The sequence below is a fragment of the Rubidibacter lacunae KORDI 51-2 genome, from assembly GCF_000473895.1.
Classification (GTDB): Bacteria; Cyanobacteriota; Cyanobacteriia; order Cyanobacteriales; family Rubidibacteraceae; genus Rubidibacter; species Rubidibacter lacunae.
On sequence record NZ_ASSJ01000004.1, the window covers coordinates 114,097 to 207,501 of the forward strand.

79 protein-coding genes and 1 pseudogene are annotated in these 93,405 nt (G+C 57.4%); 33 read left to right on the top strand and 47 right to left on the bottom strand.

Annotated features, from left to right (window positions below):
- Positions 1-13: 13 nt before the first annotated feature.
- The 3 genes from KR51_RS18580 to KR51_RS01315 all read left to right on the top strand — a co-directional run bounded on the left by KR51_RS18580 (position 14) and on the right by KR51_RS01315 (position 6,755).
- Entirely contained in the window at positions 14-2,713 is a 2,700-nt protein-coding gene (locus KR51_RS18580; RefSeq protein WP_022604033.1) for a DNA gyrase/topoisomerase IV subunit A, read from the top strand.
- Between the two features lie 603 nt (positions 2,714-3,316).
- Positions 3,317-4,810, top strand: coding sequence for a tetratricopeptide repeat protein (locus KR51_RS01310; protein WP_232214493.1), 1,494 nt, complete (start codon positions 3,317-3,319; stop codon positions 4,808-4,810).
- 607 nt (positions 4,811-5,417) lie between these two features.
- Entirely contained in the window at positions 5,418-6,755 is a 1,338-nt protein-coding gene (locus KR51_RS01315) for a helix-hairpin-helix domain-containing protein (protein WP_022604037.1), read from the top strand.
- A gap of 179 nt (positions 6,756-6,934) precedes the next feature.
- Here the strand turns inward: KR51_RS01315 and bchM are convergent, their stop codons facing one another.
- Positions 6,935-7,654 (bottom strand): magnesium protoporphyrin IX methyltransferase, encoded by a 720-nt coding sequence (gene bchM, locus KR51_RS01320; RefSeq protein WP_022604039.1) that lies wholly within the window; start codon positions 7,652-7,654, stop codon positions 6,935-6,937.
- Positions 7,655-8,047: 393 nt separating this feature from the next.
- Here bchM and scpB point away from each other — a divergent pair, with 393 nt between their 5' ends.
- Together scpB and KR51_RS01330 are read left to right on the top strand one after the other, a co-directional pair.
- Positions 8,048-8,626 (top strand): SMC-Scp complex subunit ScpB, encoded by a 579-nt coding sequence (scpB, locus tag KR51_RS01325; protein WP_022604041.1) that lies wholly within the window; start codon positions 8,048-8,050, stop codon positions 8,624-8,626.
- Between the two features lie 146 nt (positions 8,627-8,772).
- Complete coding sequence (locus KR51_RS01330) at positions 8,773-9,117, top strand: DUF760 domain-containing protein (protein ID WP_022604042.1); 345 nt, start codon at positions 8,773-8,775, stop codon at positions 9,115-9,117.
- On the opposite strand, the gene KR51_RS19060 is transcribed toward KR51_RS01330, so the two are convergent.
- Entirely contained in the window at positions 9,082-9,249 is a 168-nt protein-coding gene (locus KR51_RS19060) for a hypothetical protein (protein WP_022604044.1), read from the bottom strand. The two genes, KR51_RS01330 and KR51_RS19060, sit on opposite strands and share 36 nt — an antisense overlap.
- 178 nt (positions 9,250-9,427) lie before the next feature.
- Here KR51_RS19060 and KR51_RS01335 point away from each other — a divergent pair, with 178 nt between their 5' ends.
- Positions 9,428-9,973 carry a transcriptional repressor gene (locus KR51_RS01335; RefSeq protein ID WP_408638076.1) on the top strand — a complete coding sequence of 182 codons (546 nt, stop codon included), beginning with the start codon at positions 9,428-9,430 and terminating at the stop codon, positions 9,971-9,973.
- A 61-nt stretch (positions 9,974-10,034) separates the two neighbouring features.
- On the opposite strand, the gene KR51_RS01340 is transcribed toward KR51_RS01335, so the two are convergent.
- Positions 10,035-11,333: an S-layer homology domain-containing protein gene (locus tag KR51_RS01340; protein WP_198016650.1), complete on the bottom strand. Its 1,299-nt coding sequence runs from the start codon at positions 11,331-11,333 to the stop codon at positions 10,035-10,037.
- A gap of 121 nt (positions 11,334-11,454) precedes the next feature.
- Between KR51_RS01340 and KR51_RS01345 the strand changes: the two genes are divergently transcribed.
- Together KR51_RS01345 and metK are read left to right on the top strand one after the other, a co-directional pair.
- Positions 11,455-12,201, top strand: coding sequence for an HAD family hydrolase (locus KR51_RS01345; RefSeq protein WP_040654667.1), 747 nt, complete (start codon positions 11,455-11,457; stop codon positions 12,199-12,201).
- 191 nt (positions 12,202-12,392) lie between these two features.
- The gene (gene metK / locus KR51_RS01350; protein ID WP_022604052.1) at positions 12,393-13,640 is read left to right on the top strand and encodes a methionine adenosyltransferase; all 1,248 of its coding nucleotides are present in this window, start codon (positions 12,393-12,395) and stop codon (positions 13,638-13,640) included.
- A gap of 204 nt (positions 13,641-13,844) precedes the next feature.
- Here the strand turns inward: metK and metH are convergent, their stop codons facing one another.
- From metH to KR51_RS01385, 6 genes are all read right to left on the bottom strand, one after another.
- A complete protein-coding gene (metH, locus tag KR51_RS01355; RefSeq protein ID WP_022604053.1) occupies positions 13,845-17,465 on the bottom strand; it encodes a methionine synthase in 3,621 nt (1,206 codons plus the stop codon).
- A 555-nt stretch (positions 17,466-18,020) separates the two neighbouring features.
- Positions 18,021-19,448: an IctB family putative bicarbonate transporter gene (locus KR51_RS01360; protein WP_022604055.1), complete on the bottom strand. Its 1,428-nt coding sequence runs from the start codon at positions 19,446-19,448 to the stop codon at positions 18,021-18,023.
- 218 nt (positions 19,449-19,666) lie between these two features.
- Positions 19,667-20,380, bottom strand: coding sequence for a GUN4 domain-containing protein (locus KR51_RS01365; RefSeq protein ID WP_022604058.1), 714 nt, complete (start codon positions 20,378-20,380; stop codon positions 19,667-19,669).
- 214 nt (positions 20,381-20,594) lie between these two features.
- The gene (locus KR51_RS01370) at positions 20,595-20,918 is read right to left on the bottom strand and encodes a hypothetical protein (RefSeq protein ID WP_022604060.1); all 324 of its coding nucleotides are present in this window, start codon (positions 20,916-20,918) and stop codon (positions 20,595-20,597) included.
- Positions 20,919-21,120: 202 nt separating this feature from the next.
- Entirely contained in the window at positions 21,121-22,116 is a 996-nt protein-coding gene (locus KR51_RS01380; protein ID WP_051358009.1) for an aldo/keto reductase, read from the bottom strand.
- A gap of 523 nt (positions 22,117-22,639) precedes the next feature.
- Complete coding sequence (locus tag KR51_RS01385) at positions 22,640-23,536, bottom strand: alpha/beta fold hydrolase (RefSeq protein WP_198016651.1); 897 nt, start codon at positions 23,534-23,536, stop codon at positions 22,640-22,642.
- 192 nt (positions 23,537-23,728) lie between these two features.
- On the opposite strand from KR51_RS01385, the gene clpS reads away from it, so the two are divergent.
- Positions 23,729-24,034 (top strand): ATP-dependent Clp protease adapter ClpS, encoded by a 306-nt coding sequence (gene clpS, locus KR51_RS01390; RefSeq protein ID WP_022604067.1) that lies wholly within the window; start codon positions 23,729-23,731, stop codon positions 24,032-24,034.
- A gap of 481 nt (positions 24,035-24,515) precedes the next feature.
- Here the strand turns inward: clpS and KR51_RS01395 are convergent, their stop codons facing one another.
- On the bottom strand, positions 24,516-24,950 hold the full coding sequence (locus KR51_RS01395; RefSeq protein WP_022604069.1) for a hypothetical protein: 435 nt from the start codon (positions 24,948-24,950) through the stop codon (positions 24,516-24,518).
- 96 nt (positions 24,951-25,046) lie between these two features.
- On the opposite strand from KR51_RS01395, the gene KR51_RS01400 reads away from it, so the two are divergent.
- Entirely contained in the window at positions 25,047-25,562 is a 516-nt protein-coding gene (locus tag KR51_RS01400) for a tol-pal system YbgF family protein (protein ID WP_022604070.1), read from the top strand.
- 55 nt (positions 25,563-25,617) lie between these two features.
- Here the strand turns inward: KR51_RS01400 and KR51_RS01405 are convergent, their stop codons facing one another.
- The 7 genes from KR51_RS01405 to KR51_RS01425 form a co-directional block, all read right to left on the bottom strand.
- Positions 25,618-26,760: a DUF58 domain-containing protein gene (locus KR51_RS01405; RefSeq protein ID WP_022604071.1), complete on the bottom strand. Its 1,143-nt coding sequence runs from the start codon at positions 26,758-26,760 to the stop codon at positions 25,618-25,620.
- Positions 26,761-26,812: 52 nt separating this feature from the next.
- Positions 26,813-27,709, bottom strand: a complete 897-nt coding sequence (locus tag KR51_RS01410; protein ID WP_269634865.1) for a succinate--CoA ligase subunit alpha — start codon at positions 27,707-27,709, stop codon at positions 26,813-26,815.
- A 122-nt stretch (positions 27,710-27,831) separates the two neighbouring features.
- Entirely contained in the window at positions 27,832-28,230 is a 399-nt protein-coding gene (locus KR51_RS21400; protein WP_156914910.1) for an IS1/IS1595 family N-terminal zinc-binding domain-containing protein, read from the bottom strand.
- Positions 28,231-28,305: 75 nt separating this feature from the next.
- A complete protein-coding gene (locus KR51_RS18585; protein ID WP_156914911.1) occupies positions 28,306-28,482 on the bottom strand; it encodes a hypothetical protein in 177 nt (58 codons plus the stop codon).
- 79 nt (positions 28,483-28,561) lie between these two features.
- Complete coding sequence (locus KR51_RS21135; RefSeq protein ID WP_084202361.1) at positions 28,562-28,897, bottom strand: 2'-5' RNA ligase family protein; 336 nt, start codon at positions 28,895-28,897, stop codon at positions 28,562-28,564.
- Between the two features lie 47 nt (positions 28,898-28,944).
- Positions 28,945-31,347: an NB-ARC domain-containing protein gene (locus KR51_RS01420; RefSeq protein ID WP_022604073.1), complete on the bottom strand. Its 2,403-nt coding sequence runs from the start codon at positions 31,345-31,347 to the stop codon at positions 28,945-28,947.
- 68 nt (positions 31,348-31,415) lie between these two features.
- Entirely contained in the window at positions 31,416-32,066 is a 651-nt protein-coding gene (locus KR51_RS01425) for a M23 family metallopeptidase (RefSeq protein WP_022604074.1), read from the bottom strand.
- Between the two features lie 184 nt (positions 32,067-32,250).
- On the opposite strand from KR51_RS01425, the gene crtD reads away from it, so the two are divergent.
- Together crtD and KR51_RS20455 are read left to right on the top strand one after the other, a co-directional pair.
- Positions 32,251-33,861 (top strand): C-3',4' desaturase CrtD, encoded by a 1,611-nt coding sequence (gene crtD / locus KR51_RS01430; protein ID WP_022604075.1) that lies wholly within the window; start codon positions 32,251-32,253, stop codon positions 33,859-33,861.
- 33 nt (positions 33,862-33,894) lie between these two features.
- Positions 33,895-34,005: pseudogene (locus tag KR51_RS20455) on the top strand (IS6 family transposase); the annotation flags it as partial.
- A 43-nt stretch (positions 34,006-34,048) separates the two neighbouring features.
- Here KR51_RS20455 and KR51_RS01435 read toward each other — a convergent pair.
- The 6 genes from KR51_RS01435 to KR51_RS01460 all read right to left on the bottom strand — a co-directional run bounded on the left by KR51_RS01435 (position 34,049) and on the right by KR51_RS01460 (position 40,189).
- Positions 34,049-35,401, bottom strand: a complete 1,353-nt coding sequence (locus tag KR51_RS01435; protein WP_022604076.1) for a 16S rRNA (cytosine(967)-C(5))-methyltransferase — start codon at positions 35,399-35,401, stop codon at positions 34,049-34,051.
- A gap of 70 nt (positions 35,402-35,471) precedes the next feature.
- Positions 35,472-36,656, bottom strand: coding sequence for a hypothetical protein (locus KR51_RS01440; protein ID WP_198016652.1), 1,185 nt, complete (start codon positions 36,654-36,656; stop codon positions 35,472-35,474).
- Positions 36,657-36,816: 160 nt separating this feature from the next.
- Positions 36,817-37,497 (bottom strand): response regulator transcription factor, encoded by a 681-nt coding sequence (locus KR51_RS01445; RefSeq protein WP_022604078.1) that lies wholly within the window; start codon positions 37,495-37,497, stop codon positions 36,817-36,819.
- Positions 37,454-38,698 carry a hypothetical protein gene (locus KR51_RS01450; RefSeq protein WP_022604079.1) on the bottom strand — a complete coding sequence of 415 codons (1,245 nt, stop codon included), beginning with the start codon at positions 38,696-38,698 and terminating at the stop codon, positions 37,454-37,456. Before KR51_RS01450 ends, KR51_RS01445 begins: the two co-directional genes overlap by 44 nt.
- A gap of 336 nt (positions 38,699-39,034) precedes the next feature.
- Complete coding sequence (locus tag KR51_RS01455) at positions 39,035-39,922, bottom strand: DNA-formamidopyrimidine glycosylase (protein WP_022604080.1); 888 nt, start codon at positions 39,920-39,922, stop codon at positions 39,035-39,037.
- Between the two features lie 36 nt (positions 39,923-39,958).
- Positions 39,959-40,189, bottom strand: a complete 231-nt coding sequence (locus tag KR51_RS01460; RefSeq protein ID WP_022604081.1) for a photosystem I reaction center subunit IV — start codon at positions 40,187-40,189, stop codon at positions 39,959-39,961.
- Positions 40,190-40,692: 503 nt separating this feature from the next.
- Between KR51_RS01460 and KR51_RS19070 the strand changes: the two genes are divergently transcribed.
- Together KR51_RS19070 and KR51_RS17145 are read left to right on the top strand one after the other, a co-directional pair.
- Positions 40,693-40,869, top strand: a complete 177-nt coding sequence (locus KR51_RS19070) for a hypothetical protein (protein WP_156914912.1) — start codon at positions 40,693-40,695, stop codon at positions 40,867-40,869.
- A 1,203-nt stretch (positions 40,870-42,072) separates the two neighbouring features.
- Positions 42,073-42,810: a helix-turn-helix transcriptional regulator gene (locus KR51_RS17145; protein WP_232214495.1), complete on the top strand. Its 738-nt coding sequence runs from the start codon at positions 42,073-42,075 to the stop codon at positions 42,808-42,810.
- Between the two features lie 289 nt (positions 42,811-43,099).
- Here the strand turns inward: KR51_RS17145 and KR51_RS21140 are convergent, their stop codons facing one another.
- Positions 43,100-43,360 (bottom strand): hypothetical protein, encoded by a 261-nt coding sequence (locus tag KR51_RS21140; RefSeq protein ID WP_198016654.1) that lies wholly within the window; start codon positions 43,358-43,360, stop codon positions 43,100-43,102.
- A 39-nt stretch (positions 43,361-43,399) separates the two neighbouring features.
- Complete coding sequence (locus tag KR51_RS20055) at positions 43,400-43,648, bottom strand: helix-turn-helix domain-containing protein (RefSeq protein WP_198016655.1); 249 nt, start codon at positions 43,646-43,648, stop codon at positions 43,400-43,402.
- A gap of 373 nt (positions 43,649-44,021) precedes the next feature.
- Between KR51_RS20055 and KR51_RS01480 the strand changes: the two genes are divergently transcribed.
- The 5 genes from KR51_RS01480 (at position 44,022) to KR51_RS01495 (ending at position 50,376) form a co-directional block, all read left to right on the top strand.
- On the top strand, positions 44,022-46,643 hold the full coding sequence (locus KR51_RS01480) for a TonB-dependent receptor (RefSeq protein WP_022604089.1): 2,622 nt from the start codon (positions 44,022-44,024) through the stop codon (positions 46,641-46,643).
- Positions 46,644-46,666: 23 nt separating this feature from the next.
- A complete protein-coding gene (locus KR51_RS01485) occupies positions 46,667-47,956 on the top strand; it encodes an MFS transporter (protein WP_022604091.1) in 1,290 nt (429 codons plus the stop codon).
- Between the two features lie 215 nt (positions 47,957-48,171).
- A complete protein-coding gene (locus tag KR51_RS20060) occupies positions 48,172-48,342 on the top strand; it encodes a hypothetical protein (protein ID WP_198016656.1) in 171 nt (56 codons plus the stop codon).
- A gap of 16 nt (positions 48,343-48,358) precedes the next feature.
- The gene (locus KR51_RS01490) at positions 48,359-48,697 is read left to right on the top strand and encodes a DUF2470 domain-containing protein (protein ID WP_022604095.1); all 339 of its coding nucleotides are present in this window, start codon (positions 48,359-48,361) and stop codon (positions 48,695-48,697) included.
- Between the two features lie 446 nt (positions 48,698-49,143).
- Complete coding sequence (locus tag KR51_RS01495) at positions 49,144-50,376, top strand: energy transducer TonB (RefSeq protein WP_022604097.1); 1,233 nt, start codon at positions 49,144-49,146, stop codon at positions 50,374-50,376.
- Positions 50,377-51,033: 657 nt separating this feature from the next.
- Here KR51_RS01495 and KR51_RS01500 read toward each other — a convergent pair.
- Positions 51,034-51,714 (bottom strand): DUF6391 domain-containing protein, encoded by a 681-nt coding sequence (locus KR51_RS01500; protein ID WP_022604100.1) that lies wholly within the window; start codon positions 51,712-51,714, stop codon positions 51,034-51,036.
- 337 nt (positions 51,715-52,051) lie between these two features.
- On the opposite strand from KR51_RS01500, the gene KR51_RS17150 reads away from it, so the two are divergent.
- The 3 genes from KR51_RS17150 to KR51_RS01515 all read left to right on the top strand — a co-directional run bounded on the left by KR51_RS17150 (position 52,052) and on the right by KR51_RS01515 (position 59,058).
- Positions 52,052-56,713 (top strand): ExeM/NucH family extracellular endonuclease, encoded by a 4,662-nt coding sequence (locus tag KR51_RS17150; protein WP_022604102.1) that lies wholly within the window; start codon positions 52,052-52,054, stop codon positions 56,711-56,713.
- 274 nt (positions 56,714-56,987) lie between these two features.
- On the top strand, positions 56,988-58,157 hold the full coding sequence (locus KR51_RS01510) for a cysteine desulfurase family protein (RefSeq protein ID WP_022604106.1): 1,170 nt from the start codon (positions 56,988-56,990) through the stop codon (positions 58,155-58,157).
- Positions 58,158-58,314: 157 nt separating this feature from the next.
- The gene (locus KR51_RS01515) at positions 58,315-59,058 is read left to right on the top strand and encodes a DUF1995 family protein (protein ID WP_040654675.1); all 744 of its coding nucleotides are present in this window, start codon (positions 58,315-58,317) and stop codon (positions 59,056-59,058) included.
- Positions 59,059-59,117: 59 nt separating this feature from the next.
- Here the strand turns inward: KR51_RS01515 and KR51_RS01520 are convergent, their stop codons facing one another.
- Both KR51_RS01520 and KR51_RS01525 read right to left on the bottom strand, forming a co-directional pair.
- Positions 59,118-59,867, bottom strand: a complete 750-nt coding sequence (locus KR51_RS01520; RefSeq protein WP_022604109.1) for an ABC transporter ATP-binding protein — start codon at positions 59,865-59,867, stop codon at positions 59,118-59,120.
- Positions 59,868-59,970: 103 nt separating this feature from the next.
- The gene (locus KR51_RS01525) at positions 59,971-60,198 is read right to left on the bottom strand and encodes an indolepyruvate ferredoxin oxidoreductase subunit alpha (RefSeq protein ID WP_022604111.1); all 228 of its coding nucleotides are present in this window, start codon (positions 60,196-60,198) and stop codon (positions 59,971-59,973) included.
- Positions 60,199-60,584: 386 nt separating this feature from the next.
- Between KR51_RS01525 and KR51_RS01530 the strand changes: the two genes are divergently transcribed.
- The gene (locus KR51_RS01530) at positions 60,585-61,766 is read left to right on the top strand and encodes a DUF4336 domain-containing protein (RefSeq protein WP_022604115.1); all 1,182 of its coding nucleotides are present in this window, start codon (positions 60,585-60,587) and stop codon (positions 61,764-61,766) included.
- A gap of 285 nt (positions 61,767-62,051) precedes the next feature.
- Here the strand turns inward: KR51_RS01530 and KR51_RS01535 are convergent, their stop codons facing one another.
- From KR51_RS01535 to KR51_RS20855, 8 genes are all read right to left on the bottom strand, one after another.
- Positions 62,052-63,509 (bottom strand): FAD-dependent oxidoreductase, encoded by a 1,458-nt coding sequence (locus KR51_RS01535; protein WP_156914913.1) that lies wholly within the window; start codon positions 63,507-63,509, stop codon positions 62,052-62,054.
- On the bottom strand, positions 63,439-64,596 hold the full coding sequence (gene cobD, locus KR51_RS01540; protein WP_022604119.1) for a threonine-phosphate decarboxylase CobD: 1,158 nt from the start codon (positions 64,594-64,596) through the stop codon (positions 63,439-63,441). The genes KR51_RS01535 and cobD overlap by 71 nt, the downstream gene beginning before the upstream one ends.
- The gene (locus KR51_RS01545) at positions 64,586-64,861 is read right to left on the bottom strand and encodes an HU family DNA-binding protein (RefSeq protein ID WP_022604120.1); all 276 of its coding nucleotides are present in this window, start codon (positions 64,859-64,861) and stop codon (positions 64,586-64,588) included. The genes cobD and KR51_RS01545 overlap by 11 nt, the downstream gene beginning before the upstream one ends.
- A gap of 280 nt (positions 64,862-65,141) precedes the next feature.
- Positions 65,142-67,136 carry a secretin and TonB N-terminal domain-containing protein gene (locus tag KR51_RS01550; protein WP_022604122.1) on the bottom strand — a complete coding sequence of 665 codons (1,995 nt, stop codon included), beginning with the start codon at positions 67,134-67,136 and terminating at the stop codon, positions 65,142-65,144.
- Between the two features lie 95 nt (positions 67,137-67,231).
- Positions 67,232-68,011, bottom strand: a complete 780-nt coding sequence (locus KR51_RS01555) for a hypothetical protein (RefSeq protein WP_022604125.1) — start codon at positions 68,009-68,011, stop codon at positions 67,232-67,234.
- Between the two features lie 78 nt (positions 68,012-68,089).
- Positions 68,090-68,836 (bottom strand): PilN domain-containing protein, encoded by a 747-nt coding sequence (locus KR51_RS01560; protein ID WP_022604126.1) that lies wholly within the window; start codon positions 68,834-68,836, stop codon positions 68,090-68,092.
- A gap of 6 nt (positions 68,837-68,842) precedes the next feature.
- The gene (gene pilM, locus KR51_RS01565) at positions 68,843-69,949 is read right to left on the bottom strand and encodes a type IV pilus assembly protein PilM (RefSeq protein ID WP_022604128.1); all 1,107 of its coding nucleotides are present in this window, start codon (positions 69,947-69,949) and stop codon (positions 68,843-68,845) included.
- Positions 69,950-70,900: 951 nt separating this feature from the next.
- Positions 70,901-71,026, bottom strand: a complete 126-nt coding sequence (locus tag KR51_RS20855; protein WP_269634861.1) for a hypothetical protein — start codon at positions 71,024-71,026, stop codon at positions 70,901-70,903.
- Positions 71,027-71,622: 596 nt separating this feature from the next.
- Here KR51_RS20855 and sds point away from each other — a divergent pair.
- Entirely contained in the window at positions 71,623-72,594 is a 972-nt protein-coding gene (gene sds, locus KR51_RS01575; protein WP_022604134.1) for a solanesyl diphosphate synthase, read from the top strand.
- Between the two features lie 113 nt (positions 72,595-72,707).
- Here sds and KR51_RS01580 read toward each other — a convergent pair whose 3' ends face one another.
- Both KR51_RS01580 and KR51_RS01585 read right to left on the bottom strand, forming a co-directional pair.
- Entirely contained in the window at positions 72,708-73,922 is a 1,215-nt protein-coding gene (locus KR51_RS01580) for a 4-hydroxy-3-methylbut-2-enyl diphosphate reductase (RefSeq protein WP_022604136.1), read from the bottom strand.
- A gap of 246 nt (positions 73,923-74,168) precedes the next feature.
- Positions 74,169-74,438 (bottom strand): TIGR02450 family Trp-rich protein, encoded by a 270-nt coding sequence (locus tag KR51_RS01585; RefSeq protein WP_022604138.1) that lies wholly within the window; start codon positions 74,436-74,438, stop codon positions 74,169-74,171.
- Between the two features lie 919 nt (positions 74,439-75,357).
- Between KR51_RS01585 and nblR the strand changes: the two genes are divergently transcribed.
- Together nblR and KR51_RS01600 are read left to right on the top strand one after the other, a co-directional pair.
- Positions 75,358-76,068 carry a response regulator transcription factor NblR gene (gene nblR, locus KR51_RS01595; protein WP_198016657.1) on the top strand — a complete coding sequence of 237 codons (711 nt, stop codon included), beginning with the start codon at positions 75,358-75,360 and terminating at the stop codon, positions 76,066-76,068.
- 15 nt (positions 76,069-76,083) lie between these two features.
- Complete coding sequence (locus KR51_RS01600) at positions 76,084-76,599, top strand: DUF192 domain-containing protein (RefSeq protein WP_022604141.1); 516 nt, start codon at positions 76,084-76,086, stop codon at positions 76,597-76,599.
- A 173-nt stretch (positions 76,600-76,772) separates the two neighbouring features.
- Here the strand turns inward: KR51_RS01600 and KR51_RS01605 are convergent, their stop codons facing one another.
- Positions 76,773-78,116: a histidine phosphatase family protein gene (locus KR51_RS01605; protein ID WP_022604142.1), complete on the bottom strand. Its 1,344-nt coding sequence runs from the start codon at positions 78,114-78,116 to the stop codon at positions 76,773-76,775.
- A 213-nt stretch (positions 78,117-78,329) separates the two neighbouring features.
- Between KR51_RS01605 and bicA the strand changes: the two genes are divergently transcribed.
- Positions 78,330-79,988 (top strand): bicarbonate transporter BicA, encoded by a 1,659-nt coding sequence (gene bicA, locus KR51_RS01610; RefSeq protein ID WP_022604143.1) that lies wholly within the window; start codon positions 78,330-78,332, stop codon positions 79,986-79,988.
- 76 nt (positions 79,989-80,064) lie between these two features.
- Here the strand turns inward: bicA and KR51_RS01615 are convergent, their stop codons facing one another.
- Both KR51_RS01615 and KR51_RS01620 read right to left on the bottom strand, forming a co-directional pair.
- On the bottom strand, positions 80,065-81,015 hold the full coding sequence (locus KR51_RS01615; protein ID WP_022604144.1) for a DMT family transporter: 951 nt from the start codon (positions 81,013-81,015) through the stop codon (positions 80,065-80,067).
- 13 nt (positions 81,016-81,028) lie between these two features.
- Positions 81,029-82,597 (bottom strand): NAD(P)/FAD-dependent oxidoreductase, encoded by a 1,569-nt coding sequence (locus KR51_RS01620; RefSeq protein WP_022604145.1) that lies wholly within the window; start codon positions 82,595-82,597, stop codon positions 81,029-81,031.
- A 175-nt stretch (positions 82,598-82,772) separates the two neighbouring features.
- Here KR51_RS01620 and pyk point away from each other — a divergent pair, with 175 nt between their 5' ends.
- Positions 82,773-84,194 carry a pyruvate kinase gene (pyk, locus tag KR51_RS01625; protein ID WP_022604146.1) on the top strand — a complete coding sequence of 474 codons (1,422 nt, stop codon included), beginning with the start codon at positions 82,773-82,775 and terminating at the stop codon, positions 84,192-84,194.
- Between the two features lie 139 nt (positions 84,195-84,333).
- On the opposite strand, the gene KR51_RS01630 is transcribed toward pyk, so the two are convergent.
- Positions 84,334-85,101 carry a response regulator transcription factor gene (locus KR51_RS01630; RefSeq protein WP_022604148.1) on the bottom strand — a complete coding sequence of 256 codons (768 nt, stop codon included), beginning with the start codon at positions 85,099-85,101 and terminating at the stop codon, positions 84,334-84,336.
- Between the two features lie 319 nt (positions 85,102-85,420).
- Between KR51_RS01630 and KR51_RS01635 the strand changes: the two genes are divergently transcribed.
- The 3 genes from KR51_RS01635 (at position 85,421) to KR51_RS01640 (ending at position 87,100) form a co-directional block, all read left to right on the top strand.
- Positions 85,421-85,672: a DUF6761 family protein gene (locus KR51_RS01635; RefSeq protein ID WP_022604150.1), complete on the top strand. Its 252-nt coding sequence runs from the start codon at positions 85,421-85,423 to the stop codon at positions 85,670-85,672.
- A 262-nt stretch (positions 85,673-85,934) separates the two neighbouring features.
- Positions 85,935-86,060, top strand: a complete 126-nt coding sequence (locus tag KR51_RS20860) for a hypothetical protein (RefSeq protein ID WP_269634863.1) — start codon at positions 85,935-85,937, stop codon at positions 86,058-86,060.
- A gap of 122 nt (positions 86,061-86,182) precedes the next feature.
- A complete protein-coding gene (locus KR51_RS01640; RefSeq protein ID WP_022604152.1) occupies positions 86,183-87,100 on the top strand; it encodes a PhzF family phenazine biosynthesis protein in 918 nt (305 codons plus the stop codon).
- A gap of 30 nt (positions 87,101-87,130) precedes the next feature.
- On the opposite strand, the gene KR51_RS17905 is transcribed toward KR51_RS01640, so the two are convergent.
- Both KR51_RS17905 and KR51_RS01645 read right to left on the bottom strand, forming a co-directional pair.
- Positions 87,131-87,274 carry a DUF2256 domain-containing protein gene (locus tag KR51_RS17905; RefSeq protein ID WP_022604153.1) on the bottom strand — a complete coding sequence of 48 codons (144 nt, stop codon included), beginning with the start codon at positions 87,272-87,274 and terminating at the stop codon, positions 87,131-87,133.
- A 73-nt stretch (positions 87,275-87,347) separates the two neighbouring features.
- Positions 87,348-87,854 (bottom strand): GNAT family N-acetyltransferase, encoded by a 507-nt coding sequence (locus tag KR51_RS01645; RefSeq protein WP_022604155.1) that lies wholly within the window; start codon positions 87,852-87,854, stop codon positions 87,348-87,350.
- Positions 87,855-88,010: 156 nt separating this feature from the next.
- On the opposite strand from KR51_RS01645, the gene KR51_RS01650 reads away from it, so the two are divergent.
- Positions 88,011-88,988, top strand: a complete 978-nt coding sequence (locus KR51_RS01650) for a hypothetical protein (protein WP_022604157.1) — start codon at positions 88,011-88,013, stop codon at positions 88,986-88,988.
- Positions 88,989-89,063: 75 nt separating this feature from the next.
- Complete coding sequence (locus KR51_RS01655) at positions 89,064-89,852, top strand: isoprenyl transferase (protein ID WP_022604158.1); 789 nt, start codon at positions 89,064-89,066, stop codon at positions 89,850-89,852.
- A gap of 33 nt (positions 89,853-89,885) precedes the next feature.
- Here KR51_RS01655 and KR51_RS01660 read toward each other — a convergent pair whose 3' ends face one another.
- The 3 genes from KR51_RS01660 to KR51_RS01665 all read right to left on the bottom strand — a co-directional run bounded on the left by KR51_RS01660 (position 89,886) and on the right by KR51_RS01665 (position 93,363).
- Positions 89,886-90,878, bottom strand: a complete 993-nt coding sequence (locus KR51_RS01660) for a glycosyltransferase (RefSeq protein ID WP_022604159.1) — start codon at positions 90,876-90,878, stop codon at positions 89,886-89,888.
- A 1,079-nt stretch (positions 90,879-91,957) separates the two neighbouring features.
- Positions 91,958-92,428 carry a hypothetical protein gene (locus KR51_RS19075; RefSeq protein WP_022604161.1) on the bottom strand — a complete coding sequence of 157 codons (471 nt, stop codon included), beginning with the start codon at positions 92,426-92,428 and terminating at the stop codon, positions 91,958-91,960.
- Between the two features lie 551 nt (positions 92,429-92,979).
- The gene (locus tag KR51_RS01665) at positions 92,980-93,363 is read right to left on the bottom strand and encodes a hypothetical protein (RefSeq protein WP_022604162.1); all 384 of its coding nucleotides are present in this window, start codon (positions 93,361-93,363) and stop codon (positions 92,980-92,982) included.
- Between the last annotated feature and the right edge of the window lie 42 nt (positions 93,364-93,405).

The following is a 93,405-nucleotide window of genomic DNA, read 5'->3' on the forward strand; positions in this document are numbered from 1 at the left end:
CGTACGGTTGGTCATGGCAGAACAGCTCGATCTTTTAGGTGGCGGTCAGGTAGTGCCAACGGCGCTCCGTGAAGAGATGGAGCGGTCGTATCTGGAATACGCCATGAGCGTAATTGTCGGACGGGCACTACCGGACGCACGCGACGGACTGAAACCCGTGCACCGCCGCATCCTTTACGCGATGTACGAGCTGGGCTTGACGCCCGATCGCCCGTTCCGTAAATGCGCGCGCGTAGTCGGGGACGTGTTGGGTAAATACCATCCCCACGGCGAACAAGCGGTATACGACGCATTGGTGCGGATGGTGCAAGAGTTTTCGTCGCGCTATCCGCTGCTCTCCGGACACGGCAACTTCGGCTCGCTGGACAACGACCCGCCGGCGGCGATGCGCTATACCGAGACCCGCCTTGCTGCGATCGCCCAGACCGCCATGCTCGACAACATTGGCGAAACCACGGTCGATTTTATCGGCAACTTCGACAATTCCCAGCAAGAACCCGTGGTGTTGCCTGCTCAGCTACCATTTTTGCTGCTTAACGGCTGTGCTGGAATTGCGGTAGGGATGGCAACGAATGTACCGCCCCACAATCTCGGCGAACTTGTTGACGGAGCAATCGCCCTGATCGACCGTCCGACGCTGTCGGACGCAAAGCTGTTCGAACTGATTCCGGGACCGGACTTTCCCACCGGCGGTGAAATCATCGAGATCGACGGCGTGCACGAAGCCTATCGCACGGGACGCGGCACGATCAAAGTCCGCGGCATCACCAGCATCGAGCGCTTGCGGTTGCGCGGTCGCCGGCAGCAACGGACGGCGATCGTCGTGACGGAGCTGCCGTATCAAACGAACAAAGCCAGTTGGATCGAGCGCGTTGCCGACTCGGTCAACAGCGGTCGCTTGGAAGGCATCGCCGATCTCCGCGACGAAAGCGATCGCAACGGCATGCGTGTCGTCATCGAACTCAAGCGCGATGCCGACCCGGAAAGTATCCTCACTCAACTGTACGCGCGGACGGCCCTGCAATCGAATTACGGTGCGATTTTCTTGGCCCTGGTGGACAATCGTCCCTGCCAATTATCGTTACGAGAATTGTTGCTGGCATTCTTGGAGTTCCGCGAGCAGACGCTGACACGCCAGATCGCCCACGACTTGGAGGCAGCTCAGCGGCGGTTGCACCTCTCGGAAGGACTGCTCTTGGCTCTGGAGCAGCTCGATGCCACGATTGAAATCCTGCGCTACGCCGCTGACGGCACGACGGCTAAAACTCAAATGCAAGAGCAGCTCGGCATCACAGACGTGCAAGCCGATGCAATTTTGGCGATGCCCATGCGTCGCCTTACCGGACTCGAGCGCCAAAAGCTGGCCGCCGAGGCCACCGAGCTGCGCGAGCAGATCGCACGTTACCAGGACTTACTTGGCAATCGCCGCGAGTTGCTCAAAGCGATGAAAAAGGACCTGCGCGCGCTCAAGCGTCAATTCAACAACGCGCGTCGGACGCGGCTGCCGCACCGCGGAGGTGCCGGACCCAGCACAAATGTTCCGGACGAAGCGGGCGGACCTCCTGCGCTCGAAAAAACCGTCACTAAGGCAAAACGAAAACCGGCAGCGACATCAGTCAAGACTACTCCCTCGCTCTCTCGGCCGGACAGCGGGCCACCTGAGGTTGCTCAACTCGAGACCGGTTCCCTTGAAGCCATCACGTCTGCTCCGCTCCCACCTGAGCGCGACCTAGACGCCATTGTCGAAATATCCCAGGATGGATGCATCTGGTGGCGCAATGATGGCGAACAGCATATCGCTCCTGGACGGGATTCCACGGTTTCGAGTGCAGCTGGCGACCTTGTTATTTTCCGACAGCCCCTCGCTGCTGGCCCGTTGGTTGCCATTTCCGATAGTGGCAAAGCCCACTTAACCAACCTCGATGCCGTCCCTCACGTTGAGAGTGAATCGCAGCCCTTGGTAGCAGCGCTCCATGGATCGGCAACGAGCGCGATCGTGGCGTTTTTCTCCTTGCCCGAGGAGTCAGACGTGCGTATGGATCTGCTACTGCTCACCGAACGCGGCAAGCTCAAACGCCTGCCGTTGAGGGAACTAAGATCTCTAGGCGGGCGTGGACTCAAGGTTATGGACCTTAAGGATGGCGATCGCTTGGGGTTCGCGTGTCGGGCACGCGCAAGCGACGAACTCGCAATCGCCACGAGCAGCGGACGAATGTTGCGCTTGCCGATTGACGGCGAGAACGTACCGGTGATGAGTCGAACGGCACAAGGCATCACGATCGCGCGTTTGTCGGAGCGACATGGCGAGACCTTTGTCGGTTGCACGGCCCTGTTGCCAACAGACGACCTGTTGTTGTTCACGCAGCAGGGGTATGCCAAGCGCCTGCCGCTAAGCGAGCTGCCGTTGATGAACAAAAATAGTTTTGGCGCCCGCGCGCTGACCTTTGCCGACCGCCAAGATCGTCTCGCAGCCGCAACTGCAGCGGCGACAGCACAAGAGGTAGCCATCCAAACTAACGCCGACCGCATTCTAACTTTGCAATGCAGTGCGTTGGCGGCATGGGACCGCGACGGCACAGGCGATCGCCTAGATGCTTTAGAAGCAGACGAGGCGATATTGAGCGTGACCCCCGTGCAACTAACTGGGATAGATCCCGAAGATTATTCAGTTACCGATGGAAGCCATAGAAACCTCTCAATGGGAGCGAGCTAATTCCAAACCAGGGTTGAAATTTACACCATCCAATAGAGCATCTAAATCGGATCCATCGAAACAATTGCAACAACCGGCAAGCCCCACAGAAAAACCCCAAGAAACTCCAGGACAAGTACAGGCGCACTATTGTTCGGGCAAGACGCAAGCTAGGAAAATTTGTGTCCGAAGCTAGAAGGATAGGCTAGGATAGTGCAACGTCAATCGCCTCTTAAAAAACTTCTAAATTCCACCAGTACAAATGAACGATTTGCAGGCGGGTAGATCTTGACATCGTAATGGAAGTGAGTTTGAGTCACTTCCAAAAAGAAACATCTATTGTACGGTCGGTTCGGTCTTGAAGTGTGCGATCTGGTCCCTAATTTAGCGCATTTGCCTGAGTCGGGATTGTCCAGCATTCGAGATGGTTAGGCATGCCGTTCGGAGTCGTATTAGTCATAAACGATCGTTACAATCGCTACCGAAATATAATGCCTGACTATTTTGATCTTACGACTGTTGCTATTTGATATGGTTCAACTTAGTTTGCATGAGTACAAGTCTGCATATGCCGAGCGCGCGTTGGTTTCAGGCGCACCTGTGGTCTCTTCGAGTCCAGAGCTCATGGCTCGCGCGTGCCCGGATCGTGCCCGCGTGAATTACTTTCTAGGTCTGGCGTATGCAGAATGTCAAAACTACCCACAAGCTTTGGAGAGCCTTCGCGAAGCAGTTACAATCTGCTCGGACTATCCCGAGGCACTCTACCAGCGCGGGCTAATATATTTTGCTCTCGGAAATTTTCAATTCGCGATTGCCGATTTTAATTATGCTCTCCACCTTTACTCTCAGTTTTATGGCGGAACAGGTTTCGATACTGTTGGTTCAACCATCGATACAATCGAGGGTATTGTCGGAGACTTCTGCTCGCCATTGAGCGAGCGCCAACAGGCGCTTCAAGACCGAGTAGCACTTGCCAAACTTCATAACGATCGCGGACTAGCTCACGAAAAATGGGGTGACTCTGAAGCAGCTGTCGCCGATTTCAATCGCGCAGTGCGGTACGACCCCGACTTTGCGGCTGCTTACGTTCACTGTGGCAATGTCTATTACGAATGCGGCAATTACGATGCGGCAATCGACAGTTTTGGTTGTGCTCTAGTTGTCGCACCCGATAGTTCCGCAATAGTGTATCGCCGAGGTTTGGCGCGAGCGGCACGCGGGAGGGCGACAGAGGCTATTGCCGATTTCAACCACTCCATAGCACTAAACCCGGACTGTGCGAAAGTTTATCTCCATCGTGGCATCACGCATATGCAAACAGGCAACTGGATTGAGGCAGTTGCCGATTACGAACGCGCAATATGGCTCGATCCAGAGTCGGAGTGCGCTTATTTACAGCGCGGTTTGGCATATCACGAGTTGGGCGACTTCGAGGGCGCTATCGCCGACTACAATCGGTCCCTCGAACTCAATCCCGACCTCTACCACGCCTTCGAAAGCCGCGAACGCGCGCACAAGAGCTTGGAAGCTTCTTGGGAGCCCGTTCCTACACCCGACGACTTCAAGTCCGTCGCAGCTAAAGCTTATTTGTATCGGGGCATTGAGTCAATTCGTATAGGTAATCAACGCGGTGCGATCGCCGATTTCGATCATGCGCTAGCGATTGTGCCAGATAACGTCGAGGCACTCTACAACCGCAGCATTGCCTACAACAAGCTCAACGACTGTGAAGCCGCAATTGCCGATCTACGCCGTATTTTGCAATTGCACCCCGACTTTGGCAATGCCGCCGATCGAATGTTCCAACTCCAACTCGAATTCAATTCTCATAAATTCAGGTTCGGGACGATCCTGCACCCGATCTCCCGTCACTGGCAGGTGTGGTTCGCACTGCACGGTCGGTATGTTACCTGCGTCTTTGCCAGCGGCGAACGCTCCCTAGCGGAATCCGTACGCGGCCAACTCGAAACTGCCCTTGATGCTCGAGAGCTGGATGCTGCCAGGGCGATCGTAGAGGTCATCGGCAACGTCGAGTCGATTGACGGTAGCTTGCCAGTGGATCCGCTCCCGGATAATTCTGTCGAGCAAATCGAACGCCGGATGCGCCGTTTTGCCTAAATTATGACTTTAACCTGGCATATCTGGAGAGTTCCTAACAAGGGTTAGCGTTTTGCTCGTACTGCCATGTCAAATGGTCGTCAGCAGCGAGCATCTCAAGAGATGCCATATCAACTGTGCGCGATCGCAGTCACTGCTAACCTATGGGGTCGACAGGGAGCGTCAGGTCTATTTCTAGGATGAAAGCGGCGATACACGGTCGTTGAGGTTTCCGAGCGCACTCCTTAACTGCCATCTCCATAAGTTGCATTCGGCAACCACTAGGACTCGGCATGATATCAAACCCCGCCAGAACACTATCGCAACCGAAGCCCAAAAACATCTTAGTTTCCAATATTGAGATGCCTGGCCATGGAGAATGCCTTCCAGGTTTGATACAAAAGTTATTGCGCGTTTGAATACGATCGGTGTATAGAATTTACGCAACGTCCTGTACCTGGCTAATGTTGTTTTAGCCTCCGCCAAAGCTGCGATTGTTGCTCAGCCATACTGTGCGGGGCACCTGCAAAACGTTCGGGCAAGCGCTTGTGAGACCCAGCTGAGAATCAGACGGCATCCGATTGAAGTTTTTACAATTCTTGGTTGTTTATTAATTGTTATCAGCGATATGAAGATCGTTAGTCGCAAATCTCTTGGTGTGCAGCATGTCTATGATATCGGCGTCGCTCGCGACCATAATTTCCTTTTAGCAAACGGTGCGATCGCGTCGAACTGCTTCAACAAATCGCATTCGACAGCATACGCCTACGTTACCTATCAAACTGCTTATTTGAAAGCAAATTATCCGGTCGAATATATGGCAGCGCTGCTGACAGCAAGCAGCAGCAGTAGCGACAAGGTCGAAAAATATATCGACACCTGTCGCAAGATGCACATTGATGTCGAACCTCCAGATATCAACCGGTCGAACGTCGATTTCACCCCCGTGGGTGACAAAATTCTTTTCGGCTTATCTGCCGTACGGCACGTGGGTGTGGGCGCGATTGAAGCCATCTTGGCGGCACGGGATACCGGGCGGTTCGAGTCGCTTGCCAATCTATGCACGCGGGTCGACCTCGGCGTTGTCAACCGGCGAGCGCTGGAGTCGCTGATTTACTGTGGGGCGTTCGATCGCCTGCAGTCCAACCGCCGACAGCTCGTCAACGACCTCCAACCCTCGATCGCGTGGGCGCATCAGCGCGCGCGGGAAAAAGCAAGCGGCCAAACCAATCTCTTAGACTTGCTCGGCGACTCTTCAGCGACGACGGAAGACGCCAGCGGCTTCGAACAGGCACCGGCAGCAGACCCCGTAGAGGATTTCTCGTCGACAGAAAAACTCAAGCAAGAGAAGGACTTACTGGGGTTCTACATATCCGACCATCCACTTGAGTCCACGCGCCAGGCCGCGGCCGTGTTCGCGCCAATCGAACTAGCGGACCTTGGAGCGCACCGCCGCAAGTACGTTTGCGCGGTTGCCATTCTCGTGGAAGTCAAGAAAATCACTACTAAAAAAGGCGATCGCATGGCCTTCGTGCGTCTAGAAGACGTGTCGGCACAAATTGAAGGCGTAGTGTTCCCGGAAACCTTCGCACGGATCGGGTCGATGCTGGCGGAAGAAGCTCGTTTGATCGTCTGGGGCAAGGGAGAGTTCCGCGACGATCGGGTTCAGTTGATCGTCAGCGACGCCGAGCCGATCGAGCGCGGTCGCACGCTCGTCGTAGAGCTGACGGCGGACGAAGCCCTAGATCGCGTGCGCCAGCAACAGTTACAGCATGTATTGAAAGGAGCAACTGGCGAACGCGATCGCCTGCGGATTCCAGTGGTCGGGCTGGTGCAGGACGGGGAATCACACCAGCTCGTCCGCTTCGGCAGCGATTTCTGGGTGCGAGACTATCGCAGCGCCGCGCGCGAACTCGCCGCGGTCGGCTTCCGCACGCGGGTCACCCCGATCGCTTCGGACAGCTAGCTTGCGCCCCCACAACCCAATCGTTCTAGAAGGCGAGCCCTCCGCAGGGAGCAGTTCGGACTGCGGCCATCCAAAGTTTTCAAGGATCCCAAGTTTTCAAGTTGCGCTCCTTACAGAACTCGTCGCGAACCAGATTCAAGCTCGCTGGCTCTAAAGTTTGTTCCTGGGTCGACAGGGCACTAGGCATTGCGTTCGCGGACGGCTTCAAGCACGCGGGAGAAGTAGAAGCGCGTGCTCGTCATGGCTTGGCGGCGGATGGCAAACCCTTCTGCCTGTAGCGCGGCAACAATGTCGCGCTCGGTATGTTGGTAGGCGCGCGTGGTTTTGCTCGGCCCTGGGAAGAACTCGCCGATTTTCTTCAGCAGGGTCAACAGCGGCGTCTTGGGTGCAAAGCTCAGGATTAAGCGTTCCTCGCTCGAGGCTGCCAAACGCGAAATCGTTTGAACGGCATCGGCGAGTGGGTAGTGGATGAGCACGTCCAGACAAATAACCGTGTGATAGCTACCGGCGATCGCGTCCATGTCCTGCACGGAAAACGTTACCGAACTGTTGTTGCTGAGTTCTTGTTGCGCCCGCGCCTGCGCTTCACCGACCATTTTCTCGGAGATGTCGCTGGCGAAGACGCGCGCGCCGGATTTAGCGAGGGGAATGCTTAAGCTGCCGACCCCGCAGCCAACATCGCAGATCGTTTGACCGGTCGTTACCCCATCTGCCTGCAGCCATGCCAATACAGTGTCGATAGTCTGTTGGTGTCCGACGCGGATATCGCGCTGTACCTTATTAACCTCGGCGGTCGTGCCATAGATGCGTCGCCAGCGCTCGAATCCCGTTGAGTTGAAGTAATCTCTGACGATGGTCTTATCGTCAGTGCCGCGGTCGGTGGTATTCGTACCCGTCATGTAGTTGAGGCGCGTGCCGGCACGCTGCGGTTTGTCAATGAACGTTAATGAACTCTTGCGAATAACTGTTGCAAAGCGCTTGCGATCATTAAGCTTAGCGCTGGCCGGTCGCCAGTGCAATCGATTGAGTGCTCGATGCCAGCACCAGTGCAGTAATGCGTGTCCTGCTGCGACGCTGCCCGCGTAAACTTTTGAACCGAGTTGTGGGCGTGGGTCGTTACAGCCCATCCGCCTATCTCGTCATGCTGGACTCCGAGGGTCGCGTGCGCGCAACTGGGTGGGGCATCGCTCGGCTAAAGCAACCGATTGGCACTTTAGGTAGGCTTGGGCGCAACTCCTCAAGGAAGAACGCGGCAGGATCGAGCAATTAGTGACAATGCGTATACTAGCTGCATGAGCAACCCCTCGCGTACTTCGAGTCAGCCCCTCAAGACGCAACCCCCACGCTTGGCCGCTCGCATTGAAGCCGTTCTCTATCTCGTAGGACAGCCGCTGCCGCTAGCCGAGATTGCCGAACGGGCTGCCTGCGATCGCGAGGCTGCCGCTGAAGCGCTGCTCGAACTCGCAACCGACTACACCCACCGCGACAGTGCCCTAGAAGTCGTCGAGACACCTGCCGGCTATGGCTTGCAGCTGCGCGCTGTGTTTCAAGCCTTGTTGCAAGATCTGGTCCCGTCGGAATTGGGAGTTGGGGCGCTGCGAACCCTAGCCGCGATCGCGCTGAAGTCTCCCTTACTGCAGACCGAGTTGATCGACCTGCGCGGTAGCGGTGCTTACCAACACGTTCAGGAACTCGTCCAGCTCGGCTTCGTGCGCAAACGCCGCCAGAGCGACGGGCGTTCCTTTTGGCTGGAAGTCTCCGACAAGTTCCACCACTATTTTGAAATCGACGAACGCACCCAGGTAATTGGACGGGCGGCACCCTTGCCTGCCGAACATTCTTCCGTTGAAACCGGCGATCGCGCAGACTAAACTAGACCGAGATCGAGCGGTTACTGACATCCGCACCGTACACAATTGGTTCGCGATCGCACCCTTCGCACCCGGGAAATCGCCATCTGGAACGTCAGGATCCGAATGACGATCTAAAGTAGAGAGAACATCTTCAACAGTTGCTAATGGTATTCGACCCAGAATTCTTCAACGCCAATGCCCAGGAGCAATCCCAGGCAGAGACAGAAGCGGGCGACAATCTGCTGCTGCAGTACCTTCAAGAGCAAAACCCCGAAATCCTCGCCCAGGTGGCGCGAGCGGTAACCCCCGAAGTCAAGCAAATCGTTTCCCAAAACGTGCAAGGGCTATTGGGAATGCTACCCAATGAAGCCTTTCACGTGCAGGTAACGACCGATCGCGAAAATCTCTCGACGCTGCTGGCATCAGCGATGATGACAGGTTATTTCCTGCGCCAGATGGAACAGCGCATGGAATTAGACATTAACTTGCACGGCGGTCTGAATTTTTAGCTCCACTCCCTCCTCGATTGAGGTCAGTCGCACCGAGTTCGGGCGATCGAGCACCGCCAGTGGCTGGCGTGCATTACCGACAAGCACTCCCACGCGCGCCGTTCGCCCCGCCGGCGAGTAGTGCGTTTGCATGTTCCTCAGAACTCGCCTCGCCCTAATGCACCCTATTTTCAATAGGCAAAGGTTGTTGCAACAGGGTGCGCGAAACTCCTATGATTGTCAACAAACCAAAGCTTATTGAGGGAGGGCGTCCGTGACTGCTCACACTACAGACTCCCTGAAGGCGGAGTTGAATGCGCGCGGCTGGCGCATGACGCCCCAACGCCAGACGATTTTGCACGCATTTCAAAAGCTACCCCGCGGCGACCATCTCAGCGCCGAAGAGCTGTGCGACTTTTTACAACAACGCGGCGAAACCGTTAGCTTGTCTACGATTTACCGCAGTTTAAAGTTGATGACGCGCATGGGTATCCTGCGCGAACTCGAACTCGCCGAGGGTCACAAACACTACGAACTCAATCGCCCGCATCCACACCACCACCACCATCTCGTGTGCATTCAGTGCAATCGCACGCTCGAATTTAAGAACGACTCGGTCCTCAAACAGTCGCTCAAGCAAGCAGAGAAAGAAGGGTTGCAGCTTATTGACTGCCAGCTGACTGTAATGACTATCTGCCCAGAAGCCATCCGTTTGGGCTGGCCGTCGGCATTGCCGAGCAACTGGATGTGCGCGCGCGCCCTTTCCGAAGGTCATGACGGCGATCGCATTGCGGCACTAGCAGCAGCAACCGTGGCGCATGAGTCCCAAATGGACGCGACCGAGGCGGATGGGGAACGCCAGTCTGCAATCGAGTAATCTCGCAAATGGTCGAACCAGAAATCGTTTCCAGCCTACTGGGTTTTCTGCAGTCTTATCGCTAGTCTTCCCGCACGACCGCGGCTGCCGAGTTTCCGTCACCGCGGGTGCCGAAGAACCATAGTGCCGCGGCGGCCTCGGCACGCGTTACTGGCTTTTGCGGTTGTAGCAGGCGCGTGAAGCCATACACTCGCCGGATATTGGCGCGATCGCCGTTATTGTAGTCGGCGAGAACGGCTGATAGTGCAATTGGGTCGACTTGTTCTATATCCTGAAATCCCCAGGCAGCCCGGACTGTCTCCACGGTTGCTGTCGGAAGTCCCTGGCGCAGGTCCAGTGGCACCTTCCACAACAGCAGCGTTTCTCGCGTAAGGGGTGCCTCGGGGCGAAAGCTCTTTACGGTAAGATCGCCGCTCAACTGCGAAGGAATCAGTCCTGCTTCAGCCAGTCCCTGTACGGCAGGAAACTCTGGAGCCGAAGGCGGTACGTCTGCAAATACCGGGTCCTCAGTTACCGCAATAGCACGCAGACGATCGCCTGGACGCTCGCGCATTAGGTTGTTTGCAGCCACGAGCCAGCGGGCGAAGTCCCCGCGGGAAACGGGCTCGTTCGGCACGAAACGATCTCCTGTTGCCGCATCCAGCACGCCAAGAGCCGCTACGTCGCGCAGATATGGTTGGAGTGCTTCGGGTGCTGCTGAAATGTCGACGAATGTTTTCGGTCCGGGCGCCACTGCAGGCTCGAACGATTCGGATTCTGGTGCATCGTTGCGCGCAGTATTGCCGTTTGCATGCGTTTCTGCGGGGGGGGTGGCAGCTCCGCCCGCATCGGGTGGCGTATAGTCCGGCGGCGTAACGCGCGTCTGCCTCTCGTAGGTCAAGGCGATCGTTGTCGGCTCCGTGAGGTTGGCTTGCGTCAACTCGATCCTGGCATTGAGATTGCCGCGTCGAGCGCTCAGTTTCGTCGGGTCGATGGCGGGCTCGGACGCGATCTCTATCGGGTCCAGGATCCAACCGTCCTCGTTTAGGACGCGCTTGTAGAAGCTGGCGATCGGCGTGAGCCCGCTGTCCGACTCCCACAGTACGCGACCGCGATTGTCGGCTGTATCATCGTCTAGCAGTCGTACCTCTGGATACACCGGGATGGCTTCCGGTAACGCTTCCGGTCGGGTAGCATTGGCGGCATCGGCATCTCCGAACTCCGGTGCGAACGTCTCCGTCACCTCGGGCCCATTATTCAAACCCGGATCGGGAGCCAGACGCTCTTGCCAGGCAGCATCACTGCTGCAGGCACTCAACCATCCGAGTGCCCCGATCGCGATCGCGCAGCGCACCAGCCCGCGAATTTGAAACCGACTCAACTTCCGCAAACCCCCTTAAACGCAGGGACCTAACGCCTTTAAGCTAGCGCAGTCGCAGCGGTTGTTGAAGGGTGGCTGTGCTATGTCTGGTATCGTCATCCTGTCACTCGAGAGAACACTTGTGGTTGCAATTCGGTGCGGAGATCGCGCGTTTGCCAATATCGAGGCGATCGTTTTCGACAAAGACGGCACACTGGAAGACTCTCTATCGTTCCTACGAGAGCTGGCCCGACGGCGGGCGCGATTTATCGACGCGCAAATTCCGGGTACGGGCGACCCACTGCTTATGGCTTGCGGCATCCAAGACGAGCGCATCGACCCCACTGGCATGATGGCAGTGGGCAGCCGCAGCGAATGCAAAATTGCCGCTGCCGCTTACATCGCCGAAACTGGGCGGAGCTGGTCCGAGGCGCTGGCGATCGCGGAGATGGCTTTTGTAGAAGCCGATCGCACCCTACCGCGCACCGTTGATGTATCGCCGCTGTTTCCAGGCGTGCGCGCAACGCTAGAAACCTTACATGCCGCTGGCGTCCAACTCGCCATTCTTTCTGCCGATTCCCCAACGGGCGTGGCTGCCTGTGTCGAGCGCCACGAACTCGGTGCGTACTTTCGGGTGTTGGCGGGGGTCGAAAGCGGTCAGAATAGTAAGCCCGATCCGCAGTTATTATTAAAGGTTTGTCGCACACTGAACGTTTCGCCAGCGATGACGCTGATGGTGGGCGACTCGGCTGTCGATATAGAGATGGCCCGCCGGGCCGCGGCCGCGGGTGCCGTGGGAATTGCTTGGGACGGCAGCACTGCCGAATGCTTGGCTGCTGCCGACATTGTCTTAGCTCGTCTCGACGCGATCGTAGCCCATACCGAGTAAGACACTTGTCCGCCGTTAAAGGCTGCACCCACCCGTTGTCCCGGTGGCAGCAGCAGAATGCTGTTATGATGCATCCTGAAAAGCGCTGCGATCGTGCTATTGGCAATTTCCACCACCTATGATAATGCCGACCTGCGATCGGACCGCAGGCGATCGCGCCAATTACTTAAAGTTCCGGAGGGCTGCGAACTTTGTCTCGTCGATATCTTTTCAGTTCTGAATCGGTTACGGAAGGCCATCCCGACAAGATCTGCGACCAGATTTCCGACACGATCCTCGACGCCCTCCTTGCCGGAGATCCCAGCAGCCGCGTTGCGGCTGAGGTCGTCGTCAACACGGGTTTAGTGCTCGTAACCGGGGAGATCACGTCGCAAGCAGCGATCCACTATGCCAACCTCGTGCGCGAGAAGATTGCCGAGATCGGCTACACCGATGCCGATAATGGTTTCTCCGCCGACAGCTGCTCGGTCATGATCGCAATCGACGAGCAGTCGCCCGACATCTCCCAAGGTGTCTCTGCAGCGCGCGAATCTCGATTAAGCAAAAGCGACGACGAGCTCGATCGCATCGGTGCAGGCGACCAGGGATTGATGTTCGGCTTTGCTTGCAACGAAACCCCCGAGCTGATGCCGCTGCCGATCAGCCTCGCCCACCGCATCACGCGCCGCCTCGCGCTCGTTCGCAAGTCCGGAGAGCTGGGCTATCTGCGCCCGGATGGCAAGAGCCAAGTGACGGTGGTTTATGAAGACGGCAAGCCCGTCGGCATCGACACGATTTTGATCTCCACCCAGCACGATGCTGAAGTCGGTGGCACCACCGACGAAGCTGCCGTTCATGCCCAGATCAAAAGGGATCTCTGGCCGACAGTCATCGAGCCGGTGTTTAGCGACCTCGCTATTAAACCCGGCGACACCACCAGGTACCTAGTCAATCCAACGGGTAAGTTTGTCGTCGGCGGCCCTCAGGGCGATTCGGGTCTGACCGGACGCAAGATCATCGTCGATACCTACGGCGGCTATTCCCGTCACGGCGGCGGTGCCTTCTCGGGCAAGGACCCAACGAAAGTCGATCGCAGTGCGGCTTACGCAGCGCGCTATGCGGCGAAGAACATCGTCGCGGCCGGCTTGGCCGACAAGTGCGAGGTACAGCTGAGCTACGCGATAGGCGTGGCGCGCCCGGTCAGCATCCTTGTGGAAACCTTCGGGACCGGCAAGGTGGATGAAGAGCGCTTGTTGGAGCTCGTGCGCGACCACTTCGAGCTGCGTCCGGCAGGTATCATCCAAGCCTTCAACCTGCGCGGGTTGCCCGGTGAGCGAGGCGGTCGCTTCTTCCAAGACACGGCAGCATACGGTCACTTCGGTCGCCCAGACCTGGATCTGCCTTGGGAGCGTACGGACAAGGCCGCGCTCCTCAAGGAATCGCTCGCGGTTAACGCTTAAGCATCCATCTGGTCAGTGCCAGTTGAGACCGCACCGAATTCGGTGCGGTCTCGGCATTTTCAAGTCGCAGGCGATCGCATCTCGGTCGTTCAACCGCGCGGATTGCTGCCGCCGGACGATCGGCACGGACAAACACAAAAAATGGGACAAACCGGCACGAGACAAACTCGATGCCTGTTTGTCTCGCAATGAAGTCGGTTGCCTCTATGCACTGAAGTAGCGAGCGGTCGGATGGTATGCCACGATCGCCGTCGTGGACTGCTCCGGATAGAGCTGCTCGCTCTCATCCATATACATCTTCAAGCGATCGGCGCCGAGCAGCTCTAACAGCGCGTACTGATCTTGAATGTTCGGGCAAGCTGGGTAACCAAAGCTGAAGCGCGAGCCGCGATAGCGCTGTGCGAGTACGTCGCGAATGCTGTCCGGATCCTCAGCTCCGAAACCGAGTTCGCGGCGAACGCGAGCATGTCCCCATTCCGCCAGAGCTTCGGCTACTTGAACCGCCAAGCCGTGGAAGTAGAGGTAGTCGGTGTATCTGTCGTCCGCGAATAACTTTTGAGCGTATTCGGTGGCAATTTCACCGACCGTTACAGCCTGCATCGGGAACACATCGACGATGCCAGAGCCCTTTGGGGCGTAGTAATCAGCAATGCAGTAGCGCTTGAGCGATCGCTGACGCGGGAACTCGAAGGTGGCAAGCGGCTCTAGGTCATCGGGGATGCAACCGGCGGCCTGAACGGCTTCCGGATCGTACAAATGCACACTATTGCCCTCAGAGTGGCAGGGGAAATAGCCGTAGACAAGCCGCGGTTCAAGGAGTGCTTCGGCTTTAACACGCTGTTGCAAGTCCTCCAGAATCGGATAGACTTTCTCCTGAAGAAACGCGTCGTATTCTTCGCGCGATCGATCCTTCGGTTTGCGGAACTGCCACTGTCCGGCAACCAATGCTTGCAAATCTAGGTACCAAAGCAGCTCGTCGAAGGGAATCTCGTCTGCGGTCACGAGCTGTGTGCCCCAGAACGGCGGCGTCGGCCGCTCTGTCTCGACCGCAATTGCCTCGGAGCGGTTCTTGTCTTTGACTTCGGGGGTCTCTGGGCAATCGCTTTGCTGCGTAGGGGATGCGGTTTGACTGTTACTACCATTGCCAGCGGCAACAGTTGCCTCTTGTGCAGCGCGACCGTTGCCGTTCCCAGCCGTCGCGATCGCCTCAGCTTCATCTGCAGCGGCATCCGCCAAAAAGCCTTTCAGGTCGTCCCACTGGTTGGTGGACTTGGCGGGCATGAGTTTGTCCATGAAATTGAGGTCGGCGAAGGCATCCTTGCCGTACACGACCCGACCGTTGTAAGTGTTCTGGCAGTCTTCATTGACGAATTTCGGCGTTAGTGCCGCGCCGCCGAGGATGACCGGGACTGTAATGCCTTCGCGGTTAAAGACTTCCAGGTTATCTTTCATGAATGCCGTGGATTTCACGAGCAAGCCGCTCATGGCAATGCAGTCGGGATTGTGCTCGCGATAGGCTTCGATAATGGTCTCGACCGGCTGTTTTATGCCGAGATTGATCACGCGATAGCCGTTGTTGGAGAGGATGATGTCGACGAGGTTTTTGCCGATGTCGTGGACATCGCCCTTGACCGTCGCGATGACAAAGACGCCCTTAGCATTGTCACTTGCTTCGTCTTTCTCCATGTGGGGTTCGAGGTGGGCGACGGCTGACTTCATCGTCTCGGCCGACTGCAACACGAACGGCAACTGCATCTGACCGGACCCGAACAGTTCGCCTACGGTCTTCATGCCGTCGAGTAGGTAGATGTTGATGATCTCGAGCGGCGAATATTGCTGTAGGGCTTTGTCTAGGACGTCATCGAGGCCGATGCGTTCGCCGTCAATAATGTGCTGCCGAAGTTTGTCTTCGAGGGAGAGGGTACTGAGGTCGGTCGCCATACTCGACGCTTTCTGCCCTGCGAAGATTTCAGTCAACTTCGTCAGCGGGTCGTATACGCAGATGTCGTTTTCAAAACGGCGGCGGTCGTAAATTAAGTCGCGGCACACCTCTCGGTGCTCCGGCTCGATTTTTGCCAGCGGCAGAATCTTGCTCGCACTGACGATCGCCGCATCCATCCCCACAGCCATGCACTCGTGCAGGAACATCGAGTTCAGGACCACGCGAGCGGCGGAGTTCAACCCGAAAGAAATATTCGAGACGCCGAGGATAACGTGACAGCCGGGCAGTTCCTTGCGGATGCGTTGGGTGGCGACGATGGTTTCGCGGGCGTTAGCGCGGTCATCTTCGATACCGGTCGAGATCGGTAGCGCCAGTGTATCGAAGAACAGTTCGTGGGCGGGAATGCCGAATTCCACAGCTTGGCGGAAGGCCCGCTGAGCGATCGCGAATTTCTTCTCGGCGATGCGCGCCATGCCCTCTTCGTCAATGGTCCCAATGACCACGCCCGCTCCATAGCACTTGGCGAGTTCTAGGACTTTTAAGAAACGCTCCTCGCCGTCCTCGTAGTTGGTGGAATTCAGGATGCACTTGCCGCCGGCAACCTTCAAGCCGGCTTCCATCTTTTCCCACTCGGTGGAGTCAAGCATCAGCGGCAGGGTGACATTATTCACCAAGCGCGACGCCAGCTCGTACATGTCGCGCTCGCCATTGCGCCCCACGTAATCTACGTTGACATCGAGGATCTGCGCGCCTTCACGCACCTGAGATTTAGCAATCGACACCAACCCATCCCAGTCTTCTCGGTTCAGCAGTCCCCGCATTTTTTTGGACCCGCTGGCGTTCAGTCGCTCGCCGACGATCAAGAACGAGTTCTCTTGGTTGTAGGTTTCGGTGCTGTAAATCGACGCGGCGGCCGGTTGGAAATGGGGCTGGCGCTCCTTCGGCGTGAGGACGCGAGCGACTTCAGCGAGCTGTGCGATGTGGTCCGGACGCGTGCCGCAGCAACCGCCAATCAGCCGTACGCCGAGATCCTCGACAAAGTGCATCAGCTCCATCCGCAACTCCATCGGCGTCAGGCGGTAGTGCGCTTTGCCACCAACGTTCTCAGGCAGACCCGCATTCGGGATACAGGAGATGAGGAAGGGCGAGTGCTCCGACAGGTAGCGGATGTGCTGCTTCATCTGCTCGGGACCGGTAGCGCAGTTCAGTCCCAAGATGTCAATCGGGTAGCGCTCCAGGATTGCTAGGGCCGCACTAATCTCGGTGCCGACGAGCATCGTGCCCATCACTTCCATCGTGATCGACACCATCAGCGGCAGGCGATCGCCTTTCTTAGCAAAAACGTCCTCAATTGCATTCAGGGCTGCCTTGATCTGCAGCACGTCCTGGCAGGTTTCCACCAGTAGGAAATCGGCCCCGCCGTCGTAGAGACCTTCGGCTTGCTCGAAGAACGACGCCTTCATGCTGTCGAAGTCGATGTGTCCGAGGGTGGGCAACTTTGTAGTCGGTCCCATGGAACCGGCAACGAAGCGCGGCCGCTCCGAAGTGGAGAACTCGACGGTGACGCGCTTGGCCAGTTCGGCAGCGGCTTTGCTCAATTCGTAGGCTTTGTCCGCAAGATCGTATTCCGCCAGCACGATCGAAGCACTACCGAAGGTGTCGGTTTCGATGACGTCAGCACCAGCAGAGAGAAACTCGCGGTGAACCTGTTCGACGGCTTCGGGCTTGGAGAAGACCAGATATTCGTTACAGCCTTCGTATTGCGCGCCCCCGAAGTCCTCTGCCGTCAGGTTCTGGGTCTGCAGCGACGTTCCCATCCCGCCGTCAAAAACGAGCACGGGACGCTCGGGGGAGTGAATGCGCTTGAGAAAGGTGCTGTTCATAGGACGATCCGGGAGTTAGAGCTCGTGGAGCGGGCAATCGCAAGCGATCGCGGGGCGTTTTGCCTATCCACAGTCGTTACCTACTGTTACTTAGTTTAAAGAAGAGTTGCAATTCCCGTGTCAGAACCAATACCTCCCGAACGGGATGCGTCAGGTGCTGCATTGGTGACAATCTGCTATGTGTTGCTTAGGTTACAATGCGCTCTGCGGTTCGGTCCAGGCTCTTTGGGCGCATTCAGCAGGGTTTCAACCGTCGGGGGCAACTTTTGTTGGGGATGCCTCGCGGTTGTTGGGGATGCCTCACGGTTGCTGGATTACATTGCGTTGCGATGGATCGATCCTCGATCGTGTCCGGTGACTTCGCGCTTGAACTCGATTTCCCTTGTTTGTGGTCGGTGACGACATCATAAAGCCACGACTAATTGCCAACTCATGACAGTTGCATGATGTGTGGCACCACACAAGTGGTTGCAAGTTTCGACTCAGTCGCATGCATTGTTGCAAGGGTTGCTGGAGTTGTATGTGTAACGCTAACGAGGGGGAGCAACCGCACGCTCACGCCAATGGCATTTCCGGATCTTTGCGCTCTGAAGCTGAGGCAGGATCGCGATTGCCGTAGTAGCTGGCTACCAGTGCGACCAGAAACCACCAAATTGTCGCGATCTGCGGTCGGTACAAGACAGTATCGACGAGCCCGTGGGCAAGCATGCCAACCATCGCAGCGCTGGCACCGACAATCCATATGCCCTCGCGATCGCCCCGCTCCCGCAACTGCAGGAACTGATACCGCGCTCGCCAAGCAATCGCGCCGATGAGTGCCACGAATGCCGTAAATCCTGCAAATCCCGCTTCAACGGCAATTTCGAGGTAGATCGAATAGGCACTCAAGGCATCGTAATTGGGGCGTTGATAGAGCGGATACACGCGGTTGAATGCGTCGTTGCCCGGGCCGATACCGAGCAGCGGCCGATCGCGGATCATATCCAACACCGCTGTCCAAACGGTCAACCGGAAGTTGTTGCTGCTGTCCTCGCGGCCGGCAAAGATACTCGTCGCTCGCAAGCGCAGGCTTTCCGATGTCCCCAAGGCTGCTCCCACCAAGCCAATCCCCAATAGTCCAGATAGTGGCAGCAGCGATCGCCGCCAGAACGGACTGAGGTACTCGTCCCACCAAAAGCGCAACATCAACAAAAACGCCAGCAGCGCTGCCAACATCCCGATCCAGCCACCGCGACTGTCGGTAAAGACCAAACACGCACCGTTGACACCAAACATCGTCAGCGCCAGCAGCTTCTGCGATCGGGTCTGCCAGACTAGAAATGCCGACAAACTCAGCGTGACGGCTGCAATTAAGTACCCGGCTAGCAAGTTCGGGTTGCCCAGATAGCTGTATGCGCGCGTATCGCCCGCTAGCGCCGACTCCGGATCGTTCCAGGTGGCGAGCTGTTCCACGCCAAATAACTGCTGCCGCACGCCATAGATGCTGACAACCAAGGCGACCAGCAAAAAGACGGCGATCGCCGCGTTGCGAGCGCGCGCGGCGCGCAGAACTCGCGTGCAAAATGCAAACCACACTAAGTACAGCGAGAGCTTCAGCCATCCAGACACTGCGGCATCGCGGACGGGTGAAAACGCCGTTGCTATGGTTACCACGCACCAAAAAAGCAGCACCCCAAGGTGGACGGGGGTTGCTCCAAGTCCGTCGCGATCGGTCAGCGTCAGCAGCAGCCAAAACCCTGCAGTTGCCAGTAGCAACAGCCCAATGAGCCCCGTTGCTACAAACGGCGCGATCGCGAACGTTGCACAAACCAGGAGCGTGCCGAGCGGTTCCGCCCAGCGCAACAGCCAGCTGCTCTGCCGCCAGGGATGGAACAATCCCACGAGCTGATAAGCCCAACTCCCACTGCGCCAGCGCTGCAGGAAAGAATTCGCAGCGTTGGCGGTGGCAAACGAGTTTTTGGAGCAGCCAACAGGTGCAGTCATGAACGGATGCGCTCCTCGTGCGTATCACCTGCAGCGACGTGCGGCAGCCATGGGAGTTGCCAGTCCCAAATCTTGCTAAGCCACCGACCGCTCGTCCAACGCGAACGTATTAAAACGGCAGCCCAACGGCTAGCGCTTGCTACCTTAAGCTATCTTCGCGCGATCGAGGCGGCAATCGCCAAGCATCCGCGTGCTACAGCTGGATTATTTGCAGTGAATTATTCCCAGGCGGGATGCGCCATCAGGGCAGCGAAGGGACGCACGCCGCGGAGCTGGTTCGATAAAGGCAAATGCCCGCGCGGAGCGCTAGTATCCCAGACAAACTCGTCGGGATAGCGCGTCCAAACATTTTCCTGCTTCCAACCAATGCGCGGCCAGAGCTTCTCGAAGTTCTGGCCGACAGACAACCACAATTGCTGCTGTACCGAGAAACCAAACTTACCCTCCGAGTAAGCAATCCAGAGGCGATCGAGCGTCCGTAAATCCGCTACTGGCAGGTTCTCGACCTCGGTGAAATACAGCCACTGTCGCTTGCTCGTATCGGGTCCGACCAACTGGCACAGGGCTTGCAGCGTCAGGCGATCGGCGTATTGATAATCGCGTGCCACCAGGGCATCGATCACCGGCTGATAATCGATCGCGCCCTGGGTGATAGGAGGAACCACGCCCTGAGGGAGCTTCTCAGAAAGAAACGCCCGGATTGCTGGCGAGGCGACAGCGCACAAAACTTGGTGGGCTTTACCGCCCCCTGGCCCGTTGTCGTGTAGGCAAAACTCCTGCAAGAGAGCAATACCGCGATCGCCCAAAGCAGCGAGGCGATCGATCGCAGTCAGTTGGTCTTTGATAGCAGCATCAAACAGGAGGCAGCGAAGACCGGATAGCTCGGTGTCCGAATCGGTGCCGGCAGCAGAGGCAAGGTCGTGTTGGCTCATCGAGCGACAGCGAGATAGTAGCAAACGTTAAGACGGCTGCCAGCCGAAGTGCAAAAGTCCGAAAAACTCTTGCAGCTTGGGAGGGGCTGGCAGTAAATCATATTTAAACTATATCGGCACGCCTGGGGGCTTAATTGTCGCAACGGCTCTTTCCGGGGGAAGGGCAAGCTCGACCGCAGTCCCCCTCAAGGTAGTTCCGAGACGGCAGATGCGCTTAGCTAGCTGATGGGGCAGGGGCTTTACCGGCAGTTGGAAGGGACGTTGATGCTTTAGTAGTGCTCTTGGCTTCTACAGGGGCGAGTTCGATGTGGTTGAGCAGGGTCGTTACGAAGGCAAAAAGTAGGAAGGGCAGCGAAATTACCAAAATTAGCCCGACAGTTGCTAAGGCGTATACTTCGCGCGTACTACTCCACAGTGCCATTGCCGACGCGAGGGTTACGAAAATCACCAGCAGCCACACGACGATCTGACCGTAGATGTCGCCGAATGTCAGGGTGCAACGGAATCGGTAGCGTTCCTCAAGCAGTCGATTGCTCATGTCTGACCTCAATATTTCGGAATATGATTCTAAAGGTTTCGGTTTATCTCCCCAAGTTAATCGGCGATCGCTTGCTGGCCCGCGATCGCAATATTTTTCAACGCCTTGCAAACTGTTGTTACACACCAATGTGCTCTTTTCCTATCGTGCGGTCCGAGAGTCTCGCTGCATTGCCACGGCGTCGGACTTCCACGCTCGCTTGCTAGCGGGTCTGGAAAATGTTTTGCATCATCGGTCGCTTGACACGAGCAGCAGCGCGATCTAGATCTTCAATCTCGCCTGCATCCAGCGACCAGCCCAACGCTCCTAGGTTATCGGTTGCTTGTGCAGGGTGCTTCGCACCGGGAATGGGAATCGTCCCCTTGCACACGCACCAGTTCAACGCCACTTGTGCCATCGTTTTGCCGCGGGCATTGGCGATCGCGCGCTGGCAGTCTAGCAGCGGTTTCGCGCCGGGCAACAGCCGACGAAACAGCCAACTGCGCAATCCACCCGGCAAGTTCGTCCTGTCGTACTTGCCGGTCAGCAATCCGAGCGTCAGTGGGCTGTAGGCAATCAATCGAACACCGAGTTCGTCACAAACAGCTTTGATGTCGAGTTCGCTCACAGTGGCGGTTGCGAGCAACGAATACTGTACCTGCAGGGTTGCCAGGGGAATACCTTGCTCGGAAAAGCGCTTATGGACGCGCCGCAATGCTATCGGTCCGTAATTCGATAGCCCGATCGCTTTTACCAACCCGCGGTCCCACAGTTCAGCCAAACCGTCTAGTAGTGGTCCTTCCTGCCAGGGCAGATAATTTTTCGGGGACCAATGAAGCTGAGCGAGATCGACGGGACGGCCGAGGCGGCGAGAGGACTTCATACAGGCAGCAACCAGCGATTGCCGCGTCAGCCGCCATGGGTAAACCGCGAGCTTGGTCGCGATGCAGAGCGCGTCGAGGTTGGGACCGGTATAAGCTCCTGCGAATTCCCCCAGAAGCTGCTCGCTGCGGCCGTTCAACCGACCCGTGCCGTAAGAATCGCCCGTATCGAACCACGTAATGCCTTTAGCGAGGCACCTTTGGAATGTGGACTCTAACTGCGCGTCCATGCTGGTGTCGTATCCCCATAGCAACCGGTTGCCCCACGCCCAGGTACCACACCCGATGGGTGAGAGCGAGAGGGCGGGAGCGATCGCGATGCGGTCTGCAGCAGTCATTACTTTCATTGGCGAACGAGCTGCGATCTTATTAGCGAGTCAATACAGGTCGAGAGTTTAGCGCGAAACGGCTGTCGAGCCATAAGCAATCCCCGCCGATAGGGCAAGGTAGCGATCGAGGGTAACTTCAGCACCCGCTTTTCTTTGTGTGCTCGTGCGTCCATCCCACTATCGAGCAGCAGCAAACAGCAAGGACATGCCATTGCTGGCGGCTCTTGATAAGGTGGAGGCTTTGCATGAAGCGTTTGGCTCGAAAAGAGCCAATACATCAGTTCGAGCGCGAACGCGGGGATGGGATTAATTTGTGGTTTCGTGACATACACTTGCGAAGAAAGGCAAGGTTTACCTCAGCATCGCCATTAGTCCGGCTAAGGCTGTGAGCTATCTTGAAACCCCAGTATCGATTGCACTTATTAACTAAAGACTACCGTTGTGACTGGCGACCAGGCGGTAGCATGCAAATCCAGTTGAGCGTTTGCCCAGACAATACTTGTGGGCTTTCAACTCCATTATCGCGCTTGACTTACTGCAGCAGCTCCACCACCCACTCGCGGATGTGGGCATTGACTCGCTCGGGAGCTTCGTCGTGAGGACAATGCCCAGCAGGTACGAACACTTCGGATGCTTCTGGCAGGAACTCTCGGAAGCGCGGCGATCGCTCGCGCACTCTCATCCACGGATCGCCTTCGCCCCAAAGCAACAGAACCGGGCAGCGTACCTGCGGCAGCAACACGTCCAGCGGGTCCCCCTGTGGTGTCTTGAACACTGCCGCGAACACCTGGGGCGCGCCGCGATCGCACGACGGGCGGTAAATGTCCTCGATCAACTCCGGGGTGACGGCGCCGCGATCCACATACACCTGCTCTAAAGTCCGCCGAATCACCCAGCGCTGCCGCACGTACTGGAACAGGAGAAAACTCGCCCAGGGTTGCAAGAGGAGCGATCTCAGCCCATCGCGGAACAGCGCCTGGAGTGGATTATTCCGCGTCGGCATCGTCGTCTCTGAGTTGTCGCCGAACGGACCTGCACTGTTGAGCAACACCAAACCGCTCGCCCACTCGGGGTGCTTGGCCGCCATTGCCAGAACTGCGTAACCGCCTAGAGAATTGCCCGCCAGCACAGCCGGTCGCCGCACCACTTCTGTAAGGAACGCATGTAACTGCTCGCGCCACAAGCCGCCGTCGTAGACGAGATCGGGTTTTGCCGATCGCCCAAAGCCCAACAGGTCGATCGCCCACACTTCGAAATCTGCTTGCAGCTCGGCGACGTTCTTGCGCCAGTGGTCCGTGGATGCTCCGAACCCGTGAACCAACACCAACGGCGGGCGATCGCTCGACCCCGCACGCACGTAGTAGATCGAGTGTCCCTGCCACTGCCAGTAGATACCCGGAACGGCGGCAGGGATGACGGTTTGTACCATGACCATTAAGAAATGTTAATTATCTTCATCATATGGCTTGGCAAAGGCTTTCGGCGATCGCGCCTGGGATCTGTGGCGATCGGACGTGCATGTTGCGAAATGTGACATCGGTATAAGATGAGGGAATTATATTGTGATCGGTGCAACCACGTTGCCGGTCTGAATTCGAGCCGATTGCACAGGAGATCGAGCGTGCCTGCCGAGATTTTGACAAAGCCTTCCATTGGTGTCGTCGAACGGAGCGATACTGTCCGCAAGCCCGCTCCTCGCTACCGGGTGTTGCTGCATAACGACGATTTCAACCCGATGGAGTACGTCGTGCAAGTACTGATACAGACCGTTCCCGGACTCACGCAGCCGCAGGCGGTCAGCATCATGATGGAAGCGCACAATACGGGCGTTGCACTGGTTATTACCTGTGCGCTCGAACATGCAGAGTTTTATTGCGAAACCCTTCAAAATAAAGGCTTGGCGAGCACGATCGAGCCGGACGATTAAAGTCTGACGGCTGCGATCGCCAGGGAACGAGGGCATAAATCAATTGCCACCGAAGCCGGATAATTTGGAGCCATAGATTTCGAGGCTGCCAGCAAGGGGGCAGCAAGCCGCGTTGTAATTTTCAGCGTGTGCCTTCAGTGCAAATCGGCAACGGCAGGGTGGAAGCGATGGTTTTGAGGGTTGGGGACTGCAGGGATTTGAGCCGTGCGTCCCCAGGTTGCAGGAGGAGCAAGATTGGTGTTGGAAGGAGCTTTACAGTTAGTCGAGATAGATAGAGGTCAGGGTTTTTCGCCGGGAGCGTTGTCAACAAGTGCGCTCCCTATTTTCTGAGGTTAGTCGCTGGAAGCTCCACGCTGCCTATCCTTGAATCGATTAATTCACCCCCTCAGGGTTGAAAACTCAGAGGGCTGCTAGCCTCAACAAGTTGCGGGAGCGCATCCGGTGGTGGCTCAAGCGCGGCAATTTACGCGATTAGTCGCGATTAGTATCGTTGCCGTACCGGGATCCGGTAGCGATAGGTGCGACCCGAGTAACGTCTGGACGGACGGGGCCGGTAATAGTGGCGCTGGTGGCAACAATCATATTGGTGCTGGAAATAGCAATCGTCCGAGTGATAGTCGTAGTGATAGGTTGAGCGGTAGGGGGTGTAGCTGCGTCCGCGCTGCCGGCGCAGCTCGCCACCGCCCAGTTCAACAGTTATCGTTGGAGTTTCAACCGTCAAGCGCCCTCGCGATTCGTAGGCTCGGCGCGGGCGGTTGTAGCGGTAACCGCGATCGTAGTCTCGGCTCCTGTGCCCGGTCTGCACCCGAAAATCGACCTGCGCTCGGGCGGCAGTGGGGGCGAGTAGAACCCCTGCCAGGAGTACGCCCGTAGCCAATCTTAAGACCCAGCACGATCGCGATCCATCCTCGGACATTACCGGAACCTCCGCTGCCATCTAAATCTATTGTGAGTTGGCCTCCAGCTGCGATGTTTAGGACATTTATGTAAAAGTGTTTTCAGTTTTCTGCAAGTGAGCGATCGTCACAGTTCCTTCCAAGATGCATTTCGCCTGGGCAAGCAATATTTCGAGCGCGGGCGCTACCGCGAGAGTATTGAGGCCTTCAAAGCTGCCAGTCAGCTCGTCGACCCCTTCACACGCCGATATGGCGATTCGCAACTTTGGCTGGTTACGGCTTATCAGGCTAGCGGAAGCACGGCCGAAGCGATCGCGCTCTGCCAGCAACTCCTAAACCATCCCCATTCGGAGATCCGCTCGCAAAGCCGCAATTTATTGGCTATTTTGCAAGCTCCGCAACTCAAGCGCCCGCAGGCGTGGATGACACAAATCCCCGATCTCGGCACGCTCTCCGAGAGCGGTCCCGAGGACCGGCGAACGTGGCACGGCAGTGGATCCGGTCGAGAGAAATCCGTCGTTCCCGAACCGGAGATCGATTCGAGCCAGGTCCGAACCCAAGACAGCCCGTTTGTCTGGATCGCGCTAGCTGGATTGCTGCTGGTGACGGCAGGTATTGTTTGGTTGGGATAAAAGTGAATGAATCCGCACGGTCGGTAACCTCGATACTGATTCCGGGACTGTTTTTTCAGCGCCGGTCGGGAGAACGCTGGAGTTGTAGCTCGAGACGCTCCTCTGCCGTCACGACTAACCCCGGCACGCGCGATGTCACCGGCGCGATCGCCCGCCCGGCAGCCAGAAACAGCAGCCAGTGGCTGCCGGGCGCTAGCCCGTCGAGATCGGTTGGGTGCGGCGTCAGCCAAATTGTCGGTTCGCTCTGCGGTCGCGCGGCACCGGCTTCCTGGGGCGTAACCGCAGCTAGCACTTCCATAACGCCCGTGTTGCTGCCAATCATTCCGGTGCCGGCAGTCCACAACTGCACGCCGAGCTGGTGGCGTTGAGCATAGGTGTAAAGCGATGCAGCGGCAATCGCCGCACGCTCGAAAGCGTCAGCTTCCCAGGTGGCAGCAGAGTCGAGGGCGATCGTGACAGTAGCGCCGCTTGTTGCCAGTTCCAGCTCGCGGACGCGCAACTCTCCGAAGCGGGCACTCGACCGCCAGTGGATCGAGCGTGGGGGGTCGCCGTGGCGGTAGGGACGCACGCCGCGTGTCAATCCCGAGACCGCTGCGTAATAGCGACGTTCGCGCTCGAAATTAGTGTTGTCGTCGGCACCTGCTAGATCGAGCAGCGGGCAGTTCTTTAGCGGCAAGATTTGCGGATATACGATAGCTTTGGCGGGCGCGTCGCGATCGCGGCGGCACCAGAACAGTCCGAGGGGAGCGGCCGTCCGCATGCGAACCTCATGCCAGCGATAGATCCCGCGACGCGGGGCCGGACAGTCGTAGCGCCAAACATAGTTTCGGCCGGGCGCAATCGTGTCGATCGCCTGCACCGGTGGCGCGCCCAGAACCGAGGGAATTCCGTCGCCGATCGTGAGGAGCGATACGGGGCTAGTGCTTGCATTCTCGACCGTAAGCTCGACACTTAACAAGTCACCGGCCGTCACCGGCACCAGCGGCGCGCGTCGGACATTCAATGCGCGCAGAGTGCGAGGCGGCAGCCAAAAAGCAATCGCCAGCAGCGCCAGCAGCGTGCCGCTGATGGCGTAGAGCCACCCCACCATTGTGTTTATGGCAGCACCGAAGAAACACAGCGCGATGCCTGCTAGCACCAGAGCGCCATAGGCCGGGCAGCAGTAGCGCGATTCGAGCCAGTTGCGAAAAGCAGTCACGGGCAAATACCGAGAAGGAGAACAGACGCGGTGCCGCCGAGCGCGCCCGGCGCTAATCGCTGCTGAGGGCAGCCTCGTCACATGGGATGGCCGGCTGGATCGGGGATTGCGAGAGAATATTGCGGACGATTTCCGGCAGGCGATCCATATTCGGCGCGCAATGCACGCCCGCCCGCGACAAGGCAGCGAGCTTGTTGGCAGTGGAGCTGTCGTCTGCGCCAGAGCGCGTCAGATGAGGGGTGGCGCGGTTATGGCGGGTGGGGGGCAAACTAAGACCCGCGAGGTAGGCAAAAACGGGTTTGCCCACATCGGAGGCAATGAAATCGGCTGCAGCCACCTCGTCGCCGCTCCCAGCTTGACCGACGAGCAGGATCGCCTCCGTGTTGGGATCGCGTTCGAGAACCTCGAGCCAGGGTTCGTAACTGGTACCGGCGATGGCCTCGCTACCGAGGCTGACAACGATCGACTGACCGTACCCGGCGCGTCCGAGTAGCTGGGCGACGCCAGCAGTGAGAGCATCACTGCAGCTCAGGATGCCGAGGGAACCGGGCTGGAAAAATTGGGGTTCGTGGATGCCGAGCAGCACTTTGCCGGGGACAAGGATACCCGCGCTGCCGGGACCAAAGACCGTTGTATTCGTCCCTTCAGCCTGGCGCAAAAGGCGCACGATATCGAGGGGCGGCACGCCGCAGGTCGCGATTGCGAGTTGGTGAATGCCCGACGCGATCGCCTCTAAACCCGCATCCAAAACCCGGTAAGGCTCGACAAAAATCAGTGATAAGTCGATATCGCCTGCATGGGCGACGGCCTGCTCGACGAGATCGAACGTCGGGGTGGTCGAGCCGTCCGCACCTCCCCAGCCAGAGCGGACGCCTGCCACGACCTGGGTTCCGTAAGCGCGCATCTGGGCGGCAGCATGCGCTCCGAGAGGTCGGTCTATGCCCTGCACCAAGACTTTGAGATGCGATCCGTACTGACTGACGTAGGTAGCCCTGAAGTGCGGTACTCCATCTGGGTTAGGAGTATAGCTAAGTGCGGGTTCTGCACCTGCGCCACCGTCCCCGTGCAGAACTATCCTAGGGTCAGTCTCACTCGCTTTTTTGGCATCAATTCTACCTCCCGAGTGACGGACTCCAGCTTGCGAGTCACATAGCTCTGAAGATGGCGCTCTGGGATGCCAGTGGCCCGAGCGATACCTGTCAAGGAAAGACTCTCTAAAAGTAGCTTGTCGACCAACTCCGTGTCGGTTAGAGCAATGTTTCGATATCCCGAGCCCTCGATGTACTGACGGCGACAAGTTTTACATTTATATCGTTGCTTGCCATAACGAGTGCGTCCATATTTGATGTATTCTTCGCTTCCGCACTCAGGGCACTTCGGCATGTCCCGGCTCGTTATAGATTTACCCCCATCACCGTGCAGAGCCACCAATTGACGTATATGACTCTGGCAGGTGATAAGTCTCCCCATCTTAGCGACCGGATGCAGCTGCAGTCGGTTATGGCGCTCACGTTTGCTTGATTTGCTGGGGAACGTGCGGAATGTTCAGGTCGCCTCGAGTCGCTGCCAAGGGTGGTGACTGTCGACTTGCCATTGGTTGCCGTCATGGATCGGGAGAGTGACCCGATCCGAGTTGAAACTGCGTTGGTAGGGGGAATCGCGAAACTCGGCCCGGGCAGGCTTGAAGTTTTGGCGCGAGAGGTCGCGAAGTCCAACGGTCATGTGGGGGTTGAATGCCCGGTCGGTTGCACGCGGTTCGTCTACCGAATAGTTCCCGCGCAAGGTGGCGGCTGAGGTCGGATTACCGCTGGATTATCGCAAGGGAAGGTCGCACGTCGACATAGATAACGCGCGGTGCAAAGTCATTGAAACCAAACAACGCCACTTCAAATGGCTCGCAGCGACTGGCAAAATCCGAGAGTGTGGCGTGCAAGTGCGGCAGCTCGGATTCGGGCCACTGGAACGGAGCCTGCAGGGTAATGTGGAGCGGAGATGCAACGCTGCTCGGCTGTTGAAGCGATCGCGCCTCTCCAACTTGAAGGGAGTCACTTCCCCTTGAATGGATTCCGGCGGCAGTAGTGCGATGAAGAAACGGCGTTGGGGCGGCTGTTGTCGGGACATGGCAAATCAGGATGATTTAGCCTTACCGGCAGCATCGCACGAGCAGCTGTGTCTGACGATGTGCTATTGCTCCCGTCGGTTGTCACCCGCTCGAGCGATCGCGTCCTGCACGCGCTCGATCTGTCGGGGCGCGCCCAGTTCGCGGAAGTACTGTAGGGCGCGCTCGCTGCTGGGGCTCTCGCCGGTGGTCAAGCCAAGCTGAAAATGAGCTTCGGCAAGGTCGCATTTAGCCCCGATCGCCTCGAGGAGCGCGATCGCCTTTCGGTGGAGGGGAATAGCCGCGTTGCGGTTGCCGCGATCGCGTTCGATAACGGCCAAACCAGTGAGGGCGCGGGCTTGAATTTGCGGGAAATGTCCGGTCTCAGCGGCGGAGTTCGCGCGCTGGAGCAGCTCGGTTGCACGAGTGACAACGCCGAGGTTGGCATAGCTTTGACCGAGTAGCTGCATAAAGTAGGCCGCGCGACCCGTCCCCTCCTCAGAGCGATTGCCGAGTTCGTTGTAGCCGGCATCGGCGCGATCGCGCGCCGTGGCAACCCCCGCATAGGATTCGACGAGAGCGAGGCAGATTGTAGCTTTCTCGACCCAACGCTGGCGCTCGCGCTCCGATGCCAGCGCTAATACTCGCGCGAAGCAGGCTTGGGCACGCTCCAGCTCCCACAAGTCGATGCAGTAGAGCCCGACGCTAAGGTGCGAGTCGAGTTCGAGGGATTCCAGGCGGTAGCGCTCCAAGCGATCGTCGGGGTCGAGGGCGGCTATGCTTCGGTATGCGATCGCGATCGCGGTTTCTTGAGCGGCGATTGCAGTGCGGACGTGCCCTGAAATCCAATACAGGTCGCCGAGGAGGTCGTGCAGTTCGGCGCGATAGCGCGGGGAGCGGACGCGATCGAGCCCGATTTCGAGGGCGTCGAGCACCGGTTGCAGCAAGCCCATGCGGTAGAGCGTGCTGCCCAGCGGCAAGTGCTGCTGCCAGCGGTTGACGCGGCTGGTAAGAATCGTGCGGGCGACGGCTTCCCAATCGTCGATCGCGCGGTAGTGGTAGGTGGCTTCCCAGGCGGCGATGGCGTCTTCCACCGAGGCGATCTGCACTACGCGATCGCTCCAGTAAGCGGCAAGGTGACGCTGGGTCGGCTCCCAATCGTCGCTGGCCCGCAGGCGGAACAGGGCTTCGGCTCGCATCGACGGGTGCAACCAGTAATCGCCGCAAGCGAACTCTACTAAGGAGCGGTTGCAGAGCGCGGCAATCGCGCCCCGTCGCAGGTGGGGCGGTACATCCCACAACAATGCCAGGAGCGCTGCTACCGGCACGGCGGGTACATCCTGAAAGCGAAGCGCGCCGAGGCGATACAGCAAGCGATAAGCCTCCGCATCTAATGACTTGAGGCGATCGCATTGACTGGCGATCAAGTTCTTGAGACTGGTTTCGCCCAGCGGGTCGCCGCCGATCGCCTGCCAGTACGCATCGAGGTCGCCGCCAAAATCTTCCCGGGCAGTGCCGCTGAGAATGCCCATGGCTTTGGCATTGCCGCCGTAGGTTGCGTGAGTTTCAGCAAGCGTGGCGTCGCAGGCCGTCACGACATTCAACTGAAAAAACTGCTGCCACGCCGCGCGATCCAGCCCCGGCAGGCGGAGGTGTGCAACGTCGAGATTCGGCTCGCAGAGGCGATCGCGACTGGTCAACACCGTCAGCGATCGCGTTGTCGCCTCGGCCAACACCCGCAACAGCTCGCCATAGGCCCGGTGCGGAGCGATGAAGCGCCCGTAGCGGTCGAGTACCGGTTCGAGGTTGTCGATCAGGATGCCGATACGTCGCGTTTGTACCTGCCGTCGCAGCCGCCCGAGGGCGATCCCGAACTCGCCGCCGGGCTCTTCGTGAAAGTCGCGCTGCAGCCATTCCGCCACGATACTTTCGGCCGCGACCGCGTTCGCCGTTTCCTTGGCTACTAGCAACTCCAACACGCCCGCGATCTCTCCGGCCGCTTGACGCGATCGCAAATAATGCCGCGCCAGCGTGGTTTTGCCGACACCGCCTTTGCCGTGGATGACGACGAGTTTGGATTGCCGGCAGAGCGCATCTAGATGCGCGATCGCTCCGCCCCGCCCGACAAATGCCTGCCCGACAGATGCCTGCCCGAAAACATTTGCTGCAGGGTCGGACGCGAGGTCGGCTCCGAGCGGAGCGGGCGAGATCGGAACCGCTGTCGGAACGGATGCCCGCGATCGCTGGAGGGCAGCGCGGAAATTACTCTTAGTCACGCGATCGCCCAGCACCTGCGAGAGCTGTCGCCAGAGATCTGCAGCCGTGTCTTTAACATGACCTTCCGTGCAGCCGTAGCTGTCGGCAATGTCGAGATAGCGCTGCTGCTGCCAGACCTGCCGGACGATCGTGCGCTGCAGGTCGCTGAGGGCCCGCCCTACCTGTTGGCGGTAGAGTGCTTCCGTCAGAGTTAACGCAGCTTCTGCATCCATGGGCGCTCGTCGTTCCCTCAACGCGATTGTCTTTGCGACCGAGCGACGACTGCAAGACGAGCGCGACCTCAACGGGCGGCAAGCGAGTGCTGGCGGCGCATCTCGCGCAGGACGTCTGCTGGATTGATATAGCGATCGGCGTACTTCAATCCCCAATGTAAGTGCGGTCCCGTCGAGCGCCCGCTAGTCCCGACGCGTCCGATGCGTGCAGACGTGGGCACGTGCTGGCCGATGTGGATTTGGATGCCGCCTGCTGGATCGAGCAACACCGGACCGTTGGGCGTGCGCTGCACCGACCCCTGCATGTGGCAGTAAATGTGCTGCCACTGCCCGGACTGCACGACAACCATCGTGCCGCAGGCAGTATGGTCCGAGAGTTCCACGACCTTTCCCGCCCACCAATTGCGAATGTAACTGCCCATGGGAGCGGCGATGTCGAGACCGTTGTGAAATTGCCAGCGCCCGGTGACCGGATTGACGCGATTCCCGAACGGTGACGTGTAGCGCTGAAAATTTTCCACGGGAAACGATGCCTGTAGCCAGCCTCCGTTCGCCGTATCCGTCACCGCTACTGCAGCCCGAACTCGATACAGCTCGACCGTTGCGGCCGACCCGGCGAGCCCGAGCGCACCCAGTGCTAACCAGCTCAACCACGCCGCCGATCGAATCGGACCGAGCCAGCAGCGGGTGCAGCCGGCCGTGCTGTCGCGATCGCCCATGAAAACTCCTCACGCCCCTCAAGACGTACGCCATCAGTATGCCCCGAGGCGTTCTAGTAGTTTGCAGTTCCCAAACCCTACAGGGCGATTGCGCGCAAGTCCAAACAAATGTTCACAGAAACACTGAAACTTTCTTAGAATTATTATTACGAAATCTTAACAATCGGACCGGGACGGCACCACCATGCCAGCAGCAAAGCGGCAACGGGCGATCGCGATCGGCGGCGGCATTGGCGGACTAACGGCCGGCGCGCTGCTGGCCAAACGCGGTTGGGATGTCACCGTTTACGATCGGGCACTCGTGCCAGGGGGGTGTGCTTCAACGTTTAAGCGACGTGGCTTTACTTTTGATGTGGGCGCGACGCAAGTTGCTGGGCTCGAACCCGGGGGCATCCACCACCGCATCTTTGCCGAACTCGGCATCGAGCTACCGGCCGCAACCCCGTGCGATCCGGCTTGTGCGGTCTTTTTGCCAGGCGAGTCCGAACCGATTAACGTCTGGCGCGACCCCGAGCGCTGGGAAGCCGAGCGCCAGCGGCAATTTCCGGGCAGCGAGCCGTTTTGGCAACTGCTCGCGCGCTTGTTCGACGCCAGCTGGCGTTTCCAAACCCGCGATCCGGTTTTGCCACCCCGCAATCTGTGGGACGCGTGGCAGCTGGTCGCGGCCGTGCGACCCGATACTCTCGCGACCGTGCCCTTTGCCCTGGCAACTGTCGGCGATGCCCTACATCTATATGGACTGGCTGGCGATCGCCGCCTGCGGACGTTTTTGGACATGCAGCTCAAGCTCTACTCCCAGGTGAGTGCGGCGGAAACAGCGCTGCTTTATGCAGCAACGGCACTGGGCGTTTCGCAAGCGCCGCGCGGTCTGTTCCACCTGCAAGGCAGCATGCAGGTGCTGAGCGATCGCCTGGTTGCGGCCCTGGAAAAATACGGCGGTCGGCTTTGCCTGCGCCACACCGTCGAGCGCGTGCATATCGATGGCGTGCGGGTAACAGGCGTAACGGTGTGCGATCGGCGAACGGGTGCAACGCGGAACGAATCGGCTGACGAAGTCGTTGCTAACGTCACGGTGGGGAATTTGCTGCAGCTGCTCGGACGACGCGATCGCCCCCGTAGCGCCCCGTCTCGATCGCGATTCGACTCCGCTCGCACGCTTGCAGCTCTGGCTGCGGAGCTGCAACTGCGCGGCTACGAGCGGCGCGTTGACAAACTGCCGACACCATCCGGTGGGTTTGTGATTTACCTCGGCGTCGAACAACGCGCGATTCCCGAAGGGTGCCCGCCGCATCTGCAATTCCTATACGACTACGACGGGCCTGTTGCCGAGCAAAACACCTTGTTCGTCTCGGTCAGCAAACCCGGTGACGGTCGCGCCCCCGACGGCAAAGCCACGATCGTCGCGTCGTCTTTCGTCGAGGCGGCACCCTGGTGGTGCGGTTCGCAGGCCGATTACGAGCAGCGCAAGCAGTCGTTCTGCGACAACGCGCTCGCGCGCCTGGGCGACTATTTCCACCTCGATGCAGAGGCGATCGTCCACCAGGAATCCGCTACACCGCGAACGTTCCAACACTTCACCGCCCGCGAGTTCGGGTATGTAGGTGGGGTTGGGCAACGCCTTGCGACCTTCGGGCCATTTGGCTTTGCCACGCGCACGCCCGTCCGCCATCTTTGGCTTGTTGGCGACTCGGTGCATCCCGGTGAAGGTACGGCGGGTGTCAGTTACTCAGCGCTGACTGTCGTCCGACAGATCGAAGCGCTCGCCAGCCGAGGCAAGCCGCGTCTAAACCGATAGTTCCATTGGCCCCTGGGTTCAGACTAGGGTCTCGAACTCGACGAGCGCTGCCGTTGCCACCTGAAACCCACCAACGACTCGTGGACAATTGACGAAACCTACCTGACAGTCAAAGGCAAGGATCGCTCCCTGTGGCGGAAGGTTGCAACCCTGTTCCGCGACCGACTCAGGCTCGTAGCCATAGCGCTTATTCCGCGCGCTGCAGGCGCGCCAGAAAAAAACCGTCCATGTTGCGATCGCACGGCAAGATCTTCACCCAGCCTTCAGGAGCGATAAACGGGGCGGCGGGGTTGTCATCCGGGGGGGGCTGAAGTTGCCAGTGGGGGTGGCGCTCGCAGAAGATCGCGATCGCGTCATCGTTTTCAGCCGGATGCACGGTGCAGGTAGCGTAAACCAAGATGCCGCCGGGTTTAACCCAGGTTGCGGCAGCGGCGAGTAACTCGACTTGCAGGGCTGCCAATTCCACACTCGCCTCGGGCGACTGCCGCCAGCGGAGGTCGGCCCGCCGGTGCAGCGTGCCCAAGCCCGAACAGGGTGCGTCGACCAAAACGCGATCGACCGAACCGGGCGCGATTTCGCTTAGGGTTTCGGTGGCGCGGAAGTCGCCGGTAGCGACGCGGATGCTACCCAACCGCAGGCGCGCGGCGTTGGCTTCGACTTTTCGCAAGCGCCGGGCGTCGCGATCGCAGGCCCACACTGTCCCGCGATCGCCCATCAACTCGGCAATGTGGGTGGTTTTGCCGCCAGGTGCCGCACAGGCATCGACGATGGTTTCCTCGGGTTGCGGGTCGAGGAAGTGCGCGGCCAGCTGCGCGCCCGCATCCTGCACCGACCACCACCCGCCCTCGAACCCCGGTAGCAAGCGGATGTCGCCCGCCCCCCGCAGGCGCAGTGCTTGGGGCAGCCCCGGGACGCGATCGCTCTTCACGCCGCGCGCGTCTAGGGCGGCGGCAACGCCACTGGGGGTGCTGCGGAGCAGGTTGACGCGCAAATCCAGCGTCGGCGGGCGGTCGAACCAGGCGCACAGGCGTTCGGCGGTCTCCAACCCGTGTTGGTCCCGCCACAACTGCACGATCCAGTCGGGAAAGCTATATAGCGTCCCCAGCCGCGCGATCGCGTCGTCGGGTAGGGGCAGCGGATCGCCTTGCTTGCCGCACTGACGCAGGTAGCTACGCAGCATGCCGTTGACGACCCCGGACAGTTTGCCGAGCCCACAGGTTTTTGCCAGTTCGACGCTCGTGTTTACGGCCGTCGCGCCCGGCACGCGATCGAGGTAGCGCAGTTGATATAACCCCAGATGCAGCACGCGGCGCAAGTCGGGCGGTTGCTTGGCAGCCGGGAGCTTGCCAAGCCAGTCAATTGCCGCATCGAGGGTGCGTTGTCGCCGCACGCAGCCGTAGACCAGCTCGCAGGTCAAGCCGCGATCGCTGCCGGTCAGCTCGGAGACGCGCAGGGCGCGATCGAGGGCAATGTCGGGATAGGCCCCGTGGCGGTCGATGTCTTCAAGGGCGCGGAAAGCAACGAAGCGGGCGGTATCCATGCAGGCAGCGATAGGCGACAGATCTGCCAGTATAGCCGCGCGCTCTGCCGCGATCGCTTGCACTTCCGTATCAGGAAGGCGGGTCGCTGCCGGGCGAATGGCGGCGCTCGACGATTGTCCCCTCGACAATGTGGTAGCCCCACTCGGGATGAGCGGCAATTTGCCTGGCAACCATCGTCTTGCCCATGGGCTGTCGATAGGTGGCGCGTAATGTCTCGAGGTCGGGTACGTGGGCGCTATGGGCAGCAGCATTACTCGGAGCGATTGCGGCCGGGGGCGAGCCGGCCGGCTCGGTCGGTTCCAGAGCACTGGCACCGTTAGCAGCGGCGAGCTTAGCCATAACGCTTGCTTTGGTGACCGGCGCGCGATCGGTAAAGGATGGTGGGAGATACGGGGTCGATACGCCGCGCGATCGCGCGGACAGAGCTTCGTCGGCCAGGCGATCGCATTTGCGCAAAAAGCCGTCCCACAGATCTCGTCCGCGAACGGGATCGCGCAACTCGCTCCGCGCCCGCGCCAGCGCCGACTCGAGTGGCTCCCCTTTGGCGGTGAAATATCGCACGCGCTCTTCTTCAAAGGCTGGGTAGGGGACGCCGGACTCGACTTCCCACTCGCGAGCAATTTGCTGGCTCGCGCCCAATGGCTCCCCGGCAACAAACTCGTCCCAGAATGGCGAGATCAGCCCTTTGGTCATGCCATCAACGACGGCAAAAGTCCACCCCGACGGCCGCGAGATACCCTGCTGCACGGCGTAATCCAACAAAGCACGTTGGAATGCTTCTAACTGCTCTTGCGACTCCCAGGGACCGCTGAAGCGATAGTCCGGGGTGACGCTGACGGTGCGTTGACGGCCGCGAGCCGGGAAATGCGGGTCGCTCGTCGCCGTCGTTGCTGATGTGGCCGCGCGCAGCGGACTCTCCACCGAAGATGGGACGTTACCGAGGACTCCTTCTAGTGCCTCGAAATTGGGAGCGTACTCCCAGAGATCGCCGGAACCTTGTAGCGGTCGGGCCACGAGCAATTCGCGTTGGGTGAGTTGCAAGCGCGCGTATTCTTGCTCGCGCGGTGTCAAGCCGGTAGCCGTGCGGAGCGTTTCGGTTGTCACGACAACCATACCGTTCGGCTCCTGCGATTGTCGGCGACACAACTCCAAATACAGCACTGACGCAACGACGCCCCCGATCGCGCTGGCTAGCTGCGGATAATACGTCGCAGCAGACCCAAAATAATGCCAGAAGGTAGGCGATCGCATCATCGACAAACAATTCGCGAGGACAAACGGTTGGGAGAGTTCTTCAATACAAGCTTGTTGGGCGCGTTGCGGTTACTTGCAATCGCGTGACAGATGCAGTCGGCACCGATACCAGCCGTCTAACCTGACGCGATCGCCGCGCTGGCTGGCAAGTTCGCCCGCGCTACTCGCGCAGGACGTATCCGACTCCGCGTACGGTTTGGATTATGCGCTTCTCGCCATCGGCTTCCAGTTTGAGGCGGAGGTAGCGGATGTAGACTTCGATGATATTCGAGTCGCCAACGAAGTCGTAGCCCCATACCCGCTCGATGATTTGGTCGCGGGTGAGAACCTGGCGCGGGTGCGATAGCAGATATTCCAGCAAGTCGAATTCCTTCGCGGTCAATTCGATGCTGCGCGCGCCGCGATACACCTCGCGCGTGCTGGTGTTCAAGTGTAAATCGGTAAACTCCAGGACGTCAGTTTCCTCTTCCTGAGTGCGGCGCAGGTGCGCGCGGATGCGGGCAAACAGCTCTTCAATGCTGAAGGGTTTGACGACATAATCATCGGCACCAGCGTCGAGTCCCGCCACGCGATCGCTCACGTCATCTTTGGCGGTCAGCAACACGATCGGGACCTTATTGCTCGTCATGCGCAGGCGACGGCAAATCTCCAAGCCCGATACGCCCGGCAGCATCCAATCGAGGACTACGAGGTCGGGGTTGGCTTCTCGGGCAGCTGCCAGACCCGCTAATCCATCGCTAGCGACCACGACTTCATAGCCTTCATATTTCAGCTCCAGCTCGATAAAGTGCGCGAGCTTAACCTCGTCCTCGACAACCAGAATCTTGGCAGGCGGTGTCATCGTCGGCGCGATTGAAACTGTTTCCCCCAATGCTATCGCGAATTTTTTTGAGCGCTGCACGAGCGGGCGATCGCGCGCTCAGCGGTTGACTATGCGGTTGCTGTGGCGATCGGAAAGCAGCTGTTGCGGTCCTGTCAACTTCAACACCAGAAGCCGCGCCTCCACCCGCAGCTGCCACCATGTGGATGACGTACTGCTTGTACTCGGGAGTTACTTCCTGCCAGACTGCTTGCAGTATGGATGCACTGAAAAAAGCGGCGCCAACAGGAGGGAAAATCAGCACGACAGTTGTCACGAGCCCGGCCGTCAGAGCCTGAGGTCCCACTATCGCCACACCTTCCTCCAGAGATACGTCTCCTTTCAGAAGTTCGATTAAAACCTGCACGGCCTCCGCCCCCACCATAATCCCCAATGTGACAAAAGCGTTACCTCTCAAAAGCCGCTGCAAGAGCTTGATTGCGACCCCCCGCACGAATCCGCTGTTAAGTGCATCTAGCGCATTCCGCTGAAACGTCTGAATCCGCTCTGGTGCCAGTTCCTCTTCTCCACGGCAATAGGCACCAACCAACTCGATTCCATTCAGAAGCGCCGAGATCGTGACATTTACCGTAGCTCCAACAACTCCTCCACTGACGGCTTCTCCTCCAAGCGCTGCCACTTCAATAAACTGCGCGGCTAAGTAAGGGTTACCGGCTACCCACTTTGCTGTCTCGATATCGATCGGGGCGCTCCGAACGCCATCCACTTCAATAACAACCTCTGTTCCTGGGATGCCCTCGTTAGCCGCATCCGTCACGAGCTTCTGTCCCCGATAGTTTCCTCCGCGAGCGTTCCGCGATACATACTCTGCGCTACCGACCTTTGCCTGGACCTCAGCAATAGTTCGACCGATGGCATCAGTTACGTATATATCTGGCTCATTCTTTATTCCCTTAGCTGGGATTTGCCAAGCGCGGCTTTCAGACCCACTCAAGCTAGCTTTGATGTTGTACCCAATTACCTGTAGGTGCTCGAATGCGAATCCAAACGCGTTGGTATTCTGGGTAATCGCTCCAGCCCCGGTTACCAAGCCCGCGCCGCGCTCGATCAGTGTGTGTGCCCCATCCGTTGCAGCGTTCGCAGCCGTTGTAATGTTCTGGGTAAGGCGTGGAACAAGACCGTCCGTAACGTTTTTCAGATAATTCCAGTGACTCGTGCTCATCCCGAGATAAAACGCATGCAGGACATTCTCCGAGAAAATCTTTCGCGTCCTGGTGACCTAAGTCAACATTCGTGGTGATGCGCGAGCTTCTCGTGCGCGTTCTTATATCCTTTTCTCGCTTGCAAACACATGACTTAGACGCACCGCTCGAGTTGACTGGCTGAGGACCAGAGCCGGAGTGAAACACGGGGGCACCGGGTTGCTGTCCGTCACCTCAAATGGTCGAACGGGCGGAGGGGGCCGGACTGGAGGGGAAGTTCTCTTGATTCAGATTCGTATCGCACCTTCCAGGAACTCCCCAGAGGTTTTTACTGCAGGGAACACTAGGCGATCGCCTCAGCGAGCGGGCTGGCACTTAGGGCAGAAATGAGCCGATCGCCCCGCCAGTTTGATCCGCACGATCGTCGTCGCGCAAACGCGGCAGGGTTCGTCCTCGCGGCCGTACGTCCAAGCTTCGTGTTTGTAATTGCCGTTAACGCCGAGCAGGTTCGAAAAAGTGTTGAAGGTGGTACCGCCGCGCGCGATCGCGGTTTCCAAAACGGAGAGAATGGCAGCATGTAAGCGTTCGGTATCGGCACCAGTGAGGTCGCGCGATCTCGTGGCTGGATGGATGCGGCTTTGGAATAGGGCTTCGTCGGCGTAGATGTTGCCGATGCCCGCCAGCAATGACTGATCGAGCAGCGCGGCTTTAATCGAACGCTCTCGCCCGCGCGATGCTGCGAGCAGATACTCCGGTGAAAACTCATCGGCAAAGGGTTCTGGACCCAGGCGCTGCAAACCGGTGATAACCGCCTCGACCGGGACGCCCGATGGCACCCACCACATGCGCCCGAAGGTGCGTGCGTCGACAAAGCGCAGCTCGCGAGCGTCGGGAAAAAACAAGCGCACGCGCACGTGCTTGCATAACGGCTCGGACCGCGCCAACCACAGCAACTGCCCGCTCATTCGCAGGTGGACGCCCAACCAGCCTGCGGCTGACCCAGTATCTGGATGGCGAGCGGCGGGAGCGCTGGCATCTGGGCGATAGAGTCGGGCTAGCAGGTACTTTCCCCGTCGATGCCAGTCAGCAATCGCACTACCGGTCAACCCATCCAAGAATTCCTCATACGAACCGGGGCGGGCGATCGCTCGTGGGAGCAATACGTCTCCGCCCCAAATGGGATGATGTCGGGTCAGTCGTTCGAGACCCCGACGAACGGTTTCAACCTCTGGTAACTCCGGCACGGCCGGTTAGGCTCGCCTCGATATGAACCGCGCCGTCTACTTCTTCTTCGCAGGAGCTGACTCGACGACTTCGAGTTCGTGCTCGGCATAGTTGTTGGTGTTGAGACCCGAAGCGCTACCGCTGAAGCCGTTGTAATTGACGCGCTCGAAACGCACGATGACCGGGTAAATAATCCCGCTCTTATCGACCGTTGCTACGGTGCCGACATCGCCGAACCAGTAGGATTCAGGACGCAAGACCTTGACTTTATCGCCGCGTTTAACCATGAATATTGTCTCCGCTTTGCTTGTGACCGACTCCGACCGACTCGACCGGTCGCAACCTAGATTCCAGCCTACCGTCCGGTAGCTGCTCGCAGGCGATCGCATGATTTAAGTTTTGTTTCAGCGTCTCGCCACCGCAAGCGGACGAAATGCGCCGGACGCTTGCCACAATCCAAAGTTTTCCAGATCGCATCGAGTTCGAGGAGGTGCTTTATCAGCTGCGAGTCGTGCGTCGGCTGCGGCGTCCAGAAATCGAACGGAGGGACACAGGTAAGCGCTGTGGCAGTATGAATCATCGATAACACTTTGGAAGACACCGATCGGGAAAAAGGTATAAGGCTGGAATCGATTCTATTCCTATGCTTCAGAGCTTATGTCTGTTTCAAGTCCCTACTGTTAAGGCCATCAGATCCTCCGTGCCGGCACCGTCTCACGTCAGGTCCCTCAACCCATCGCTACTGGTGCTGCGGTTGGGACCGCCGCGTCAATGACAGCAAAGCAACCCCATGGCGGGGTTGCGCACTCCCATCGAGCGGGTCGAACACAGCTTGGAAATGCGCGCCGAAGGCTTGGGCGTTCGCGTCACCGCGAGCGTTAAGTCCGTCTCGCCCACCAGCATCATCCCGTGGGAGAAGCAATTGGCAGGCTACTGTTCGGCATGTGTTCCGGCGGTGACCGACTAAGCCGAGATCGTGGTTGAGGGCGATGAAGCTTAAACTCAGGTAGGGCAACATCGCCCTGCCAGAAAAGCCCGAGGTGGACATTGAGCCTACTGGATCGCAAGAGCCGTTAACGGATTGGTCGGCGCAAAGAATGGTTAATCGCTCAAGGGATGGGTGAGTTATGGGAATGGGCATCTCCACCGGTCTGCGTGCGACTGTTCGCCAATGGGGTGCGCCTCTATAGCCAGAGTCTCGGGGCAGTTGCCCCAATGGTTGACGCGAGCTCGGCATCCGGGAGCCGCTTATCGGAAGGTGTGGAGCGAGGGTCTGGAAGTAGTCTGTAAGGTGAAGGGGTCCCAGAGACTACCGCTACGAATTTGGTGCAAAGCCGAGCCTCTGTATCCGGTTTTCAGTGGTGCAGGGGAGGTAAATGCGAATCATCAAGAACCCTTCAATCCCATTCTGCGGTGTCAATGTAGCGCCTACCGTCGGCGGCGGAATCTTTCTGCGAAGCAAGTAGCTGGACTACGCCGCAATGTGACGGTGTGGCGATTTGTACACAACTGGGGGTGAGTGCGTCCGTTGCTGGAGATGGGAGTTTCGCCAAAAATGAAGTTGGACTGAGCCGAGGGACCGTTCACAATCGCTGAGATGCTGAGGAAACGAGGCTTGGGATCCATCTCCCCTTTTGCGATCGTCGCAAATTAAAAAAACTGTAAAAGATTTATAAGGAATGCTTCTACCGCATTAATTCTTTTGGAAGAAATGTAGGGCACCTCGTTACATTCGCTCGAGAAATTCGCTCTAGACCGAAGGTCGGCATGGCAGCACGAGCATTTCAGCCGCCGGAAGGCCACAATCCGGTAATTTTTCGAGGTGCTCGTTAATTGATTTCAGGAATAATTTGCAATAAGGTGAAGTGCAATCCACCCACATGCATCTATGCAATCGTGTCATTCTGTCAAAGCGAGTACACTGCTGCTGAAAGAATCACAGCCGAGGAAGCTACAGGCATCGACTGCTCCAGGTATTAGTCAAGCCGAGTTGTTGCAACTCCCTGAGCCAGGATGTTGTGGTTCGATTCGGAGGTGGCAATTACGTTCTGGGCTGGAGTTGGTGATTCATGACGTGGGATTCCGCGAAAAGGTGGTGGTTGAGCGAGATTCATCCAGCGAATCGCCTCAACTCGGCTTGAGTTTTTGTCTTTCAGGTCAAATTCGCGGCATGGTTGCTGATACACAACAATCGCACCAGTTTCAGGTGGGACAGGTTAGCCTGGGGATGGCGAATGGTGGCAAGCGACGAGTTGAATACTCTGAAAGGCAGCGGATTTTGCTTGTACACTGCCATGTCCAGCCAGAGACGATCGGTCTATTCACCCAAGAATCTATCGGGCAGTGGCCACAGGCGTTGCGAGAAGCGATCGCGGCAGGTGAAGATCGCCTCACCTACTTTCAGTCAACCCCGATGACGCCGTTGATGACTGCCACGGTGCGTCAACTGCTGCAATGTCCGTTTCAAGGGATATCACAACGGCTCTATATGGAGAGCAAAACTCTTGAACTGATGAGCCTCTACTTCGATCGGTTGTTGTCTGGCGATCGCTCACAGCAGTCGGAGAGTAATCTTAACCGCGATGAAGTCGATCGCATTTACGACGCCCGAGATGTTTTGCTCAGCCGCATTAGTCACCCGCCCACATTAATGGAACTGGCTCATCAAGCCGGCCTTAACGATCGCAAGCTCAAAGAAGGATTCCGCAAAGTTTTTGGCACTACGGTCTTTGGCTACTTACACAACCATCGGATGCAGCAGGCGCAGCAGTTATTACTGATGCCGGAAACCACGATCGCCAGCGTCGCTCAAGCAGTAGGATACCGCAGCCCCGAAGCTTTTAGCGTCGCTTTTCGTCGCACGTTTGAGATCAGCCCAAAGGCATATCAATTAGGAAATGGACGGTAAAGGTGGATGTGCAGATAGGTGGAAGGATGCTCAATAAGACCTGAGACGGATTTTTGCCCTTCATATTATGCTTGTTGTGAAATAAATTCAGCTGAAACCACCAATTCTCGGAATCACCTTTGCTCGCTTAGGCTGCCATCAGATAATAGTTCCACAGCCCCGCTGCTATCAACATCGAACGGTCGTCAAATCCAGGCTGCCGATTCCGATACACCTGTGATGAGATGCCTCATCGTTTCTGTCTTGCAAAGGCATGCTCGCACCGGACTCGCCCGCTCGTCCTTGGTTCTCAACTTTCTACTACGCCGTCAGTTGTCCTCCCCTCGGTTTCTTGTGTGGAATCTCCACGTTGACGTACTCCTTCTGCAACCCCTGAAACCCCAAGTCCCCCCTTGACTATGACCTCGTCGGGTATCCACTCCCCCCAACCCTCAGCGTTGAGGATGCTTTTGTCGTTGGCTTTGCCTGGATACGCGACGCTGAAAACCAGGATGCGGCGGTCGGATGCCATCGCTGCCAGGTGTGTGCGGGTGTGGCGTTTCTTCTTCACCGAGTAGTCCGCTCGATGCTGCTCGCGGTCTTTCGCCCGCTACACCGGATGTTCTGTCCCCTCGAGGATGACCTGCTTCACCTCGGGAAACGCCAGGACGAATTCTTCGATACTGGTCAGTTTGCGTTTGGGCAGCGCTAGCTCGGCACCGAGAGCGTCCGCCAGCAGTGGCTTGAGACGATGCATCCAGCGATTAGCTTGAGAGCGGTCGAGGTCGAACAGGAAACCGGCTAAATCAAAGGTGGGGTAGACCTTGAAGTAGAACCAGATGAAGAACAGCTTTTCCACAACTATGCCCAAGCGCGGTTTTCGACCTGCCCCGGCTGCCCGCTGACGGGGTAAGGGCTGCGGCGAGGCCGGTCAGCTTGAGCGAGCATTTGGGCGAAGGTCACTGCCAGTTGCTCGAAGGATTTCCGGTTCAGACCAGTCAGGGCATGGAGAATGCGGTCGTTTTAGGAGCGCGTTGGAGAGCCAGCTTGGGCTGCCTGATTTCCTGCTTCCCAGACGCATTATCGCCTAATTCATAACAGGCTTAGTGCAAAAAGTCCGGCTGAGACAGAAAAAAAGTCCGGCTAGCGAAGAAAACAATAAGGCGTGCCCGTTATTATCTGCAGACAGGCGTTAATGAGAAGCTTTCTTATTTAGCTTCTGCAGATTGGATATGAAGGTGAAGTGGAAGACATTGAGTGGCTGGTCGCTGCAGTTGACGGTGGGTGCGTGGTTATTGATTGGGCATGGCGCAATCGCGGCGGATGCGCCTGAGTCTAAACCGGTGCAATCTGCGGATGCGTCTATTTCAGCTGAGGAGAGATCGGGAGCGACTCATGCGTCCGTCCCAGCATCCACTGTTGATGGCTGGCGAGCGCAAGCCGAGTTGGCTGATGTGGTCGAAATCACCAATGTTCGAATTGAGGAAACCGCTGACGGTTTGAGGCTGCAATTAGCAACAACGGGGCAATTAGCAACCCCTGAAACAAGTGTGACGGGGAATGCGGCGATCGCTGATATTCCGAACGCCGTTTTGAACTTGCCAGCGGGAGAGGAATTGATCGTCAGCAACCCGGCTGCTGGCATAGCTTTAGTGAACATCTCCAATCTACCCGATAATCAGGTGCGGATTGCGATCACAGGCACCGATGCGCCGCCCGCAGTCGAGATCGGCTTGGGAGCGATGGGCTTAGTCGCGAATGCGATCCCTAACGATGACACAGTGCAGGTAACTGACGAAGATCTAATTCAAATTGGGGTGACAGGCCAAGTTGTGGCAGATGACTATTTCGTGCCTGATGCCAGCACTGCCACCCGCACCGCCACCCCGATTCTGGATACGCCTGCTTCGATTCAGGTGATTCCGCGAGCGGTTTTGGAAGACCAGCAGGTGACGGCTTTGGATGATGCGTTGCAGAATATCGCTGGAGCCGCTGTCACTGAAACAGAGGGGAGAGGCTTCCAGATTAATTTGCGGGGCTTTGATGGTGTTCCCGTCTTTCGCGATGGGTTTCGCTTATACAGTCCCAACGATAACGGTGACGCCGCTGGTCAGGACTTTCCGGAAATTGCCAACGTCGAGCGCATTGAAGTATTGCGAGGACCAGCCTCGATCTTATTTGGGCAGATCGATCCGGGGGGAGCCGTCAATGTCGTTTCGAAACAGCCCCTCGACGAGCCTTTCTATGAAGTCGGGCTACAGATAGGCAGCTATGAATTTGTGCGCCCGCGGATCGATATCTCTGGCCCCCTTACAAAAGATGGCAGCCTGCTCTATCGCTTAAACGCGGTTTATCAGCATGAAGACAGCTTTCGTGATTTTGACCAAGAGACCGATCGCTTCTTCATTGGCCCCACCCTCACCTGGCGACCTACCGATCGCACCGAGATCGATTTCCGTTTAGAGTACCTGGACGATGAGCGCCCCTTTGATACGGGTCTAGTCGCCTTTGGAGATGGTGTAGCCGATATTCCTCGCGATCGGATCCTGGGCGAACCGGACGACCGCATTGAGAGTGAATTCTTAAGCTTGGGCTACGATTTCGAGCATCGATTCAGCGAGAATTGGACTATACGCAATGCCTTCCGGTTTCTCAAAGATAACGACGACATCAGCGCGACCCTAAGTTTTCCGTTCATTGGCGGATTGGATGAAGCGACGGGCACCCTCAACCGCGTCTTTGCCGAACAAGTCGTGTCGAATGAGACATTAGCGCTACAAACCAATGTCGTTGGCGAGTTTTCCACCTGGTCAATCGACCATACTGTGCTGATCGGGGTAGATTTAGCGCGCTATCGGCTCGAGTCGGAATCTTACACCGTCTTCTTTCCGCCCAGTGTACGGGTGCCTCTCAACATCTTTGACCCGGTCTATGGTGCAGTACCGCGCCCCGATCGCCTCGATGAACCCACTACCAGCGAAGAAATAGATACCGACAGTTTGCAAATTTACGTGCAAGACCAGATTGAACTGGTGGACAATCTCATTCTCGTGGCGGGATTCAACTACGAAACAGTCAGTCAGACAACTACAACTTTGCGGGGGGGCAGAACCACGGAGGCAGACCTCAGCGAGGATGCGCTCAGCCCCCGGATTGGGTTGGTTTATAAACCGATTGAAAATCTCTCGCTGTACGCCAACTATGCGCGATCGTTCTTCCCTAGTGCGACGGTGACGGTGGAAGGCGACCCCCTCGAACCCGAGGAAGGCGAAGGATTTGAGGTCGGTGTGAAAACAGAATTGCTCGATCGCCGCTTGCTTGCGACGTTGGCTTACTTCAACCTCACTCGTCAAAACGTTGCCACCGCTGACCCGACAGATCCACGGTTTTCAGTTGCCACGGGCGAGCAACAAAGCCAGGGTGTTGAGTTGAACGTGATTGGCGAAATTTTGCCGGGCTGGAATGTCATCGGCTCTTATGCCTACATTGATGCCGAAATCACCGAAGACAACCAGTTCGATGTGGGCAATCGCCTGCCGGGAGTGCCAGAACATAGCGCTAGCTTGTGGACTACTTATGAGATTCAGACTGGCGACCTAGCCGGACTTGCATTTAGCCTTGGTTTCAACTGGGTTGGCGATCGCACCGGGGATTTAAACAACAGCTTCGACCTCGACAGCTACTTCTTGACCAACGCGGCGATTTCATACAAACGCGAGAATTGGCGCATTGGCCTCAATGTTCTAAATCTTTTCGATGTGAACTACATCGAAGGTACCCCCCGCACCCGTACGCGCGGTATCCAACCTGGCGACCCATTCACGGTGCTGGGCTCAATTCGTTACGAGTTTTAAATCGAACCTTCAACTTCCCACTCATGACTCCAGCTATTCAACCGCGATCGCAAGCACAGCAGAAGTTGAGCCCCGCGTTCAAGTTCGTCTTGTTAGGCAGCCTTTACACGTCACAGTTTCTGCCGTCGGCATTTTTCTTTCAGGCTTTGCCCATTTTCTTACGGCAGCAGGGGGCCTCACTGCAAGTAATTGGCCTATTGGGCTTGCTGACACTGCCGTGGATGCTGAAGTTTCTTTGGGCTCCTCTAGTAGATCGCTACGGTTCTCGTCGCTGGGGTCACTACAAATCTTGGATAGTCGTCACCCAACTCTTATTGGCCCCGATCTTGATTAGCTGCGCGTCAATGGATGCCGCCGATAATACTTTGCGATTATTCCAGGGGGTATTTGTCGTCGTGACCCTGGCCGCCACCCAGGATATTGCCACCGATGCCCTGGCGGTGAGATTGCTGGCACCCCATGAGCTGGGCTGGGGTAACGGCATTCAAAGTGCGGGCAGGGCCATGGGCGGCATCCTGGGAGGGGGCGTCATGCTGCTGGTGTTGAATCAGCTGGGCTGGCAGGGAAGCGTCTGGATACTAGTGGCAGGAGTGTTGCTGGCCCTGGTGCCGCTGTTCTTTTATCGAGAACCGGGCCGGAGGGCAGACCGTGATGAGGAAACAGGATCTGATGGAGTGGCACGAGAGATCGCGAACTATGCCGAGACACTGCTGAGCTTTGTGCGGCAATCAGGTGCCCTGCTGTGGCTATTTTTCATCTTGCTTTATGTCACGGGCAGCAGCATGGCCGCCACAATGTTTCGTCCCCTGCTGGTGGATCTGGGCCTTTCCATGGCTGACATTGGTTGGATGACCGGCATCGTCGGATCGGGGGCCGCCATCGTCGGGTCCTTGCTGGCTGGGGGGCTAATTCATCCCCTGGGTTACAAGCGATCGCTGATTGTATTCGGCATCCTGCAGGCGATCGCAGTAATTGCGCTGATTCTACCCGCGATGGGCGTCCGCGATCCGGTAGTGCTCTATGGCGTCAGTACTGGGGAAGTGTTTGCCCGCAGTCTGGCCAATACCGCTCTGTTCACCGTGATGATGGTCAAAAGCCGTCGCGAAACAGCAGGCAGCGACTACACCCTGCAATCGTCGGTTTTCATTATTGGGCATCACGTCGGTGTGCCTGCCCTGAGTGGCTTTATTGCAACGGCGATGGGGTACACCAGCGTTTTTCTCATAGGCCTTGTAATTTGCCTGGTGAGTGCTTGGCTGGCGACTCAGGTCGTTAGCAGATCGGACTCAAAACACGGAATTGAGCCCTCCTGAGATGCGGGACAAACGCATATTGGAATCTTGTAGCGATATCCACAATAAACGCGGCTCGATCTGGGTTTGTTGTGAACGCAAGGCTGAGTTCTGGCTCTCTGAGAATCTTATTCTATCGCGAAGTGAAATTAGCATGTTTTTGCCCTGCAAACGGGTTGGCGTGGCCGATACCTCAACTCTAATTCTGACGGATTTTGCCACAGCGAACTGCCTCTATGGATTCGAAGATGCGGCGGCCCGAGCCCCAACACAACAGCCAAACACAACAGCCAAAATTGAGCGATCGCATCTCGGACTGGCTGACCGGTCTTCACCAATCTGATGCTGAGGGCACCTTCTTTATTGTTTTCACGGGATTTACAGTGGTTGGATACAAACCCGCTTAATTGGAGATGGAATATTATGGCAACTCAGCGTTCAAACAAGGGCAATGGCGCGCCGCTGACCGATAAGCTGCTAACTGCGATCGCCAACCATCTGAACCAAGAACATCGCGACGATCTACTCGCCTTTGCCCAAGCCGCCAACTTGGACTGGGCCGAACAAGCCCAGGTCCTCACTCTAGATACCGCCGGGGTGAATTTGGAAGTTGTCGGCAAGGGCGAGGTACAGCACCTTCGCATTGACTTCCCGGAACCAGCAAATGGTGTGCTGGCGTTTAAGCGATCTTTTGGAGTACTCATTGCCAAAAGCCGCGCCCAGTTAGGACTGCCAACACTAGAAGATAGCCACGAGCCTTAGGGCGCGTCATCAATTAAACTCGAGACCCTTGCGCTATGGGTATTACCGGGCCCGCTTTGTAAACCTAGCTACGGGTTGAATCGTTTTATTATACGGATTTAGGTTCTTGAGGGTGCGACGCTGATAATGGTGGCAAAAAGGTGTTGATTCGCTGCAGATGGGGCAACTCCACCTATTTCGCACTCGCCAGAGCCAGGTGAAACTGATTCGGACTCGCCCCCTCAATCCCCAACGCTTTGAGAAAAAGCATACCCTGACTAACGATAAGCCTTCATATCCATACGCTTTAGCGGCAATATCAAGGGCCTTTCGCTCTTTCTAAACAAGTTGAAGTAGGCAGGTAGGTGAATATGCGATCGGAGCTATTCCCGTTTACTATTGACTGATTAGAAATACAACTCAACAATAAAGACTGGAAACATGTATCTCTTTTGCACTGAATCCCCATGAGTCTTTCAAGATTTTGTACCGAGCAACATGAGCGGGAGCAAGCCGGACTCCAAAAACTCTTGCTGTTGGGATTTTTGGGGTCAGTGGGGATGCACGCAATCGCCTTTGGCCTCAGTTCTCTGGGGATTTGGCAGCGCACTGCTCAGGCCGAGCTTTCCCCTATCGAGTTGTTGGTGATAGAACCGCCCCCAGCAGCGATCGCGGAACAACGGGAAGTGACTCTGGCGGAAATGAGCAGCGCAACCAACAATCCCGCTCCTGCGGCAATAGCCCGAGCTAATCCCGAAACTACAGCAGCTCCGGCTCCGCCCCCACCCACTGAATTCGTCGAACCCGAGCCGGAACCCGAACCCATTCCCGAAACTGAATTTGAATCGGAATTGACGGAGCTCGGGGAACCCGTAGAAAATGCAGACGCATTTGAGGAAGAACCCGAAACGACTGAAGAAGAATCCGCCGAGGAACTCGCTGCGCCCCCGCCATTGACCGAATCTCAGCTTGAGCGTCTGCGTAATTTCTATGGAGGCACTGCAGCAGAAGCCGATCCAGATGCTGCCTCAGCCGAAACCACGACCACAGAAAGCACGGATGGTGAAGCGAGCAGTACGGGAGAAGCAACCGAAACTGCCGCCAATAGCGGAACTGATACCCGAAACGGGACAAATCCCTCAGGGGACGGCACTGGACGAGGGGCGGGGTCGCGTACGGTGGCCTGTCAGAACTGCGCTAAGCCCCTGTATCCCGAAAGTGCTCTGGAATCGGGTGTTGAGGGCACGCCCCGAGTCCAAGTAGACATCAATCCCGACGGCACCGTACGGAGTGTGACGCTGGTGCAGTCCAGCGGAAATGCAGCAATTGACCGGGCTGCCATTCAAGCCGCCCGCAGTTCTAGCTTCCAACCGGTGGCGGGTGGGGCAAGCGTGCTCATTGAGTACGACCTGACCATTGAGGGATCGCAGCGCAATCGCGAAGCGCAACGACGGGGCGATCGCCGCTCTGTCGAAGTGCCTACGGAAGAAACCGAAACAACTTCCCAAACTGCTCGAGATACCGAAGCAGAAGACACCACGCCCAATCCCCCGGAAGCAGAAGATGCGTCAAACACTGCTCAGGAAAGCGATGTGGACAATACTCCACCAGCTTCGGAGCCCGATGGAGAAAGCCCCTCGTCAGATGAAACAGAATCAACCAATGGCGAGGCCCATAGTAAGCTCACTCCCGGCTTGTAGCCGAGAGCTTTCGCACTACACTGGAGTTGACGTGTAGGGAACACAACAAACCCGCCCGTTCGGGTGGGCTTACATGAGCCACCCCAAGCAATCGATTCATCTGTACGCCGTTATAGTCGGCGTCGCCTTCCCACCCACAACAACCCCACTCGTACCGTTTCCCAGAGCGATAGGACATGCTTCGCTCGGGTTGGATATACAGGCACCGGTGACAGATCTGGCTCGACTATCGCGGGGTGACGAACACGACTTCGACGCCCTCACCCATAGGGCGTACGCATACAGATTTCTGTGCTACGAGCGAATAAGGGTTTCAACGATTTGGAGTGCTTGAACTTAGCTCCCTATTCTCAACAAGTCCAGCTCGAGCCTCGCTTATTGCGAAAATCGAGCTGAAATTCCAAGTATGCGTTTGCCCTGCCCGCACCAAATGCTTTGTAAGCCACAAACTACCTGAGCTGATGAAATGCCCCCGAGTTTGCACGATTGCGCTCTATTTTGTTGTGGTGCCTGCCGATTCGTGCGGTCGCGGATCCCCTTCAGTTCTGACATCACGATGCCAACGCAGGACGACCTTGACTTTATCGCAGCGTTTAACCATGAATATTCTCTCCGCTTTGCTTGAGACCGACTCCGACCGACTCGACCGGTCGCAACCTAGATTCCAGCCTGCCGTCCGGTAGCTGCTCGCAGGCGATCGCTCGATCTAAACTTTGTTTCAGCGTCTCGCCACCGCAAACGGACGAAATGCGCCGGACGCTTGCCAAAATCAGAGGTTTTCCAGATCGCATCGAGTTCGAGATCGAACGGAACAGCGGTCGTGAGGTAGCGCTGAACGAGAGACCCGAGTTCGGGAGCGAGCTGTGCGGCAGCGATCGCAGCGGCGCCGAGACCGAACAATTGTTCGAGGGGACCGCGCGGCAGAATGGCGTGAGCGCCCAACCCCAATCCTGCCGCGAGCAAGGCGGTAACGGCGAGGTTAGTTCCACAACGCGGGTGGACGGCAAGATCCCACTCGCCGCTATAAAAGCGACGCAGGGCCGCGCAGACAGCACGTTCGAGCCGTGCGTGGGTGACGTTGCCGTATAGATAAAATCCACGCTCGGTAGACAGCCCGCCGAGCGCGGTGTTATCTGCCGAGCGCGGCCGTCCGGCCACGGGTTCGCTCAGCACCCAAACAGTGGCGTGTTCGAGGGCGTGAACTTGACGGACCATCAGCAGTTCTGCCAAGCCCGGCAGAAAACCGAGGTGCCGTATCAGCTCCGAGTCGAGCGTAGACTGCGCCCCCCAGAAATCGAACCGAGGGACATCGGTACGCGCCGTGTCAGTGTGAGTCATCGATAACTCTTTAGAGTTTTAATTTTTGAGTCTAAAACCCGCGATCGCAATCGCCCAGGAACTTTAAGCAAAGCTCCTGATTCACAGCGGTTCCTGCCGATCGCAAAGACAGCGTGCTGAAATCAACAGAGCTACATGCGGAAATGGTAGCGCCGACCGACCGGTTTGATTGAAGGCTTGAGCTTAATTTGGGCTTAACCGCAGCATAGGCTCGAAGCAACCTTCAAGTGATAGGTTCCTCGGGGTCGTTCAGCATGACTTCCGTGGGGGGAATCGCTCGTAGCGTGCGACCGTACCCCATCGATCCAAAGCCCTACCATCTTAAAGCAAAATCACCATGACTCTTAACTCCGGCGACATTGGGTTTGTTCAATACAATGCAGACGGCACGGACAATTTCGCTTTCGTAGCCTTGGTCGATATCCCGGCGAACGAAACGATCTTTTTCACAGATAGCGGCTGGCAGTCGGCCGGCACCCTCCGTAACACCGAAGGCACCATCGAATACACGACGCCTGCTGGCGGCTTGGCTGCGGACACGGTGGTAACGATCGACACAACGCCGAGCGCATCCGTCGGCACGATCGTCGGCGAGTCGAACGACCTGAACTTCTCAGTCAACGGCGACCAAATCCTGGCATATCAGGGCTCTGCTGCTAGCCCGACCTTCATTGCCGCTCTCAACAACCAAGGGTCAGCAGTCTGGCAGTCAGACACATCTAGTTCCAATGACTCCGCGCTCCCTAGTGGTTTGACAAACGGCACTAATGCCGTTGCTATCAATGAAGTGGATAACGTCATCTACAACGGTCCGACCACGGGCGATCGCGCAACTCTCCTAGCCGCACTCAACAACGCCAGCAACTGGACCGGCGGCAGCAACACCACCCCTCAAATATTTTCTGGTAGCTTCACGATTACCGGCAGCACTCCCGATACAACACCGCCGGCGATCGCGTCCCTGACCCCGTCTGACGACGCCACGGATGTAGCGATCGGTGCCGACCTGGAGATTTCTTTCAACGAGAACGTCCAGCGTGGGACGGGCAACCTCCTGCTGAAGCTACTGTCGGACGACTCGGTGGTTGAAACGTTCGATGCGGCATCCTCCTCCCAGCTGAGCATCAGCAACGGTACGGTCGCGATCGACCCGACGAGCGAACTTTTGGCTAGCACCGGCTACTACGTGGAAATTGCCTCAGGCGCGATCGAAGACACCAGCAGCAATGCCTTTGCAGGTATCTCTGGTAACAGCCTCTGGAACTTCACGACGGAAGCGGCAGCCGGTCCGGCGATCGTTATCAACGAAATCCTCTTCGATCCCCCATCAGGTGTTGATGTCAGCGGCGACGGCACCGACAACACCAGTCAGGACCAGTTCGTCGAGTTTGTCAACGTCTCCGGCGCGTCCCTCGATATCTCCGGCTGGACGCTCAGCGATGACGTTGGCGTGCGCCACACCTTCCCCAGTGGAACGGTTCTGCCTGCCGATGAGGCAGTCGTGGTCTTCGGCGGTGGTGGCACGCCCTCGGGCTCATTTGGAAACGCGATCGTCCAGGTTGCTAGCACCAACCAGCTCGGCCTCAACAACAGCGGTGATACTGTCACGATTAACGATGGCACCAGCAATGTTGCCTCTGAGAGCTACACCAGCGGCGGCAGCGATGAATCCCTCACCCGCGATCCCGACCTCACCGGCACCTTCACCGGACATATCGGCGCAACGGGATCGAGCGGTGCGGCCTTCTCGCCGGGAACCCAGATCGATGGCTCACCCTTCACCTCATCAACAACTCCCAGTCTCGTCTTCAACGAACTGCGCATTTCTGCGTCGGCTGGCGACACCACTAACAACTTTGTCGAGCTGTTCGGCGCCCCTGGTATGTCCCTCGACGGGCTGACACTGGTGGTGCTGTCGGGTGAATTTGCGCCGGGGCAGGTGGATTTTGCGATTGACCTGACGGGGGGCTCCACCGACGGCGACGGTTTTGCGCTGATTGCCAACAGCAGCACTGGGGCTAGCACTGACGCCGGGGACGTGCTGGTTTCTCCGCTGGACTTCTTCGGTAGCCCGAGCACGTTCGCGATCGTCGAGAACTTCACGGGTTCTCAAGGCAGTGACCTCGACACCAACGACGACGGCACGCTCGACAGCATGCCGTGGGATAGCGTCATTGTCGATTTATCGCTGATCGACGGCGACACCAATCCGGATTTCTCCTACAGCAGTAACATTGAGGGTCCCGACGGTAACTTCCCGCCTGCCGGGCTTGCCCGGACCACAGACGGTACGGGTGCATTCCAGCAACTCAGCTTTTCGGACACCTCCCAGGACACACCGGGTGCAAGCAACAGCGGTGGCTCGAGCAGCAGCGTCCCCGCGTCCATTCCGGAAATCCAGGGCAGCGGCGCAACTAGCCCTCTCGAAGGCGCAACCGTGACGACCACGGGCGTCGTAGTCGGTGACTTCCAGGGCAGCGACGAGCTGAGGGGTTTCTTCATCCAAGACCCTGAAGGGGATAGCGATCCCGCCACTTCCGACGGCATCTTCGTTTTCGTGCCGACGGCAAACACCACCTGGTTTGGTTTTGACGTAGCAGTTGGCGATGAAGTCGAAGTCACCGGTCGCGTCAACGAATTCAATACCTTCACCGAACTCGACTTCATTACAGACATCACGATTAACTCCAGCGGCAACGTCATCGTGCCGACAACGGTCACGCTTCCGGAAGCCACCCAGGGCGAACTAGAGCAAAACGAGGGCATGCTGGTCGAGATTGCCTCGACGATGACCGTCAGCCAGAACTTTTTCCTCGGACGCTACGGGCAATTGACGCTTTCCAGCCCCGACGACGGCGGTACCGCCGGTCGCCTGTTCCAGCCCACCAACGTGTTCGATCCGCTCAGCCCTGAGGCGACTGCCCTTGCCGAGGAAAACGCACGCCGCCTTCTGGTGCTTGACGACGGTCAAGACGTCAGCGGATTTGGCGATAATCCTTTCCCCGTTCCTTACATCGGCGCACCTGACACGGACGGCAACCCCACCAACATCATCCGCGCGGGCGACACGGTTTCCAATCTCGAAGGCGTGCTCGACTTCGGTCGCATCAACTCCTCTAGCTCACCGGTACGCGACTATCGCCTCCACCCCACTGTGGCGCCGGTCTTCACAGAGGCAAATCCGCGCCCGATCGCGCCCGACCCTGTCGGCGGCTCGCTCAAGGTTGGTGCGTTCAACGTACTCAACTTCTTCAACGGCGACGGCGTGGGCGGCGGCTTCCCTACCTCACGCGGTGCGGATACGGCAACAGAACTCGAACGCCAGACTGACAAGATCGTCGACGCGATCGCCGGGATCGACGCTGATATCCTGGGTCTGGTCGAAATCGAGAACGACGGCTTCGGTCCTACTAGCGCGATCGCCTCGCTCGTCAACGCCATTAACGCCGAAGTCGGTGCTGGCACTTACACCTACGTCGATCCCGGTACCGCGCAACTGGGCAGCGACGAAATTGCCGTCGGATTCATCTACAAGCCGGCTACCGTCGGTATCGCTTCCGGAACCAGCATCGCCTTTCTGGACACGGGCGAGTTCGACCCGGTCTCGGCTGCGCGCCACCGCGTCCCGCTAGCGGTCACCTTCGCAGACCTGGCTACGAATGAGGAATTCACCGCCACTGTCAACCACTTCAAGTCCAAAGGCTCGCTTACTGGCATTCCCCAGGATATCGACCAAGGCGACGGTCAGGGCAACAATAACTTCTCGCGCACCAACGCTGCCAACGAACTCGCCGCATGGCTGGCCACGGACCCGACCGGCAGCGGCGATCCTGACTTCGCGATCCTCGGCGACCTCAACGCCTACGCTCAAGAAGACCCGATCGCGGCATTGGAGACCGCAGGCTACACCGATGTCATCGAGCAATTTGAGGGCAATAAAGCCTACACGTTCACCTTCGACGGTCAAGCCGGCTACCTCGACCACGCGCTCGTCAGTCCATCGTTGCTCGGTCAAGTCACGGGCGCGACCGCATGGCACATCAACACCGACGAGGCCGAAGTTCTCGATTACGACGAGGAGTTTAACTCCCAACCCTACTCCGCGCCCGACCCGTACCGCTCCTCCGATCACGACCCAGTCATCGTGGGTCTGACCCTGGGGAGCAATGAAGTCCCGGAGATTATCCCTGACGCGGTCAACATTCCCGAGGGCAGCCCAAACCTTACTCCCGTTATCACCATCACTGCCACCGACGTTGATGACGACCCGCTGAGCTTCAATATTATCGGCGGGAATGATGACGCGGATGGCGACAGTAACGCCCCCTTTGGTATCTCCTCGATGGGCGCGATTTTCGTCAGCGACTCCGACGACCTCGATTACGAAACTCAAGCCAGCTATGCGCTCGACGTTGAAGTCAGCGACGGTCTCGCAACCGACGTTGCTACCATTACTGTCAACCTTCTCGACCTCAACGAGACGGGTATCCGCAGCAGCGGCGACGATCTGATCGTCGGCACCGATAACAAGGATCGCCTGCGTGCCAAAGGTGGCAATGATGTCATCTACGGTAAAGGCGATCGCGATGTCATCTTCGGCGGTCGCGGCAACGACATTGTCGACGGTGGGGCAGGCAGGGATCGCCTGTTCGGCAGAGGCGGAAACGATATTCTCTTGGGCGGTCCTGGCAACGACATCCTCATCGGCGGTCGCGGCGAGGACGTCCTGAACGGTGGTGAGGGACGCAACCGCCTGCGCGGGGGTGCCAATGCTGACATCTTCGTAGTGAACCCGGGCGCGATGGACTTTATCTACGGCTACGTGGACGGCGCGGATCGCTTAGGGCTGCCCGACGGTCTGACCTTCGGAGATCTAACCGTTTCCAAAGCAGCAAACGGCGCGACGATCGCGCTCGACACCAGCCCCAGCGACATCTTTGCCAAGCTTCTGGGTGTCAACAGCAGTGATATCACTCAAAGCGATTTCGTTGCCATCTAATCGGCGAGACCGCTCTCATTCCTCGGCGCTCCCAACGCAGCAGTTGGGAGCGCATTTTCCGCTTGGGCGTCCCTACGGTCGAGCGGCTCGAGCAATTTGCCGGTAGGGAGAGGATAATTCCATGGCCGGCGAGCAATTCCCGGGCAGGTGCGACCCGCACCCCCCATGGCAACCTAGTCCTGGCAAGTTTGGTGGTTATCGAGAGACAATAGGTCTGCAGTTGGCACTCAGAGAGAGTTTCGCGTAGCAATTCATGCCTAGTTCGCAGACGAGGTTGCAAATTTATCTCGACCACAGCGCGACGACACCGCCGCGCCCCGAGGCGATCGCCAAAATGCAGATAGCGATGCAGGAGCAGTGGGGCAATCCGTCGAGCTTGCACGAGTGGGGCCAACGATCGACAACGATGCTCGAACTTGCCCGCGCTCAAGTGGCGGAGTTACTCGGCGCGATCGATCCGGCAGCAATTGTCTTCACTTCCGGCGGCACGGAAGCCGACAACTTAGCGATCCTCGGCGTTGCCAAGTGCTATGCCGAACCCCAGCATTTGATTATCTCCAGCGTCGAGCATCCGGCAGTATCGCAACCCGCATACTGGTTGGAACGCCGGGGCTGGCAAGTGACATACCTGCGCGTGGATCGTTGCGGTCGCGTTCGACCTCACGATCTTATTGCCGCACTGCGACCGAATACGGTCTTGGTTTCTGTCATTTTTGCTCAAAGCGAAGTCGGCACGCTGCAGCCGATCGCGGAACTGGGTGCGATCGCGCGCGATCGAGGCGTGTTGTTCCACGCTGACGCCGTACAGGCAGCCGGTCGGGTTGCACTCGACGTCGAATCGCTGCCGATAGATTTACTATCGGTGTCGAGTCACAAGCTTTACGGTCCGTTGGGAGCCGGCGCACTCTACGTCCGACCCGGCGTCGAACTTGAACCGCAACTGGGTGGCGGCAGGCAAGAGGCAGGGTTGCGCTCTGGAACGCCGGCACTGCCGGCAATCGCGGGGTTTGGGGCCGCCGCTGAGCTGGCAGCCCGCGAACTGCCTGGCGAAGGCGAGCGACTGCAGCACCTTCGCGATCGCCTGTTCGCACAACTGAGCGACTGCGAGTCTCTGGTCCCGACCGGCGACTTGCACCAGCGATTGCCCCATCACGCCAGTTTCGTCGTGCGCCGCTCCGGCGAGCTATTGACCGGAAGGACGGTAGTCAGGCAGCTCAATCTGGCCGGAATCGGCATCAGCGCCGGGTCGGCCTGCCACAGTGGCAAGGTCAGTCCGAGTCCCATACTGACGGCGATGGGGTACTCGGAAACTGATGCGCTGGCTGGGATTCGCCTGACCCTCGGCCACAGCACAACGGTCGAAGACATCGACTGGACGGCACTCGTTCTGAAGCAAGTACTCAAACGCCTCGGTTGCGGGCGCCAGCTGACTGCATGCAACTAACCGGATCCCTGCAAATCTTTCAGCTTTAAGTGCCTGCCTTCAATTAGTGCCCGCCTGCAAATAATTTGCCGTTGGCGCAGGACAGCCGATAATCGAGCTAATAACCGAGCTGTTTTTTTGCCCAGCACTCAATACTTAAGAACTTATGACTGAACTTATGACCGACATCCCTCGCTCCCTCGAAGAAACGATCGGGCAAGCTCGAGAGTCCACGCTGCTGGCGATCGAATCCGGTTACCGCCGCCTTCAAGTGGACTTAGCCATTCCCGAGATTGCCCTGCAAGGTCAGCGACTGGCGTGGAGCTTCAGCGAGCTATTTCGCGATTGCGGGATGGGACTGAAGGTGCTCTTCGCCGACACCGGTGCGGCAGCGTTGGCGCGGCGCGATTGGGGTGAAGTGCCATTCCGGGTCGACGATCTCGGCAGCCGTAATTTTCCCATCGAGCGCAAGATGGCAACGGAGGACGAGATTTACTTGCTGCCGTGTCCTTCGGCAGTAGAAGTTCAGAAAGTAGAAGAGCTGTGCAATCTCGCTGGCGATCGCCCGGTTATCCTGCTCGCTCCCCAGCTCGAAGACGTATCGATCGTGGGAATTGGTTACGCAGCACGCCAGCTACGCGAGCGATTTTTAAGCACGCTCGACACTAGCTATTACCTTCGTCCCATGGAAGGTGCTGTTGTCTTACGGCGTTTTCCGGCTCCCTGGCAGGTATGGCGCGAGCTAGAGGACGACGGGTACGAACTGCTGCACGAAGGCGGACAGAAACCCATGGCTGAAGCCCTAGATCGCATCCTAGCCGGCACCGATGCTGATGAGGGCGAGAAAGCAACGCCCGTTCCGACTAAGAAGCCGGGGATGCTTACAAACCTGCAGCGGTTCCTCCGTGCATTGAGCAATTGATCGCCACTCGAGCAACCGTTCGATCGACAGGATGTGTCGCTTATCGGCATTTATCCGGGCTATGTGTGATAAGCCGCGCCCAAATACAATTCGCCAACCTTCGGATCGTTCAGCAACTCGCGACCGGGACCCTCAAAGCGATCGCGTCCGCTTTCTAAGACGTAGCCGCGATCCGCCATCTCCAATGCGCGCCGCGCGTTTTGTTCGACGAGCACGATCGCTTTCCCTGCTTGGTTGATGGCCTTAATCTGCTCGAACACGCTCGACACCAGTTGTGGTGACAGCGCCGCAGATGGTTCGTCGAGGAGCAGCAAATCTGGGTCGAGCATCAGCGCCCGACCCATTGCCAACATCTGACGCTCGCCGCCCGAGAGCGTGCCGGCGCGCTGGCGCCGGCGCCGTTTTAGGACGGGAAACATCGTGAAGATACGCTCTTTGAGTTGTTTGTTAGAACCGCTCAAAACGAACGCGCCCATCTCGAGGTTTTCTTCAACCGACAGCGAAGGGAACACGTTGGAAATTTGCGGCACGTAGCACATGCCGCGCTGGACGATCGCGTTAGAGCGCAGGCCGGCGATGTTCTCCCCTTTGAACCAAATCTCCCCGCGATTGGGCTTGAGCAATCCGAAGATTGTTTTGGCGAGGGTCGATTTGCCTGCACCGTTGGGGCCGATCACTGCCACGAGCTCTCCCGGCGCGATCGCGAAGTTAATGCCTTGCAGGATGTCGAGGTCTTTAACGTACCCCGCGTATACGTCCTCGACCACAAGAAGCGGTTCCGTCGCGGCACGGTGATTGGTATCGGTCATGGATGATAGCAAGCGTTAGAGCGGGCACAGGGCAAGGCACGATCGCCGGGTCGACCAAACGCCATTAACTTTTGTGGGTTGGTCTCGGCAGGGACACTCGATTCTATTCTGGAGTCTTTTGGAGTTCGGGACGTTCTTCAGGAACGATCGCGCCTTCAACCGGGCATACTTGCAGGCAAATGCCACAGTCGATGCAGGTGTTAAAGTCGATCCAGAACCAATCGGTGCCTTTGACATTCTTGCCGGGACCGGGATGGATGCAGGCGACCGGACAAGCGTCGGTGCAATCGGCAACCCCCTCGCAGATGTCGGTCGCAATAGTGTAGGGCACGGGAACGAGTCTCCTCCAAAATCGGGTAACCATACTATCGGGTAGCCATACTACTGTAGTCCCGGTTTGCAGCGATCGCGGCCGCACTAAGGGTTGCTGCACTGGTAATACCCCGTTGATGTGTCTAGCCTAGATAGAGAATCGAGCAATGCTCTGACCAGGTTCTCCAGGCGGAGGGAAGATAGCAAAAGACTCTCCCTTCGCTCGCGGAATCGCTTGACCCGCTCGGCAATATAAGTTGACCCTTGCCGACCCAGAAGTCTTGCGGATTGGCGATCGCCTGCCGGTTGACGTGATTCGCCCAACTGCCTACAGTGAGCAAACGCCCCCGCGCTCCTGCCGTTCCCATCGGTTCGCTCGGTCGATCTTTCGTTCCAGCCGCCCCTATGACAGCATTCTTCGATCGCGCCTGGCCGTTCTGGCCCGCACTGCCAATCTATCCCTTCGACCAGCGCCCGACCCTCCGCCGCGAAGCGATCGCCGACACCCTGTGGACATTCGATCAATTCCAGGGCATTTTCTACGTGGTCGTGCCGGTGCGGATGAGCGTGATACGGTTGGAGCGCGGCGGCTTACTGGTCTATGCTCCGATCGCGCCAACGGCAGAATGCGTGCGCCTCGTCCGCGAGTTGGAAGCGCGTTACGGCGAAGTCAAGTACATCATCTTACCCACTGCGTCCGGGCTGGAGCATAAGGTCTTCGTCGGACCTTTCGCGCGGCGTTTCCCGAACGCGCACGTGTTTGTGGTGCAAGGACAGTGGAGTTACCCGGCTAATTTGCCGCTGAGTTGGTTGGGGTTTCCGAGCAAACGCACTCACGTCCTGCCAGCCGACAGTCGCGATGCGCCCTTTGCCGACGAATTCGACTATGCTTGTCTCGGACCGATTCAGCTCGGGCTCGGACCCTTCGCCGAAGTCGCGTTTTACCACCGGCGATCGCGCGCGCTCTTCACCACCGACACGATCCTGTCGCTGCCTGCCGACCCACCACCCGTTCTGAACCAGCATCCGTATCCGCTGCTGTTCCACGCCCGCAGTGATGTGCGCGAGGCGATTGTTGACACCCCAGATAACCGCCGCCGGGGCTGGCAGCGTATGTCTTTGTTTGCGTTTTACTTTCAACCCGGCGCGCTCGAAATCGTGCCGCTCGGCCGGGCACTCCGCGAATCCGTGCATTCCTCCGATCGCTCCAAAAAAGGGTACTTCGGGTTGTTTCCGTTTCGGTGGGTCGGCGACGACTGGCAGCGATCGTTCCAGAAGCTCCACGATGGCGGGCGGTTGTTCGTCGCTCCGATCCTGCAAAAGCTCATTCTCAACCGCGCGCCGAACGCAACGCGCGCTTGGGTCGGTCGCGTGACCGCTTGGGAGTTCGAGCAGATCGTTCCCTGCCACCTCACCGCCCCAGTTGCTGCAACGCCAGACCAATTCCGTGCCGCCTTTGCCTTCCTCGATGCCGAGTCGGCACCAGGTACGGAGCGCCATCCACTGCCAGCCGAAGATTTTGCCTTCCTCGATGATTTGAACGAACGCCTCGTCGCCGCTGGCATAGCTCCACCGCCCCTCCGGTAAAGCGGTCGCGACAGACCGCAAACCGTCAATCGCCGACCGAGGTCGAGTCCCTGGGAAGGGCTGAAGAATCATCTGCGTCGGCAACTCAACCCGTTGGAGAATTTCTGGGATGCAGTCGACCGAACGTTCGGAAAACAGTCCCGACCAACCATTCAAGTTCCGTGCCGCGAACGACCCTTCAAACACCATTTTTATTGTTGGGACTCGACGAACGACCAACACAACCTGAATGGCTCTTTATGCAACTATTTCAAGGTCTACTACAGCTCATGCCGCGATCGCCATTCACAATAGGCGTCGGTCTAGCCAACGTTGCCAGCCGCGCGATCGCCCCCGCCCCAACCGCGCCGTTGGTGGCACCACTGCCGCCAAACCATCCTCCGGTGGCAGCCAAGCAGCTAGAGCGTAGAGGTCTACCCCTCGTTTCATTGCCAGCGCGATCGCTCCCACGATTTCCTCCGCCAGTGCGCCGAACACCTGTGCCCCCACGACCCGTCCGTTCGGTCGCGCCACCAGCTTGCAAAATCCCGTTGCCTCGTCTCGCATCCACGCCGCAACCGGCAAGCGATCGCTTGCATACTCGCTGCAACACGCGAACGTCGCGTTGCCGTACGCTTGTCTTGCTTCGGCCTCCGACAACCCCACCGTCGCTAAAGGTGGATCCGTCGCGATCGCCCACGGCAAGCCGCTCGCTGTCAGCTGCTGCCACGGTAGCGCCCGCAAATTCCCCGCAATCACCCGCGCTTCCAGACGCGTCCGGCGATCGCTCCCCGACGCCCCATCCGCACCGCAGGCTAAGATGTCGTGCTGCGACGTCCGCAAGCGTGCGTCCACCTGCAGGCCGCGCGGCCGATACTTAACGCCCAACCCTTCCAATCCCAACCCGGCCAAACGGGGTTCCACGCCCGCCGCCATTACCAGTACGCCTGCGGTCAGCCCGCGATCGCCCACCTGTAGCTTGACTCCGCCTGCTTCCGCAGCTCGTACGCACGCGATCGCCCCCTGGGTCATCACCCGCACGCCGTCCGCTTCTAGTTGCGCCTGCAACCACGCATCTGCCTCCGCGTCCATCCCGGCTACTGCCCGACCGTCCGGCAACAGCAACAGTACCGTCTTACCCCAGCGCGCGAGCTGCTGTGCCAACTCCGCACCTGCCGTATCGCCCCCCGCAACCGCGACTGTTGAGGGCAAATCGGCGATGCTGCTTTCTCTACTCCAGATTGTTGCCGGCGATCGATACTCTACGTTCTCCAACCCCTGAATTGCCGGTACTCGTGCCTGGGTGCCCGTCGCCAACACGACTCGGCGCGTCGGCAACACGCGATCGCCCGCCCGCACGACTGGATGCGATCGTGCCTCCCGCTCGATCAGCCCGCTCCCGACGACAACATCGACACCCGCTGCCGCCAATACCGCTGCCGCAACACCCCTCTCTGCTGCCAACCGGGCTAACTCCGCTCGTGCTTGCCAGTTGCTTGTAGGGGCGATCGCCTCCCCCAGCCCCATTGCCGGTCCCGCAATCTGCACCGCACGCGCGGCCGCCTGACGATAAAACTCGCTGGCAGGGAGCTTGGCATCACTTCGCTGCGTCACCCATGCCGTCCTCAATCCTGCCTGCGCTGCCCGCAACGCCACCTCTCGGGCCGCCAGCGTCGGACCGATCGCGACGATCTCATACGCTGTCATGACCGCCATCCGCCAATACATCTGCCAGCGCAGCCACCAGGCGATCGTTGTCCGCACGATCGCGCACCGCCGTTCGGAAATAGCGATCGCCCAACTCGGGGAAGGTGGTGCAGTGTCGGATCAGCAGGCGGTGACGCACCAACAACTGCTCTTGCAGCTCCAGGACCGACCGTCGCGATCGCACCAACAGAAAATTCGTCGTACTCGCCAGCGGCTCTAACCCCGGCAGCTCCGCCAGCCCTTCGCGCAAGCGCTCCCGCTCCAACGGCAGCCACGCTCGCGTCCGCACCTGAAACGCCGTATCTCCCACGATCGCCTCACCTGCCGCGGCTGCCAATATGTTCACCGGCCACGGATCGCGCCACTGCTGCCAGCGCTGCAACCGCTGCGGATGCGCGATCGCGTACCCCAAGCGCAGCCCCGGCAAACTGTAAAACTTTGTCAGCGATCGCAACACCACTAGATTCGGATGCGACGCGATCTCCGTCACCACACTCGGCTGCAGGTCCGGAGGCAAAAAATCGATAAACGCTTCATCTACCACCACTAGCGCGTAATGCTCCAGCGCTGCCAGCAGCTCAGACCGCGCAAATGACTTCCCCGTGGGATTGTGCGGGTTGTTGATCAGCAGTCCGACGCGATCGCCTCCAGTTCCCGCTCTTAATATTACGTCTGGCAGCGGCAGCTCGGTCGCCGCTATCGCCTCCGGCGTCTCCAGCACCAGCCGTCGCGATCGCATGCGCCCCCCAAATGCTTGTAGCGCTCGTTCGTAGTCCGCAAATCCCGGCACGATTGTCTCGACGGCATCCAGCTCCGCCAGCTCGCGGGCCGCCCAGCTGAGCAGCTCTGCCGCACCATTCCCCGGTAGCACCCATTCTGGCTCCATCCCGTGCTGGGCGCCCAACACTGCCCGCAGCCGCGAATAGCTCGGATCTGGGTACGCCGTCAGCTTGCACACCGCCGCTTGGACGGCTGCGATCGCGTTCGGAGGGGGACCCAGTGGATTGATACTGGCTGAAAAGTCCGTCAAAGACTCAGGTGGGCAGCCCGCCAAACGAGCTGCCCAAAAGAGATTGCCGCCGTGGCGGGGGTGTCCGGACAAAGCAGGCACCAACCGCACGCGATCGTCGCTACTAGGGAGCAACCTTCTCCTTGAACGACTTACCTGCCGAAAATGCCGGGACGCGCGTCGCCGGGATTTCCATCTTGTCTCCAGTTTTCGGATTGCGACCTTCGCGAGCCTTACGCTCGCGCGACTCGAACGACCCAAAGCCCACCAGCGTGACCTTTTCGCCATCCGAAACCGCTTCCATAATCGTATCGAGCGCTGCCGTCAATACGGCATCCGCCTGCTTTTTGGTGACGGTTGTTTTCTCTGCAATCTGATCGATTAAATCACCTTTGTTCATGGGCGCACTCCTGAGTAGTCGAGACTAAGGACGCGATCGATCGGCAACTGTTTCTGCTAATTCTCGATCGCTCGGGAGCCACACACTCGATCGCAACGCGCAAGCGAAACGCCGAAAGGCAGAATGGCTCTGGCTTTTACAGCCCCATTCTAAAGGCAACTCGCCAATGGTGGATCGCAAGCAGCGTTAAAATATCCAGATTTCGCCATTTTTTAATAATTGCTTTTAAAATTGCCCCACACCGAATGGTGCGGGGCAATCAATGCCGTTCAGTGTGGATTTACTCGCCCACGTTCGGCGGAACGGGTGGGAAACCTTGCTGCTGCAGGAGTTGGCGCGCATCCGGACCCGGCGTATAGCCGTAGCCGTAGCCTGCATCCAGTGAATCGTCCATCACCTGCGGCGTTACCAGCACCACCACCTCATCGCGTTGTGTATCGGTATTGGAGCTGCGGAACAAAGCACCGATAATCGGCAGATCTCCCAGGATCGGCCATTTGCTTACAGTAGTTACCTCAGAGTCTTGAATGATACCAGTTAGAATCAACGTTTGACCGTCGCGCATTCGGATCAAACCCGAACTGACTTCTCGGCGAGCCAGCAAGGCAATAAGGTTGTCAGTACCAAAACCGCTGTCGAATTCCTCGATGTCGGCAATCGTGCTAATGACTGGGGTCACCGACATCGAGACAAACCCGTTGTCGTCGATCCGTTCAATATTGACATTGAGGACCAAGCCGGCCTCGCCGATCAGCGGCGTCACCGTTCGCACACCGGATTCAGTGTCAACCTCTGTTGTGACGCTGGTAATAACATCCTGGACTAACCGTACCGTCGATTCCTGACCTTCCTGGACTACCAAAGTCGGATCGGTCAGAATCTTGGCATTACCTGAAGTGATTTGGGCTTGGATCAACGCCAAGAATCGATCCGGAGTCTGAAGCAGACCCGGAGGTGAATATCGAATGCGTCCGTCTGGTTCGATACCTGAAATTCCTGGTTGGAGAGGGTTAGCATTGGTGCCGAAATTAGGACGTGCAAATACGCCAGGGGGAAAAGCTCCGGAAGTCGTCCCTTCAGGAACCGCAAAGGTCACGTCGCCAAAGGGGGCATTCCCCTGAAAGTCGAAGAAAGGCTGGATGGATGCTCCATCTCCCAGTCCCAGTCCGGTAATCGGCGGAAGGATCGCTCCCGGAGCGACAGCTGAAGCAGCGGACGGAGGATTTCTGCGTCCGAAGTTGATAACTGCGTTGCCTTCATCGCTGACGACAAACGTATCGCCAGCAGCGAACGAGAAGCTGCTGCTGAAGTTTTGCATTCCAGCGAGGTTGACGTCGACGATTTTGACATTGACCGCGACCTGTCGGCGTCGAGCGTCAAGCTGTGTCAGCATACCAGTGGCAATTTCAACGATCCGAGTTTCACCAATTAAGGTGAGCGAGTTCAGACGCTCGTCCGTCGTAACCGTCAACCCCTGCAAAAGTAACGGTGCTTCCACACCAGCTTCGTCCGGTTGCCGCGCGGTGAGCGGGCGGATATCGGGGGGTTGCAGGATTGTACGCACGATTCGCTGGGTTTCGGGATCGATTACCTGCTCTTCGAGTTGCTCCAAGATTTGTACGGCTGCTCCCTGAGTTGCCAGGAATGTGGCTGCAGTTCCTGCATCCACCTGATTGAGGCGATAGCTGCGCGCGATCAGGTTGCGCGCTGCAGCGGGTAGTTCCGTACTGACAAAGATCGTGCGCCCGCGTCGATTGGCCTGCAAACCAGAGAGCTGCAGCATGGCATTAAACGCCTCTTGAACGGACTCGTCTTCGAGGTCTACAGAAATTGTCTGCGTGCCTTCGTCGCCACCTTCGCCAGAAAAGACCAAATTGAGGTTTGCCGATCGCGCAAGAAGAGAAAGCACCTCGCGAACGGGTGCTTCGCGCAAAACGAGACGCGGCACGCGCACGCTGGTGCCGAGATCGACCACGGCTGGCGACGTATCGATTGTGGATACTGCCATATCGCCAACTGGGGGAGCCACGGCTCGAGGTCGCGTCGGTCTCACGGGGGTAACGCGCACTCCAGTGGCGTTGGAAAGCGCCGGTTGCCCATCGATCGTAACGCCGGGGTTGGGAAAAAGGACTTGGGGATTTGCGGCTTGCACTAGCAGGTGTTGCTGGCGAAAGCCATTCACTTGCTGCAATGGCCGGGCACTAGCCGCCAAGGGTGGAGCTGCCAAGACGGCAGCCCCCAATAAAGTCGCCAGTTGCTGATAAGGTCGTTTCACGATTTGCTCCTCCACCAATTGAGTATTGCGCTCTCAATACAAACTGTGTCTATCACTAGCTGGGGTTGACATGCCAAACTTTGGTGTTTTGCTGCCTAATTACCGACCTCTGCTGCAGCTGCCTCTGCTGCTTCGGCTGCAGCAGCTGCCTTTTCTGCTTCGGTGAGGGGCAAGACAGCCTCAAGCTGAAATGTCGTTCGCAATTGCGGCGACGCTGTTGCGACGAAACCCTGACGCGAGCGGTCAAATCTGAAGGGAGTCGGCTCGTCAACCTTAGTGTCAAGATTACGAACGATGAGTAGCGGCTGTAGGCGCTCGAGTTCAGCAAGGACGGCACGCGTCTGCTGAAAAGTCCCGGATGTCTCAACCTGGTAGCGCTTGCGCTTAATCTTCCCGTTGATAGCCTCGCCGAACGAGTCGTCTGTCACTATGACGGCTTGGGCATCAACCTCACTGAATTCGCGCAACTCAAACCCCCCTTTTGACGAAGTTGCATTACCGGCAACTTCAATAAGTGTTTTCTCCAAGTCGACAAGTATCGTATCCAGACTCGATTCGCTGGACAATAAAGCGAGCACTTGTTGCTGGCGGCTACGAGCAGTCTGCAATTGGTCTTGCACGGCTGCGATATCTTTTTGGACGGACGGCTGCTCGTCAATTTGCCGTTGGGCATCGTTGCGCTGCTGCACCAGTTGGTCGTAGCGCGCGCGCGCGGGCTGCACGAAGTTCAACCACGCATAAAGAGCAATCGCAAATCCGGCAACCCCGAGTAAAACCCCGCTTACCTGAGGCGTCAGAGTAAGGCCAAAAACGGTAGGGTACTCGGGAGGCAGCTCGTCATCTTGTCCGAGAGCAAAGTCGTTTGTGAATGACATGATGGGTGTCTGGAGAATGGCAGCGATGTAGTGCGAGAGTGTAGGTTAGGGCGTGCTGCAAGGTGCAACCACAAGCGCTCAAATCAGATCTCGCTCCTCAAGCGTGCGAATACGCGTCACGAGACCGTTTGCCCCTTTATCCACGAGCTGCGGTAAGAGTTCGGATGCTGGCTTGTCATTCAGCTGCGTGACAATGTTGTACTTAACAATCAGTTTCGGAACGACTCCTTCGGGAGCGCCAACAGCTTCTGAGGGGTAAACAGTTTGAAGCGCGCTTTCAAGGTTAGTTGAGTTAGGAGCCAAGAAGTCGGAACGTTTCAAAGTCAGTACGAAGTGGTTGACTGCTTGAAAATCGTTGGCTAGCCCGCTGAGCTTAATGATGCCATCGTTGGCCTGGAGGATACTTTCAACTTGAACGTTGTCGGGAATGCGGTCGTGCAGATCCTGCAAAAGCGCTGCCGAGGGCTTGATGTCGTTAAAGATATTTGCCAGTGCCTCGGCTTCTGCCTGGGTGGTAGCCAGTTGAGCGCGAGCGGCTTCGAGCTTCTCTTGACTGGCTGTCAGAGTGTCGAGCTCTCCTTGCAGCTCAGCGTTTTCTCGCTCAACACTGGCGATCTGCTGCTGCGTGAGGTACCAGTAGGCAAACATGCCCAACGGCAGCACGAGAGCAACGACTCCACCGATCGCCAGCGGTAGCACACCGCCCTCGACATTATTACCGCTGCCAATAGCTGAAGCAGTTACACCGCTGGCAGCAACTGCGTCTTTCTGAGGCTGCCCCTCAGATCGGCGTTCCTTGAGGAAGTTGACGTCGAGACTATACATAACGATCTATACCTCCCGCAGTCCTAATCCTAAAACCGTTCCCAGTCCCGGACGCTGAATTGCCGGGATATCGAGATTTGTCTGAAGTGACAGCGTCGCGATCGGATCGATCTGCGTTGTCGGCACCCCGAGGCGGTGCGAGAAAAACTCATCGAGTTGACCGATACCGCCTCCCGGTCCGGCCAGCAGGATATGCGCGACTTCAACCCCCTCGCTCTGACTCAAATAGAAATCGATCGAGCGTCGAATTTCGTCCGCCAGCTCGCCCAATCCCCGCTGCAGGGCATTCATGCCCGGATTGAGTGGAGCCGTGTCACCGCGCTGGGCTTCGGCTGTCGGCACGGGAATCGTCATCTCCTGCAAGTGTTCCGTGTTGCGTGTCGGCGGCAAATTCATTGCCCGTGACAGCGCGCTCTGCAGCTGATAAGTGCCGATTGGTACCGTGCGGTTGAACTGCGGAATGCCATCAACAATGATGGCGAGTTCGGTGCTGTCGAATTCGATATCGACAAGGACGGCGGCATCGCTTGACCCGAACTGCCGTAACTGCTCGCGGATCGTGCGAATGAGTGCGAAACTATTGATTTCCAGTACTCCAACCTCTAAGTTGGCTCGCCGAAAAATGTCTAGGTAGGTGTCGGTAACCTCACGCCGCGTGGCTACCAGCAACACCTGCACTTTCTCGATACCATCTTCGTCTTCAAAATAACCGAGTTTTTGATAGTCGAGATCGACTTCTTCTCGCGGGTAGGGCAGATAGAGCGCAGCTTCCTGATTGAGGACGATATCCCGCAACTCTGCGTCATCGAGTTCGGCCGGAATCGGAATTAGCCGCACAATGGAATCGCGCATCGGTACGGAAGCAGTGACGCGCTTGGCTTTGATGCTCTCCGTTTCGAGAATGCTTTGAATGAGTTCGGCAACAGCACCCGGATCGACAATCCTCCCCTCTTCGCAGACCCCCTCAGGCACCTCGCGAGTCACCAGAGACTTGAGTTGATATCCTTTTTCTGACGTTCGCACCTGAGCGACACTAATTCGCTCAGGTGCGACTTCGATCCCGACTCCTTTGTTATCGCGGCCGAAGAGTGAACCCTTGAAACGCTGCAGCATAGCACAACCTGCACACTGAGAAATAAGGACCTTAATACAATTTTGAGGGAGAGATGAGCCAGAAATGAATTCCCACAGATGTTACTCGATCTTGCGCGAATAGGGAATCCCTAAAACTCGAAATTCCGAAGAAATACTGATGAAGTAAGCTCCCAACGATCGCCAGCCTAATCCGTTCGTTAAGTCAACGATCGCGCTACCAACAAAACAGTGTCGTCACCCACTGCGATCGCTTGTCCGCGATCGCAATCGAGGAAATCCTCGCGCGCCGAAGCACAACCTGCGAACTTCAGAAAGGAGAACTCTAATTGGGAAGGGCGAAGGACAAACTCTTCACCAGCCCGATGTAAATCCCCTCTAATGCTACTAGATTTAGTGCGAATGGAGCATGCCTCAAATTCGAAGTTCCGAAGAAATACTGAAGAAGTAAACCTCCAAGGATTGCCGCTCCAATCAGTTCGATGTCTCGAACAATCGCGCCATCAACAAGACAGTGTCGTCACCCACCCGATAGCTTGTCCGAGATCTCAATCGGCAAACTCGTCGCTCGCGTCCTCAAGCACAACCTTCAAACTTAGAATTGAGGACTTTAATAGCAAGCGCGAAAGAGAGATGCTCCACCAGCCCAGGGTAAATTCCCTTCTAATAATACTCTATCTGTCGCGAATCTGGTACGCCTCAAACTCAAAGTTCCGAAGAAATACTGACAAAGTAAACTACCAACGATCGTAGCTCTAATCTATTCGATGACTCGAACGATCTCGGTATTAATTAAACAGTGTCGTCACCCACTGCGAGCACTTGTTTGCGATCGCAATCGACAAGCCCATTGCACGCTCGCCACTTTGGTTGCCCAAAGCAAAATCGCCAGCAGATAAAAGAGGTTTCCCTTCGCTGGCGACGAGCCAATTTTTGCTGGGTTCCCGACAGTTGATGCACTATCGAGTGCGGTCAACTGAAGCGACGGACGTTTTCCGTAACCTTCGAGGCGGGCTTGCGCCCACGTCGGGCCAACACGAGCAAAACGTAAACGGTAATTAGGTAGACAACCGCTAGCAGGGGGATGATCGTAGACATCACGGCAACTCCGAAGCTTGTGTGGGTGGTGTGTCGGGAGGTCGGCGGCGATCGCGGTTTTTTCATCCCTGCAAGACCGCACCGCGGGCGCAGAACCGCTGGTCCTTCTCACCCGCCAATTAGAGCTACGAATGCTACTGTTACGACTCGTTCCACGTCGGCTCGAAAGCTTTGCTTGACTCAACAGCTCCAGCATGAATAGCGCGCAGCGCTCGATGCTATTAGAGTTGTGGTTCGTCCAGCTCGACCTCTGATATCTCTACCTAGAACGACCGGGCAGCACTCGCTCCCCCTTACCTTAATACTTGCAGGTTCGACAAACTCTCGCGCCCACCACCGGAGCGATCGAACGGGGGGTTTAGCTATCTAAAACCCTTGTTTCGATCCTAACATGCTCTTCCCTGGCACCCAACCTCTATTGAGCGATACCGGGTCGAGACACTTTAACCGCTGCCACTCAACGCAGTCGAGAGCGTTCCCTGCATCGGAACAACGGTAATAGGAGATAGGAAGCTTCCCTCACCGGTAGCCATCGCCTAGAATTGTTAAAGGATATGTAAAATTTCGTAACCAATCGCGCCTAACCCGGCTAGCTCATGACTTCAGTGACCTCTCTCTTCGCGCCTGTCGATGCCGACCTGCAAGTGATGACCGAAAACCTGAAGCAGCTAGTCGGGGCCCAGCACCCGCTGTTAGGGGCGGCCGCCGAGCACTTATTTGGGGCCGGGGGTAAGCGCCTGCGTCCAGCACTTGTGCTTTTAGCTGCGCGAGCCACAATGCCCGGTTGCGACATTACGCAGCGGCATCGACGGCTGGCCGAGATCGCTGAGATGATCCACACAGCGAGCTTGGTGCACGACGATGTAGTCGACGAAGCAGAAGTCCGCCGCAAAGTCCCAACTGTCAACGCGCTGTTTGACAATCGCGTGGCGGTACTTGCCGGCGATTTCCTCTTTGCTCAGTCGTCGTGGTATCTAGCCAATCTGGACAACTTAACGGTGGTCAAGTTGCTATCCGAGGTGATTCGCGATTTTGCAGAGGGCGAAATCCGTCAGGGGTTGAGTCAATTCGACACGACGCTTACGGTGGAACGATATCTGGAGAAGAGTTATTACAAAACAGCATCGCTGATTGCCAACAGCGTTAAAGCGGCTGGTGTTCTCAGTAGCGTGTCCGCAAAAGTTGCTGAAGAGCTCTACTGTTACGGGCGCAACTTTGGTCTGGCTTTTCAAATCGTCGATGATATTCTCGATTTCACGGCAACCGCAGAAGTGCTGGGCAAACCAGTAGGTTCTGATTTGGCGAGCGGGCACTTAACAGCACCGGTCTTGTTCGCACTGGAAGAAAACCCACAACTGAATGCGGTCATTGAACGCCGTTTCAGTGAGTCTGGCGATCTCGAGCGGGCGCTGGCGTGGGTCGAGCGGAGCAAGGGAGTCGAGAGAGCGCGCGCGCTAGCCTCCCAGTTCGCGCGGACGGCGGTACTCCACCTCGATGCCCTGCCACCCTCGGCATCGCGACAGGCGCTCGTCGAGCTCGCCGACTATGTGCTCGAGCGTTTGTACTAATCAAGGTTGTATTTGAACGGCGCTTCCGTTGGTGGGCGACACCGGCATTGCCAGGCAAGCAAACTGCCAGTCTGAGAACCTTGCCGATTGCAATGCTCCAACTCGCGACCGCCTCAGCCGGCAGCTGGGACAGACGGAGCCTTTATATCAAGCAATTTGCGGATCGAGATTTCAACCGCGCGGTCGGGGGTGGAAGCTCCAGAGGTCACACCGACTACGAGCGTGCCATCGGGCAACCAGTTATCGGTGACGATGAGGTCGCGGCCTAGGGGCTTGTGTTCGATGCGGTTACCGGGACCGATGCGCTCGGGTGCGTCGATGTGATAAGAGGGAATGCCGCGTTCGATCGCGATTTCTTGCAAGTGGGTGGTGTTGGATGAGTTAAAGCCGCCGATGACAAGCATCAAGTCGAGATCGGCTTCGACGAGATCGAGCATGGCATCTTGGCGCTCTTGAGTGGCGTCGCAGATGGTATTGAAGCTCATAAAGCGATCGTCGAGTTCCTGAGGTCCGTATTTGCTTAGCATCGTGCGCTCGAAGAGCTTGCCGATCTGAGCGGTTTCGCTCTTAAGCATCGTGGTTTGATTGGCGATGCCGACGCGTTCGAGGTCGCGGTCGGGATCGAAGCCGGACGAACTGGCGACGGCGAATTTGGCCAGGAAATCATCTCGATTGCCGCCCTGCAGAATATAGTCGGTTACGTAGCGAGCCTCGTCGAGATTTAGAACGACAAGATATTTATCGGCGAAGGAACTCGTGGCAACGGTTTCTTCATGGGCGTATTTACCGTGAACGATCGAGGTAAAGCGGCGTTTCTTGTGTTTCTCGACTGAATTCCAAACCTTGGACACCCACGGACATGTGGTATCGACGATCGTACAACCTTTGTCTTTAAGGAGTTGCATCTCCGGTACACTCGCGCCGAAGGCAGGTAGGATCGCTACGTCGCCAGAGTCTACGACGGAGAAGTCCTTGCGATCGTTGATAACGGGAATGAAGCCGACTTCCATGTCGCGCAGCCGCTGGTTGACGCCGGGGTTGTGGATAATTTCGTTGGTAATCCAGATGCGTTCGTTGGGAAAGTGCTGTCGAGTTTCGTAGGCGATCGCGACAGCGCGCTCAACGCCCCAGCAAAAACCAAAGGCTTCAGCCAGGCGGATGGTGAGTTCGCCAACTTGAAGGCGGTAACCGCTCTCGCGAATTTGAGCAATGAGATTGCTCTCGTACTCGGCGCTCATGGTGCGGGAGGTTTCGGCCTCGTGCCCGAATCCTTTGCGGTGGTAGTTCGGAGAGTGGTGGAGCGATCGCTTGAAGGCTTTGGTGTCCATGCGCTGCTGTCTGCAAGTGTACGAGAGAATAACTACCCGCACTGGAGCGCGCGGGGCGCGATTCATCCCGATCCTAGGGCGCGTGGGTTCGGGGTGCAACTCGAGACGGACGTTACCTGGAGCTACTGGGAGTTGCGTCGAGCTTCAATGGCCGCTGACTAGGTGCACTTGCCAGCGTTCGCATCGCGATGGCGTCTTAATACTGCGATAGCAGTTCTTGCTCGATTACTGACTCGATGGCAGTACTTACTCAATAACAGTGAGGTCGGGGTCGAAGTCGTTAGCAGGAGCATTCATTTCAGCCAGGGTTTTCCAGCCGGTTTGCCAAAGGTTAGGATCCCTGAGTTGTTGGGCGTTGAGCCAGAAGCGGATGCTGTCATCACAGGAGGCGACGAGTTCGGCAAAGACCCATCGACCGTGGTTTTTGCAGTTAACAACCTGGAAGTGACGCCAGCCCCATGTGGTTTGCCGCGCCGTCCATTTTGAACCGATCATGTGTCGTTTTTGGACAGGCATTCTTTCCACCACAGTAAGTTTGCGCCTATTTTCCCATCAGAGCGCGGCCCTGTAGTGCTCGTCGCGTTCCCAGAATCGCTCTCATAGTTGAACGGCTTGAATGGCATTGACTTCAGTAGACTCGAATCCACGAGAACCAATTCAGGCGGGGATTTCAGGCGTTTGAAAAGCCCCCTGACTTGTTCAATACATGTCGACAAAGTTGGAAGCCGGTCCCCGCTTTTGACCTACTCATGAGCTGAGCTTAGGAGGTTTGGGAGCAAAGAAGTCGTGTCCCAAAGTCCTCTAGCACCAGGGGTTACAGCTTAAGTCAGTGCATTTCCCCTAGGACTCCTTCACTTTGCAGACCACATCCAGCGCCTCGCGCCACAACTTCCGCTAGTCGGTTCCCGGATGCCGAGCTCGCGTCAACCATTCAGGGACGATTGCTCAGAGACTCTGGCTGTGGCGGCACTCCCCATCGGCGAACAGTTGCACACTGACCTCTGGAGACGCCCATCCCCGCAACTCCCTCATCGCCTGAGCGAACAACTGTTCTTAACGCGGATCGATCGTACTGCCAATCCAATTTCGGACCTCGCGCCAGCCAGCTCAACGTCCACTCCGGACATTACTAGCAGGATGGTCGCCTCCCAGGAACTGAGCTTTGGTGGGGTTCGCAGGCACCCTGTTATCTTAACCAAGCAGAGCATCCATTTTCTCAAACCGTTACTCTGCATGTCTTCTAGCAGCGATTTGAAATTTGCTGAGACGCAGTACCAGCAGTAAATTTGTTTGGCTGATGGGTTCTATCTCGATCGCTTTTTCCAATACGACACGCCATGATGAACAGGTGCTTCCCCCGTCATCGCAACGTGCTACAACAAGAGTCAGCTTTTGACTTGCGCGATCGCTGCCAATTTTACGCGTCTCCTGGCGCTTGACTACCGTGCAATCATCGGGATTTGCTCCAGATAGCCGTCCTTGCGTTTTACTCGTCGAGGCCGATCGCTCTTTTGCCCGTCAGGTGCGGGCGGATGCCGGCGATGCCGGATACGCACTGCACGTTGCTCCGGATGTTAAATCAGCTTGGCAGCAATACCAAGAGCTGCAGCCCGCGCTGGTGGCGATCGACTGCGCCCACCTCGGACCACCAGGACTGACCCTTTGCCGACGGATTCGCGCTACGGGAACGCGCATTCCGTTGTTGTTGTTGATGGCACGCGCGTCGGTCGAAGACCGCGTTGCTTGTTTGGAAGCAGGCGCAGACGATTACATTGCCCCCCCCTACCGGGCCGATTTATTTTTGCAGCTGATGCGGCTGTACCTGCAGCCGGCAGAAGAAGAGACCGAGCAGTTGCACTTTGGTGACTTAGTGCTGGACATAGCAATGCGTCGCGCAATCCGCAACACTCGCAGTATCGACCTGACGATGAAAGAATTCGAGCTGCTTAAGTACTTGATGCTGCACCCCGGTGAAGTCTTGACGCGCGAGCAAATTCTCGAGAATGTTTGGAGCTACGATTACGCTGGCGAGTCGAACGTCATCGAAGTATACATTCGCTATCTCCGCATCAAAATGGAAGACGAAGGGGAGAAGCGCTTGATTCAAACCGTGCGCGGAGTCGGCTATGTATTGCGAGAGTCGTGAGGTAGATACAACTCGATGACAGAGCGCGCACTGCGATCGCCCGGACGATGGGTACTGTGGATGCTGAGTGGAATGCTCCTGCTCGGCTGTGGCGGTTTTGCATGGGAGGCAAGCGGACCGATTGCTCAACTTCCACGCGAAGGACAGACACTTCCAATTGAAGCTCGAGCAATCCTCGGCGGCGAGACGATTTACTTAGAAGTGGCCCGATCGCCCCAGCAGCAGGCAATTGGGTTGATGTTCCGCAGCGACCTCGCGCCCGATCGCGGCATGGTGTTCCCATTCGAGTCGCAACGAATTGCACGCTTCTGGATGAAGAATGTCAGCATTCCTCTGGATATGCTGTTCGTTCGCGATGAAGAGATCGTTGCCATTGAAGCGAACGTGCCGCCCTGCAACGAAGATTCATGTCCACTCTACGGTCCTTCAGACGTACCCGTGGATGTCGTCATCGAACTAGCGGGCGGTCGAGCTGACGAACTCGGCGTCCATGTGGGCGATCGCGTTGCAATCGAACCCCTAGAGCGCTGAGCATGAGTTCCAACCGATCGCGCCTCCGCGTTGAGCATTGTCCAGCAGGCGGTGAGATGGGGACGGTAAACTCGCATTGCTGGTATGCTCTATTAGCTGCTTCTCCAGGACTGCCGCGAAGCTTGCGAGCGGTGCCGAGCGTACTGACCAGAAGATCGCGGGAAAAGTCAGGACTATAGGGCGCCAGCAGCAGTTTTGTCGAGCACGCCCGAACTGAGGTGAGTGGTGATGTTAATCGATTGCAGCACGGGCATGCCCTCCAGGCCATCTGGGTAGTCAATGACGCTGACCGCACCGTTGCCCTGCTTGACGCTCCAGAAGTCCTTCGGCTCTAGACCGAGCAACGCGCATAGGATCGACTTGTTGATGGCATCGTGAGCCACGACAATACCAGTGCGGACGCCATTGCCAGTTGCCTGCATGGCTTGCTGGCGGACGACATCTTGCCAGCAAGCCGTGGCACGCTCCCAAACTTGCGCGAGGTTTTCACCACCGGGCATTTGCACCACCGCGGGTGTTTCTTTCCACATCCGCAACAAATCTGGATAGGCAACTTTGATTTCCGGTTCCAGTTTGCCTTCCCACTCACCATGGGCGATTTCTACGAGCGGCGCTTTTAGGTCGAGGGCAACCGGTTGAGTTTGTTGCGACAGGATGAGTTCGGCGGTTTCCTTCGGACGCAGCATCGGACTGGTAACAGCAAAGTCCAGCGGCACGGTCTTCAGCAAGTCGGCGGCGCGGCGGCCTTGTTCGCGACCGGTGTCGTTAAGCGGTACGTCAATTTGCCCCTGGAACCGCGATGCGCGATTCCACTCGGTTTCACCGTGGCGCACTAGCAACATGCGGATGCCCGTTTCCCGACGTGGTGGTGGCAGGGGAATACCCAGATGGGCGGTCTGGTTGAGCGATTCGATTTGTACAGTTTCGCCGAGTTTGCCAGTGAAGTTCAGGACATTAATGCCGCAGTTCGATTGCTGTAGAGTTTGATAGCGAGCTGGATCCATCCCGATCGCTGTCGCGATCGCGCTGCGGTTGATACCGTTATGGGCGATGATGAGTACCGTACCGCCTGCATGTCGGTCTAGAAGTTCTTCCCAGAACTGGCGTGCTTGAGCAAAAAGCTCGAGTACTGGGGCAAATTCGCGATCGCCCGCGCGCATGACGAACTCGTGGGGCTGTTCGTGCCAGCAACGGTACTCGTCAGGGTAGCGCTCCAGTACATCGTGCTTGGTCAGGTTTTCCCAGAGCGGCAGATCTACTTCCAAAAGACGCTCGGTCGGCTGCAGCGGCGGTGCCGACTCCAACCCAGAACAGATAATTTCGGCCGTTTCGCGAGCGCGGCGGAGCGGGCTGCAATAAATCGCGTCGAATGACAGTCCTCGCAGAGCAGCTGCGACGCGCTCGGCATCGGTGCGACCGTGCGGCGTGAGCACGGAAGCATCGCTGCGTCCCTGAATGCGTTTTTCGAGGTTATAGGTACTTTGCCCGTGGCGAACGAGGATGACGCGCGTGCTCAAGGCCCTTGCCTCCAGTGATTTTTTGGCGATCGCGTTGCAAAAACGAAGCCATTCTACCCCGCTAGAGCCGCGCCGAGTCCGTCGCGCGATCGGTGACAGCAGTCAATCAATTCTTAAACCCATCGAAAGGGTAGTTGAAAAGGCACTGCCGCGAGTGCTAGAGGTGGACTCGAGATAAGCAATACCCGGCGATGGAGTGCGCGCAAGTTAGCCATGAATCTCACAAACACGCTCCATTTCCGCAATCTGCGTGGGGATATTTTTGGGGGGATCGCCGCAGCCCTTTTCGCACTACCGATGGCGTTGGCCTTCGGTGTAGCATCCGGGGCCGGAGCAGCTGCCGGTCTGTGGGGAGCCCTCTCGGTCGGTCTCTTTGCAGCCCTCTTTGGTGGAACACCTGCATTAATTTCCGAACCTACCGGTCCGATGACCGTCGTGATGACGGCAGCGATCGCCAATTTGACTGCCGCCGATCCCGAAAACGGACTGGCAATGGCCTTTACTGTGGTCATGATGGCTGGAGTCTTCCAAATCGTCTTTGGCGCCCTTCGGCTCGGCAAATACGTCACGATGATGCCTTACACGGTAGTGTCTGGGTTCATGTCCGGCATCGGCATCATCCTCTTGATTTTTCAGCTTGCTCCCATGCTCGGACAAGCCAGTCCTCAAGGAGGCGTAATCGGAATCTTTCGCGGCATGCCAGCGCTCCTTGCCAATACCCAGCCTGCTGAAACACTGTTGGGAATGGTTGCGGTCGCAATTATCTGGTTCTTTCCATCCAAGTTCAAGTACGTCGTGCCCCCTCAGCTCGTCGCCCTCGTCGCCGGAACGATTCTGTCCCTAACGCTATTTTCTGATGTAGACATTCGACGTATCGGCGAGATCTCGGTCAGCCTGCCCACCTTGCAACTCCCGACTTTAAGTGCCGAGCGGCTGCAACTGATGCTCGTGGATGCAGCTGTCCTGGGCGTACTGGGCTGTATCGATGCGCTGCTCACGTCAGCGATCGCGGATAGCCTGACCCGGACGGAGCACAACTCCGACCAAGAGCTGATCGGGCAGGGGTTAGGCAATTTGGTCTCCGGCTTGCTCGGCGGACTGCCTGGGGCTGGAGCGACGCTGGGAACGGTCGTCAACATTCAAGCAGGTGGCAGAACGGCTCTGTCGGGTTTAATCCGTGCAGGCGTATTGCTGGTCGCCATGCTGGGTGTGGCGACCTTGGCAGCGATGATTCCCCTCGCTGTCCTTTCGGGGATAGCTCTTGTGGTGGGGATCAAAATCGTCGATTGGGGCTTCCTCAAGCGGGCGCATCGAGTATCGCTGCAGGGCGCATTGATTACTTATGGGGTTATTGCTTTGACGGTTTTGGTGGATTTGTTCGCGGCGGTGGGAATTGGAGTTTTGGTTGCCAACATCCTGACAATCGATCGCTTGAGTGCACTGCAGTCGCAGAACGTTAGAGCGATTACCGATGCCGACGATGCCGTGCTGCTGACTTACGAGGAAAAGCAATGGCTCGATGCAGCCAACGGGCGTCTGTTGCTGTTCCAGTTGAGCGGTCCGATGATCTTCGGTGTCGCCAAAGCGATCGCGCGCGAGCACAATGCTATTGGGGATTGCGACGCGATTGTTTTTGATTTCAGTAATGTTCCTCACTTGGGTGTGACGGTCTCTCTGGTCTTGGAAAACGCGATTAAAGAAGCGACCGATCGAGAACGTTACGTTTTCATTGCTGGTGCAAAAGGGCAAGCCGAACGTCGTCTGAAAAAGCTGGGAGTCTTCGAGTTGATTCCCCCCCATCAGCTTTGCGCGAGCCGAGCCGAAGCATTAAAGTTAGCCGTTGCGGCAATCTCTATCCCTGCGAAAGTCTGACGAACCGGGCATAACGCAACGCTAAAGCTCGCGAGCGCTAACCCTTCCCAGCCAGCTTGTCTGGTTTGGCCACAGTTTAATTTTCTTTGCTCTCGAACGCGACGGATCGGTCGGCTTGGCGGTTGAGGCTAAGCGCTACCACTCCGATCGCCACTAACCCAATACCGATCGCCTGCTGCGGGGGCAGGGTCTCGCGAACGATCCACCATGCAAGCAATGCGGTCAAACCCGGTTCGACAGCACCGATGAGGGCGGCGGTTGGCGCGCCAACGCGATAAATACCTGCATTCAGGCATATCTGACCGCCGCAGGTGACTGCCGCTGAGAGCAACCCAGCCACCCACACCTTGGAATTTAGGTGCGCGATCGCTTCGGGAACCCACAGCAGACTCAGGCTCGACCACACCAAAATCGTCGCAACGACTATCAGCGAGAAGGGGATGGGCCGAACTCGTTGCAGACAGCGTTGCGCGCCGATCGTGTAGAGGGCAACGCTGCCCCCAGCCACCAAAGCGGCGATCGCGCCCCACACGGTGCCTGTCGGAAGCGCTACACCGCGGTTCGGGATGGTGAAGACCAGCCCACAACAGACCAACACCATCGCTAGCACGCGCGCGCGCGTTGGGCGATCGCCCCACAGGATCCACGCTAACAGCACGGTCAGGACTGGATGGACGAAGAGGAGGGCGATCGCGATGCCAGCAGGTAGCTGGGCGATCGCGAAGTAGAGGAGCGCGGCGGTTAGGAAGAAGGCACTACCGCAAGCAAAGACGCGCCAGAGCAACGCGGACTCGCGGGCGAGTGCGATTGCCTCGCGGAGAACCGGCGGATACAGGCGCGGCAACACAACGAGCATGACACCGAAGGTTAGCAGGGCGCGCAGCTGCAGGAATAGTAGTGAGTTGACCGGACTGGGGGACAGCCAGCCACCCAGGACGCGACCGAAGACCGGACTGGGCTGGAAAACGACGCGAACGATGATGTTTTGGACGGCGAGGAGCAAGGCAGAGACAAGCAGGAATGTCATGGTGCCAGTTGGATTACTCCGCGTGCCGGCCGTAATCCGCACCGCTGCCGTATTTCCACGCGTCGAGCCATCGGCGCACGCGGTATTGGGCGATAGGCGACAGGTTCCGAGCGAGTGGCGCGATCGCCGGTCCCAGCGCGTGCAATCCGGTGTAAAGGGCAAGGGCAGCATAATGGCGGCTCCAGTCCAGAAGCGCGGGGATACCCACGTGGGGAATCACAGGAAGAACGACGTAGGGTTTGGCGATCGCGGTCAGGACGAGAGTTTGGGTCAGCGCGGAGAATTGCACCACGTCTTGAAGAAAGGGACGCAGGACGCGATCGCCGCCGCGTTCCATGACGGTGAAGACGGCCCCGAGCAAGTTGTTCGTGCGTTCCTCGGGGATAGTTTGGTGCAGTCCGATACTCATCGCGCGTTGGAACAGCCAGGTGACGGCGATGTTGGGCTGGTAAGGCTGCAACAGCGCGAGGTCGCGGCAATCGAGGGCATCGGTTCGGAGCGCGTCGTCGATGCCGTGAGTCAAGCGCGGGAGATGCCGGACCAGCGAGCCGAAGCCGCCGAAACTCACCGGAGATTGCAAGCCCGCACTGTCGCCAATGGGAAGCACGCGCGCCCAGGGAACGCGGAGGGGACTTTGCCGGTAGGACGGGAAGAAGCCGAAAAGTACTCGCTTGAAGTTGAGGCGATCGAGGTCCACAGTTTGGTAGTGGGGCAGCAGGCGGAAATATTCGTCCAGGAAGAATCGCAAGCTGGGACGATCGCGGTCGGCATCTAAGTACGTAAACAGATACGTCGTGCGACCGTCGCGGGCGGGGAAGGCTTCCCAGAAATACTGGCACTGGTGCTCGACGGACGTGAAGCTAGCGAGCAGATCGCCTGTTTTGTTGTTGGGATAGCCCGTTGCGCAGCTGCCAACCACCACACAAGCGCTGTCGGGTGGGGCTCCGTTACGAGCTTGGCGGGCGATTGGGGAGAAGTTACCCATGGCGTCAACGAGCAGACGCGATCGCACTTCGAGGGTCTCACCGCACTCGGCAGTGATGAGGACGCCGTTGGGGTGAACCGTTGCATTGGTGAAAGTGGCACGTTCGATCAGGCGACCGCCGGCTGCGAGGAATTGGGCTTTGAGGCGGTCGAGCAGGAATACCGGGTCGATGCCGATGTTGAGGACGTTATCGACCCAAACATCCGGGCTACCGAGGAATCCGACGCGGGCGGGGTTGTATTCGGTGACGATCGCTTGCTCTAGTTCTGCTTCTGTTAGAAGGTTTAACTCTAGGAAAGAGGTAAGTTCCTGACGGGAGATGTTCCATTCTTGGTCGCGGCCGCGCAGGATCGATCGTTCGATCAGAGTCACGCGCCATCCGCGCTGCTGCAGGGCCGCACCGATGAAGATACCGAGGGTTCCGCCGCAGATCGCGAGATCGCAGTCGAGCTTGTTGAGGGGTTGGGAAACCGTTTTGACAACTTCGGTGACAGGAGCGTCGCCGTTTCGGACGGTCTGCCACAGGCGATCTGCGGCAGCGAGGCCGCTGGCAACATTGCCGGGCAGTTCGGAGAGAATGCGGTCGGTGACGCTCATGGTGGCCTGCAGGCGGGTACGGTTTCGATCTTAGTTGCCGGCAGTTGGGGGCGATCGCCCGCCTCAAGACCGAGATCTTGGAACTGTAGCGGAGACACCTTGACAGGTTCGGTTAGGCAACTTTACCGTCGGACCCAAAAGCGATCGCGCTGCCCTTAAACACTAAGGATTCGTTATGAAACCGTTAAGCCATCGCACGAAGATTGTTGTCACGATCGGACCGGCGAGCAATTCACCAGAAGTGTTGCGGGAAGCGATTGCGGCGGGCATGAATGTGGCGCGCCTGAATTTCTCCCACGGCAGTTACGAAGAACACGCGCGGGTGGTCTCGTTGTTGCGATCGCTGTCCGAGGAGTTGGGAGTCCCAACTACGCTGCTGCAAGATTTGCAGGGTCCGAAGATTCGTGCCGGACAGTTACCAGATGGCGGGATCGCGCTGAAGGCAGGCGACGAGATTTTGCTGGTGCCCCAGTCAGAGTACAACGGGAGGCCGATGACGGCATCGATCGACTACCCACACCTGGCGGAAGAGGCAACGGCGGGGATGCAAATCCTGCTGGACGATGGCTTGTTGGAGTTCGAGGTCATGGCCGTCGAGGACTTGGCGGTACGCTGTATGGTCGTGCAGGGCGGGCTGCTGAAGAGTCGCAAGGGGGTAAATTTGCCAAATTTGGACGTGCGGCTGCCGTCGATGACGGAGAAGGACAAACAAGACCTTAAGTTCGGGGTGGAGCAAGATGTAGACATCGTCTCGCTGAGCTTTGTGCGGCGCAGGTCGGACATTCTGGAGCTGAAGGAGCTGCTGGCACAGCACGGACGTCCGGATATGCCGGTGTTGGCAAAGATCGAGAAGCCCCAGGCGATTGAAAACCTCGAAAGCATCCTGGACACCTGTGATGCGGTGATGGTGGCGCGAGGCGACCTAGGCGTAGAGATGCGTCCGGAGAAGGTGCCAGTGCTGCAAAAGCACATTATTAAGCGCTGCAACCTGAAGGCGATTCCGGTGATTACGGCGACGCAGATGTTGGACAGCATGATTCGCAATCCGCGACCGACGCGGGCTGAAGCCAACGATGTGGCAAACGCGATCGTTGATGGGACTGATGCAGTGATGCTATCGGGAGAGTCGGCGGTGGGTGACTTCCCAGTGCAGTCGGTGCAGATGCTGGCGCGGATTGCTGAGGAGATGGAACCGACGCTGGAATTTGTCAATCATCCGCCTGCTCGCTCGGATAGCTTACACGCCCTGACGGAGTCAGTGAATACGATCGACCGTATTCTCGATCTGCGGTGCATCGTGGCGTTTACGATGACGGGGTTGAGTGCAGTAGTGGCAGCGGCAGAGCGACCGGACGCTCCGGTGGTGGCGTTCACACCGGACGTGCGGGTGTATCGCCGGCTGAATTTAATTTGGGGGGTGAAGCCTATGTTGTTGGAGCATCCAGCGTCGGATCTGGAGCACCTCATCGGGCAGATGGAGGGAATGCTACGCGAGCGGGGGCTAGCGGATACTGGCGACAACGTGTTGGTGCTAGCAGCAAGCCCGCTACAGCATGCAAACGGGACGAATATGTTGAAGATTCACACGGTGAGATAATCCCGGAAGCGGATGCAGGGAGATAAATCCCCTCCATTGCTATCCCTTGAATGTTGGCAAGTGTGGGCGGAGACAAAAGGAATAGCGTGGTTGGTTATCAACTAGTTTGACTGGGCCTGGAGGGGGATTGGGGACTTTGTCAGCCTAGCGAGCTGGAATGATGGACCGCAACTGGACCTGGTAGGACATCGCAACCGATCCCGCAATTCTCTAAGTCACAACCTAACAGCTCGATGTTGAAGCGATAACCGACGTTACGAATTGTTTGAATGAGATCGGGTTGGCGAGGATCGACTTCGATTTTTTTGCGCAACGACAGAATATGCGTGTCGATCGTCCGCGGGTTGTCGATTGCCTCCGGCCACGCCCGCCGCAGTAACTCGGTGCGGCTGAGTGCAACTCCCTGGGCTTGAGCCAATACGTATAGCAGGCTGAACTCCTGCGGAGTCAGGTCGATAAACTGCCCGCGCAGGCAGACCCGGCGTTGAACGAGGTCGATTTTGAGATCGCCGAAATCCAGCTGTAAAGGTGCCGAGATGGCGCGCAGCCGGCGGACGAGTACTTCCACTCGTGCCATGAACTCCTGCATGCCAAAGGGCTTAGTCAGATAATCATCTGCACCAGAGCGCAGCGCAGTCACGACATCGCGCTCGCTGTTGCGCGCTGACAGAATGAAAACCATCATCTGGTGATTGAGGTGCAACCAGCGGCAGAACTCGATCCCATCGCCATCGGGCAAATCCGAATCGAGCACGACCAGCGAAAACGGACGACTCTCCAGAGCCTTCTTTGCTTGCTGAATCCCAGCTGCCTGAGACACCCAGAACCCTGCCTGCTGTAAGTGCCATCCCAGTAGCGATCGCAGGTGCGGGTTCCCCTCGACGATTTGAATGCCAACCGAGTCCACGTTAGTTGCTCGTTAGATACGGGTTGGCCAAGGCTAGCAGGGCCAATGTCAAGATTTTGTAACAGCTGTTACAAGGCTTACTCCACATCGACTATTTTGCAGCGGGTTGGGATTCGCAGGTCGGCTGTAACTCCGATCGTTCCAGCAGCGCCCATTCAATGGGGGCGTTAATGGGTAGCTGCTATGCGGTTACTCTTTCTAGGAACCTAGCGGGGTCGGGAGCCAAGAATCGACATTGCTTGTCCACTACAATAGTGATTAAGGGAAGTTAAGGCAGATGCTGGTCTGCCCGACCGCTTGACGCGCTCCACGTTCGCCAATGCTTCAAGATCCACAGGCCATTCGCTATTACCAGAATTTATCCGACGCACTGGTCGATAGCTGGCATCGCGGCTACCGCTTCGATAATTTGCGCCTGTATATCGATGGCTATCTGGCATGTTTGCGAGAGACGAAAGTGCTCGAACCTTTCTTAGTGCATCGCATTGAAGAGGAAGCCATACGCTTCCTGCGCGACCCGTCGAACTTTGAAGACTATGCTTTACCCGAGCCCGAGACGCGCTATTACTAAGTACTATGGCTCAGCAGCATTTTGGTGGTGACGCTCGCGAGCGATGAGTCGATTGCTGCGAACCGAATTTACTGACTCAAGCGATCGCCCGGACTCTGGAAGTGAATCTGACGGGAGCCTCTCTAGTTTTTTGTATAAGCAGTCAGAGAGATTACCCAATAGGGAAAAGGGAATATCGTTTGTATTTTAGTGTAAATCCCCGGGGCAGAGTGAGGGTTTTAGCTACTTCGGACAAGCAGTTTCTGCCCCCCCTTTTCGCTGAATGGAGCGGATAAGCCTCGCTCTGGGTGGGCGATCGCTGCTGAGGACTGTGTTGGCGATCGCATCAGGCGATCGCTTGCCTTCAAGCGACCGGTTCGCAGGAAACTTACCCACGATCGGCTGGTGAATAGAGTCAGGTCGGTAAACCCTGCGAGAACTACCCAAAAAGCCCACTTGCCAGGTTCGGCTAGCTGGTAGCGGGAGCGCGATAGAATACGGCGTTAGCATCTGCCGAATCCCGCGATCGTCATGCCCCCATTAGATTTCCTGATCGTCGACGTTTTCGCGGTCGGACCTTTCACCGGCAACCAACTGGCCGTGTTCCTCGACGCGGGCGACCTGAGCACCGAACAAATGCAGCAGCTCGCGCGCGAGATGAACTATTCGGAAACCACCTTCGTGTTGTCGCGATCGCCCCGTGAGGGCGGTTACGACGTCCGGATCTTCACGCCCAAGCGCGAACTCCCCTTTGCCGGCCATCCCACCCTCGGCACCGCTTACGCGATCGCCCGCGAACTGATCGGTACCTTCCCCGAACGTCTCGTCCTCAATTTACCCATCGGTCCGATCGGCGTGACCGCCAGCTCTGCCAATTCGGACGCCTACGACGCAACCGGCGAGACGATTTACTGGATGCGCCAGGCTCCCCCCAACCTCGGTCCCGAGCTGGACCCCGCCGCGATCGCGGCTGCAATCGGCTTGCCTCCAGAGGCGATCGATCCCGACTATCCCGTTGAGGAAGTCTCGACCGGTTTGCCTTGCGCGATCGTGCCGCTGCGATCGCTCGCGTGGCTAAAAAAAGCGCGCCTCAACCGCGAACGATTTGCCGCACTCGCTGCAATGACCCAGTCCCAGGCCATCCTCATGTTCTGCCGGGACACCTACCATCCCGAGAACGACCTCTGCGCGCGCGTGTTCGCTCCCGGTGCGGGCGTTGATGAGGATCCGGCAACTGGCAGTGCTAACGGTTGCTTGGCAGCTTATCTCGTCGCGCACGCCTATCTTGGCAACACTGAAGAAATCGACGCGCGGGTCGAGCAAGGCTATGAAATCCAACGACCGTCGCTGCTGCTCCTGCGTGCCAGAGCAGATGGCAGGGCGATTTCCGTCGAAGTGGGCGGCCGCGTCGTCCCGATCGCGTGCGGAACGTTGATTGCGGAATGTTGATTTTAGGACGCGATTCAAGAGGCTGAGGGCTTAGGATCGCCGACGGCGGCACCGCTCGGAGCAATACTTGACTTCATTCCAACAGTCGGCCCATTTCTTGCGCCAGGTAAACGGGCGATCGCAAACGGGACATACTTTTGTTGGAAGGTCTACCTTATTTCGCTGCCGGGCCATGACGCGGTCGAGTTGAGGATTTGGTGTTTCGATCCTAGCGGCTGTCGCATTCGGGTCGAACCCCGCACCAGCACTAACGGTCGCTCGGAGGAAGCGGGGAACGCAGATTCTTAACATAAATGCGATCGCAACGCGGCGTGTCCACACCCGTTGCCGGTTGGTAGCCATTGCGTTCGTAAAGGCGCACGGCAGCCGCTAATACAGTTGCCGTTTCCAACCAGATTTCGTGCCAGTCGCGGGCGGCAACTGCGGCTTCAAGTTCCTGCAACAAAAACCAACCCAACCCTTGTCCGCGTGCTTTCGGAAGCAAATACATCTTGCGAATTTCCACCGCGCGATCGCCGCGATCGCGCGGATAGTAGGCACCCGTCCCGACGAGTTCGGAGTCGCGCTCCACGACCCAAAACTCTCCGCCGGTTTGCCAATAATGCGATTCCACCCCCACCACATCGCGATCCGCCGCTTCGGGTTGCCAGGGTAGTCCGTATTCCATCAACACCGAACAAATGACCCGTGCTGCAACCTCTCGATCGCGGGGTTTCCAGGGGCGAATTGTAAAGTCTCGATAGACAGATGGCATGACCGAATATGCGGAACATCTGACGGCAGATACCTTACCTTATCCGACCTTTTCCGACTTAGCAATGATGCAAGTGCCGACGTTCTCCGACTGACAAGTCGAGATAGGTTTCATAAACTAGCGGACAACTAGAACCGCTCGCTTCAATCAACCGTTATGAATGCCATCGATTCCAACTACGACTTGGCCGGTTGTACCTACATGCAACCGCGTTCTTGGCAGACTGCTACTCGCGTGAACTGGCTCATCAACCACTATCTCACCGACAAACATTTGAGCGATCGCGTGCGCGATTTACCCACACAGTTCGCCGATCCTCAACCCCGTCTGTGGGAGACGATTAACTGGAACGCGATCGAGCCCGAGCACATCCTCGGCATGCCAACGGATGACTTTCTTGCTATCTTGAGCGGCATCATCGATACCGAAACCCCAATTCGCTGGTATACCCAAACAAGCCGACAATATCTCGAACCCATTCATCCCGAAATGGCCCGTTTTGTAGGCGGGATCGCGACCGATGATGGTACCCTTGTCGAGCCCGGTTTGTGGGAGAAAGAAGAACGCCAACACGCCCCTGCATTGCGCAAAGTTTACCGACACTTAACCGGACGGTCGTACCTTCCCAATCCGCCATCGCCCAAACTGTATCGACCGTCTGGGTCTCCGTTAGCCGACCTATACCGCCACGGTTTGCATCGCGTCGTAACCGAATGCGGCGCGACGTGCTTGTACATTTGGCTGATGGCGCGGACGACCGGCCCCCTGCAGCAGGTATTTTACGAACTCGCTCGCGATGAAATCAACCACGCGTGCAAATTCTGGGGGTTCGGGGTCTGGCTTTATCCGGACTCGTATCTCGCACGTTTGTGGCAGGCGATCGCGGGCGATCGCGTCCCTTCTGAACGTCAACTAACCGATTCCGTGCCCGTAGAGCTTGCTCCCGTGCGCGACCTATCCCGCACCTTCTATCGAATGTCAAGCGTACTGGCTTGGAACGATTGGTCGGCCGCCCATAAACTCGAATTTGTCCATACGTGCGCGCGGGTCATGGGGCGTTTGTTGAGCTGGCACAGAACCCTGACACCAGAGTTTCTTCGTACGCAGTTTGGGCAGCCACCAGCAGTCCGATAGCGCGCCCAATAACCAGAGCGCCTGTTCCTGCCCACCGATACAGACCACCGTTCAGCTGCGGAGATCCCTCTAGTGATGGCAAAATCCACTGTCTGCGATCGCGATGCGACGCAATTGGTTTCGACTCTCCCCGACGACCTCGATCGCCAGCGTTTGCCGCATCATGTTGCGGTCATTATGGACGGCAACGGCCGGTGGGCGCGCCAGCGCGGGTTGCCGCGCCCGGTCGGCCACCGTCGAGGTGTGGGGGCCTTGAAAGACCTACTCAGTTACTGCCGAGATTGGGGCATTGGAACGCTAACAGCCTATGCATTTTCAACTGAAAACTGGCACCGTCCGAGCCAAGAAGTCGAGTTTTTATTGTGCTTGTTCGAGCGATTGCTGCAATCCGAATTAGACGCTCTCGACGAGAACGACATTCGCTTGCACTTTATCGGCGAACTGTCGGAACTGCCAAGCGGGTTGCAACGCAGTATCGAACGCGCGCGGGCGCGCACCCAAACGAATGAGGGCGTACGGTTCAATGTTGCGGTGAACTACGGCGGACGCGCGGAGATCTTACGGGCTTGTCGCCGGCTGGCCTGCCAAGTTGCTGAAGGTCGGCTCTCTCCAGACGAGATCGATACCGCACAGTTCGCCCGTCAGCTTTACACCGCCGACGGTCCCGACCCAGATTTGCTCATCCGGACGAGCGGCGAGCTGCGTCTGAGCAACTTTTTGCTCTGGCAAGTGGCCTATGCAGAACTTTACGTCACCGATGCATTTTGGCCGGATTTCGATCGCGCGGAATTCCATCGAGCTCTGGTTGCCTTCCAACAGCGCGATCGGCGGTTCGGTCAACTCAAAAGCAGTCGAGATACATAACGGCATATCCCACGTCACGTGCTATCGATCTGGTTATTTGTATTCGACTAAACAATAGCCGCGACCGAGTAGGCGATTGCGATGAAATGAGAGCACTCCGAAGACATTGGGAAATTTACCGGCGATGCACGCTACTGCGTAGAGCAGTGCGTTGCGGCGGCCGCACTGCGATCGCTTGAACCGAAACACCTTGTAAATCATTAGCGGATACACGAGCGCGATCGCTAAACTCAGTCCGCGCGTCGGCCAAGCGAGTCCGAGGGCAACGGTAGGAACGATCGCCCCCCAGAGCAAAATGCTGCGACATTCTTTAACGCAATACCTCTCGGGTTCGCGACCGTGCAACCACGCTCCCTGAGCGCAAGCATGACCCGCCCGCAAGGCCCGTTGCCACCATTGCCGAAAATGCACCATCGCCGCATCGTGCAGCGTCATATCGGCGTCGATACGGAGAACTTTCCATCCTTGCTGGCGCAAGCGGTAGCACAGCTCCGGTTCCTCCCCGGCAATCAGGTGTGGAGCGAATCCACCAACCTGCTTGAGTGCGGCAACGCGCATCATGGCATCGCCGCCACAGGCAAGGGTCTCGCCAATCGGCGTGTTCCATTCCAAATCGCACAAGCGATTGTAAGGCGATCGCTCGGGAAAGCGCTCGCGACGGCGCCCGCAGACAGCAGCAACCTCCGGGCGTCCTTGCAGGGTCGATCGGGCCGTTTCCAGCCAACCGGCAGCAATCTCGCAATCGCCATCGACAAACTGCACGTATTCGAGGGTTGAATCGAGTTCCATCAGCCGCACCCAGCCTGCATTCCGCGCGCGTGCTGCCGTGAATGGCTGGGATAGATCGAGCTCGACAACATCAATTCCGCGTTGCTTAGCAAGTTCGATACTGTTATCGACGGACCCGGAGTCAACATACACGACACAAGCCACTTTCCCGACAATCGCGTCGAGGCATTGTCGGAGGCGATCGCCTTCGTTGCGACCGATCGCGACGAGCCCGAGTTTGGATAGATCTGATGTCACGCTATTTGCTGTGGACTTGCATTACTTGCTCATAGGAATCTCTATAAATTTCTGCTCAGGTGCCACTATCCCACGAAACTCTGGCTCTACAAACCAGTCTTTCGTTTTGCACAAGAGGAGCATGAACTTCCTCTCCAGCCTGCCTCATTTTTTCTCCTAACCTGGATTATTCACGAAGTTTTTGACGAAGCCTCAAACCCTTGCTCTGACTAGGCTCCAATCTATGTGTATAGAAACGCACTGTCATTGAGCGAAAAAGTCTGCAAGCCTTGCAAGGTAAAAGGTTTAGGGTCTCCGCATAAGAGCTCATGATTAATCCAAGCTAACCTTTACTTCCTACGCTCGATCAACCGATTATTATAACTTTTCATGTTGTATGCCAGGTTCTTCAGTCCAATCCACATAGATACACTCAGAAACAAGACAATCAGAAAAACTAATCATCCTTCTCCATGAAACTAATGTTTCTGGGGTTGAGACTATTTAAAGAATCCATGAAGTCCTAGTGGGGAAGCGTAAGAGCGCGCCGAACATCTTGACCAGACTCAAGCAGATAACCTTGACTCACGCTCGGCTGACAGGTGTCCGACCATGCAAATTCTCGTTTAGACCTAGGCAAATATAAGTCTGTGGCTTGCCACTTTTCAGCTAGGAGATAAAGATTGAACGATTACCAGGTCAATGCGTGTCTAATCCAGAGTGCCCACATTGACACCTCGGAAGTTGGCTAGCCCCAAAAGCAAAGGTCGAATTTAGACAAGTGAGGGGAGAGCAAAAGAGATGGAGTGATAGCCGATTAGCAAAATAAATCTTACGGGGCATCAGCTCCTGCAGGTAGCGGCTTTCAATCTACATGCCTCAGACAATACCAGACGTTCGAGCCCTTTATTCGTGTAGACTGCTAAAGAGTTTACAAATCAGTACTGAAAGAAGTAGCCAAACAAAATGGTTGGCTAGGGCTCGGCCCCATAGTCGTCATGAAAGTGACTCACAGTAGGGGCAGAAGACCAAAAGGTGATCGCTCCTCATAACGATCACCTTTTGCCGGTTGAAAAAGAATCACTCGTCTGTTTACAAAGCTATTCTGATTCGTACTTCCCCGACACCTTGCAAGCAAGCCGTCCCCTAGTTCCAGGGTTGTTGTTGCCCCTTGCATTCATGTTGATGGTGACAGATTTGACTAAACTAACGCGACCTACCCCTGGAATCCCAGTGTCAAAACTCTCTTCACCTAAGCTCAGGACACAATGTCCACCATCTCCACGTCTATCAAGTTCCTCAACCTTGATTGAATCCTTGATGATCGAGTAATCATCTTCAGGTGTTTCCTCCTCAGTATCAGGCCAAGTGAATGATGCGTTTGCCGATCTACGCCTTCTACCAGGAGTAGTTGGTGGAGAAGTAACGTCACCCTGCTCACTAAAGAAACGTTCAGCAGCAAGCGCTTGATAATTAGAGGGTTTGACTAAAGTGGGGAGCATCAAAAAGGATGTGACAATTAGCAAAAAAGCTGAAAAGAAAGAGATGAACTTTCCAATGGACCGTTGCATGTTTTAAACCTCCGAATTGAAACATGATTACATCAATCAAAGGAACGGACTAACTTCCAGAAAGTGAGCCGCAGAAAGGGCTGAAGGTCGAGGGGATTGAGTTCCGACCTTGGGCTCCGGCGCCGAGTTAGTTTGGCAGTAACTTGCCTGATAAAAGAATAGCCGATCACCTCCCAACAAGCCAGCCCCTGAAACAACTCTTCAATTGAAACGGTAACGCATGAAAACGGGCGGAAGCCTAATGCTTTGAAAGTGAGCCGCGGCAAGTCCGGAAAGTCGAAAGGATTAAGCTTCGACCGTCGGCTCCGGCAACCTGCTAGGGCTCGCAGCGGTTCGTTTTTTGAAAGAAAAATCGATCACCTATCAGAAAACCAACTCCTGAAGCTAACCTTCAGTTTAGACGGAAGCTGAGCTGAAAAGGCAGAAGCCTAACGCCCGCCGCAACCGGGCATGAACGGAAAGCGTTGACTCAGTCGCCGTGTGTGTGAATGAGTGCTCCGGTTTACGGCTTTGTTACTTACCGTTGTGTCAACGCGATCTGATAGTAACGGTTACAAGAATGTCGTTATAGCCGTAGTCAGACGAGTCCTCAAACCCGAGCTCGACGTATCGCGCGCTTTCAGATTTGACTTGATGGGGGCTTTATACCACGGATTTTGCGCACGTGGTGGACTGCTTTTGTTCCAGCTCGTGATCATGTAGGTCGCATCGTGTGGAACGATCGGCGCATTCCAGTCACTTAGACTGCATGCATAGTTACCACGTTCGGCAAACACTTGTGGATCGGTGGGATCGTTGTTGTAAATGATCGCGGCATTTTCATACCACGATTCGCAACTAAAGTGAAACTCCGCACGCCGATTGGCTGGAACTTTCAAGACGTAAATCTTACCTTGGTCAAGCGACAGGTTTCTATCGGGACCCCAGTTTGCCATAGTAAGGCTCCTGGGTGCGTGTCACCTTCTACAGAGAGAATT

Excerpts from the sequence above, each read along its gene's own strand:
- KR51_RS01440 (WP_198016652.1), bottom strand. The coding sequence starts at position 36,656 with ATGATGCGATCGCCTACCTTCTGGCATTATTTTGGGTCTGCTGCGACG.
- KR51_RS01555 (WP_022604125.1), bottom strand. The coding sequence starts at position 68,011 with ATGTCATTCACAAACGACTTTGCTCTCGGACAAGATGACGAGCTGCCT.
- KR51_RS01515 (WP_040654675.1), top strand. The coding sequence starts at position 58,315 with ATGACCGACATCCCTCGCTCCCTCGAAGAAACGATCGGGCAAGCTCGA.
- KR51_RS01315 (WP_022604037.1), top strand. The coding sequence starts at position 5,418 with ATGAAGATCGTTAGTCGCAAATCTCTTGGTGTGCAGCATGTCTATGAT.
- KR51_RS01545 (WP_022604120.1), bottom strand. The coding sequence starts at position 64,861 with ATGAACAAAGGTGATTTAATCGATCAGATTGCAGAGAAAACAACCGTC.
- KR51_RS20860 (WP_269634863.1), top strand. The coding sequence starts at position 85,935 with ATGGAGCGGATAAGCCTCGCTCTGGGTGGGCGATCGCTGCTGAGGACT.
- KR51_RS01585 (WP_022604138.1), bottom strand. The coding sequence starts at position 74,438 with ATGCCTGTCCAAAAACGACACATGATCGGTTCAAAATGGACGGCGCGG.
- KR51_RS17150 (WP_022604102.1), top strand. The coding sequence starts at position 52,052 with ATGACTCTTAACTCCGGCGACATTGGGTTTGTTCAATACAATGCAGAC.
- bicA (WP_022604143.1), top strand. The coding sequence starts at position 78,330 with ATGAATCTCACAAACACGCTCCATTTCCGCAATCTGCGTGGGGATATT.
- KR51_RS01385 (WP_198016651.1), bottom strand. The coding sequence starts at position 23,536 with ATGGTACAAACCGTCATCCCTGCCGCCGTTCCGGGTATCTACTGGCAG.
- KR51_RS17905 (WP_022604153.1), bottom strand. The coding sequence starts at position 87,274 with ATGGCCCGGCAGCGAAATAAGGTAGACCTTCCAACAAAAGTATGTCCC.
- KR51_RS01520 (WP_022604109.1), bottom strand. The coding sequence starts at position 59,867 with ATGACCGATACCAATCACCGTGCCGCGACGGAACCGCTTCTTGTGGTC.
- KR51_RS01615 (WP_022604144.1), bottom strand. The coding sequence starts at position 81,015 with ATGACATTCCTGCTTGTCTCTGCCTTGCTCCTCGCCGTCCAAAACATC.
- KR51_RS01665 (WP_022604162.1), bottom strand. The coding sequence starts at position 93,363 with ATGGCAAACTGGGGTCCCGATAGAAACCTGTCGCTTGACCAAGGTAAG.
- KR51_RS21400 (WP_156914910.1), bottom strand. The coding sequence starts at position 28,230 with ATGGGGAGACTTATCACCTGCCAGAGTCATATACGTCAATTGGTGGCT.
- KR51_RS01655 (WP_022604158.1), top strand. The coding sequence starts at position 89,064 with ATGGCAAAATCCACTGTCTGCGATCGCGATGCGACGCAATTGGTTTCG.
- KR51_RS01335 (WP_408638076.1), top strand. The coding sequence starts at position 9,428 with ATGACGCCCCAACGCCAGACGATTTTGCACGCATTTCAAAAGCTACCC.
- KR51_RS01425 (WP_022604074.1), bottom strand. The coding sequence starts at position 32,066 with ATGGGCGATCGCGACAGCACGGCCGGCTGCACCCGCTGCTGGCTCGGT.
- KR51_RS01490 (WP_022604095.1), top strand. The coding sequence starts at position 48,359 with ATGGCAACTCAGCGTTCAAACAAGGGCAATGGCGCGCCGCTGACCGAT.
- KR51_RS18585 (WP_156914911.1), bottom strand. The coding sequence starts at position 28,482 with ATGACCGTTGGACTTCGCGACCTCTCGCGCCAAAACTTCAAGCCTGCC.
- KR51_RS18580 (WP_022604033.1), top strand. The coding sequence starts at position 14 with ATGGCAGAACAGCTCGATCTTTTAGGTGGCGGTCAGGTAGTGCCAACG.
- KR51_RS19070 (WP_156914912.1), top strand. The coding sequence starts at position 40,693 with ATGGCGGGGTTGCGCACTCCCATCGAGCGGGTCGAACACAGCTTGGAA.
- KR51_RS01640 (WP_022604152.1), top strand. The coding sequence starts at position 86,183 with ATGCCCCCATTAGATTTCCTGATCGTCGACGTTTTCGCGGTCGGACCT.
- KR51_RS20855 (WP_269634861.1), bottom strand. The coding sequence starts at position 71,026 with ATGTCTACGATCATCCCCCTGCTAGCGGTTGTCTACCTAATTACCGTT.
- KR51_RS01495 (WP_022604097.1), top strand. The coding sequence starts at position 49,144 with ATGAGTCTTTCAAGATTTTGTACCGAGCAACATGAGCGGGAGCAAGCC.
- KR51_RS01620 (WP_022604145.1), bottom strand. The coding sequence starts at position 82,597 with ATGAGCGTCACCGACCGCATTCTCTCCGAACTGCCCGGCAATGTTGCC.
- KR51_RS01530 (WP_022604115.1), top strand. The coding sequence starts at position 60,585 with ATGACAGCATTCTTCGATCGCGCCTGGCCGTTCTGGCCCGCACTGCCA.
- KR51_RS01560 (WP_022604126.1), bottom strand. The coding sequence starts at position 68,836 with ATGTATAGTCTCGACGTCAACTTCCTCAAGGAACGCCGATCTGAGGGG.
- KR51_RS01395 (WP_022604069.1), bottom strand. The coding sequence starts at position 24,950 with ATGTCCGAGGATGGATCGCGATCGTGCTGGGTCTTAAGATTGGCTACG.
- bchM (WP_022604039.1), bottom strand. The coding sequence starts at position 7,654 with ATGACGGGTACGAATACCACCGACCGCGGCACTGACGATAAGACCATC.
- KR51_RS01380 (WP_051358009.1), bottom strand. The coding sequence starts at position 22,116 with ATGACTGCTGCAGACCGCATCGCGATCGCTCCCGCCCTCTCGCTCTCA.
- KR51_RS01365 (WP_022604058.1), bottom strand. The coding sequence starts at position 20,380 with ATGAGCCAACACGACCTTGCCTCTGCTGCCGGCACCGATTCGGACACC.
- KR51_RS01460 (WP_022604081.1), bottom strand. The coding sequence starts at position 40,189 with ATGGTTAAACGCGGCGATAAAGTCAAGGTCTTGCGTCCTGAATCCTAC.
- KR51_RS20060 (WP_198016656.1), top strand. The coding sequence starts at position 48,172 with ATGGATTCGAAGATGCGGCGGCCCGAGCCCCAACACAACAGCCAAACA.
- KR51_RS01635 (WP_022604150.1), top strand. The coding sequence starts at position 85,421 with ATGCTTCAAGATCCACAGGCCATTCGCTATTACCAGAATTTATCCGAC.
- KR51_RS01360 (WP_022604055.1), bottom strand. The coding sequence starts at position 19,448 with ATGACTGCACCTGTTGGCTGCTCCAAAAACTCGTTTGCCACCGCCAAC.
- KR51_RS01435 (WP_022604076.1), bottom strand. The coding sequence starts at position 35,401 with ATGGATACCGCCCGCTTCGTTGCTTTCCGCGCCCTTGAAGACATCGAC.
- crtD (WP_022604075.1), top strand. The coding sequence starts at position 32,251 with ATGCCAGCAGCAAAGCGGCAACGGGCGATCGCGATCGGCGGCGGCATT.
- KR51_RS01450 (WP_022604079.1), bottom strand. The coding sequence starts at position 38,698 with ATGAGCACGAGTCACTGGAATTATCTGAAAAACGTTACGGACGGTCTT.
- KR51_RS01310 (WP_232214493.1), top strand. The coding sequence starts at position 3,317 with ATGGCTCGCGCGTGCCCGGATCGTGCCCGCGTGAATTACTTTCTAGGT.
- pyk (WP_022604146.1), top strand. The coding sequence starts at position 82,773 with ATGAAACCGTTAAGCCATCGCACGAAGATTGTTGTCACGATCGGACCG.
- KR51_RS01420 (WP_022604073.1), bottom strand. The coding sequence starts at position 31,347 with ATGGATGCAGAAGCTGCGTTAACTCTGACGGAAGCACTCTACCGCCAA.
- KR51_RS01485 (WP_022604091.1), top strand. The coding sequence starts at position 46,667 with ATGACTCCAGCTATTCAACCGCGATCGCAAGCACAGCAGAAGTTGAGC.
- scpB (WP_022604041.1), top strand. The coding sequence starts at position 8,048 with ATGAGCAACCCCTCGCGTACTTCGAGTCAGCCCCTCAAGACGCAACCC.
- KR51_RS01600 (WP_022604141.1), top strand. The coding sequence starts at position 76,084 with ATGACAGAGCGCGCACTGCGATCGCCCGGACGATGGGTACTGTGGATG.
- KR51_RS01650 (WP_022604157.1), top strand. The coding sequence starts at position 88,011 with ATGAATGCCATCGATTCCAACTACGACTTGGCCGGTTGTACCTACATG.
- KR51_RS19060 (WP_022604044.1), bottom strand. The coding sequence starts at position 9,249 with ATGCAAACGCACTACTCGCCGGCGGGGCGAACGGCGCGCGTGGGAGTG.
- KR51_RS01500 (WP_022604100.1), bottom strand. The coding sequence starts at position 51,714 with ATGACTCACACTGACACGGCGCGTACCGATGTCCCTCGGTTCGATTTC.
- pilM (WP_022604128.1), bottom strand. The coding sequence starts at position 69,949 with ATGCTGCAGCGTTTCAAGGGTTCACTCTTCGGCCGCGATAACAAAGGA.
- KR51_RS19075 (WP_022604161.1), bottom strand. The coding sequence starts at position 92,428 with ATGCAACGGTCCATTGGAAAGTTCATCTCTTTCTTTTCAGCTTTTTTG.
- KR51_RS01580 (WP_022604136.1), bottom strand. The coding sequence starts at position 73,922 with ATGGACACCAAAGCCTTCAAGCGATCGCTCCACCACTCTCCGAACTAC.
- KR51_RS01445 (WP_022604078.1), bottom strand. The coding sequence starts at position 37,497 with ATGACACCGCCTGCCAAGATTCTGGTTGTCGAGGACGAGGTTAAGCTC.
- sds (WP_022604134.1), top strand. The coding sequence starts at position 71,623 with ATGACTTCAGTGACCTCTCTCTTCGCGCCTGTCGATGCCGACCTGCAA.
- KR51_RS01480 (WP_022604089.1), top strand. The coding sequence starts at position 44,022 with ATGAAGGTGAAGTGGAAGACATTGAGTGGCTGGTCGCTGCAGTTGACG.
- metH (WP_022604053.1), bottom strand. The coding sequence starts at position 17,465 with ATGAACAGCACCTTTCTCAAGCGCATTCACTCCCCCGAGCGTCCCGTG.
- KR51_RS01370 (WP_022604060.1), bottom strand. The coding sequence starts at position 20,918 with ATGAGCAATCGACTGCTTGAGGAACGCTACCGATTCCGTTGCACCCTG.
- KR51_RS01330 (WP_022604042.1), top strand. The coding sequence starts at position 8,773 with ATGGTATTCGACCCAGAATTCTTCAACGCCAATGCCCAGGAGCAATCC.
- KR51_RS17145 (WP_232214495.1), top strand. The coding sequence starts at position 42,073 with ATGGTTGCTGATACACAACAATCGCACCAGTTTCAGGTGGGACAGGTT.
- KR51_RS01645 (WP_022604155.1), bottom strand. The coding sequence starts at position 87,854 with ATGCCATCTGTCTATCGAGACTTTACAATTCGCCCCTGGAAACCCCGC.